Here is a 115,343-nt window from a genome sequence, read left to right as displayed (position 1 = left end):
CTCGCCTCATCGAGGAGAAGGCAAAGCCGATCGTCAACGAATATGCGACGATCGGTCATAACGCGGCTGAAAAGATCGTCACCGCTGCCCAGCAGAGCGCAAGCCTTCTGGCCGAAAGCAACAGCGGCATGGCGCAACTGGTGGAACAGGCCATTGGCGACTATGCCAAGGCCGGAAACGATGCGGCTGAAAGACTGGTTGCAGCGACACGCCAGAGCACGACGATGCTGACCGAAACCCACTCCGGCATGGCAGATGTCGTAACCGGCGCCGTGGATGACCTGAACGTCGCCGTTGCCCGTGCATCGCAAGAATTCAAGGCCGCCGACCAATCGCTCAACGCAGCTGCTTCCAGCTTCACGGAGTCCACCTCGCGCGCCGCTGACATGGTATCCAGCTCCAGCCGTCTGCTGGAGGGCAAGATTGATCGCCTGTCCAACATTTCCGGCCAGACGCTCTCGCAGGTTGCCGGTATCGTTGGGCGCTTCGAAGAGCATTCGTCCGTTCTCTCGCAGGCCTCCGAGCTTCTCAGCGCGGCGCAGACAAGTCTCGTGGGTACGCTGGAAGAACGTCAGGAAGCCCTGCGCAGCCTCTCCGTCGGCCTGCTAACGCGTTCCGAGGAAATCGAGAAGTCGATGCGCGGTGTCATGGGTGTGGTGGAGCAAACGCTGACACAGGCCGAACAGCGCTCGGCCAACGTCGCAGGCAATCTGCGTGACAACCTTACCTCCTCCTTTAACGAGATTGGCCGTTCGCTCGACGAAACCGAACAGCGCGCCCAGTCTGCCGCTCAGAATATGCGCGGCGCACTGCTCGCCGCTGGCGAAGATGCAAGTCGCTCCATCGAAGGTACGATGGCAGATGCGCAGAAATATTCGGACGCTCTGGTCAACCGCCTGCGCGGCGGCGTTGCTGCCTCGCTGTCGGATGTCGACAAACTGCTGGGCAATGCGACAGACAAGTCAAATGCCGCAGCGGACGTACTGCGCGAAACCCTGCGCGAAGCAGTGGAAGAAGCCGTGACCCGCTTTGCAGGTGCAACGGACGAAATCCGCCGCTCCAGCCACGACATCCGCCGCGAACTGGATTCCACTCGCGCCGAATTGAAGCGTGGTGCATTCGACCTGCCGGAAGAGGCAAAGGAAAGTGCCGCCGCCATGCGCCGCGCCGTTTCCGAGCAGATCAAGGCGTTGCAGGACATCTCCCAGCTCGTTGGCCGGTCGACCCAGCAGATGGAAATTTCCGAACCTGCGGCCCGCGCAATTGCCGCAACCAAGCCGACTGCACCTGCACCCGCAACGGCGCCTGTCCAGCAACCACAGCAGCCTCGCGCGGAACAGCCGCGGCCGCAACCGGCAGCGCCGGTCGCGCCTGCCGCACCAGTCATCTCGCGCCCCATAGCACAGCAGCCAGCTGCGCCACAGCTTCGCACCAACTCTCCACTGGAGACACGAGGCGTGCCACCGCAGGCCGGTATCGCAGCTGCACCCGTGCAACGTCGTGAAGATGGCGGCGGCTGGATCAGTGACCTGCTCCGCGGCGCCTCGCGCGATGGTCAGGACGGAAATGCGAATGCTGCCCCGGCCCCACGCCAGGCTTCCGAGCCGCAGACCCGTGCAGCCGATGCACGCAATCCGCGCCACGTCGTTGAGTCGCTGAACTCGCTGTCGGTTGATATTGCCAGGGCCATTGATCACGATGCTTCCGTGGAGCTTTGGGGCCGCTACCAGCGTGGTGAACGTGACGTCTTTACCCGTCGTCTCTACACGCTGAAGGGTCAGCAGACCTTTGACGAGATCAAACGCAAATACGAACGCGAGACGGAATTCCGTACCGCCGTTGATCGCTACATCTCTGATTTCGAAAAGCTGCTTGCAGACGTTGCGCGCACGGATCGGGACCGCACGGTGACCCAGTCCTACCTGACTTCAGATACCGGCAAGGTCTACACCATGCTGGCTCACGCGGCAGGACGTTTCAGCTAAGCAACAGTGCAATCGCAAAGATATCAGCCCTTCCGGTCCACCGGGAGGGCTTTTCTTTTGCGCCAGAGACAGCAGGCTTGAAGAAAGGCAGCTTAGGATTTATATGGAGCCTGCGAGGACGACCTCGGCCATTGGGGCAAAGCATACGGGACGGCCCGGGACATTTCGGGAGTTTTCCATGCGGACCATTGCCGACCGTATCCGCCACGCCCTCAGCTTCGAGATTATCGGCCTCATTCTCATGATACCCTTGGGTGCGCTGTTGTTCAGCATGCCTGCGCAGGACATCGGCGTTGTCGGCATCGTCAGCGCCACCGTCGCAACGGCCTGGAATTATCTCTACAATCTCGTCTTCGACCACGTCATGCAGCGATCCAGAGGCACGACACAGAAAACGACCGGCGTTCGCATCGTTCACGCCGTGCTGTTCGAACTCGGACTGTTGGTGGTGCTTATGCCGTTCATCGCCTGGTATCTGCATGTCAGCCTTGCGCATGCGCTGATCATGGACGTGTCATTCGCGCTGTTTTACGTGGTCTATGCCTTCGTCTTCAACTGGTGCTACGACCGCCTGTTCCCGCTACCGGAATGGAAGAAGGCACAGGCCGCCGAGTAGATCGCGCCTCATCCAAACACAAAAAACGCTGCGCACCCGATAGATGCGCAGCGTTTTTCATATGTCGAATTTTACGGCTTAAAGAGACTTCAGCGTCCAGGCCACGATGTCACGAGAAGCACCGGCAAAGGCACTGTCCAGCGCCTTGACGAGGTTCGCATTGCCTGAGCCACTCACGCGGGCGCTGGACTGGAACACCTGTTGCGCTTTGACCGTGCCATTCTTATCGTTGAGCAACTTCACCGAAATTTCGATGTTGGCCAGGTTCTTCGCCGTATCGACTTCGAAGGCCCTGATGTCGGTCACGACCTGATAATCGATAGCGAGGCCCTGCCCTGGCCGGCCGACGCCACCGAGCTTGCCGGTGTCTTCGAAGGCTTCCACCAGCTTGGACTGCACCATGCGCGGCAGGCGGTCGCTCCATTGCGAATTGGCCAGATACTGTACTTCAGAGCCCGACAGACGCACGACGATGTTTTCGCTGTCCAGCGCCTTCAGCGCGGTCGGGTCGGCAATCAGAAGCTGACGCGACCGCAAGGCAGGACCATGCGTGACTGGCGCGCCGGAGACGGACAGATCGAACGTATCGTTCTTCGCGCTGCCACCGCAACCCGCAAGAAGCGCCGCGAGCAGCGGCATCACGACGAGAGCCTTATACCTTTTCGGGCCAGACGCCTGCCCGTGCATCAACGAAATTTTCAAGTTCCTACCCCCGTCAACGCCTTGTCCGGCCATCATATTGTTTTACGTTTTCGCCACCGAAGATCAGGCGCTGCGGATCGCGATCGAAATTGGTGATCGTGTTGTTGAGATTATCGACAGTCTGGCGGGTGCTGCCGATGAGCGCCTGGAAGTCCTTCAGACCGGAGCTTGAGAACCGGGCCAGATTATCCGCAATCGGACCGATGCGTGCGTTGAGATTATCGGCAACCGCCTTGAAGGAAGCCAGCGTCTCACGCGCCTTGGAGAACAGCGAGTTGGCATCATCCGTTCCCAGGAGACCATCGACCTTTGCCAGAATTCCATCGACACGGCTGGAAGCCAGATTCAGCTTTCGCGACATATCGGTAAAGTCTGCGATGGCGCGGTCGATATCGGGTCGGCGAGTTCCGACGTCGTCAGCAATCTGACGGAAGGTTGCGATAGCCTGACGGGCGTCGGCGGTGGCCGCAGACACATCTTCAACCGCATTGCCGACCTTGGCCGCATCGACGGATGCCAGTAATTCGTCGGCCCGTTTGACGACGACCTGAACCTCGGCGCTCGCCTGCTCGAAGTTGCGAGACGTGCGCTGCACAGTTTCCATAACGTCCTGAATGCCGCCGGAAGACGCCGCCACATCAGCCGTAACCTTGTCGACATTGGTAAGGATGGAGTCGATCTTCTGCGAATCCACGGCCTTTACCAGATCTTCGACCGCGGTCAGCGTGCTGTCCAGACGAACGGACACGGACTGGACGGTGGTCGACAGCGAACTGAGGCTTTCGATGAAGTTTTCGATACCGTCGGAATTGGACGCCAATGCGTTGGAGAATTTCTCGGCATTGCGCACGGTCTGCGTCAACGGACCACGGGCATCCTGAACGAAGCCCTGCAACTCGCCGATCGCACCATCCGCGCGGCGCAGAATTTTATCCGCAGTCGCAAGCAGGTTGGTCACGCTCGAAAGGTCGGCCGTCAGTTCCGCCGGAACGCCCGTGTCGAATGATTTCTGGAGGATACGTTCTTCATTGTTACGGCCACCCGACAATTCGATGTAGGCCGCGCCCGTCAGACCCTGGATTTCCAACACCGCACGGGTGGAAGGAAAGACCGGGGCATCGGCCTGCACTTCGGTAAAGGCGATCGAATAGGCCGGATCGTCACGGTCGATCGAAAGACCGCGCACCGTGCCCACGGGAATACCGTTGAATCGTACGGGTGATCCCACCGAAAGGCCGTTGGCCGAGCCGGGGATGCGTATTGTCAATTGGGCCGTTGGGCCACCGCGTCCGAATTCCGCCATCCAGTAAACGAAGCCGAAGGCGGCTGCGATGACGATCAGCGTGAAAATCCCGACGATGGTGTAATTTGCCTTGGTTTCCATGGCTATCCGTCACTCCCCGGAATGTGTTGCGTGCCGTCTGGAAGAACGACGGCGCGTGCCCGCTTTCCGCGGAAATAAGATTGTACCCAAGGATCGTCGCTTTCGAACATCTCCTCAAGCGTGCCTTCCACGGCGACTTTCTTGTCGCCCAGAACGGCAATGCGGTCACAGACCGAAAACAGACTGTCCAGATCGTGGGTGACCATATAGACCGTCAGCCCCAGCGAATCACGCAGACGTGCGATCAGCATATCGAATTCTGCCGCACCGATGGGGTCGAGACCAGACGTCGGTTCATCGAGAAAGACGAGGTCGGGATCGAGCGCCAGCGCACGCGCCAGCGCCGCACGCTTGATCATGCCGCCGGAAAGCTCCGACGGATATTTATCCGCCGCATCGGCTGCCAGCCCCACCATCTCGATCTTGATGGCGGCAAGCTCATCCATCAACGATTGCGGCAAATCCAGATATTCGCGCATTGGCAACTGGATGTTTTCCTTCACCGTGAGGCCGGAAAACAGCGCGCCCTGCTGGAAGAGAACGCCAAGGCGCGTATCGAGCGCCATGCGCTCTTCATCGGTTGCCTTGTCATAGTCGATGCCGAGAATCTTGATCGTGCCGCCCTGACGCGGCAGGAGGCGCAACACCGCCCGCATCAGCACGGACTTGCCCGCGCCGGAAGGGCCGATGAAGCCGAGAATTTCACCCCGGTAAACATCGAGATCGAGATTATCGAGAACGACCTTGTCGCCGAACGCAACCGTCGCGCCCTCGACCGAGAGAATGACTTCCCTGTCGCCTTTTTTCTTTTCTGTGTTCAATTCCTGGTCCTGCACAGCCTCTCCTTAAAAATCGATGGCTGCATAGAAGATGGCAAACACGCCATCGACCAGAATTACAACGAAAATGGACTTCACGACGGATGACGTCACGTGCTGGCCGAGCGATTCGGCGCTGCCGCCAACCTTCATGCCTTCGACTGCCGCCACGATACCGATGATCAACGCCATGAACGGCGCCTTGATCATGCCGGATGCGATGGTCGAGATTTCCACCGCAGAGTGAAGGCGCGACAGAAAGACCTCGAATGTAATGCCGGAATAGAGCAGCGAAACGACGGCAGCGCCGAACAGGGCGGCGAAGTTCGCAATGATCGTCAGAAGCGGCAGGGCAATCGTCAGCGCCACAAGACGCGGAAATACGAGAACACCGACCGGGTTGAGGCCGATGACCTTCAGCGCGTCGATTTCCTCGCGCATTTTCATCGAGCCGATTTCAGCGGTGATCGCGCTTCCCGAACGACCGGCAATCATGATCGCGGTCAAAAGCACGCCGATTTCACGAAGCTGCAAGATGCCCACGAGGTCGACGACAAAGACTTCCGCGCCGAAGTAACGCAGCTGAAACGCGCCTTGCTGAGCAATGATCGCCCCGATCAGGAACGACATCAGCAGAATGATGGGTACGGCGCGCACGCCCATGTGGTCGATCTGGTTGGCAATGGCAGCGGGCGACACGCCGCGCCCTCGCCCCAGCTTCATCTGCGCACCGCGAACGGCAGAGCCGAGAATGTACATGCCCGCGAGAAAATCGGCACCCGCCTGGATGACGTTTTTGCCGATGGGGTCAAAGATGCGTTGAACGATGCCGGTGCGATTGGTGTCTTTCGGGGCCAAAGGCGCTTCATCCGGCAAAGCCGTGATGATTTCCTCGAAACGCTCGTTTCCCTCGAAGGAAACCTGCGTACCGGCCTGCTCCAGCCGGTTCCGCATACGCCGTAACAGCCAGGCACCCGTCGTGTCGATATTATCGACACCGGAAAGATCGATCGTCACGGGACCGGACGCGCTCGATTTTTCGATTTTTTCGATATCGGCAAGGACAGGTGCGACGTTGGCATTGCGCCAGGAACCACTCAGAGCATAGCGCGCGCCACCGCCCTCGGCATTGTCATTTGCCGAAATAGCTGCAGGTTGCGCCTGTTGCCGTGTTTCAAGTTCTTGCATCTTGCTCCAAGCGAATGCAGCCTATTAAAGATTCTCTAACGATTCATATCGAGTGACGGATCACCAAGCCACAGCACTGCAGACGATTCGCGCAGTTTTTTCGTCTGTTTAACCGTTTATTACGAAACGCGAAGGCAATTTTGATGCGTCGTTACATTCAAGCCACAGCGGAAACATTCCCGGTTGCGGGCAGCTTTACCATTTCGCGTGGAAGCCGCACGGAGGTCGAGGTCGTCTACTGCTCCATCGTGCAGGACGGTGTGAAGGGTGTCGGAGAATGCGTTCCCTACAAACGTTACGGCGAATCGATTGATGGCGTCCTTGCCGACATCAGAGCGGTCACGGACGCAATTTCAAATGGGCTGGGCAGAACGGATCTCCAAACCGCGATGAAGCCGGGCGCGGCGCGCAATGCTGTCGACTGCGCATTGTCGGATCTCGAAGCAAAGCTTTCCGGAAAAGCGGTTGCCGCCTCCCTGCTCGCCTCGCCTCCGAAAGCCATTGTTACGGCCTTTACGATTTCACTAGGCGATGCCGAGACGATGGCTGCGCAAACGGCAGAAAATGCGCACCGGCCTTTGCTGAAAATCAAGACCGGCACAGTGGACGACGAAGCAAGACTGCGTGCGGTCAGAGCCGCCGCCCCCAACGCCCGCATTATCGTTGACGCCAATGAAGGCTGGACGGAAGATACGATAGAACACCATCTTGCCGTAGCGGCAGAGCTGGACATCGCGCTTATCGAACAGCCATTGCCCGCAGGCAAGGACGCGGCACTGGCGCGAATCCGCCGCAGCGTTCCCATCTGCGCGGACGAAAGTGTGCACCTGACAACCGATCTCGCATCTCTTCAAGACCGCTACGACGCCATCAACATCAAGCTGGACAAGACGGGCGGCCTGACGGAAGCCCTTATCATGAAGCGGGAGGCCGAACGCCTGGGCTATACGATCATGGTCGGTTGCATGTTGGGCACGTCGCTTGGCATGGCGCCAGCCGTATTGCTGGCGCAGGATACTGCCTATGCCGATCTCGACGGCCCGCTGCTTCTGGCCCGGGATCGCGTTCCGGGCCTGGTTTACGACGGATCGCTCGTGCACCCGCCCCAGACAGCACTCTGGGGCTGACGCAAAGTCGCCTTTCAGGCCGCGTAAGTGCCGATCAGCTTTGGAAACGCGACAGGCTCGAGTTCACCGACCGGGGTTTCCTCGGTCTTGTCGTCAGATTTCATCCAGGTGATGAGTTCGAACGTGCCGTCCATGGTTTCAGCAATCGCTGTGCAGCTTTCCACCCAGTCACCGGTATTGATATAGCGGATTCCGTCTATATCCTCCATCACCGCATGGTGAATATGGCCGCAGATGACGCCATCCACCTTGTTGCGACGGGCCTCGTCGGCAACGACACGCTGGAACTCGCCGATGAAGTTTACCGCATGCTTGACCTGCAGCTTCGCCCAGGCCGAAAACGACCAATATGGCAAACCAATGCGACGGCGCACTGCGGCAATGGCAACATTGAGCGCTATCGCTGCATCATAGGCCCAGTCGCCCAGATAGGCGAGAAGTCGGGCGTTACGAACCACGACGTCGAATTCGTCGCCATGAATGACAAGATACTTCTTGCCGTCCGCAGCCTCGTGGATCATCCGTTCAGCAACTTCGATGCCGCCGAAATGCGTCCCGGGAAACTCCCTTAGGAACTCGTCGTGATTCCCGGGAATGTAGACGATACGCGTTCCCTTGCGCGCCTTGCGCAAAAGCTTCTGTACAACATCGTTGCACCCCTGGGGCCAATACCAGCTTCGGCGCAGACGCCAGCCATCAATGATATCGCCAACGAGAATGATCGTATCGGCTTCGTGGTAGCGAAGGAAATCCAGAAGGAAATCCGTTTTGGCCGCCTTTGAGCCAAGATGCACATCGGAAATGAAAAGCGTTCTGAATTGTCTGGTTTCGGTTTGCGCGGCCATGGAACTCTTCCCCCTGTCTCGGCAACTTTCACCCCCTGCAAAACCAGACTCGTGTTTCAGCAAGATGACAGATCGTCATTTCGATGCACGAGCGAGCGTTTTTTAAGCAACGTCGAAACTACGGATTCGCGTGCTAAGGACAAATAAACGGCTGTACGGCTTGATCGATTGTTGTATGCAAAGGCCTCCAAGAAACGTGAAATAAGCGGTGATAAAATGAGTTCTCAGGACACAGGCAAAACGCAAAACAACAACGCAAATGCAGATCTGGAAGAACAGGCGCTTTTCTATCACCGCTATCCTCGCCCCGGAAAACTGGAAATCCAGGCCTCCAAGCCGCTCGGGAACCAGCGCGACCTGGCGCTTGCCTACTCTCCCGGCGTCGCCGCCCCTTGCCTTGCGATCCATGAAAATCCCGAGACGGCCGCCGAATATACAGCGCGCGCCAATCTGGTGGCCGTGATCTCCAACGGTACCGCTGTTCTGGGTCTTGGCAATATCGGCCCGCTGGCGTCAAAGCCCGTCATGGAAGGTAAAGCGGTTCTGTTCAAGAAATTCGCGGGCATCGACGTTTTCGATATCGAAATCGACGCGCCCGGTATCAACGACATGGTGTCGACCATCTCCGCGCTTGAGCCGACATTCGGCGGCATCAATCTGGAAGATATCAAAGCACCGGAATGCTTCGAAGTGGAGCGCCAGCTTCGCGCGAAAATGAACATTCCTGTGTTTCATGACGACCAGCACGGCACTGCCATCATCGTTGCCGCCGCAGTCACGAATGCGCTGGAACTCGCCGGCAAAGCGATCAGCAATGTCAAGATCGTCGCTTCCGGCGCGGGCGCTGCGGCCCTGGCCTGCCTCAACCTGCTGGTCGAACTCGGTGCCAAGCGCGAAAACATCTGGGTCCACGATATCGAAGGTCTTGTCTATGATGGCCGCAACAGCCTGATGGACGAGTGGAAAGAAATCTATGCGCAAAAGACCGACAAGCGCTCGCTGAACGAAACCATCGATGATGCCGATGTATTTCTCGGCCTTTCGGCAGCCGGCGTCCTGAAGCCTGAACTTCTGGCGCGTATGGCGCAAAACCCGCTCATTCTGGCGCTTGCGAACCCGACTCCGGAAATCATGCCGGAACTGGCGCGTCAGGCACGCCCGGATGCCATGATCTGCACAGGTCGCTCGGATTTCCCCAACCAGGTCAACAACGTTCTATGCTTCCCTTATATCTTCCGGGGTGCGCTCGACTGCGGCGCAACCACCATTAACGAAGAAATGAAGATGGCGGCCGTTCACGCCATTGCCGAACTGGCGCGTGAGGAGGTCTCGGAAGTCGCAGCGAAAGCCTACAGCGACGAGACACCGATTTTCGGCCCGAACTACCTGATCCCCTCGCCGTTCGATCCGCGCCTCATCCTGCGCATCGCACCAGCTGTCGCCCGTGCCGCTGCGGCAAGCGGCGTCGCCGCCCGCCCGATCACGGATTTCGACGCCTATCTCGATCAGTTGAACCGTTTCGTCTGGCGTTCGGGTTTCATCATGAAGCCGATCTTCAATCTGGCGAAAGCAGCAGAAAAGAAGCGGATCATCTTTGCGGAAGGCGAAGACGAACGCGTTTTGCGCGCCGCACAGGTGCTGCTGGAAGAAGGCACCGGCGTTCCGATCCTGATCGGACGTCCGCAGATCATCGAAACACGCCTGAAGCGTTTTGGTCTTCGCATTCGCCCCAATGCCGACTTTGCCGTGGTCAATCCGGAAGACGATCCACGCTACCGTGAATATGTCGACGACTATTTCGCGCTGGTCGGTCGCGCCGGTATCAACCCCGAGGCGGCCCGTACCATCATCCGCACCAACAGCACCGTCATTGGTGCTCTCTCGGTCAAGCGCGGTGAAGCCGACGCCCTGATCTGCGGATTGGAAGGCCGTTTCGACCGCCATCTGCGCGACGTCAACCAGATCATCGGCAAGAAAGAAGGCGCACACACGTTTGGAGGCCTTAGCCTGCTCATCACGCAGCGGGGAGCCTTGTTCCTGACGGATACGTTCGTCAATTACGAACCGACATCGGAAGACATCGCCGAACTGGCCATATTGGCATCGAAGGAAATCAAACGTTTCGGCATTACCCCGAAGATCGCTTTGGCCAGCCATTCGAATTTTGGTTCGCGTGACTCCGAGAGCGCCCGCAAGATGCGCCGCGCGCTGCAACTGGTCCGCGATGCGGCGCCTGAGCTCGAGATCGATGGTGAAATGCAGGGCGGCTCTGCCCTGTCCGAAGTGTTGCGCAAGCGCGCTATGCCCAATAGTGCACTGTCGGGCGAAGCCAACCTTCTTGTCTTCCCGAACCTCGACTCTGCCAATATCACGCTCGGCGTCGTTCGCACCATGACGGAAGGCCTGCATGTGGGGCCGATCCTGCTCGGTTCCGCCCTGCCCGTGCATATCCTGTCGCCGACGGTGACGTCACGCGGCGTCGTCAACATGGCAGCGCTCGCCGCCGTGCAGGCGTCGCACCCTGCCGTGTAAGCACGGGTTAACGTATTTTTGAACTGACTGTTGCCGCTTTGCGGCAGCAGCCTATGTTATCCTGAGTGCAAATACGTCATCCGCCTGCGGCGGACGATGTCAACAGGATGAGGCCTGCCATGCGGCAGGCAGAAGACGGACGGACCATTGATACCGCGCCGAAGCCGACTGACCGGCACGATTGCGATACTGATGCTTGTAGCGCCGCTTCCGGCTGAAGCGAGTGCCGTTTGCGATGCCTTGCGCTCACAACTCGATCAGCCAGCTCAGGTCTATGGCAATACGGCGGAGGTTCGACGTTTCGCCAGCGCGCTGGCGCAACAGAATATCATCATCCGCCGCATCAAGAACGACATGCGCAGCTATGGCTGTTCATCAGGTAGTGTCATCGTCTACGGCAATCCCAACGCCCAACTGTGCGGGGAAATCGGAGACGCGCTGGAACAGGCGCAGGCCGAGCGGGACATGATTACCGAAGATCGTGACAGAATGCTTGCGGCCCAGCGCGAGAACAATGCCCAGGGGTCGCGTGAGCGCATTCTGGCAGCGTTGGACGCGCAGGGTTGCTATGACGAGCAATCACCCTCCTACACCTCTACGGACCCTTCGCAAACGCCCGATATCCGTGAGCCGAATGGTGGTTTCACCGACCCCTACGACCAGGATTATGCACCCTCACCCGACATGCCGATGCAGGGCGGACTTAGGACCCTGTGTGTTCGCACCTGCGACGGCGCATTCTTCCCGATCTCGTCCGATGCGACACCGCTTGATTTTCGAGAACAGGCTGCGCAATGCGAGAGGATGTGTCCCGGGACACAGACGGAACTCTTCTACCATTCGTTACAAGGTCAGGAGAGTGAGGACATGGTGTCTGCCAAAACCGGGCAGCCCTATGCGTCGATGCCCATGGCTTTTGCGTATCGCAACAATCCGGCAACCAGCCGCTCTCCTTCGTGCAGCTGCAAGATGACGGCATCGCCGAAGAATCTCGATAGTCAGGGTAACGGACAAAAGGCTCCGCAGTCTACGGCGATGCAGACTTCGCCCAGCGTAACGTCCATAACGTCACCGAAGAGTGACACGACGCCTAAGCCCGCGGAAACGAAGCCGGTTGAAAAAGCCGAGCCTATCCCGGAACGGGACTACGACCCTGCTAACAACAAGGTCCGCATCGTTGGCCCGCAGTTCATGCCCGAAGAAACGAGCCGCATCGATCTCAAGAATCCCGCCCTGCAAGGTGCCCAGCCGCAACAGCAATGACGCTGCCTCTAGCGAGCGCCCCAGCTGTCGCGAAACACGAGGTCTTCCAACGGCAATCTTTGCCTCCAGCCTCTGAGCGCTAGTTCCGGCTCGCTGTAGAGCGCATCGACGCGCCCCAGACATAACCATGCGACGATTTCGATATGCGACGGGATTTGCAGGAGTTCGCGTATATCCGCATCGTGGAAAATACTGACCCAACCGACGCCGATACCTTCTGCACGGGCAGCCAGCCAGAGGTTCTGGACGGCACAGACTGTGGAATACACATCCATGCGTGGATTATGCGTTCGCCCCAGAACGACATCGCCGCCCCGCGTCGGATCGCATGTCACACAGATGGAGAGCGGCGCTTTGCGGATACCTTCAAGTTTCAGGCTACGATAGAGCGCCTGCCTGTCCTGCGGAAACATGTCCACAGCCTCCGCATTGGCGCGCGAAAACGCCTCCCAGGCACGTTGCCGGATTGAAACATCGGTGACGACGGTGAAGTTCCACGGCTGCATGAAGCCGACGGAGGGTGCTGCATGAGCTGCTTTCAGCAGTCGCATCACCAGATCATCCGGTATCGGGTCTGGCAAAAACTGATCGCGAACGTCCCGCCGGGTCTCAATCGCTCTGTAGACGGCACTCTTATCGCTTCTATCGAAAGCATGGGCGGATTTCAGTCCGTGTTGATCGTCATCGGTTCGCATCGTTATTCCCCAACAATGCATGGCCTGGGCGCTGACACGCCCGCCATGAACAACCTGCCGCCGTCCGTGCGGTGCGGTCTATGATATCAGGCCGGTCTTCTGACTTGGCTTCTCTTGCAACTGCCGCCTTCCCGATCTCTCAGTGGCGTTCTGGCAGTCTGCATCCGCCTTACAGCGTTGGGCACGTTGCGGATTTTCACCGCATTCCCGATTCTCCCGCGGCAAGCGGGCACCCGATGAGGCGCGTTATGGCCGTGCGGATCGCAGGATGCAAGCGAGAGGATGCTTTTCCCAGCAAAACCGGAACCGGTGGGCTGCTGCCGCATTCTATCGATGAAGGAGAACAAAGATGGACCAATATATCGAACTTCGCCAACAGATCGGTCAGGACCTCGACACCCTGAAGAAGACAGAAAGCCCAAAATCCATCTTCGAACTCGCAGATGACTATCTTCTGGCAGACGCTGCATTGAAGCGTGAAGTTGTCGAAGACATCATCAAGGAAGAAGCCGATAAGCGGAACATCGGCATCCACTGATATTAGGAAGACCTTTTTCGGGGCGAAAAAACGATGCGGGTGATATCATCGCTGTGAATGCCACTGTTGCAATCTCCATCATCATCGTCCTGATCGTCATCGCAAGCCTGGCAATTGCGTCTCGCCACCGTGACAAGATCATTATCAAGATCGCTTCCACGTCTCTTCCAAAGGAAGATGACGCAACACCGCTTGACCGCCATTGGACAGATATCTCGCGTGATCACGCCGAGCCGGACGCGCTTTCCCTGATCCAGTCGAACCTTGGCGCCTTTGCGGCGCGTGTTGGCAGTGCGCGGGCGGCAGGGCGCAGCCTCGATCTCATGTACTACATGTGGAATGCCGATCTGACAGGGCAGTTGATGATGAGAGAAGTCATTGCTGCTGCGGATCGCGGAGTGCGGGTGCGTCTGCTTCTCGATGATCTCGGTGTTTCGATGTCTGACCGTGCCTTTCACGCCATCGACAGTCATCCCAATATAGAACTTCGTCTGTTCAATCCGACCAAGGCTCGGGAAAATGTCTTCAGGCGCGGACTTGAAATGGTGCTGCGATTTCGCAGCGTCAACAGACGCATGCACAACAAGGCCTGGATCGCTGACGGCAGGGTGCTGATCGTCGGTGGTCGCAACATCGGCGACGCCTATTTCGATGCGGCCGAACAGGCTAATTTTCGCGATTTCGATATCATCGCCCACGGTGCTTGCATCGCCCAGGCAGAGGAAATTTTCGACGATTACTGGAACAGCGCAGTCGCCGTTCCCGTCCGTTCGCTGCTTGCCAGAAGACCGAGCAAACTGGCCAGACTTCGACGCAGGATGGATATCCTCGCCTCCGGAAGCGCCGCCAGGCCCTATCTGGCACAGGTGGAAAGCCAGCACCATCAAGGCAACTTCCTCATGTCGGACACTCTCCACTGGGTGAATGGCGCACAGGTCGTCGCAGACCCGCCTGAAAAGGCTGCCGGCAAACGTCGTAGCGGCCACAATTTCCTCATGGAAACCCTGCTTCCGATCATGGAAGAGACGGACCGGACACTTAAGATCACGTCGCCCTATTTCATTCCCGGCCAGAAGGGCGTGGAGACATTGTCGCGCCTGTCGGCCGATGGCATTTCCGTCAGCGTGCTGACAAACTCCCTGGCTGCGACGGACGTTGCCGCGGTGCATGTCGGATATGCGCGGTATCGACGCCCGCTCCTCATCAACGGCATCAAGATTCACGAATTGCGCTCTCTGGCCGATCAGCATACCTCTTTTTCGCTGCGTGGCTCCGGTCAGGCTAGCCTGCACACCAAGGCCTTCACCCGCGACGGAGAGATCGGTTTCATCGGGTCCCTCAACTTCGATCCACGCTCCATGTCGCTCAACACCGAAATGGGCGTGCTGTTTTCATCACCTGGACTAGTGACGGAAATGGACGAGATTTTCCGGGAAGAAACCAGTCGAGAAATGAGTTTCGAACTGGCCCTCAACGAGCGAAGAAATCTGACATGGACGGGAATGGTGCGCGGCCAGCCTACGCATTACCGACATGAGCCCTACGCCACCCTAAGCCGCCGAGCACTGGTCAGCGTGATGGGGATATTGCCGCTCGAATCTCAGCTCTGATTAAAAAAATCATAGGCAACACTGATCGAATTCGGCGCTCAGACATTTTAGGCATAATCGAAATACAGGAGAAAGCCATGTTCATCACGCCGCCGGAACCAAAGACGAGCCGCAAGATCGCCGAGATGTATCGCAACGCCGAAAAGACCTATGGCTATCTGCCCAATATGTATCGGACCTTCGGTCATCGTCCCGAGGTCATGGAAAGCTGGAGTGCCTTGCTGGTCAGCCTGCGCGGAAATATCGAGCCGCGACGTTACGAGTTGGTCACGCTTGCGGCTGCACGCGAACTGCGCTCGTCTTACTGTATGCTGGCCCATGCTGCCGTGCTGGCGCGCGAGGGAGTGTCGAACGATGAGCTCGAGCACATCGTTGCCAATGCGGAAGACGCGCCACTGGATGAACAGGAGCGCGCCATCATGATTTTTGCGGCAAAGGTCGTGCGGGATGCCACCTCGATCACGCAGGCGGACATTAATGCCCTGAAGTCCCACGCACTGACGGACGCGGAGATATTCGATATCGTCGCTGCTGCTTCGGCGCGCTGCTTCTTCTCGAAGACGCTGGATGCACTTGGCACCTCGCCGGACCAGGCCTATGTCGACAAGCTTGGTCCGCAACTGGCGGAAAAGCTGGCTCTCGGGCGTCCGATCGAACGGGAGCCCGAGACCGTGGGCGCGACGCTTTAAGCGGCGACCTTCTTGCCGCTCAGTTTCGCCGCCTGAATCTGGACCAATGTGTCGAGGTTCTGGTTCACACGGCAATAAAACTCTTCGTCGATGAAGGGTCGCAGCATGAAGTCGTTGCCGCCTGCCTTGAGGAAACGAGCAGATAAGAGCCGGTTGGTGGAAGAAGACACACCGATGATGCGCAACTCATGAGAACCGCGCATGGTGCGAATGCGGCGCGTTAGTTCGAAACCATCGATATCGGGCATGTTGTAATCGGTCACGACCAGCCCGATATCAGGATTGTTGCGCAGGATATCCAGTGCTTTGGCACCGCTTTCTGCTAGGCTGACCCGGAAGTTATAACGCTTCAGGCGGCTGGAAAGAAGCGCGCGTGCGGTCGGGCTGTCATCAACGATCAATACGTGGTGGCGATGGTTCGTGAGGAAGCGGCAAACCGATTCCGTCAGCATGTCGACGGCAAAGACGTTGTCCTTCAGGATGTAATCGACAACTTCCTTCGTGATCAGCTTCTCGCGTGTGTCCTCGTGGAAGGTACTGGTAAAGACAATCGTCGGAATGGACAGATCGACAAGATATTCCAGAGCCTCGCCGTTTTCGGCACCCGGCAAATTGATGTTTGAAATAGCCAAAGTCACTTCTTCAGAAGAACGTTCGTAGCATTCCTGCAGTTCTTCGAAGTTACGGCAAACCTCGACTGTAAGACCGAGAAGCTCCTTCAGTCTCGCGCCAATCATCTGGGTGAAGACATTGGAGTCTTCGGCCAGCAATATTCTTGTGTCATGAAATGGCACGCCAGAATACTGCATGCCTGTAATTCCCAGAAAATTCATAGTACCCCCAAAGATCCCTAATCGCTTTGGAAGCAAATATAACTGCTGATATTTTCAGAATAATTAATCGACGACGCACGTCAGAACTATGGTTACTTATTCGCGAATCTGAAGCGACAACTGTTTTAGTATTAACTCAGACAGTCATCAGCCTCAGCGTATCGGCTACTTTCTGAAAGTCATAGGGTTTGGGGAAGAAAACGCTGCGTTCCGGCATTGCGTCTTCCGATGGATTTTGATGGCCGGATGTCAAGACGATTCCGAGCGGACTGTTCCCGCGACGCGCCCAGTTGGCAAGGCCAACGCCGTTCATGCTGCCGGGCATGTCGACATCGGTGAAGAGGACATCGATATCGGGGCGGCTTTCCATTATCTCCATCGCTTCATCCGCAGCAGATGCTTCTATGGCATCGAAGCCGGCGTCCTCAACGAGATCGACGGCCATCATGCGTAAGAGAGGGTCGTCTTCGACGACCAGCACGACCTGTTTGGCGTATGAGTTTCGCTGTCCCATGACTATGGTTACCTGCTTCTACATCCAAGCGTCGTATTCGTGAGAATTTTTGACCTTGGATTGAACAACGCCGGGCCGGAGTGCAGGTTCCTTCCCGGAGTGTCGAATCGGGACTCTATCCACCGATAAGATGAATCGAGCGGAGGTAACATCGCCGCTGAGGACATTGCGCCAGCTCAAACGGAGCGGGTCAGTCCACCGTCCACCCGCAGGTTCTGTCCTGTGATATAGCCCGCTCCGTCCGACGCCAGAAACGCGACGGTAGCAGCGATTTCCTCGCTTTTGCCGTAACGTTGCATTGGTACCATGTCGCGACGTTCCTCTGTCGCGGGCAGGCTGTCGATCCACCCCGGCAGAACGTTGTTCATGCGAATATTGTGCGCTGCATAGGTATCGGAAAAAATTTTCGTATAGGCGGCAAGACCGGCACGAAAGACAGCCGATGTCGGAAACATTTCGCTCGGCTCAAATGCCCATGCGGTGGAAATGTTGACGATAGCTCCGAATTTCTGCTCCACCATTGTTGGAGTCACCAGCCGCGTCGGGCGGATGACATTCAGCAGATACACATCGAGTCCGGTGTGCCACTGCTCATCGGAGATATCGAGGATCGGTGCACGCGGCCCGTGTCCGGCACTGTTGACGAGCACATCTATTCGACCGAACATCTGAAGAGTTCGGTCCACGAGCTTCTGCAGGTCGTCATTGTTCTGATTGGAGCCCGTAACGCCGATACCGCCCAGTTCGGTCGCCAGCGCCTCGCCCTTACCGGATGAGGAAAGGATGGCGACTTTGTAACCATCAGCCGCCAAACGCTTTGCCACCCCAGCGCCCATGCCGCTGCCGCCCGCTGTTACCACTGCTACTTTTTCTGCCGACATCATTGCGCTCCCATGAGTTAGGAGGAAAGCTTAGCGCGGTTTTCATGAGATTTCGAACCAAAATCCCTGACAGATCGGTTGCGAAAACGGCAACGATCAGGGCTTATGACTTCAGCCATCCTGCAATTCGCCCGACTGCCTCGGCGATGTCCGAGACGGAACCCGCATAGGAAAACCGCAGAGCGCGATGCCCTTCCAGCGGATCGAAATCGAGACCGGGCGTGGCTGCCACATCGATTTCCGCCAGCATGCGTCTGGCAAAATCCATGCTGTCATTGGAATAACGGCTGGTATCGACATAGGCATAAAAGGCACCGTCCATGGGCGATGCCAGCGGCAAGCCCAGCTCTGGCAGACGCGTCGTCAGGAAATCGCGGTTCGTACGGTAGCTTTCCTTGTAGACGTCGAGTTCCTCTTCGGCTGAAAAGGCAGCGGTCGCGGCAAGTTGCGAAAGCTCCGGAGCCGAGATGTACATGCTTTGCGCCAGACATTCGATCGGCCGGATCAGATTTTCCGGCAACACCATCCAGCCGATACGCCAACCGGTCATGCAATAATATTTGGAGAATGAGTTGATGACGACGGCGTTTTCGCTGATTTCAACGGCACTGGTTTCATCGCCGACGAAAGTCAGTCCATGATAAATCTCATCTGAAATGAATGCGATATCGCGGCTGTCACAATATGAGATGAGGCGCTTCAAGGCATCACGGCTGGTCACCGTTCCCGTCGGGTTGGCCGGACTTGCCAGCAGCACGCCCTTCAGCTTGCAACCGGCCTTCGTCTCAGCACGCTCGAGGCTTGCGGGAGTGAGCGTGTAACCGGTTTCTGCCGTCACCGGCACTTCCACCACGTTCAGACCAAGCGCCTTGAGGATATTGCGATAAGCGGGATAACCCGGTCGTGCGATGGCAACGGCGTCACCCACATCGAACAGCGCCAGAAACGCCAGATTGAAGGCGGCGGAAGAACCCGTCGTCACGGCAATGCGGGCGGGATCAACGATTGCACCGTGGCGAAGCCTGTAGCTGGAGGCAATCGCCTCGCGCAACTCGCGAAGTCCAAGCGCGTCCGTGTAACCGATGCGACCATGCTTCAGGGCTGCCTCCGCGGCTTCCAGGGATGCGCGTGGTGCTGCATGCGATGGCTGTCCAACGGCCATGGAGATGACGGGTCGCCCCGCTTGTCTGCGGCGGTTTGCTTCTGCCAGAATGTCCATGGCATGAAAGGGCTCAACCGCGCTTCGCTTCGACAACGTTATCAAGGGCATGTTCTTTCTTGGAATCCTGTCGGACATTTGCCGTATTATTGCTGTCTTCACAATGACGAGATCGCAACGGACGCATTTAATTTGCGATATGGCATTTAAATTAAATTACGGTAATTGCGTGGGGATATCGGAATCACCACCCCGTAACGACTTGATGAGGACCGACATGGCACTTTCGATCAAATCCACAGCGCTCGCCAGCCTGACGGCCCTCTCGACGCTGCTCGTCTCTTTGCCGGCTCACGCGCTTGACGATCAGCAGAAGAAGGAATTCGGTGCCTTCATCAAGGAATACCTGATCGAAAACCCTGAGATCATGCTGGAAGTCCAGGAAGCGCTCGAGCGCAAGCAGTATGAGACACGCAACGCCAAGGCGGCAGAAGCCGTGGCCGATAACAAGAAGACTTTGTTCGAATCCCAGTACGACCTGTCGCTTGGCAATCCCAATGGCGACGTTACGCTGGTCGAGTTCTTCGATTACAATTGCGGCTACTGCAAACGCGCAATGAGCGACGTCGACACGATTCTGAAAACGGACAAGAAAGTCCGCTTCGTTCTCAAGGAATTTCCCATTCTCGGACCTGAATCGATGGAAGCGCACAAGGTTTCCAACGCCGTGAAGCTCGTCGCACCTGAAAAATACGCCGAGTTCCAGCGCACCTTGCTGGGTAGTTCCGGTCGCGCCAACGAGGCAAGCGCCCTCGAGGTTGCGGATTCGCTCGGCATCAAGGAAGCCGATATCCGCAAGTCAATGGCGGCGAATCCAAACGATGCGCAGGTCAAGGAAGCCTATCAGCTGGCCACCAGCCTCGGCATTACGGGCACACCGTCCTATGTCATCGGTAACGAAGCGGTCTTCGGTGCTGTCGGTGCGGTTCCACTCAAGGAAAAAATTGCCAATATGCGCACATGTGGAAAGGCCACCTGCTCCTAAGAAACGGACGTTCGCCATAGCCTTACGCGCTTCGCGCCGCGGGCTATACGAGCTTCTTTTCGCCCGTGGCGAACTTTGCCTTCAGCAGGCACTCGTCATATTCCGCATCCGCGGTGGAATCGAAGACGATACCGCCACCGACATTGAAGGTGGCTCTGCCATCCTCGAAAAGCGTGATGGTGCGGATCGCGACGGAAAAGCGCATGTCGCCATTGGGTGACAGCACGCCGATAGCGCCGCAATAGGCATTGCGCGGGCCACTCTCCAGATGGTGAAGAATTTCCATCGCCCGCATCTTCGGCGCGCCTGTGATCGAGCCGCAGGGAAAGAGCGCAGAGAAAACATCGCGCACACTCATGTCCGGCAGAAGTTTCGCCCGCACGTGGCTTACCATCTGGTGGACCGTGGGGTAGGTTTCGATCTCGAAGAGCTTGGGCACATCCAGCGTGCCGACCTCGGTGATGCGCGAAACGTCGTTGCGCAGAAGATCGACGATCATCCGGTTTTCAGCCAGCGTTTTTTCGTCCCGCAGCATTCCGGCCACCAGTTCCGCGTCCTGCTCAGGCGTCGCGCCGCGCCTGACCGTTCCCTTCATCGGATGTGTCTCGATCCAGCCATCCTTGACGGAGAAGAACAGTTCCGGCGAACGCGAGAGAATGATCGGCCCGCCAAGATCGATCAGGGCGCCATATTTTACAGGCTGCCGCTCGATCAGCGACCAGAAGGCGTTGAGCGGATCGCCATGCCAGCGTGCGTGGACAGGCATGGTGAGATTGGCCTGATAGCAATCTCCTTGTCGCAGATGCTGGTGAAGTCTGGCGAACTGCGTGCTGTATTCTTCCAGCGTCCAGCCGGGTTTGGCATCGCTCAAAAAATCATCCGGGCTCATCAAGGGCTGCGGTTGCTGAACGATATGTGTGCTCTCGACCGGCGATGAAAAAACACCGAACGACAGCAGCGGCACATCGCGCTTGACGTCAGCAAAGGCCGCCAGTTTGTCTTCAAAGAGATACCCGGCCTCGTAAGACATGTAACCGGCAAGATATTTTCCCGCCGCCCTCGCCTCTTCCATTCGCTCCAGTGCCGGAAAAAATTCGTCCACCTCATGCGCAACAATCATGCTGTCCGGCTCGGTGAAGAGCGTCACCAAGCCAGTCGTATCATCGCGGAAGAGAACATAAGGCGCGGTGAGCAATGTCGTTCGATCCGGCAAACAAGTGAAATCCGATATCAGATTGGATCGATATCGCCTTTCGCCCACATTTCAATGGTCTCGGCATAGAAATCCGCAAAGCGGCCTTCTTCGATGGATTTGCGGATGCCCTGCATCAGTTCCTGATAATAGGCCAGATTGTGCCAGGATAGCAGCATGCCGCCCAGTGCTTCATTGGAACGGGCCAGATGGTGCAGGTAGGCGCGGGAATAATCACGTGATGCCGGGCAGTTGGACTGCTCATCCAACGGGCGCATGTCTTCGGCGTGGCGGGCGTTGCGGATGTTGACGCGGCCACGGCGGGTGAAGGCCAGACCGTGACGACCGGAGCGGGTTGGCATGACGCAATCGAACATATCGATGCCGCGCGCGACCGATTTCAGAATATCATCCGGCGTGCCGACGCCCATCAGGTAGCGCGGCTTTTCGGTCGGTAGCGCGGGCAATGTGATGTCGAGCATGCTCAGCATCACCTCCTGCGGTTCTCCCACGGCCAGACCGCCTACGGCGTAGCCCTTGAGATCGAGCTGCTTCAGACCCTCGGCGGAGCGGACACGCAAATCCGGCTGGTCGCCGCCCTGCACGATGCCGAACATGGCCTTGCCGGGCTGCTCGCCAAAGGCAACGCGGCAACGCTCTGCCCAGCGCAGGGACATTTCCATGGCGCGTTCGATTTCCTTGCGCTCCGCTGGAAGCGCAATGCATTCATCGAGCTGCATCTGGATGTCCGAATCGAGCATGCCCTGAATTTCAATGGAGCGTTCCGGCGACATGTGGTGCAGCGAGCCGTCCACATGGCTTTTGAAAGTGACGCCCTTTTCATCCAGCTTGCGCAGGCCAGACAGCGACATGACCTGAAAGCCCCCGCTATCGGTGAGGATCGGGTGCGGCCAGCGGATCAGTTCATGCAGACCGCCAAGGCGCTGTACGCGCTCCGGGCCGGGGCGCAGCATCAGGTGGTAAGTATTGCCCAGAATGACATCTGCGCCGAGGTCACGCACCTGATCCAGATACATGGCCTTGACGGTGCCGACCGTGCCGACCGGCATGAAGGCCGGTGTGCGGATCGTGCCGCGTGGCATGGCCACTTCGCCAAGACGCGCGCCGCCGCTGGTTGCTTTGAGGGTGAAGGAGAAGTTCTCGTGCATCAGGTCTTCCGAAAAAGGAGGCTGGAATCGCCATAGGAATAGAAACGGTAGCCGGTTTCGATAGCGCGCGTGTAGGCCTCGCGCATGGTTTCCAGCCCGCAGAAAGCCGAAACCAGCATGAACAGCGTGGATTTCGGCAGGTGAAAATTCGTCATCAGAATATCGACGGCCTTGAAGCGGTATCCCGGCGTGATGAAGATGCCTGTCGGGCCGGACCAGGGCATGATCTGCCCGTCATCGGCAGCCGCACTCTCGATCAGCCGAAGCGAGGTCGTACCGACGCAGACGATGCGCCCGCCCCTCGCCTTGACGGCATTCAGCTTGGCAGCTGTTTCTTCTGAGACATAACCGATTTCGAGGTGCATCTTGTGCTCTTCGGTATCGTCAGCCTTGACAGGTAGAAACGTGCCCGCGCCGACATGCAGCGTAACGAAATGCCGCTCGATACCCGCTTCATCCAAGGCTTCGAAGAGTGCGGGCGTGAAGTGAAGGCCTGCGGTAGGTGCTGCCACGGCACCTTTTTCGCGCGCGTAGATGGTCTGGTAATCCGTCTGATCCTGCGCGTCTTCAGGACGCTTGGCAGCGATATAGGGCGGAAGCGGAATGTGACCGACGGAAGCGATGGCCTCGTCCAGCACGGGGCCGGAGACGTCGAACAGCAGCGTGATTTCGCCCTCATCGCCCTTCTCCTCTACGGTCGCCTCAAGGAAAGCCAAACCGCAGGCATTGTCACGCGCGTAGCCGAAACGGATGCGGTCGCCTTGCTTGATGCGCTTGCCGGGACGGGCGAACGCCTTCCAGCGACTGGCATCTGCGCGCATGTGAAGCGTGGCGGAAACGGCCGTCTCCGGCGCACCTTCGCGAAGCCGCACGCCTTCGAGCTGGGCGGGAATGACGCGGGTGTCGTTGAAAACCAGGGCGTCGCCCGGTTTCAGAAAACTCGGGAGATCGAAGACCTGATGATCCGTCATGCTGCCTGCATTCGGATCGACCACGAGCAGACGCGCACTATCGCGCGGGTTCGCCGGGCGAAGCGCGATGTTGTCGTCAGGAAGGTCGAAGTCGAACAGGTCTACACGCATGATGGGCTCTTGAAGTTCAAAGGTCTGCTCCACATTCCCTCATTCCTGTGCTTGTCACAGGAATCCAGTCGATGCGCGTCTGCGCGTCAGAAAGAGTCTCTCAGCCCAAGGACTTGGGCTGGCTGGATTCCTGTGACGAGCACAGGAATGAGGACGGCACCAGAATATCAAAACCCGCCCCGCAGAACCTGCGAGGCGGGCCAAGTGTCTATATCCTATGCTCAGGCCGCAGAAGCAAGGCGGATCGAGACGATGGAATCGGGGTCCTTCACAGGCTCGCCGCGCTTGACCTTATCGATGGCTTCCATGCCTTCGATGACCTGGCCCCAGACGGTGTACTGCTTGTTCAGCCATGGGCTGTCGGTAAAGCAGATGAAAAACTGCGAGTTGGCGGAGTTCGGGCTCTGCGAACGGGCCATGGAGCAGGTGCCGCGCACGTGCGGAATGGCGGAGAATTCTGCCTGAAGGTCAGGCTTTTCGGAACCGCCCATGCCGGCGCGCGATGGGTTGAAGCTTTCAGAACCCTTCTTGCCGAACTTTACGTCGCCGGTCTGCGCCATGAAATCGGAGATGACGCGGTGGAACACGACGCCGTCGTAAGCCTGTTCGGAAACCAGTTCCTTGATGCGGGCAACGTGGCCCGGAGCCACTTCGGGCATAAGCTGGATGACGACCTTACCAGTCGTTGTTTCCATGATGAGGGTGTTTTCGGGATCTTTGATCTCGGCCATGGTATCTCTCCTTTTACGTGGGCATGCGCCCGGTTTTATTTCTTGCCAACAGTGACTTTGACCATGCGGTCAGGATCGGAAACTTCGCCGTTGCCGCCCTGGCCCTTCTTGATCTTGTCTACGAATTCCATGCCCGAAACGACCTTACCGACGACGGTATACTGTCCGTTCAGGAACGGGCCCTTGTCGAACATGATGAAGAACTGCGAGTTGGCGGAGTTCGGGTCCTGCGAACGGGCCATGCCGACCGTGCCACGCTCGAACGGCGTCTTGGAAAACTCGGCTGGCAGATCAGGCAGGTCGGAACCGCCGGTGCCCGCGCGCTGGGCATTGAACGACTTGCTCATATTGCCGTACTGCACATCACCCGTCTGAGCCATGAAGCCGGGAATGACGCGGTGGAAAGCGACGTTGTCGTAGGCACCCTTTTCAGCCAGCGCCTTGATCTGCGCAACGTGCTTCGGCGCGACTTCTGGCATAAGCTGAATGACCACTGGGCCGTCTTTCAGCTGGATCGTGAGGAATTCCGCAGCCGAAGCAAATGTGCTGGCGGCGATGGCGCTGACGAACAGGGCGCCAGCAAAGGCAAATCGAAGCAGTTTCATTGGAATAGGCTCCAGAATAATCGCCGAAACTATTGTTTCAGCTTGCTGTTGAGGGCGTGCAAAACGGCTTTCGGCACGAAAGTCTCCACATTACCGCCCATTGCGGCGATCTGACGAACCAATGTGGCGGTAATGGGCCGCGATGCCGTTCCGGCGGGTAGAAAGACGGTTTGGATATCGGGCGCCATCTGCCGGTTCATGCCCGCCATCTGCATTTCGTAATCCAAATCGGTGCCGTCGCGCAGGCCTCGCACCAGAAGCGTCGCGCCATGTTCGCGGGCGGCATCCACCACCAGATTTGAGAAGGAAACGACGCGCAGACGACCCGCCGAATCTGGAAGCGCTTCATTCAAAGAGTGGCGAATGAGTTCGGCGCGTTCCTCGAAACTGAACATCGGCGCCTTGCCGGGATGAATGCCGATTGCGACGATCAGCTGTGACGCCACGTTCAGCGACTGGATCAACACATCCAGATGTCCGTTGGTCATCGGGTCGAAAGATCCGGGATAAAAGGCAATCGTCATACCGTTCTCGATATTTAACGTTAGTTGTGCCGCCTTTTGTCATGTAAGACAGGTATTCGCAAGACCTCGGCGCGGCAGGCCTTTCGCCACGCAACCTCAATATTACGCTGAACACGATATGAACGCGCCATTCAGCGCGGCTTCAAAGCATATCTCTATAACCGTCTCATCGCATCGCAAACGGGCGCTCGGCCCTCTCGGAGATGGAAATGCTGGTATTCATGATGATCCTAACAATCGCGACATCCTTTGTTGTCGAACACATCTTCATGGATTGACGTGAACTGCCGGTTTTCTGAACGCCAGATGAATGCAGCATTCAAGAAGGCTTCAGAGGCGCGATGCTAATCGATTTTTAACAATAACGCGGAACTGGATCAGGTATCGCGCGTTCAGACCCCAGGTAAAGGAACGGACACATGTTTATTAAAGAAAAACAGTCTACTTCGGCAAAGATCGGCCTGATCAGCACAGCCTGGACAATGTTGGTCATTGCGATGGTAGCAACGACGTTCAGCCTTTACGGTCAAAAGCCGGAACAGAACGGCCCTGAATTCCCGCAGCTCACATCCCGCACTCAATATATGAATTATTATTGATCCTTGCGGGAGTAATTCACAATTACTTCTGGAGTCATGTCATGCTCATCTTCCTTACTCTGCTTGCTGCTATCATCAGCGCAATGTTCGTAGCATCGGTTATTTCAGCTGTAACGGAATCGCAGAAGGAAGATGCGCTGATTAGAGAGGCACTTGCGCGTAGCAAGGCGTTCTAAGGCTCAGATCTGTGAAATATCCCGACGTCTTCAGAACTTAAAAAAGCCGCCCGCATAGAGGCGGTTTTTTTGTGTCTTCAGGCCGCATTGTACAATGCACAGGGTATTACAGCCCGTCGCTCACGCCTTCGTTTGCCGTTGCGCGCTTTTCAGCCGAATTTAGCCTTCAATTTCAAAGTGGATTGATTTAAGGAAGCCCCATAGACCCGGCGTAACGGGCGAATATTGTGAGGTTTGCATAGCGATGCTCGATTCCCTGAGAAATGCTTCTCGTACTTTGGCGGCGAAGATTCTCCTTCTGCTTCTCGGCGTGTCCTTCGGTGTCTGGGGCGTTTCCGCGTCTCTGGCGCCAACGAATTCGCATGCCGTGATGACGGTTGGCGACCAGACGATAACGCCGAACGAGTTTCGCTTTGCCTATCAACGACAGCTTGCCGATGTCGGCCGGCAGTTCGGCACGCGCTTGACCACCGAACAGGCCAAGGCTTTCGGCATCGACCGTCAGGTTTTCAGCCAGCTTTCTGCCGGCGCAGCGTTGGATGAGCTCGCTTCGAAGATGAATCTTGGCCTGTCTGAAGATCGCCTTGCCACCTTGATTGCCGAAGATCCTGCCTTCAAGTCGCCAAGCGGCCAGTTCGACCGCGCACTGTTCAGCCAGCGCTTGCGTGGCGCAGGTTTCAACGAAGACGATTACGTCAAGGAACGCAGCAAGGTTGCCGTCCGCGGCCAGATTGTCGACGCGATCTCCGATGGCTTCCAGCCGCCGAAGGTTCTGGTCGATGCCCTGAAGCAGTATCGCGATGAACAGCGCTCCATCGAATATGTCCTTCTGTCAAACGCCAACATCGATCCGGTCAAGGCGCCTGGCGATGACGTGCTCGCGCCCTGGTTCGAAAAGAACAAGGAAAAGTATCGCGCGCCGGAATATCGCAAGTTCACCTATGTGAAGCTAGAGCCCTCTGACATTGCCGATCAGACTGCAATCACCGACCAGCAGATTGCCGATTATTATGAAAGCCACAAGGACAGCTTCCGCACGGCAGGTCGCCGTACCATCGAGCAGCTGACATTCGCAGACAAGGAAATGGCAGAAGCCGCTGCAACGCAGATCCGTGCTGGCACGACAACGTACGATCAGGTCGTGAAGGATCAAGGCAAGCAGCCTGCCGACGTGACACTGGGTGAATTCACCAAGGATACGGTTCCAGACCAATCGATTGCCGATGCCGCTTTTGCAATCCAGAAAGATGGTGGCGTTTCGCCCGTCGTTGACGGTGCATTCGGCCCGGTCATCCTGCGCGTGACAGGCATCAAGAATGAAAGCATGAAGACGCTGGACGAGGCGAAGGAAGAAATTCGCACCAATCTCGCCACCGCCAATGCTGCTGAAGAGCTGAACAATGTTCACGACCGTTACGAAGATTTGCGCGGCGGCGGTTCTTCGCTAACGGATGCTGCCACTCAGCTCAAGCTGAAACCGGTCACCGTCGAAGCAGTCGATGCAACCGGTGAAGACGACAAGGGTAATCCCGTCGAAGGCCTGCCGACACCAGCCCTCCTGACGGGGGTCTTCCGGGCCGAACAGGGCGTCGATGCGCCCGCCGTCAACATTGGCCGCGACGGCTATGTCTGGTTCGATCTGCAGCAGATCACCGCACCGCGAGACCGTACGTTGGCCGAGGTCAAGGAACAGGTCGTCGCAGACTGGACTGCCGAGCAGCAGCGCACCGCGCTCGCCGCCAAGGCGGACGAGTTGAAGGCCCGCGCTGAAAAGGGTGAGACGCTCGCCGCCATTGCCGGTGAGATGGGCCTCGCTGTCGAAACCAAGATGGGTCTCCGCCGCACCAGTGAAGACGCGGTCCTCGGCCAGCCTGCCGTTGCCGCCGTCTTTGCGGGTGCCGATGGCCTCGTTGGTACGGCTCCTGACACGGATGGCTCCAGCCGCATTCTGTTCAAGGTGACCGAGGTCAACACGAGCACGCCATCCGACGCGCTTGATAATAACGACCAGCAGGTCACCGCAATGGCTACCGCGGCCGGTGATGATATGCTGGACCAGATGGTCAACCGTCTTCAGAACGACTATGGTGTCACCATCAATCAGGCCCTCGCAGATCAGGCCATGACCGCATTCTAAGCCGCATTTCGGGGGACGTGACGACATGGCTGAATTGAAGCCGCTGATTGCGAAGGTGGCCACTGGCGAAAGCCTGAACCGGGATGATGCCCGTCAGGCCTTCGACATTCTGATGTCCGGCGAAGCAACACCATCGCAGATCGGCGCGTTCCTCATGGCTTTGCGGGTGCGTGGCGAAACGGTGGACGAAATCGTCGGTGCGGTTTCTTCCATGCGTTCACGCATGATACCCGTCACTGCCCCTGCCGACGCCATGGATATCGTCGGCACGGGTGGGGATGGGCTTGGGACGTACAACATCTCCACGCTCGCCTCCATCATCGTGGCAGGCGCAGGCGTGCCGGTTGCCAAGCATGGCAACCGCGCTCTCAGCTCCAAGTCGGGCACGGCCGATGCGCTCTCCGTTCTGGGCGTGAAGCTGGATATCGAGCCGGGCCTTATCAGCCGCTGCATCCGCGAGGCCGGTCTTGGCTTCATGTTTGCCCAACGTCATCACTCCTCCATGCGCCACGTCAATCCCAGCCGTGTCGAGCTCGGCACGCGCACCATCTTCAACCTGCTCGGCCCGCTGTCCAATCCGGCTGGCGCAAAGAAACAGCTGCTGGGTGTGTTTGCACCGCATTGGCTGGAGCCCCTGGCAGAAGTGCTGCGTGATCTCGGCTCGGAAAGCGTCTGGGTCGTTCACGGGGATGGGCTGGACGAAATCACCACCACAGGCACCACCCATGTGGCGGCGCTGGAAGGTGGCAAGATCAGAACATTCGATCTGACGCCAAAAGATTTTGGTGTCGATACCGCCAGCATCGATGATCTCAAGGGCGGCGATGGCGTTGCCAACGCGGCAGCCTTGCGTGACGTGTTGAGTGGGCGCAAAAATGCTTACCGCGACGTATCGCTGTGCAACGCCGCAGCCTCGCTGGTGGTGGCAGGCAAGGCGGAAACGCTGACGGACGCAATGAAAATCGCAGGTGCCTCGCTGGACGAAGGCAGAGCGGCAGCAGCCCTCGACATGCTGATTGCTGTTTCGAACGAAGAGTAAGGCAAAGCCATGAGCGACATTCTGAAAAAGATCGAAGCCTACAAGCGCGAAGAAATCGCCGCTGCGAAAGCAAAGGTTTCGCTGGATGATCTGAAAGCAATGGCGGCTGACCAGACTGCGCCGCGCGGTTTCTACAATGCGCTGAAGCGCAAACAGGCGGATGGCGCATTCGGACTTATTGCCGAAATCAAGAAAGCCAGCCCTTCCAAGGGCCTCATCCGCCCGGATTTTGATCCACCATCCCTTGCCAAAGCCTATGAGGCTGGCGGTGCGGCCTGCCTTTCCGTGCTGACCGACACGCCGAGCTTTCAGGGCGCGCCCGAATTTCTGTCGGCTGCCCGCAATGCCTGCGCCCTGCCCGCGCTGCGCAAGGATTTCATGTTCGAAACCTATCAGGTGCATGAAGCCCGCGCCTGGGGTGCCGATTGCATTCTCCTGATCATGGCATCGCTGTCCGACGATGAAGCCAAGCGTCTGGAAGACGAAGCCTTTTCGCTCGGTATGGATGTTCTGGTTGAGGTGCATGACGAGGAAGAGACAGAACGCGCGCTGAAACTCGCCTCCCCGCTGCTGGGCGTCAATAATCGCAACCTTCGCACCTTCGAGGTCAGCCTTGATGTGAGCGAGCGTCTGGCAAAGCTGGTGCCTGCGGACAAGCTGCTGGTGGGCGAAAGCGGTATCTTCACCTATGAAGATTGCACCCGCCTTCAAAAGTCAGCCATCACCACCTTCCTCGTCGGCGAAAGCCTGATGCGCAAGGATGATGTTGCCGCCGCCACGCGCACACTGCTGACGGGCCGCAGCGACATTCTGGCTGCCGAATGAGTGCTGACCCTAAACTCACCCATATCGGCGCGTCCGGCGAGGCGCATATGGTCGATGTTGGTGACAAGACTGAGACGACGCGCGTGGCAGTGGCCGAGGGCTTCGTGAAGATGAAGCCGGAAACGCTGGCGCTGATCCGCGAGGGCAACGCCAAGAAGGGCGACGTCATCGGCACGGCCCGGCTGGCTGGCATCATGGCCGCAAAGCAAACCTCCAACCTCATTCCCCTTTGTCATCCGCTGATGCTGACGAAAGTTGCCGTCGATATTACCGAAGATGAAGCCCTGCCCGGTCTGCGCGTTCAGGCCACCGTCAAGCTGTCCGGCAAAACGGGCGTCGAGATGGAAGCCCTCACAGCCGTTTCCATCGCCTGCCTGACGATCTACGATATGGCGAAAGCCGCCGACAAGGGCATGGAAATCGGCTCTATCCGTCTTCTGGAAAAGACCGGCGGAAAATCCGGTCACTTCAAGGCACAAGACTAAGACATTGAATGGCACCAGTGGAGATGCAGCGCATCCCCCCTTACGGCCACAGGAAGAGGAAACGCCATGAAACCCCTCCTGCCCGTTGCGGAAGCTCAGGCACGGTTGCTGGGTGCCGCCAGACCCGTCATGTCGATCGAAACCGTGCGACTGGACCAGGCGGACCAGCGCGTGCTGGCGCAGGATATTCAGGCACGCCTCACCCAACCACCCTTCCACGCCTCTGCCATGGATGGTTACGCGCTAAGGGCCATCGACGCCCCACACATCGGCTCCATCCTCACCGTCATTGGTGAATCTGCTGCGGGCCACGCGTTCAAGGGCCGTGTGGATGAAGGTCAGGCCGTGCGGATTTTCACCGGCGCGCCTTTGCCAGAGGGTGCGGATACGGTTCTCATACAGGAAGATGCGGAAAAGCTCGAAGGCGGTAAAATCCGCACGACATTCGAGGTCACCGAGGGAAGACATATACGCCCACGCGGACAGGATTTTCTGGAAGGCGAAACCGGCCTAAGGGCCGGAACGGAGCTCACCTTTGCAGACATTACCCTTGCTGCCGCCATGAACCATGCGGAGCTTTCCGTCTATCGCAAGCCGCTCATCGCTGTTCTTGCAACCGGCGATGAACTGATCCCTCCGGGCGGCAACCCCAACCCCGCCCAGATCATCGCCTCTAACACCTTCGGCGTTGCCGCACTCGCCCGCAAAGCCGGGGCCGACATCCTCGATCTCGGGATCGTCGCCGATGACGAGGCCTTGATCCGCGCAGCCATCGACAAGGCAATCGCAGCAAAGGCGGACGTTCTCGCAACCCTCGGCGGCGCCTCGGTCGGCGATCACGACCTCGTGCAGGCGGCCCTCAAAGCCCAAGGCATGATGCTGGATTTCTGGCGCATCGCCATGCGCCCCGGCAAACCGTTGATGGTAGGCTCCATCGGTGACATGCAGGTGCTGGGCCTGCCCGGCAACCCCGTCGCCAGCCTCGTTTGCAGCCTGCTGTTTCTGGAACCGCTCATCCAGAAACTCAGCCACCGCTCCATCACATCCCGGGAAATCAAAGCCAAGACTGCCACCGCACTGAAAGCCAACGACCAGCGGCAAGATTATCTGCGGGCACGCATCATCGGCCAAGACGATGGCCTGCCGGTTGTCGAAACCTTCACGAAGCAGGATTCTTCGATGATGAAGATTATGGCAAGTTCGGATTGCCTCATCATCCGTCCACCGCACGCATCCGAGATCGCTGCCGGTACGGAGTGTTTGGCAATCAAGCTTCGTTAGGTCTACACCTCACGTCAGTTCGGGATGTTGACCTACGAGCCTGTCGCGTTTCTGCTGCAACAAATCCATTTGCTCTTTCAACTCGCCCATCGCCTCGTCGATCTTGTCGACACTTTCTTCGATGTGGAGATAGTGCTCTGCGAGAATCGCCCTGGCTTCCTTACGGCTGGAGGCATTGGGCGTGTCGCCATAGAGAGGCCGGTTGGCAGTCTCCTTCAGGAACAACGTCGTCACCAGTCCAACCAATGCGGCGATCATGAGATAGTACGCCGGCATGTAGATGTTTTCGGTCGCTTCCACCAGCCACGCAGCCACCGTGGGCGTCAGACCCGCAACGATGATCGAGATGTTGAAGGAAATGGCCAGTGCGCTGTAGCGAATACGTGCAGGAAACAGCGATGGCAGCGTGGACGCCATGATGCCGACAAGGCAGTTCAGGCCGACAGCCAGAATCAGCAGACCGAAGAAGATGCCGATGACATTGCCACCCGCGATGAGGTGAAAGGCCGGAAGCGATAAGGTCAGGACGATGGTGCTGCCGATCGCGAGAAACGGGCGTCTGCCGACGCGGTCGCTCAAGAAACCGACGAGTGGCTGCACGAACAGCATGCCGACCATGACGGCAATGATGATCAGCGCCCCGTGATCCTCGGTATATCCCAAGGTCTTTGAGAGATATGTGGGCATGTAGGTCAGCAGCATATAGTAGGTCACATTGGTGACCAGAACCATGCCGATGCAGATCAACAGGGAACGCGGATGTTCTCTGAAAATCTCCGCAAAAGGAACGGTTGGCCGCTCCTTCAGCGAATCCTTATCTTCTGCTTCCGTTTGCTTGAGACGCTCGGTAAAGGCCGGCGTTTCCTCGGCGGCATGGCGCAGATAGAGCCCGATAAGGCCGAGCGGCGCAGCGAGAAAGAATGGAATACGCCAGCCCCAGGACAGGAAGTTGGCTTCACTCATGATGGCACTGAGTATGACGACCAGCCCCGCCCCAAGCACGAAACCCGCGATGGATCCGAAATCAAGCCAGCTTCCCAGAAAGCCACGGCGGCGGTCCGGCGAGTATTCGGCCACAAAGATGGCGGCGCCTGTGTATTCGCCGCCGACGGAAAAGCCCTGCGCGAGTTTGCACAACAGAAGCAGAATGGGTGCCCATATGCCGATCGTTGCATATCCGGGAATGATGCCGATGCAGAATGTGCTGATCGCCATGATGACGATTGTCAGCGAGAGAACCTTCTGACGCCCGAATTTGTCGCCCATCGCACCAAAGAAAAGGCCGCCCAGCGGGCGCACCAGAAATGGCACTGAGAATGTCGCGAGAGCCGCTATCGTCTGAACCGCCGGAGACGCATCGGGGAAGAAGACTTTTCCCACAGTGGCGGCAACAAAACCGTAAACGCCGAAGTCGAACCACTCCATCGCGTTGCCGAGCGCAGCAGCCGTGATGGCCTTCTTCAACTTGGAATCTTCGATGACGGTGACATCCGTTATCGTCAGATGATTTGTGTCGGCAATCTCACTCAATATACGCCCCCATGCAATATCGATGAATATATCGTGATGTGAAATGCGTAATTGTTGAAAGGGTTCCGCAAGGTGAATTTTTGGGGTGTAACCGATGTTTTCACAGAGAGGCGCTCTCTGTGGGTAACAGCCGCGCAATCGTATTAATCCAACAAGAAAGCCAGCATCGCTGCGCCGTTGCGGATGAGGTGGAGGCTGTTGAGGAGCGCTCCATCATTCGACTCAGGATGTAGAAATGATCCATTCCAACAATGCATTTTGTGCGTGGAGCAAGTAGGCCTTGGCGTCTCTGCTTTGGCACAGAACATGCTCCATCGCGTCAACGCTTACTTCCTGACCACGCAAAACGGGTGGGCATGGTAGAAAAACAGCATTGCTTTTAAGTTGGTCCAGAAATGAACCGGTAATCATAAAGTTCTTAAATTGCTCTGAATCACCACCAGTCGCCCAAGAATCGGTAATGATGACGTCCGCATCCAACAATTCATTCATATCGGTGCTTGCACGAAAACTTTTGTTCAGCAAAGTGTCGTCACGAACATGCCATTGCTGCGGATAGACTTGCACGACCTCGATTGGTAACGCGATAGATGCCTCGACCCATGAACGCAAAATATTGGCATCCGGTGCGACACCGACCACTTTCAATCCATCAACGGAGCCGCGCTTGGTCTTGATGTAAGCCAAATCGCCGAGCGTCTCGCAAGGGTGATTTGTTGCCGTTCTGGCATTGATGACGGGTACTTTTGCAAAATTAGCCAACTCCCGCAGCGTCTCTAACGAGCGTGTACGGACGATGAGAATGTCGAACCAGTTATCAAGATAACCAGCCAGATCAGCCGTGGTCTCTCTTACATTGAAGCGAACTGGAGGCAGCACGCTCAGACCACCCATGGCCCGAACACCGAGATCGAACGTTGTCGTATTGCGCCAGCCAGTATCATCGGCAATAACCGCAACACTTTTCCCGGCCAGACATTGCGGCATGGTCCGCAAAGACCAAGCCCGCGCCAATTCCTCGGCACGGGCTAAGATCATATTCAATACGTCCACATCAAGCTGATGGAATTCCAGAAAACTTTTCTTTGCCATCATTTTCCGTCGCCTTAAACCAACCGGCTGCGCTCCAGCGCTGCTTCAATGAAGCTTGCAAACAGCGGATGCGGATCAAGCGGGCGGCTTTTGAGTTCGGGGTGGTATTGCACGCCGATGAACCATGGATGGTCGGGGTACTCGACTGTCTCAGGCAGAACGCCGTCCGGGGACATGCCGGAGAAGACGAGGCCGCAGCTTTCGAGGCGGTCCTTGTAGTCCACGTTGACTTCGTAGCGATGGCGGTGGCGCTCGGAAATGTCCGTGGAGCCATAGATTTCGGCAATCTTGGTGTCTTTCTTGAGCGACGCCTTGTAGGCACCCAGACGCATCGTGCCGCCGAGATCGCCGGCTGCGTTGCGCTTCTCCAGCTCGTTTCCCTTGACCCATTCGGTCATCAGGCCAACGACTGGCTCAGACGTCGTGCCGAATTCGGTGGAGGACGCATGCTCGATACCGGCCAGATTGCGCGCTGCTTCCACGACCGCCATCTGCATGCCGAAGCAGATGCCGAAGTAAGGCACCTGACGCTCGCGGGCATATTGCGCCGCGCGGATCTTGCCTTCAGAGCCGCGCTCACCAAAACCGCCGGGAACGAGGATGGCGTCGACCTTTTCCAGATAGGGAGCCGGATCTTCCTTTTCGAAGACTTCCGATTCGATCCATTCCAGATTGACCTTGACGCGGTTGGCAAAGCCACCGTGATGCAGGGCTTCGATCAGCGATTTATACGCATCCTTCAGGCCGGTATATTTACCGACGATGGCAATGGTCACTTCGCCTTCCGGCGTGTGGATGCGGTTGCAGACCTCTTCCCAATGCTCAAGACGTGGCTTTGGCGCAGGCTCGATGCCGAAGGCGGCAAGCACTTCGTTGTCGAGGCCTTCTTTGTGATAAGCGATCGGCACATCATAGATATTGGCAACATCCAGCGCCTGAATGACGGCGGATGGACGCACGTTGCAGAACAGCGAGAGCTTGCGGCGTTCTGCTTCGGGGATTTCCCGGTCGGCACGCACCAGGAGGATGTCAGGGTGAATACCCAGCGCCTGCAGTTCCTTGACGGAGTGCTGCGTCGGCTTGGTCTTCAGCTCACCGGCTGCGGGAATGTAAGGCATCAGTGTCAGATGCACGAAGATGGCCGTGCCGCGTGGCAGGTCGTTCTTGGCCTGACGGATGGCCTCCATGAACGGCATGGCTTCGATGTCGCCCACCGTGCCGCCGATTTCGCAGATGACGAAATCGTATTCCTCATTGCCCTCGGTCACGAAATTCTTGATTTCGTTGGTGACGTGCGGAATGACCTGCACCGTCGCGCCGAGATAATCGCCGCGGCGTTCCTTATCGATGATGTTCTTGTAGATACGACCCGTGGTGATGTTGTCGGTCTTGGTGGCCGAGCGCCCCGTGAAGCGTTCGTAGTGACCGAGATCGAGGTCCGTCTCCGCGCCGTCATCGGTCACGAACACCTCACCGTGCTGGGTGGGGCTCATGGTGCCGGGATCGACATTGAGATAGGGGTCAAGTTTGCGAAGCCGCACCCGATAACCACGGGATTGCAACAACGCTCCGAGTGCTGCGGCCGCAATGCCCTTACCAAGTGAGGAGACCACGCCGCCTGTGATGAATACATATCGCGCCATGGGATTTACCGCTTACCTTTAAAAGAGTGATTCCGCCAGCCCAAATTTCTGAACGCCCGCATTCACCTGTTGATGAAATGCGGCAGGCTTGCCCGGAATCTAAACAAAAGAAAACCGGCAGGCTTTTGGCCTGCCGGAGTGATAGGATTGAACCGGTTTTACTGGCCGGTTGGAACTGCGTTGTTGGCCGGAGCCGGTGTCGCTGGTGCCGGAGTGGCAGGCGTCGTAGCCGGAGCCGTACCCGTGGCAGGCGCAGCGCCTGTAGCCGGAGCAGCAGCGCCATTCGTCGAGGGAACGCCGTTCTGTGCCGGAGCCGCAGGCGTGCCAGACGATGGACCGAGCGTATCCAGAATGCCGTTACCCTGCCCTTGTGTGGCGGGAATACGGTCCAGAATATCGGTGGGACGCGATTCGTAGCGGGTCAGAAGACCAAGACCGAGGGACGTTGCGAAGAACAGCGCCGCGAGGATGGCCGTGGTGCGCGTCAGGGCATTTGCCGTACCGCGTGCGGACATGAAGCCCGAACCACCGCCAATACCAAGGCCACCGCCTTCGGAACGCTGGATCAGAACCACGCCGACAAGCGCCAGCACGATCATGAGATGAATAACAATCAGTACGTTCTGCATGACAATCCATTCCATGCCCCGTTGGGAGCACAATGAAGAAGTTTGCGGCTCTTTACATGAGGCGAAAGCGTATTCCAAGCCCCTGTAACACGAAAGAAGCGATCAAGCCGTCAATTGCTCGTATGCCGCATAGATGGAGAGAAAATCGGATGCTTTCAAGCTGGCCCCGCCGATCAGTGCGCCGTCGACATTCTCGACGCCCATCAGTTCCAGCGCGTTGCCGGGCTTGACCGAGCCTCCATAGAGAATGCGCATACCCTTGCCTTCCGCACCGAAGCGTTTGACCAGCTCATCGCGCATGAAGGCGTGTGCTTCCCGCACATCCTGCGTCGTTGGCGTCAGCCCGGTGCCGATGGCCCAGACGGGTTCGTAGGCGATGACGGTATCTGCCGCAGTCGCCTCATCCGGCAGGGAACCAGCCAACTGACGCTTGAGAATATCCAGCGTCTGGCCCGCCTTGCGCTCATCCGCCGTTTCACCAATGCAGACGATGGCAACGAGGTCTGCGGCGTGTGCCGCCGAGGCCTTGACGCGAACGAGGTGGTCGGTTTCGGCGTGATCCGTACGACGCTCGGAATGGCCAACGATGACGTGGGTGCCGAAGCAATCGGCAATCATCTCGGCGGAGATATCGCCGGTGTGAGCACCGGATGCGTTCTGATGGCAATCCTGCGCGCCGATCAACAGCGGGCTGTCATCGCACAGCGCGGTTGCCACGTAGAGCAGCGTGGAGGGCGGGCAGATCAGTGCATCGATTTTTTCGGACAGCGCCCCTTTGACACCTTCGGCCATCGCCTTGATCTGATCGAGCGACTCGCGCGTTCCGTTCATCTTCCAGTTTCCAGCGACGAGCGGGCGAACATCAGGGGTCATAAGCGATCCATTCCTCTTAACTAACATGGCGCCGGGATAGACCGGACGCCGGTAACGGCAGATACAGGCTAAGTCTTAAAGGCTAGCGAGATCATTTGGTACAAAAAAGAAAGGTTTCGGTTCAAAACTTTGGTCAAAATCGTCGCATTTTGTCGATTTTCGATCAGCCAACCGCTTCTTTTATGCTCAACGTGATATCAGGTAGTTCAACACGGCCCGCCAATCCGTCATGCGTACCGGAGTACCGTGCGTTCCGCCTTTATACAGCGTGAACCGCACCGGCTGCCCGGCTTTCAGCAAAGAGCGGAACATCGTGGATTGCTGCTCTGCCGAATAGACCCTGTCTTCGCTGCCATGGGTGAACCAGACTGGCTCCTTCGCTTTCACGTAAGCGCTTTTCGGAAAATCAGGATCGACCGCGCCACCCAAAATGGCCATGCCTTTCAGGTCGGATACCGCTTTCTGGTCACGGCTGATGCCATAGCAAATGAAGCTTCCCATGGAGGCGCACGCTAGGATGACGGGACGCCCACCGGATTTCGCTTTCGCATCGGCAATCAGGGCTGCAATATCGGCGACGCCCTTCTCATCGAAGCTTTTCACGCTCGGTGCGTAATAGGTGCCGCCATTGGCGACGGCGAGGTTCTTCAGCCGGTTGAAATTGCCGCCGAACGTATAGTCGTTCATGCCCAGTCTGCGGTCTCCGCCCCGACCGTGAATGAAGATGACCGTGAACGCCTGCCCGCTGGCCGCACCCACGCGGCCAACATCCAGCGCCCTGCCCCCGACCGAAAGTGTTTCCAGCTCCTGGAACTTCTTCGGTGCGAGATCGACATATTGTCGCTTCACACGGCGTTCCGGCGTTTCGTCGCGCCCGTTGATGTCGCGCATTTCCTGATAATCGATGATTTCAGATGCACCGTTATCGCCGGTGGAAAGCACCGTCTGGCTGGAAAACAGCTCATCCTTGAAAGGTTTCAATGGCCCGGCGGTGCCTTGCGCCGAGGCTGGCACGACGGCAACAGACAGGCAAAAAAGAGTACAAAAGGTGAAGATAGCTGTGGACATGCCTTGAGGAACCCGTTCAATTCAGCCAGAACACTTGCCATCCGAGCAAGCGCGGCGCAATCCTTGGACGACGCGAAAACCGATCATCCGTGCTTGAGTAGCAAATGGGCGTTGCCATTACTGGCACATCATAAGCCTGCTCGCATGGCCAAATTCTGATTGAACTGGGCACAATGGACGATAGCAACGATCTCTTTTCAAGCCAAACCGCATCGAAGCCACAGGAGCCGGACATGGCTGTAGCCAAACCTGCGCCTGCGGTGAAAGCCGTTGCCAGCGTGTCTAAGCCTGCGCTGGTAACCACCTCCTCCGAGCAGGAATATGGCGCATCCTCCATTCGCGTGCTGGAAGGGCTCGAGCCCGTGCGCATGCGCCCCGGCATGTATATTGGCGGCACGGATGAAAAAGCGCTGCACCATCTGTTTGCCGAAGTCATAGATAACTCGATGGACGAGGCAGTCGCAGGCCACGCCAATTTCATCGAAGTGCATCTCGATGCCGAAGGCTTTCTGACCGTCAGCGATAATGGTCGCGGTATTCCTGTGGAAAACCATCCGCAGGTGCCGGGCAAATCCACGCTCGAAGTCATCATGACCAAGCTGCATGCGGGCGGCAAGTTCGATGGCAAGGCCTATGAGACCTCGGGCGGCCTGCACGGCGTCGGCGTCTCCGTCGTCAATGCCCTGTCAGACCTGCTCGAAGTGGAAGTGGCCCGAAACCGCAAGCTCTATCGCCAGCGCTTTTCGCGCGGCATTCCCATGGGTGGGCTTGAGGAACTGGGCGATGTGCACAATCGTCGTGGTACGCGTGTGCGTTTCCACCCCGATCCGCAAATCTTCGGAGATCACGCAAAGTTCGAACCGGCACGCATTTTCCGCATGGCGCGTTCGAAAGCCTATCTGTTCGGCGGCGTCGAGATACGATGGAGCTGCGATCCCGGCATGGTGCCACCGGATGGTGACATCCCGGAAAAGGCCGTGTTCCACTTCCCCGGTGGTTTGAAGGATTATCTGGCGGCCACGCTCGGCAAGGACTTCACCGTCACGCGGGAAATCTTCGCCGGAAAGACGGAAAAGACTGGTGGCCACGGCGCCATGGAATGGGCGGTCACCTGGTACGGTGGCGATGCGCAACTGCATTCCTATTGTAACACTATTCCCACGCCTGAAGGCGGCACGCACGAAGCCGGGCTTCGCATCGCGCTGACCAAGGGCCTGAAGAATTACGCTGAACTGACGCAGAACAAGCGCGCCCGCGAAATCACAACCGATGACGTGATGATTTCCGCCGTCGGCATGCTCTCGGTCTTCATCCGTGAGCCGGAATTCGTCGGCCAGACCAAGGACAAGCTTGCGACCGTCGAAGCGCAGCGTATCGTTGAAAACGCGCTGCGCGATCCGTTTGACCATTATCTCGCAGGCAACCCCAACGAAGCGGCCAAGCTGCTGGACTGGGTTATCGAACGCTGCGAAGAACGTCTTCGCCGCCGCAAGGAAAAAGAAGTCAACCGCAAGACCGCCGTGCGCAAGCTGCGCCTGCCCGGCAAGCTGGCGGATTGTTCGCAGAACACGGCTGAGGGTGCCGAACTTTTCATCGTAGAAGGCGATTCGGCTGGCGGTTCGGCCAAGCAGGCGCGCAACCGCGCCAATCAGGCCATCCTGCCGCTACGCGGTAAAATCCTCAACGTCGGCAGTGCCAGCCGCGAAAAGCTGTCTGCCAACCAGCAGATCGCCGATCTCATTCAGGCGCTGGGTTGCGGCACGCGCACAAAGTATCGCGACGAGGATTTGCGCTATGAGCGCATCGTCATCATGACCGATGCCGACGTCGATGGCGCACACATCGCCTCGCTGCTGATCACCTTCTTCTATCAGGAAATGCCGGAACTCATTCGCGGCAGCCATCTCTATCTCGCCGTACCGCCGCTTTACGTCATCCGCCAGGGTGCAAAAACGGTCTATGCCCGTGACGACGCGCACCGCGCCGAACTGATGGAAACCGTCTTCAAGGGCAAAAAGGTCGAAATCGGCCGCTTCAAAGGCCTTGGTGAAATGATGCCCGCGCAGCTGAAGGAAACCACCATGGACCCCTCCAAGCGCACGCTACTGCGCGTGGAAATCGATGACGTGGATTTCGAAGGCACCCGCGAAGCCGTCGACAATCTCATGGGCACCAAACCGGATGCACGCTTCCGGTTCATTCAGGATCGCTCAGCATTTGCGGAAAATCTGGATATCTGAAGGTAACGGTAGTGGATAGGACTGGCGTGAATTTATGACAGGGGAAGCTTCAAATTTGCTTCCCCGATTTAATTATATTGCTTTTCACTTAATCAAATCGTATATACAATATGGAAATCGAATTCGATATTGACAAGGATGAGATCAACTTTGACAAGCACGGGATTTCGCTGTCACGTGCAGCCGACCTCGATATTCTCGCCTTCCTTGAGGATGATCGTAATAAATATGGCGAAGTTAGATACCGCGCGTGGGGCCTGATCGATGACGTACCCCATTGTCTTGCTTTCACCCATCGTAACGGGCGGCTACGCGCTATCAGTCTGCGCCGAGCGCACAAGAAGGAATATGACCGTTATGTCAAACAAAACAGTCATTGATGTCGACAACCCGGAATGGACCGACGCAGATTTCGGGCGTGCGAAACCAACCTCGCAACTGCCAAGTGATATCGCCACGTTTTTCCCCAAGACACGCGGCCGACAAAAGACCCCAACGAAAGTTGCGCTCTCCATTCGCTTGAGCCCGGAGGTGGTTGAGCACTATAAGGCAACAGGTCCCGGCTGGCAGGCGCGTATTGACGAGGTGCTGAAGAAAGCCGCAGGTCTTGATCAGGCTTAGGCTTCCCATCCCAGCCATCGGTCGACACATAGCCGATATGCGTCATCGCCTTTGATTTTTTGCCTTTCATGGCTGGAAATCACGCGCCACCATGTTATTTAAGAACAAACGAAGCAGCGGCCTTGAACCGCGTGTGAAAGGAAATGGCCATGAGCGGCATTCACGACATGATCGACGGCGAAGTGAAGGGCAACGATATCGTGCTCTTTCTGAAAGGCACACCGCAGTTTCCGCAGTGTGGTTTTTCCGGGCAGGTCGTACAGATTCTCGATTACCTGGGCGTGGAATACAAGGGCATCAACGTTCTTGCAGATGCCGATCTGCGTCAGGGCATCAAGGATTATTCCAACTGGCCGACCATTCCGCAGCTCTACATCAAGGGCGAATTTCTTGGCGGCTGCGACATCGTGAGAGAGATGTTCCAGTCGGGCGAGCTTCAGGAACAACTTCAGGAACAGGGTATCAGCGTCCGCGCGGCGTGATTCCGGCCGGGATACCCCGGCCCCCCTACTTTTAAAAACCTGCCCAGGCGTTGCCCCAAGCGACGCCTTTGCCGTTCTTTTGGGACAAATTCCGTGACAAATCTTTCACAATCCGGTCCGGCTCGCACCATTGCCATGGGGCGTACGGAATTCATCGCGCTTGCTGCAGCGCTGATGGCGCTCAACGCGCTTGCCATCGACATCATGTTGCCGGGCTTGCAGGAAATCGGCGCATCGCTGGGTGTCGACAACGAAAACCATCGCCAATATGTCATCTCGGCCTATCTGATCGGCTTTGGTATCTCGCAGCTGTTTTACGGGCCAATTTCAGACCGTTTCGGGCGTCGCAAGCCGATGCTGTTCGGTCTTGCCATCTACATCGTATCGTCCATCGCTGTCGTCTTCGTACCGTCCTTTGCCGGGCTGTTGATTTTGCGTTTCATTCAGGGCATTGGCTCTGCCGCCACGCGTGTCATCACGGTCTCCATCGTCCGCGATATCTATGGCGGTCGCCAGATGGCGGAAGTCATGTCGTTGATCATGATGGTGTTCATGGTCGTGCCGGTCATTGCGCCGGGAACCGGGCAGATCGTGCTGTTCTTCGGCGACTGGCATCTCATTTTCGGTTTCATGGCCGCGATTGCCGTCATCGTCACCGTCTGGATGTATCTGCGTCTGCCGGAAACATTGCATCCAGAAGACGTGCGCCTTCTCACCGTCTCCTCCGTCATCAACGGCTTCAAGATCGTCCTCACCAACCGGGTTGCGCTTTGCTACACCATCGCCAGCACGATTATCTTTGGTGCCCTGTTCGGTTTCATCAACTCGGCGGAGCAGGTCTATAAGGGCATCTATGGTCTGGGTGCGTGGTTTGCTGCGGCCTTCGCAGGCGTTGCTCTGTTCATGGCGCTGTCGTCATTTCTCAACTCGCGGCTTGTTGGACGTTTCGGCATGCGAAAGCTTTCGCATGGCTCACTGATCGGCTTCATCGTCATCACCTTCGTGTGGCTGCTGGCGCAAATCTTCGGCCCGCAGCCGATGCCTTTCTTGTTCTTCATCCTGCTGTTTGCGCTGTCGATGTTCCAATTCGGCCTCATCGGCTCGAACTTCAACTCGCTGGCGATGGAGCCGCTCGGCCATGTGGCCGGAACAGCGTCGTCGGTCATCGGCTTCATGAGCACGATCGGCGGTTCGCTGATTGGTGCTGCTATCGGTCAGGCCTTCAACGGCACGGCCTTGCCCATGGTCGCAGGCTTCTTCGTCGTATCGGTTATCGGCCTTGTCTTCGTGCTGATCGGAGAAAAAGGCGTTCTGTTTCAACCGCAGAACCCGCCGACTCATTGAGGTATCTCCAAAAACAAAGGCGCGGATGGTGACATCCGCGCCTTTCTGTTTTCATCGAAAACAGTTTAAACGGTGAAGATTTTCTCGCGCAGCAGTTCCCAGGTTTCCTGATCGGGCGCCAGCAAAAGTCCGCCTTCAACGTGATGCGGCAGATAGGGCGAGCCATCGAAACGCGCAGCGTATGCGCCCGCTTCCTGCGAAATCAGCGTGCCTGCCAAATGGTCCCACGGCATCAGCTTGTTGTACATCAGGAAGTGCATATGGCCGCCTGCAAAGATGCGATATTCGTGGGCGGCACAGCGATAGCTGGTGAACAGGCGCACATCCGCCAGATTGCCCAGCAGGCGACGGCGAACATCACCCTCGAAGTAGCCGGTGTTCGCAATGCCGATCATCTGCGATAGTTCGGGCGCCGGTACGACGCTCATCTGAGACTGCGATCCGTCAGCGCTGCACATCCAGGCACCGCTTCCCTTTTCCGCAATGGTCCAGTCGTTGCCCATGGGATCGTAGATAATGCCTGCGACCGTCTCACCCTTGGAGATCACGCTCAACATCACACCGAACAGCGGCAGACCGGATGCGAAGTTGAATGTGCCATCGATGGGGTCGACCACCACGGCCAGATCGGCGTCGCCGAGCTTGCCCAGCAGTGCAGGATCTGCGGCCACTGCTTCCTCGCCGACGAACAGCGCGTCCGGCATGACTTCGGCTACGCGGGCGCGGATCAGGCGCTCTGCCGCCTCGTCGGCTTCCGTCACGAGGTCGATGGCCTCGGTCTTCACCCGCACGTCATCCTCGCCCAGATTGCGAAACCTTGGCAGTATTTCCACGGCTGCGGCTTCCTGCAAGGCGTTGGCCAGAGATGCGATGTCGAGTTCCACGGTCATGTTTAGTCCTTCCTCAGTGTCGAATTACAGGCCGACGATTTCGCGGCGAAGCATTTTCCAGCTTTCCTTGTCGGGCGCAGATAAGATGCCGCCGGTCAGATCGCCGGGTCGATAGGGCGTGCCATCGAATTTGGCCGTGTAACCGCCCGCTTCCTGATGCGTCAGCACACCGGCCAGATGGTCCCACGGCATCAGTTTTTCATGGCCGATGAAGTGCAGCTTGCCGGTGGAAACCAGCCAGTATTCGTGGGCCGAACAATTCAGCGAAAGCGCCATCTTTGCTTTGGTCATATTGGCGGCGATGATCGGGCGGCGCTCTTCGAAGCTGTGGCCCCAGGAGAATATGCCCACCATCTGCGAGAGATCAACCGCATCGGCCACGCACAGTTTCGCCTCGCTGCCATTCTTGCGTTTGAGCGTCGCGCCTGCGCCTTTGACGGAAACAATCGTGTCACCCATCACGGGATCATGGATGATGCCCGCAACCGTCTCACCCTTGATGGTGACGGCCAGCAAGGTACCGAAGGCCGGAAAGCCGGAGGCGTAATTAAATGTACCGTCGATGGGATCGATCACGAAAGCAAGCTCTGCCGTGGAGAGCGCCGGAATGACAGAGTGATCGGCGTCATAGGCTTCTTCACCCACGATATGCGCCTTGGGGAAACGGTCCAGCAGTGCGGCGGTGATGCGCTTTTCGGCCAGAATGTCGGCCTCCGTCACCAGATCGACAACCGAGGTCTTCTGGGAAATATCGGATGCGCTGAGATTGCGGAAGCGCGGAAGAATTTCGGTCACGCCTGCCTCAGCAACCGTGGCCACGAGGAAATCAAGATCGGTATCGGAAAGGGTCATGAAGGATTTCTTTGAAAAGATGGGAGAGAGGCTTCACGACCTATTCTCCTAGCATGACGGATCAGTGACAGTGAGCGCGGAGAAATCGAAAAGCTTGGTATCCAGCAAATGCGACGGATTGACGTGCGCCATCGCGCGCAGCATCACATCTTTCCGGCCCGGCATTCGTCGCTCGATATCGGCCAGCATGTCCTTCATGGCGTTGCGCTGAAGGCCGTCCTGAGAGCCGCAGAGATCACACGGAATGATCGGGAATTCCATGGCTGAGGCAAATTTCGCCATGTCGTCTTCGGCGCAATAGGCCAGCGGACGCAGCACCATCAGGTCGCCTTCGTCATTCATCAGCTTTGGCGGCATGGCGGCCAGCCGCCCGCCATGGAAGAAGTTCATGAAGAAGGTTTCGAGAATGTCTTCGCGGTGGTGTCCTAGAAGAAGCGCGTCGCAGCTTTCCTCGCGGGCGATGCGGTAAAGGTTGCCACGACGCAGCCGCGAACAGAGCGAGCAATAGGTGCCGCCCGCCGGCACCTTTTCCTTCACGATGGAATAGGTGTCGCGATATTCGATGCGATGCGGCATGCCGATCTTCGTCAGATAGTCCGGCAGGATGTGCTTGGGAAAATTCGGCTGGCCCTGATCGAGATTGCAGGCAATCAGCTCGACCGGCAGAAGGCCACGCCACTTCAAATCCAAGAGCAGCGCCAGCAGACCGTAGCTGTCCTTGCCGCCGGAAAGGCCCACCAGCCAGCGCTTCTGGCCTTTCAGCATATCGAAATCGTCAAAGGCCTGGCGCACATTGCGCAACAGCCGCTTGCGCAGCTTGTTGAAGGACACGGAGCGCGGCGCATTGGCAAACAGCGGATGCGCGCCACCCTGCTCGTCAGGCTCGACGCCTTCTGGCATGTCATCGATATCTGCGGCAATGTTCATGGCAATCTCGCTCGTTCCTGAACGCGCGTCAGCGCTCGGCTTCAGGGAATGCCCGCATATGCCGGGAAGATCAAGCCCCGAATACGGACCAGCCCATTTCGTTTGCCAGCATTTCCAGCGCTTCCGAACCCAGTGCCGAGTTACCGACCTCGTTCAGGCCGGGAGACCAGACGGCGACGGAGGCCTTGCCGGGTGCCACCACCAGAATGCCGCCACCTACTCCACTCTTGCCCGGCAGACCGACATGATAGGCGAAATCGCCCGAGCCGTCGTAGTGACCGCAGGTCAGCATCAGGGCATTGATACGCCGCGCCCGGCGATCGGAGACCACCGAATGGCCGGTAATCGGGTTGCGACCGCGATTGGCCAGAAACAGCCCTGCCCGCGCCAACTGCACGCAATTCATCGATATGGCGCACTGGTGGAAATAGACCCCCAGCGTGTGCTCAACCGGATGATGCAGATTGCCGAAGCTGCGCATGAAATTGGCCAGCGCAAAATTTCGATAGCCAGTCGCCTGCTCGGATTGCGCCACCTTGTTGTCGATGGAAATGGTTTCGTCATCGGCGAGATAGCGGATGAAGCGCAGCAATTCGCCAATCGCCTCACGCGGCTGGTGCCCGGCCAGCACCATATCCGTCACCACGATGGCGCCGGCATTGACGAAGGGATTTCTTGGTATACCGGATTCCCGCTCCAACTGGACGATGGAGTTGAAAGCGGAACCGGACGGCTCACGCCCCACGCGTTTCCACACGCTTTCGCCGGTCTTGCCAAGCGCCAGCGTCAGCATGAAGACCTTGGAAATACTCTGAATGGAAAATTGCGTCTGTGCATTGCCCGCCACGAAAGTTTCGCCTTCGACGGTCGTGACGGCCATGCCGAACTGTTTGGGATCGATCTTGGCCAACTCGGGAATATAGTCGGCAACTTTCCCCTCGCCCAGCCGCGACTGCATGATGTCGTAGATGGAATCGATAACCGGCTGAATGTTTTGCATGGCCCATTCCCTGATAAAGAAAAAGCGCCCGTGAAGGCGCTTTTAAAAGAGTATCTGCGTGCCTTAGATCGAAGACGCCCTTGCCTTAGTCGTCGCGTCGAAGGCCTTCATGACATAGCTGTCGCGGTCATAGACGTCGTCGAAATACTGCACTTTACCGTCCTTGTCGGGCCAGGCTGTGAAGTAGGCGACGTAAACCGGAATTTTCGTCGGGACCTGCACGGCGCGGTTCTGACCGGCGGCAATCTGCTTGTTGACGTTATCGAGCGTGGTGCCGAGCACTGCTGCTGCCATGCGGCGCGGATCGACCAGACGAATGCAGCCGTGGCTGAGTGCACGCATATCGCGGTTGAAGAAGCTCTTCGACGGCGTGTCATGCATGTAGATGGCATGCGCATTCGGGAACAGGATCTTCAGATCGCCCAGCGCATTGTCGCTGCTTGGCGGCTGACGAACGGAAACGGCGTTGGTGGAGCCATACCAGTTGACACTGGAGGACGATACCGCGCGACCGTTGACGGAAACTTCGTAACCGAGGCGATCCAGATAGGATGGATCGTTACGCAGCTTCGGCAGCATCTCGTTGATGATGATCGACTGCGGAACGCCCCAGTAAGGGTTGAATTCCACCGTCTGAATTTCGTCCTGGAAGAAGTAGGTCTGGTTCGATTTGGAACCGACAACCACCTTCATGCCGAAGTCTTCGACGCCTTCATTGTGGTAATACGCCATGAAAGCAGGCTGGTTGATGAAGACGAAACGGTCGCCCAGATTGGCTGGCAACCAGCGTACCTGCTCCATCGCAACTTCAAGCTTGGCGATCTTGGCTTCGTTGCTGTCGCCGGTCATTGCGCGCACGGTGGCGCGACCGATGACGCCGTCAGCCTTCAGGCCGTTCTCACTTTGGAACGCCTTGACGAGATCGACCAGTTCTGGTGTGTATTCCGGTGTCTGCTGATAGCCGGTCAGCGTCGACGCATGGCCACTTTTCAGCGACGCAGAAGAACGATGCTCGATGGCCTTTACGACGGTTGCCATCTCCGGATTGTTTTCACCGGGCTTGAGAACGAGGTTTGCAGGCACGACAACCTTGTGGGTCGCGTCCTTGTCTTCATTGCGCAGCTTGGCAAGCTCGGACTTGAGCGCCTGATATTCCGGGTTGGAAGGCTCGCGGCTGCGCAGATAGGCGGCAACGTCCGGGCTCAGACCCGCAAGTTTCAGAACCGGCGCGAGATTGACCGTCTTGCGCTTGAAATCATGATAGCCGGACAGCTTGTTCGGATCGATGCGACCGCGCGCCGTGTCCTGAACGTAGGCCAGAACCTTGGCCGAAAGCGCCAGTTCAAACTGCATCATGGCAGGCGAAATCGTCTGCCCTTCGTTGAGCGCAACGGTTTGTACGGAGGCCTGCGGCTCTGCGGTAATGCTGGCCGTCACATCCTGCGAGGGTGCGGAGATGCTGTAATCGGCGGGGTTCAGACCGCTTTCGCCGACAGTCTCGAAAAAAGCGAGAACGGCGCTGGCGCGCGCGCTCAGATCGCCATTTTCAACCCACAGCGGCTGGCTGCCTGCGCTGTAATAGCCTTCCAGCGCCTTGGCGATTTCAGGTGTGGCGGAGAATTTCACACCGGCAAGGCCTGCGGGAAACTTCGAGGTGTCGACGGTACGGGTGGCGTCTGCCTTGTATGTGTAATAGCGCGGGCCCGATACGCGCGGCAGCGGTTCGGGATCGACATCGCGCTGCGCGGACGTGCTGCGCTCGGTCACACCCGGCAAACCACGGTCCTGGCGTTCACGCTCGACCTTGCCCGGTCCACCGCGAAGAAGGTCCATCAGCGTTACGGCGCCCGCCGTGCCCGGCAAGGCCGCCGAAACGGAAAGACCGAGAGCCAGTATCAACGCCGTCGATGTTTTTCCTGAAGTGATTTGCAATTTAGTCCTCGCCGCGTCCGCGCCCTCAGTCATTGGAGCGCATGTAAAGAGTATGTGTCTGTCTAGCTGATTGGCCTTCTTTTGGGAAGAAACGCGCGAAGGCCGATCCAGTGCCAGAGATGAGGTCCCATCGCGAAAAATCTTCGCTCCGGCATGGCTCCACGTTTGGCGAGAATAGTTAAATTTCTCTTTAATTTCTTGATATTGCGCAAACAAGTTTTCGACAGCCGGACCAATGCTGCAGCAACTGTTGCGGTTGGGATGCACGTTACCCAAAAGCCACGCATCGATACTTTCCTTCGCGGTGCCGCAAATCGCCGATGAGTTGCGAAATATCTGGGCCGCCCGCCAAGACAGGCTTTCCATGGTTGCGCTATCGCTTTATATGTCCTGCGCGCGCAGGGCTGGCGGGAAAGCCGTCTTGCCGGAGGAACACACAGGAGAGGCAGGACTGATGACAGCCACACGCACCGAAACCGATACATTTGGCCCAATCGACGTTGCTAGCGACCGTTATTGGGGCGCTCAGGCACAGCGTTCGCTCGGAAACTTCAAGATCGGCTGGGAAAAGCAGCCTGCATCGGTTGTTCGTGCGCTCGGCATCGTCAAGCAGGCCGCTGCCCGGACCAACGTGGCGCTCGGCGGGCTGGACGCGCAACTGGGCGAAACCATCGTCAAGGCCGCGCAGGAAGTCATCGACGGCAAGCTCAATGACCATTTTCCGCTCGTCGTCTGGCAGACCGGTTCCGGCACCCAGTCCAACATGAATGCCAACGAAGTCATCTCCAACCGCGCCATCGAAATGCTCGGCGGTGAAATGGGCTCCAAGAAGCCGGTTCACCCGAACGACCATGTGAATATGAGCCAGTCGTCCAACGACACCTACCCAACGGCCATGCACATTGCCTGCGCAGAGCAGATCGTCCACCACCTCCTGCCAAGCCTCAAGCATCTGCATGCAGCGCTGGACGCCAAGGCGAAGAGCTTCGCCCACATCATCAAGATCGGCCGCACCCATACGCAGGACGCAACGCCGCTGACGCTCGGCCAGGAATTCTCCGGTTATGCCGCGCAGGTCGCTTCCTCGATCAAACGCATCGAACTGACGCTTCCCGGCCTTTGCGAACTGGCACAGGGCGGCACTGCCGTCGGCACGGGCCTCAACGCACCCATCGGCTTTGCCGAGCAGGTCGCAGACGAGATCGCCAAGATCACCGGCCTGCCCTTCGTGACCGCACCCAACAAGTTCGAAGCGCTGGCAGCCCACGACTCCATGGTCTTTGCCCACGGCGCCATCAACGCCGCAGCAGCAGCCCTCTTCAAGATCGCCAACGACATCCGCTTCCTCGGCTCCGGCCCACGCGCAGGACTCGGAGAACTCGCACTGCCGGAAAATGAACCCGGCTCTTCCATAATGCCGGGCAAGGTCAACCCGACCCAGTCGGAAGCGCTGACGCAGGTTTGTGCGCACATCTTCGGCAATCAGGCAGCAATCACATTTGCGGGCTCGCAGGGTCACTTCGAGCTCAATGTCTATAACCCGATGATGGCCTATAACTTCCTGCAATCCGTCCAGCTTCTGGGCGATGCAGCCGTGTCCTTCACCGACAATTGCGTTGTTGGCATCGAAGCGCGTGAAGACAACATCAAGAAGGGTGTCGAAAACTCGCTGATGCTGGTCACGGCGCTCAACAGCAAGCTCGGCTACGACGCCTGCGCCAAGATCGCCAAGACCGCGCATAAGAACGGCACGACCCTGCGCGAGGAAGCCGTCGGCGGCGGTTACCTGACCAATGAGGAATTCGATCAGTATGTTCGCCCGGAGAACATGATCGGGCCTAAGTAAGCCGAATAAGGAAGCGGTCAGCCCGACCGCTTCCTTTTCAGGACGTGCGGAATTTCGTTCAAAACATTGCAGAATTTTACGACCCTATAAGATTTTACCTCTACAATTTGACCCGTAAAATGCTATGGGAAATGGCCTTCGCTGATTTAGGCGATTCTAATTATAAAAATAACGCCTGGGAATAGAATGAAGGTTTACTGGGATATCTTCTGGCGCAATCAATAGAGATTTGCGTCATCCAGGATTTCCAAAAGAACTTTAGACACAAGCAAGTGTAAGATACGAACGTCATTTCCGGGAGTGACTTGATGACGACCCCGTCAACGCCCAAGGGACCAGATATCGCATCGCAAATTCTTTTTGCCATGCGCAATATGGGTGTGGTGCCCATCCCTCGAAACTATAACTTGTTCTACGAAGCCTATATCGGGTCCAACCCCGCCTTGACACGAGACCTCGCAGCGCTGGGAAGCCGTGCCACGCAGGAGGAGCTCGATGAACTCGGCGGACGGTATTTCGACCACACGCATGGACAGCTTCTCGAGGCTGCGCGCGAAAAGCTCAACTCGGAGCTCAGCGGCCTGCTTCTGGTCTTGCAGCACGAGCAGACATGTCTCGAAAACTACAATCGTATTCTTGATGAGACCCGCGCCGGTATTTCCGACAAGAGTCATTCCAGCGCACATCTGTTGCGCACGGCCATTTCGATGCTGGCGGAAGCCACCGGCAACAAGATGGCAGAGAACGAAAGCACGACCAAAAGTGTGGATCGCCATGCGGAGGAAATGCAGCAGGTCAGGCTGGAGCTGGACGAGTACAAGCGGATCGCCAATACCGATTCCCTGACGCGGCTTTCCAACCGGCGCGCTTTCGACGAGAAGCTGGCGTCCATGTATGACAATACGATGGCGCTGCAGTTTTCCGGTCTGGTTCTGCTCGACGTCGATAATTTCAAGCGGATCAACGACACTTTCGGTCATCCTGTCGGAGACAAGATTTTGGCGACAGTCGCTTCCGTTATCCGGGCAAATGTCCGCCGCGACGGATTCGTGGCCCGCAGCGGCGGCGAAGAGTTCGCCATCATCCTCGAAGGCAGCAGCCAGGACGAAATCAACGTGGTCTGCGAGCGCATCCGCACATCATTGGAAAAGACGCCCTTCCGAAATTCAAAGTCGGGCATCGACTACGGTCAGGTGACCATTTCCATCGGATACTCGATTGCATCCCAGGCCCAGAATCCCGGCGAGCTCTACGCCCGCGCCGATACTGCGCTTTACCATGCCAAGGAAACAGGGCGAAATCGCACTGTGTTCTTCGAAGAGGGCATGCAGAAGAACTACACAGGCAAGAGCTGGCTGATCTACAAGCAGTGAGCCGGTTGACCCGGCTCCACATGCCTTACCTTACCATATCGAGCCTGCCATGCGCTCGGGAAGCGCCTTGTCATAAGCCTCCCGGTCGAAATCCGACTTGGCCGACTTCAGCAACGAGCCTGTGGACGGCAAGGATGCGGAATCCACGAAGTTCTCCGGGTTCCACAGCTCGGAGCGGATGATCGCCCTGGCACACTGGAAATAGACTTCGTCGATCGTGACAACGGTCACCGTGCGCGGATGTTTTCCGTCCATCTCGAAGCTCATCAGCAGTTCAGGATCGACGGAGATCACGGCCTTGCCGTTGATGCGCATGGTGATGCTCGAACCCGGCACCAGAAACATCAGTGCCACCCTCGGGTCGCGGACGATGTTGAGCAACGAGTCGATGCGATTGTTCCCACGCCAGTCCGGCAGCAGCACGGTTTTCTCATCCTGAACCCGGATGACACCGCCCTTGTCACCACGTGGTGAGCAATCCATGCCTTCGGGACCGACGGTAGCCAGCGCCATGAAGGGTGATGCCTCGATCATTTGGCGATATTCCACCGTCAGAACAGATGTCACCTTGAGGATCGACGTCTCGGACGCGTCGCCGTAGATACTCTTTAAATCGTCGACCGAATGAATGATCGTCATAATGATCTCCTCCTCAAATCACGGAATATGTGCACATCGCCCGAATGCGAACATGACGAAAGCTAGCCACGCTCTTCCGCCTCTTCGCGTGCTTCCCGTTCGGCGCGCTCGCGTGCCGTGCGGGCGGCGACGATGTCCGCAGGCTGGGCATTGCCGCGAATGAGCGACCTTCCCGCATAAACGCCACCGACGACTTCCAGGGCAAAGCGCTCCTTGTCGACATCGCGGAATTCCTCGATCAGCCGTTCGGCCAAATCCGTATCTTCGCCGACGGCTGTCAGCACCTTTTCGCTGAAGTTCAGCGCCGATTCGTAGGTCTCGCGGATTTGATAATCCACGCCTGCCTTGAGCAGATCGAGCGCATGACCTCGGTCATAGGCACGGGCCAACACCGGCACCAGAGGAAACTCGTGCTTGACGATTTCGGCAATGCGAATGGCCGCTTCCTTGTCGTCCACGCAGATCAGCACGGCACGGGCCGAGCCGGCACCCGCCGCATGCAGGATTTCAGCGCGGGAACCATCGCCGTAATAAACCTTGAAGCCGAAGCCGGAGGCGTCGCGAACGAAGTCCGCATCCTTGTCGACCAGCGACAATGTGTAGCCCCGCGCCAGAAGCGGCTGGCTGACGATCTGTCCGAAGCGACCGAAACCGATCATCAGAATGCTGCCCTCTACGTCTTCAGGCAACTCGAGATCATCGGTATCGGGAAGCTTCTTGGGCATGATGCGGTCATGGGCGATGACCATCAAGGGTGTCAGGATCATCGAAATAATGATGGTCGCGGTCAGAACGGCGTTGGCTTCCGCATCCAGAATGCCGACGGCTGCCGCTGCGGAATAGAGCACGAAGGCGAATTCGCCGCCCTGTGCCATCAGCACCGCCCGTTCAATGCTCTCGCGTTGACAGGTGCCGAGAACACGCGCGACGGCGTAAATCAGCAGTGCCTTCACCACCATGTAGGCCACGACGCTCATCAGCACGAGTTGCCAGTTGGCGGCAATGACCGTCAGGTCGATGGCCATGCCGACACCGAGGAAAAACAAGCCGAGAAGAATGCCGCGGAAGGGTTCGATATCGGCTTCGAGCTGGTGCCGGAACGATGATTCGGACAGAAGAACACCCGCCAGAAATGCACCCATGGCCATGGAGAGGCCACTGACCTGCATCAGCAGCGCCGACCCCAGCACGACCAGCAGCGCAGCCGCCGTCATGACCTCGCGTGCGCCGGATGAGGCCAGCAGGCGGAAGAACGGGTTGAGCAGATAACGCCCCGCGACGATCAGTGCAACGATGGCCGCCAAGGCGATACCGATGGACGTCATCCTCTCCGTCAGCGTCACCGTCTCGCCGCCCGCGCCTAGAAAGGCGACGAGAACCAGAAGCGGCACGATGGCCAGATCTTCAAAGAGCAGAATGGCAATGATGCGCTGACCCTTCAGCGTCGACATGCTGTTGCGCTCCTGCAGCATCTGCATGACGATGGCGGTGGACGTCAGCACGAAACCCGTACCGGCCACAAAAGACGGAATGAGCGAAAAACCGAGAGCAAGGCCGATCATTGTGAGGCCCGCCATGCAGGTCAGCACCTGCAAAGCACCCAGCCCGAAGATATCCTTGCGCATCGACCACAACCGCGAGGGCTGCATTTCCAGTCCGATGATGAAGAGGAACATCACCACGCCCAGTTCGGCGATATGGATGATGGCCTGCGGATCGGAGAAGGCGCCGAAGCCGAAGGGGCCGATCACGAGACCTGCGGCCAGATAGCCGAGAACCGAACCCAGTCCTATGCGTTTGAACAGCGGCGCGGCGACGACGCCCGCTGCCAGAAGAACGACCACTTGCGCCAGATCGTTTGCATTACCCTCTACCGCCAAGTGTCACCCCTGTCACTTTATGAACCTGATGTCTCTGCTAGCGGATTTTCGGCTCTCTGCCCAAGCCTTTTTCCAAAAGCTCCCGCTCATAAGCGGCGAACAGTGTGTCGCCGCTCTGGCCAAGCTCCAGCAGATATTTCCATGTGAAGATTCCGCTGTCGTGCCCATCGTCAAAGGCAATCCGCACCGCGTAGTTTCCGGTAGCGACAACGGAGCGAATGGCGACGTTTTTCTTGCCCGGAACCGTCACTTTCTGGCCCGGCCCGTGTCCCTGCACTTCTGCGGATGGCGAGAGCACACGCAGCATTTCCGCAGGCAGATCATAGGAGGCACCATTGTCGAATTCCACGCGCAGGCTTGTCCGCTCTTTTGAAACCCGCAATTCGGTCGGCCAGGGCTCACTCATTCTTCATTTCCGTCGCTTGATAATATGCGGCACACTTAGGACCTTGCCCGCCTTCGGGCAAGGCACTACATGATAACACGTAATCTCGGCATGCAGCGCGGATCGCAAAGGATATTCAGGTTGAACAGCTTTCTTGGCACGCTCCCGGAAGCGACGTCTTTGCTGGAGAGCAAGACACCGATGATCGACCCCTTCGGGCGTGCCGTGACCTATCTGCGCGTCTCCGTGACGGATCGATGCGATTTCCGCTGCACCTACTGCATGTCCGAGCATATGACCTTTTTGCCGAAGAAGGATTTGCTGACACTCGAGGAACTGAACCGTCTCTGTTCCGCCTTCATCGCAAAAGGTGTGCGGAAAATCCGACTGACCGGTGGTGAGCCCCTGGTGCGCAAGAACATCATGCAGCTGGTTCGCGATCTCGGTCGCCATGTCGATGCTGGCACGCTGGAAGAATTGACGCTGACCACGAATGGCTCGCAGCTCGCAGCCCACGCCGCCGAACTCTATGATTGCGGCGTCCGCCGGATCAATGTCTCGCTCGACACGCTCGATCCTGAAAAATTTCGCCAGATCACCCGCTGGGGAGATTTCTCCAAGGTCATGAGCGGCATCGATGCTGCGCTGGCCGCTGGCCTCAAGATCAAGCTGAATGCCGTCGCGCTGAAAGATTTCAACGAGCACGAATTGCCCGATCTCATGCGCTTTGCCCATGACCGCGGCATGGATCTGACGGTTATCGAGACGATGCCGATGGGCGACATCGAAGAGGACAGAACGGACCGCTATCTGCCATTGTCGCAGGTCCGGGCTTCGCTGGCCGAGACATTTACGCTTGAAGACATCGGCTACCAGACCGGCGGACCGGCGCGCTACGTATCGGTCAAAGAAACCGGCGGAAGATTGGGCTTCATCACGCCCATGACGCATAATTTCTGTGAAAGCTGCAACCGCGTCCGCCTGACATGCACCGGCACACTCTACATGTGCCTCGGTCAGGACGATGCTGCCGATCTGCGCACCGCGCTTCGTGCTTCCGACGACAATGCCCTGGTGTCACAGGCCATCGACGAGGCTATCCTGCGGAAACCAAAAGGTCATGATTTCATCATTGACCGCACCCACAAACGCCCGGCAGTGGCTCGACATATGAGCGTGACCGGCGGCTAAGCGCGTTTTATTCCATTCATCTAAGATTATTCGATTGAATTCGCCTCGGCAGCATGCCACGGATTCAATGTAAGAGGAGTGGGCGGAGTCGTACGACATGCAATGTGTCGGTGTCGGCCCGTTGCGGATCTGGGAATGTGGTAATGGCACTGACGGAGAATACGCGCGGCGCGTTGCTCATGACGCTCGCGATGGCTTGCTTCACCATAAACGACGCCTTCACCAAATCCGTCACACCTTATCTCAATGTCGGTCAGATCCTTTTCGTTCGCGGCCTGCTGACATGCGTCCTCGTCTATGTGATAGCGCGCCGCATGGGCGCTCTGCGACCCTTGAAGACGATATTGCGACCTATCATCCTGATGCGCTGCCTGTGTGAGGTCTCGGCCTCCATCCTCTATCTGAGCGCATTGGCCACCATGGGCTTTGCCAATGTTGCCGCCATCATGCAGTCGCTGCCGCTGGCAGTGACCCTCGGCGCGGCCATCTTCCTGCGAGAACCCGTCGGCTGGCGGCGCTGGACGGCCATTCTCGTCGGCTTCATCGGCGTTTTGATCATTCTCAGGCCGGGGCCGGATGGGTTCACGACCGCAGCCCTTCTGGTTGTTGCGGCTGTCTTCGTCACAGCCGGGCGCGATCTTCTGACACGACGCATGTATACCGATATTCCCTCGATGACGGTGACGATGACCACAGCCTTCGTCAACACCATCTTCGGTGCAGCGCTCATCATACCCTTCGGCGGCTGGCAGCCGATGGATGGCTATGTCTGGTCGCATCTCTTCGCGTCTGCCGTGCTTGTCGTCATCGGCTATCAGGCCGTCATCCTGTCGATGCGCAGTGGCGAAATTGCCTTCGTTGCGCCCTTTCGCTACACCAGCATGGTATGGGCCTTCTCCATCGGCTTCTTCGTCTTCGGGGAGGGACTGAACTCCTGGATCGTGTTGGGCACGGCCATCATCGTGGCCTCCGGCATGTACACGTTCTATCGCGAAAGCAGGCGCAAACAGCCACCGCTTGCCAAGACATCCACGAGAATACAATGACGACTGTCCGCTTTCTCGACAGATCGAACCCGCCGCACATCGCGACACTGGTGCTCGTTTCCGGCGTTGCCGCTCTCTGCATCAATATCTTCTTGCCCTCGCTGGCGGCTATGGCGGTCTATTTCGAGACGGATTACGCGGTGATGCAGTTTGCAGTGTCGGGTTACCTGGCGGCCACCGCTTTGGTGCAACTGTTCATCGGCCCGCTGTCCGATCTCTATGGCCGACGTCCTGTATTGTTGGCATGCCTCGTGGTCATGGTCATCGCGACTGTGATCTGCGCTGTCGCTCCCAACATCACCATCTTCATGATCGGCCGTCTGTTGCAGGCCGTCATCGCGTCCGGCTTCGTTCTATCGCGTGCCATCGTACGGGATATGGTGCCTGCCGATCGGGCCGCATCCATGATCGGTTACGTCACCATGGGCATGTCCTCCGTTCCGATGATCGGCCCCACCATTGGCGGTTTTCTCAGTGATGTATCCGGCTGGCAATCCAGTTTCGTCCTCGTTGCATGCTGTGGCATGGCCATGCTGCTTCTTGTCTTCTTCGATCTCGGCGAAACCAACCATCAGAAATCGGCGAGCTTTTCGGCGCAATTCCGGGCCTGGCCGCAATTGCTTCGCTCCAAACGGTTCTGGGGTTACGCACTGACGTCCACCTTTTCGTCCGGCCTGTTCTTCTCGTTTCTAGGTGGTGCGCCCTTCGTTGGCAGCGTGCTCTATGAACTGACACCTGCCGTGCTCGGCATGCAGTTCTTCTTCATGGCCAGCGGATATATGCTCGGCAACTTCCTGTCCGGGCGCTATGCGCAGCGGATCGGCATATCCAGAATGATGCTGACGGGGAACGCAATCGCAGCAACGGGTATCGCCGGTGCACTGGCCCTGCCCTATCTGGGGCTCGAAACCCACTATGAATTCTTTCTGCCACTGGCGCTCATCGGCATTGGAAACGGCGTCACCCTGCCCAGCGCCAATGCGGGCATGGTCAATGTGCAGCCACACCTTGCCGGATCGGCATCCGGGCTTGGCGGCGCCCTGACCATTGGCGGCGGTGCCGGGCTGGCGGTCCTTGCGTCATCGCTTCTGTCCCGAGAAACCGGAACCACACCACTCCTGCTGGTCATGCTGCTGACAGCGCTTCTGGCATTGATGGCCAGCGCCTATACTGGCACGCAGGAACGACGCCACAGCCAGGGCCTTGCGAAATGACACCATCGACCACTACACGACCAGGCCTCATCCTTGCTGGTGGGCTGTCCCGACGTATGGGCACCAACAAGGCGCTAAGCCCGCTTGGCGGCAAACCATTGCTGTCGCATGTCATTGATCATCTTGCCCCACAGGTGACAGCGGTCGCCCTCAATGCCGGTCAAAGCTGGGCGGAGGATTTCGGCCTGCCATTGGTGCCGGATACCAAGGCCGGTCACGCGGGCCCGCTCGCAGGCATACTTGCGGGTATGCGATATTTCGCGGCCCAGGCGTCCGCCGCCTCTCATTTCCTGACCGTCCCTGCCGACAGCCCTTTTTTCCCTGCGGATCTGGCCGTTCGTCTGGCTGCACATGTGACGGGCGAGAACGCCATCGTCATCGCGGCGTCCTCCGGCCATGTCCACCCCGTCTTCGGCCTTTGGCCAGTCGCCATTGCCGATGATCTGGAAACCTGGCTGGTCGATGAAGAGAACCGTCGGATTCGCAGTTTCCTCGCACGTCATGCGACACTCGGCGTGTCTTTCGCACCACTGGAAAGCGCGACAAAGTCCATAGACCCGTTCTACAACATCAATACGCCGGATGAACTTGCCACGGCGGAAGCATTTCTAAAGAGCATGAGTGAATGACCCAGAAAGTATTCGGGATTTCCGGTTGGAAGAATTCAGGCAAGACGGGCCTTGCCGTCCGCATCGTGACTGAACTCACCGCACGTGGTTACCGCGTTTCCACCATCAAGCACGCGCATCATGATTTCGATATCGACAAGGTCGGCGCTGACAGCTACCGCCACAGGCAGGCCGGCGCGCATGAAGTCACCATCGTTTCCGGTACCCGCTTTGCCATCATGCACGAGTTGCGCGGCGGGCCGGAGCCGTCCTTTGAAGAAATTCTCGCCCGCATCGCGCCATGCGATCTGGTCCTGATTGAAGGCTATAAATACGAGCCGGTTCCAAAGATAGAGGCCCGCAGACGTGATGCGGCGAAGACGGAGCCACTTGCACCGAATGACCCCAACATCATCGCTATTGCAGCAGATCATCATGTGGCGGACACTGCCCTGCCCGTCTTCGATCTCGATAATACGGCTGCCATTGCGGATTTCATCGAAAGAACGGTCGGCCTGACCCGGCCTTAGAACGTTTCCTTGTTAAATGACAACGCTCTAAAGGCAGTTTCACGGCCAATCAGATCATTCAAAACGTAAAAAAGCCGGGCGTTGGCCCGGCTTTTTCGACCCTTGAGACGCAATACCTATTCAAGGAAAGAGGATGGGTTCACAGGTGTGGCATCCTTGCGGACTTCGAAGTGAACCTGCGGACGCTTTGCACTGCCGGTCATGCCCGATGATGCGATCGTCTGGCCGCGCTGGACCTTCTGGCCGCGCTGAACATCAAGGCTGGCGGCGTTACCGTAGACCGTGACGCGGCCGTCGTCGTGACGGATGAGAACGGTGTTACCCAGCTGCTTCAGGCCGTTGCCGGAGTAGATCACCACGCCGTTTTCGGCGGCCTTGATCGGCGTGCCCTCTGGAACGGAGATGTTGATACCGTCGTTGCGGCTGCCATCGACATTCTCACCGAAGCCCGACGTCACCGCACCACGAACCGGCCAGCGATATTTGCCGATGCCTGTGGACTCAGGTGCAATCGAGGCGACGTCCGACTTCTTCTCGACATCGCTGACGCTGGCTTCTGCCGCGGGCGACTTCGGAACATCCGCCTTGGCGACGGCAGGTGCTTCCGCAGCCTTGGCCGCTGCAGGCTGCACCGCTGGCTGGTGCTGAACCGAGGCGGTCTTGATGCCATCTGTCGCCGCAGCAGGAATCTTCAGCGTCTGACCAACCCGGATGCTGCCGTCGGAAATACCGTTTGCAGACTTCAGATCAGCAACCGAAACGCCGTTTGCGCGGGCGATCTTGGCAAGACTGTCGCCAGCCTGAACCTTATAGCCACCGGTTGGTGGAAGAGGCTTGCCGCCGGGAGGCGTCAGCTTTCCGCCTTCGGCCGTCGCCTTGTCACGGGCGGCGTTCTGCGATGGCAGGACGGCTACGTTCTGCTCAGGACCACGCGTTGGCGCTGGACCGTTGTTGTTCTTGCTGAGATCGATATTTCCCGATGCAGCGCGGGCTGCATTGCGAGACTGACCGAACTTCGGAATGATGACCGACTGACCGGGGCGTGCTGCCGAGGCACTGGAGAGACCATTTGCCTGAAGCAGCGCCTTTTCCGGCACACCGTAGCGCTTCGACAGGGTTGCGATCGTTTCGCCTGACTTCAACGTGACGGAAGATGCGCCGTCCGTATGCCAGCCATTGCCGTCAGCCTTGATGGAACCGGTCGACAGATTGTCTCCCGTGGGTGCCGGGCGGCTGGAGGCCATGGAAGGAGCAGCGTTTGCCGTTGCCGAAGGGAACGGCTGCGACATGGCTTCCCGCCGGGTCGAAGGTTCGCGGCTGGCGGTTTGCGTGGGAGCGGACAGCTCCGAACGCTGAACCGATGCGGAAGACGACGCCGCCCGCGCCGACGAAGGCTGGACCGAACCGTAACCACCATTGTTTGCCGGGTAAGGCTGGTTCATGGCCAAGTTCTGGTTCGCGTAGCCACCCTGCGGCGACGCCGATCCATACTGACCATTATTGACATCACCCTGCGGGACGGGAGCCTGCCCATAGGCGCCCCCTGCCGTACGATTTGGAATAGATGCCGTCGTCATCTGGTCCGGTCCACTGGAGAAGAGGCCGCCAAATCGCGTGGCGTCCGAGCTACAACCCGTTGCGACGCTTGCCAGCAATGCCGCTGCGAACATCTTTGCGATTGATTTTCCGATTTTAGGCGAATTACTCATACGCATGACTCGATCTACACTGACGCCAACCGCCGCATCGGGATCGATCCGGCTCTAACAACACTCTGCAAGGCCCCTCTCCCGTGACGGGAAAACCATGCGTTGATGAGGTTGATTAAAGCGCGTTAGTGTTACCACGCCGTTAAAACGTTAAGGTCTTCGAACATTTTTTGACACTTCGATAACCATGAAACGCCCAAAAACGCGCCGTTTTTCGCGAAAATTGGCGGGAAAATAATTTCAAATCAAGGACTTGGAAAAAATCTGCTTTCGTTCCACTTTTGGCAGCGGAATTTCATTTTGCTACAGATAGCGCGCAATGTGGGTTTCGATAGGGAGATAGGGCGTTTCGAACATCTCTTCACGCTCAAAGCGGCTGCCGGTCTTGGAAAAACGGGTCATGACGCAGCGCCCATCCTCCATGATAATGGGGGCAATCATCATGCCGCCTGAAACGATCTGTTCGGTAAAAAAGCGCGGCATGGCTGTAAATGCTGCCGTAGAGATGATTCGGTCGAAGGTACCCTCGCCCACCAGACCGTTGGTCCCATCCGCCTGGCGAATCACCACATTGCGGATGCCGAGATCGTCCATGCGGTTTTGCGCCATCTGCACCAGCGTTTTATAACGCTCTATCGAGACGACGCGCTCAGCGCGTTTTCCCAGCACAGCCGTCATGAAACCACTGCCGGTGCCGATTTCCAGCACGCGCTGACCCGGCTTGACCTGAAGACGGTGAACCGCCTTCACGGCTATATCGGCGCTTTCCATGAAGGCACCGCAATCAATGGGAATGGTGCGGCTGGAATAGGCTTCCGCCGCAAACTGTGCAGGCACGAATTGCGAGCGCGGCGTCTGCTCCACCGCCGTCAGCAGATCGATATCGGAGATACCTTCGGCTCTCAACCGAAGCACCAGGGCTGCAAACCCTTCCCTCTCGACCATTGCTGATTTCAATCTTTCACTCCAAGCCCAAGCGCTGCTGCCACGCGATCCTTCACGGTATAGTCCGTCAGGTCAAGCTTGAGCGGCGTCACGGAAATCTGGCCATCCTTTACGGCATGGATATCGGTGCCTTCGCGGAAGTTGCCCAGTCGCTCCCCGAAGCGCAGCCAATAATAGGGAAGACCACGGCCATCCTGACGCTGATCGACAGTCAGGCCGAAATCCAGCTTGCCCTGTTCGGTGACGCTCACGCCCTTCACATCGGCAGGCGCGCAATTGGGGAAATTGAGATTGAGAAAGGTTTCGCTCGGAAGATCGACATCGATCAGTTTGCGGATGAGATCCGGCGCGTGGGTCTCTGCCACTTCCCACGGCACGACGCGTTCGGCGTGGCCGGTATAGGCAAAGGCCTGGCTGAGCGCAAAGGAGCGCACACCCTGCAACGTGCCTTCGATGGCACCGGCAATGGTGCCGGAATAGGTCACGTCATCGGCCATGTTGGCACCGGCATTGACGCCAGACAGGATGAGATCAGGCTTTCCCGGCAGCACTTCCCGCACACCCATGATGACACAATCGGTCGGCGTGCCGCGCAGCGCATAATGCTTGTCGGAAATCTTGCGCAGACGCAGCGGCTCGGACAGCGTCAGGGAGTGGGCCAGGCCGCTCTGGTCTGTCTCAGGTGCTACGATCCAGACATCATCGGAAATGGTGCGGGCGATACGCTCCAGCACCGCCAGCCCTTCGGCGTGAATGCCATCGTCATTGGTCAGCAATATCCGCATGGTGTTCTCCCCAAAACGCTTCTCCTCCGCTGCCGTCACCCCGGACTTGATCCGGGCTCCAGTCAGCCCAAGTCCTTGGGCTGAAGAGACTTTTCTTGCCTTGCAGACGCAAGGTCGCTGGATTCCGGCTCAAGGCCGGAATGACGAAAAGTGAGGCTTCAAGCCGCCTTCTCGATCCGCGTCAGGCCACCCATGTAAGGCAGCAGCACGTCCGGTATCGTCACAGAACCATCCTCGTTCAAATAGTTCTCCAAAACAGCGATCAGGCAGCGCCCGACAGCCGTACCGGAACCGTTGAGCGTGTGGACGAACTTTGTCGACTTCTCGCCCTTGGCGCGGTAGCGCGCATCCATGCGCCGACCCTGGAAATCACCACAGACCGAGCAGGACGAGATTTCACGGTAAGTGTCCTGACCCGGAAGCCAGACTTCGAGGTCATAGGTCTTGCGTGCGCCAAAGCCCATGTCGCCGGTGCACAGCGTCATTGTGCGGAAATGCAGGCCGAGGCGCTTGAGCACCTCTTCGGCGCAGGCCGTCATACGCTCATGCTCTTCGATTGCGCTTTCGGCATCGGTGATCGATACCAGTTCACACTTCCAGAACTGGTGCTGACGCAGCATACCACGCGTATCGCGACCGGCAGAACCGGCTTCCGAGCGGAAGGACGGCGTCAGCGCGGTGAAGCGCAGCGGCAGCTTTTCCTGCTCCAGAATTTCACCAGCAACGAGGTTGGTCAGCGTGACCTCGGCAGTCGGGATCAGCCAGCGACCATCGGTCGTCTTGAACAGGTCTTCGGCAAACTTAGGAAGCTGGCCGGTGCCATACATCGCTTCGTCACGCACCATCAGCGGCGACGACACTTCCGTATAGCCATGCTCCGAGGTGTGCAGGTCGATCATGAACTGGCCGAGCGCCCGTTCCAGACGTGCGATCTGGCTGGTCAGCACCGTGAAGCGCGAACCGGACAGCTTGGCGGCACGGTCGAAATCCATGTAGCCGAGCGCTTCACCGATTTCGTAGTGCTCCTTCGCAGCGTGGTTCCAGCCGGGCTTTTGGCCGACGACGCGGGCAACGACATTGTCGTGCTCGTCCTTGCCATTGGGCACATCATCGAACGGCAGGTTGGGAATGCGCGATAGGGCATCGGTCAACTCGGCCGAAACCTGCCGGTCCTCTTCCTCGAGGCGCGGCATGCTGTCCTTGATGTCGGCGACTTCGGCCTTCAGCTTTTCGGCAAGCTCCGCATTCTTCTGCGCCATGGCCGCACCGATTTCCTTGGAGGCCAAGTTGCGGCGGGATTGCATGTCCTGAAGGGTCTGGATCACGGAGCGGCGCTTCTCATCGAGCGCGATTAGCGCGGCGGATTGCGGCTCGGCATTGCGGCGAGCAAGGCCCGCATCGAAAGCTTCAGGGTTTTCGCGTATCCATTTAATGTCGTGCATCGTGGTTCCAGACCGTAATTTGCATCGTGTTTTGAAAAACAAAACGCCGGGACGAATGGCCCGGCGTCTAAAGAACTTACTGGCGGAAACTGTCAGTCGTCAGTGGAATTTCCAAGCTCACGGCCTGCATTCTCCTCAGCGCGCTTCTTTTCCACGAGTCGAGCCAAATGTATGGAAATCTCGTAGAGAATGATTGCGGGCAACGCAAGACCGATCTGGGACATCGGATCCGGCGGCGTCAGCACCGCAGCCACGACGAATGCGGCGACGATGGCAAACTTGCGCTTGTCCTTCAGCCACTGGCTCGTCAGCAGACCCACCCGCGCCAGGAGCGTGGTGACGACAGGCAACTGAAACACCAGACCGAAGGACAGCACCAGCGTCATGATGAGGCTGAGATACTCCGACACCTTCGGCATCAGCGAAATCGCGACTTCACCATTCTCCGGCAATTGCTGCATGGCCAAGAAGAACCACATGACCATGGGCGTGAAGAAGAAGTAGACGAGCGCACCGCCGAGGAGGAACAGCAGCGGAGACGCGATCAGGAACGGGAGGAATGCTGCACGCTCGTTCTTGTAAAGCCCGGGGGCCACGAATTTATAGAGCTGCGAGGCAATCACCGGAAAGGAAATCACCAGCGCGCCGAACATGGCGACCTTGATCTGCGTGAAAAAGAACTCCTGCGGCGCGGTGTAGATCAGCGACGACTTGGCAACATCCAGCCCCGCCCAGATCACCGCCCATTTATAGGGAATGACCAGCAGGTTGAAGAGATGCTTGGCAACGGCAAAGCAGCCGATGAAGGCGACGAAGAAAGCGCCCAGCGACCAGATCAGCCGGGTGCGCAACTCCATGAGGTGTTCGATAAGCGGCTGCGGCTTATCATCGGTTTCCGCACTCATGCTTCACCCTTTTTGGCCTTCGCCGTCTTTACAGTTTTTGCCGGCGCCGCATTCGCTGCCGTTTCGGCGTCGGTCTTCTTCACCATTGCCTTGGCCTTCTCGACCATCGGCTTGCCGGCTTCGACAGTTGCTTTCGCGGCTTTTGCCCTGGAAGCCTTTGCGGCGACCTCGGTCAAAGCTGCGGGCTTGCTGCTTTTGGGCGCAACGGGTTTGACGCTTGCAGCCTTTGCCGCTTCCGTCTTGGCGGAAACGGTCTTGGCCGCACGCTTCGGCTTGATAGCCACCGTTTCGGCTTCGACTTCCTGAGCGGACTTGGCAGGCGCACGCTTGCGCGCAGCCTTTGGCTTTTCGGCTGAAACGGTCGAAGGCGCAACCGCTGCTGTTGCAACGGCGGCTGGTGCGACCGATGCAGGGACCGTGGTTGGAGCTGCAGTTGCCGGAGCCGTGGCAACGCCAGCGGCCACAGATGCAGCTTCGGTGGCAATTGCTGGAGTACCGTCAGGCAGCTTCATGTCTGGCTCAGACAGACCGACCGCGGGAGCACCAGCAGGTGCGCTCGTGGCCGGAGGCGTCGTCGCGCCCTGAAGATCGGAGCGGATGTCATTTCCCAGCTGGCGAAGCGGGTTCATGGCATCCCGCAACGAATTCGTCGGGTTGAGATTGCGCACGTCGGAAATCGTCTGGCGCACGTCGTCCATGTCGGCCTCTTTCAAGGCCTCGTCGAATTGCGTGCGGAAGTCGCCCGCCATCTTGCGCAGACCGGCCATGGTTTTGCCGAAGGCGCGGATCATGGGCGGCAAGTCCTTCGGGCCAACGACGACGATCAAGACGACCGCAATCACCAGCAGCTCGCTCCAGCCGATATCAAACATCATAAAGCTCCTGACATGCTCAGCCGCGCGCCCTGTTCAGTCGGGCGCGCCGCTCGATCGATTACTTGATCTCGTCAGCCTTATGGTCGACCGTTCTGGAATTGACGTTGGTGTTGGGGTCGGTTGGCGGTGGCGTGTTGTCTTCGTCAGCCATGCCCTTCTTGAAGCTCTTGATACCCTTGGCAACATCGCCCATCAATTCCGGAATCTTGCCGCGACCGAAAAGGACCAGCACGATGACCAGAACGATCAGCCAATGCCACACACTAAAAGAACCCATAACGCAAACTCCCTGAATTTTGCTTTGATCCGATGTAAGACGTTTGCGGCGCTTTTTCAAACACCAAAATGGCTATTCAACAAACGATACTTCAGTATAAATCCCTGAATTGACTGATGTGGGCAACTCTTTGTGATTAAGCACGCCACCAAGCCGTCTCAGTCCTGCGGCTCGTCGCCGCTTGGGGCCAAAAGTCCGAGCTCTTCAAGGTCGAGTTGCGTGATCGGATCCTCGTCTTCGGTAAGCTCATCGCTCATGGATGGCAGGGGAATACCGAAGTTGGACGGTATGCGACCAGACAGCAGCCCTGCCCCCTTCAACTCATCCAGCCCCGGCAGATCGCGCAGTTCTTCCAGCCCGAAATGATCGAGAAAATCCACCGTGGTTCCCATGGTGACCGGCCGCCCCGGGGTTCTGCGCCGTCCACGAAACCGCACCCAGCCCGCTTCCATCAGCACGTCCAGCGTGCCGCGCGACGTCTGCACGCCGCGGATTTCCTCGATTTCCGCACGCGTCACCGGCTGGTGATAGGCGATGATGGCCAGCACTTCCAGAGCAGCCCTCGAAAGCTTCTTCGGCTCCTTCTCATCCATGCGGATGACGAAGGATAAGTCGCCCGCCGTGCGAAAAGCCCAATTTCCGCCGACCTGAATGAGATTGACCCCGCGTTCGGCGTAGATGCCTTTCAGCTTCGCCATCACAGCAGCAATATCAACGCCCTTCGCCACACGCTCGGCGATGAAGGCTTCGGACACGGGCTGCGCAGAGGCAAAAACCAGAGCCTCGGCAATGCGCTCGGCGTCTTTTAGCTGCCGCTCGGTGACCGTGGGTTCAAATCCCATCCCATCCGTCGCAACGGCATCATCATCCGCATCCAGTTCACTCGACATCACGTGTCCTTTCACGGCCAGACCCCTTGCGCATGAAAATCGGCTGGAATGCGCCGTCCTGGCGAATCTCCAGCGATCCCTCCCGCACCAGTTCCAGCGAGGCGGCAAAGGCGCTCGCCATCGCGGTTGCGCGCATGGCAGGGTCGGCAACATATTGCAACAAATAGCGATCCAGCTCCGTCCACTCGCCAATTTCGCCCAGCATCGATGTCAGCAATTCGCGCGCATCGACCAATGACCAGACATCCCGTTTTTCAATGGTCACCTGGGTGATAGCCTGGCGCTGGCGCAGATTGGCATAGGCGCTCAGCAGATCGTAAAGGCTTGCCTCGAAGGACGAGCGGCTCTTGTGGGGAATATGCTCCGGCGCACCACGGGCAAAGACATCACGGCCCAGCTGTTCACGGTTGACCAGCCGTTCGGCCGCCTCGCGCATGGCTTCCAGACGTTTCAGCCGGAAGGCCAGCGTCGCAGCCATCTCCTCGCCGCTCGGGCCGTCATCCTTGCTTTGCTGTGGAATGAGCAGCTTGGATTTGAGGAAGGCCAGCCACGCCGCCATGACCAGATAATCGGCAGCCAGTTCGATGCGTACGCGCCGTGCCTGCTCCACGAATACGAGATACTGCTCGGCCAGCGCCAGCACGGAGATACGTGAGAGATCGACCTTTTGCGTACGGGCAAGATGCAGCAGCAGATCGAGCGGGCCTTCAAAGCCCGCCACATCGATCATCAATGCCGCTTCGCCGGTGGCCCGCTCTGGCTTGATATCTTCCCAGAGCTTTTCCATCGGCGCGCTGCCGCGCGATTTATCTGCCGCCATTCATTCGTCCACCGGGCCCAACATTTAAGACGCCCGGCTGCATTGCGGATCAGGCAACCGGCAGCATGGCGTTGAATTCGTCTCTGAGAGCTATTTCGTCTGCACCGTCAGCCGCCGGGAAACCAGCCTCGACAGCCTGAACACGCTCCAGAGCCTTGCCGGAAAGCACGGGCACTTCCTTCACGACCTGCAGCATTTCATCCATCACGCCGTTGCAATGCAAGACTATATCGCAACCACCCGCAACAATATTGGCAGCGCGTTCGCCGAGTGTGCCTTTCAGAGCATTCATGGAGCTATCGTCGGAGATCAGCAGACCATCGAAACCGATCCGCTTGCGAATGATTTCATCAATGACGACAGGGGACGTCGTGGCCGGGCGCTGCGCATCAATCGCGGTAAAGACCAGATGCGCGCTCATCGCCATCAGTTCCTTGTTCAGCGCGCGGAACGGTATGAAGTCATGGGCATCAAGCTCATCCAGGGGAACATCGACAACCGGCAATTCGTGGTGCGAATCGACCAGACCTCGACCATGGCCGGGAATGTGCTTCATGACAGGCAGCATGCCACCGGCCTTCAACCCGTCCGCCGCCGCCTGCCCCATGGCAGCCACCAGCGCCGGATCGAAACCATAGGCACGGTTGCCGATGACGTTGCTCGCGCCCTCCACCGGCACGTCCAGAACCGGCAGGCAATCCACGGTGATCCCAAGCTTCATCAGGTCGAAAGCATGCAGACGCGACATCAGCCATGCGGCGCGCAGACCTTGAGCCGGATCACGCAGATAGATCTCACCTAGCGCCTGGGCATTGGGATAGGATTGCAGCAAGGGAGGCCGAATGCGCTGCACGCGACCACCTTCCTGATCGATCAACACAGGCGCATCGGGCCGACCAACGGCATCCCGCATGGAAGCCACGAGGTCCGTGATCTGTGCGGCATCACCGATGTTGCGCCCGAACAGGATAAAGCCCCACGGGCGCTCGGCTTTGTACAGCGCGATTTCATCGTCGGTCAGGGTGAGGCCGCTACAGCCAAGGATCATAGCTTTCGTGTCGGTCATGGAAATGTCCTGCTTGGGAACTTTGGGGCGTGAAACCCTGGGGATATACTCGTGTTTGCTCGAAGATAGCTGTTCACTCAACGTCATCCTCGGGCTTGTCCCGAGGATCAACGAACCCCAACATTAAACGTGGGCAGATCCTCGGGACAAGCCCGAGGATGACGTCGAATTTTCGGAACTACCAATCAAAAATAAAGCCGGGACAGCAGAACCATCCCGGCTTCAATTCTTTTCAGACTAAAATCAACGTGCGATCAGGCAGCTACCACCGGCAGAGCGAAGGCGTTCGCACAGCGCTGCGGCTTCGTTCTTGTCGCCTGCTGGAATGCGGACGCGGTAGAAGGTGCCCTTGCCAGCAATTTCCGCTGCCTTGATGTCTACGCCGCGACCACCGATGACCGAGCCGAACTTGGCCGACAGGCTCTGGTAAGACTTCTGCGCTTCGGCCTGGCTCGGCAGCGATGCCACCTGCACATAGTATCCGCCTGTGGAAGAGGCATTCGTGGCCGGTGTCGGAGCAGCAGCCGTCTCCTGCGCAGGCTGCGAAGGCGGTGCTGGACGAACGTTGCCTTGGTTGGTCACGGTCGCGACGACATTGGAAGGCTGCGCCGAAGGACGCGATGCCGGAAGCGGTGCGGCGGTCTGGGCAGGCTTGGGCGCTGCGGCCTGTGGCTGAGGCTGCGCAGGCTGTTCAGGTGCGACAGGAACACGCGATGCAGAGATAACAGCCGGTGCACCTTCTGCCGGGGTATTTGCTGCTGGTGCAGCCAGTTCCTCAACCTTGTCGGCCTGCGGTGCAGATGCAGAAGGAGCAGGAAGTTCCTGCGCCACCAGCGTACCGTCAGGCTTGACGATCATGGTGCGGACCTTGCGCGGTGAAACATTGACCGGCGAACCAGCCTGATTTTCAGCCGCCTGCGCCTTTTCCTCAGGAGACAGCAAACGCGGGTCTTCCGTTTCTCCGACTGGTGTCGAAGTCAGCGCGTCCATATCTTCATTCTCGCCTTCCAGCGGTAGCTGCTCGGGGATCAGCGTGCGCTGAACCACATCGACCGGCTGCTCGTTGGTGGAGATCAGCGAAGGCTGCTTGGGGTCTGCAGGTGCTGCACCGGCAACGCGGTCATAGACCGCCTTGTCCTGGTTCGGCACGACACGACCGCCTGGATTTTCCGGAACGACCTTTGTTGGTTCACTATCGGCGGAGATGATGACCGGCGCGCCGTTCGAGCCCTGGCCCGAACCACCACCGAACACAAGGGCGTAGGTGCCGCCACCGACGAGAACGAGACCGAGCGCGGCAGCGACCGGAACCAGCCAGCGACGTCCACCCTGACGCTCGTCATCGCTGTAACGCACGGGCTGTGAAATATTGGTCGGCTCAACGCGTTCGCCGGAAGCGCGGGTTTCTGCCGCTTCCTGCATGCTGCGGCGGAAATCCTGCTCCAGAGCACGTTCGAATTCGTCAACCTCTTCCGGGCTCGGCTGAGGCTGGCGCGATGCTGCTGCATTCTTGTTGCGATCCAGACCACCGGTCACGGCAGGCGCAAACAGCGATGCCAGTTCGGTGTCGAGATCGAGATCCTCTTCCTGACGACGCGGCGCAGGCTTCGGTTCGAAAACGCCAACCGGCAGTTCCGGCACTTCCATCTCGGTGATGGTTTCCGGCAGATCTTCGGTTTCGCCGATCTGCGATGGATCGAACGGCAGGCTTTCCAGTGTCGCAGGCGGAGCGGTTACGACCGGAGTGACAGGACGCGCTGGCTCCTGACGGGCAACCGGCGGCGCGGCGACAGGTGCAGAGGCAACTGGCTGGGGACGAGGTGCAACCGGCGTCGGTGCAGGCGCAGCAGCGACAGGCTTCGGCGCAACGGGAGCCGCGACCGGCGCTGGCTGAGCGGCAACGGGTGCGACTGCCACGTCGATATTGGCAATCTCCGAAAGATCGATGTCGAAATCGATATCATCCAGTGCCAGTTCGAAATCATCGTCCTTAAATGCGTCGAAATCGCCGAAATCAGGTTCGGACTTGGCTGCAACAGGTGCTTGCGCTGCGGGTGCCGCAACGACAGGTGCTGGCACAGGCTCTTCGCGTTTGACGGCAACGACAGGCTGAGGCTGAGGCGTCGCCGCGACAGGCGGTTGCGGTGCCACAACTGGCTCTGCCCGTGCAACGGGTTCTGCCGGACGAACGTCCTTGCTGCTGATTTCGTAGCGGGAAACATCATAGATCAGCTCGTCCATCGCAGACAGCTTCTGTCCGGCTGGAACCGCAGGCTCGACATGGTCGACGGGCGCCTGCATGGGCTGAACGAACTGTGCGGCGACTGGAGCCGCCTCCTCTGTCTTTGGTGCGACGGGTGTCGCACGTGGCGCCCCGAAGTTGGCGAGCGGCAGACGAAGGCTGGAGTAATCGAGCGAAGAGCGGCGCGCAATGGCAGGCGAAGCCTGAACCGGTGCAGGCACATCTTCTGCAACGGACATTTCTAGCTCGCTGGCCAGGTCAATGGACGCCTCACCCGAGGTTTCGGCCATGAGCTCCCAGTCTGGCTGGTGCGATGCAGATGGATCGAGATATTGCGGCGCTGGCGCAGACGCTTCCTGCATGGGGGCACTGTAAGCCGGCTGAACCGGCGCTTCTGTCGGGGCGACTGGCTCGACATAGGAGACAGGCTCGACATAAGCGGGCGCAGCCTCGACGGGTGCCGTTTCGACCGCATGCTGGACAACGTCGCGTTGCGCGACATCGAAAAGCGCCGCTACCGATTCCGGGTCATCGCTGAAATCGTCGCGCAGATCGGAAGACTGCACGGCGTGCTCGGCGACCAGATACTCTTCGGCCTCGGCGGGTGCGTACTGCTCTACCGGGACAAGCTCCGGCTCCCTGCGGGCAAAGACCGATTCGACGCGCTGCATGAATTCGCCAGCGGGAACGGGCGAACGCACATCGTTTGCCGCGTCCAGCGCAATGGGTTCGTGACGGGGCGAATCATAGATCGCGAATTCGCGAAGCAATTCATCCTCGAGATTGAATTCGGGCTCCCGACGCTCAACCGGATGCTGCGCAGCCGGGGAAGCGACATGGGAAGGACGATCCTCTTGACCGACAAGGCGTGCCAATTGCGCCAAAGGATCGTTGTCAGCGAATTCTTCTGCCCGGTTATCCCGGTTATACGCGACATTTTTTTCGACCATTACGTGTTCCACCATCTACGCATCACAGCTCTTGCCAGCGTATTGTGAGCAAATAATGGTGAGATGTTATCGCATTTCGTCAGGTGCGTCCGCTCCTAAAAGCGTCAAACCAGACTTCAGTACATTTGCGACAGCATTCACCAGCCCTAATCTGGCAACGCTTAATTCTCGGTTTTTATCGTTAACAAAACGTAATTCTGGCTGATCTTTACCTTTATTCCAATGACCATGGAAGGAACTGGCCAAATCATACAGGTAAAATGCCAGTCGATGCGGCTCATGGTTGAGGGCCGCCGATTCGATCAGACGAGGGTACTCAGCCAGTTTAGCAATCAACTGCAACTCATTGACATCACTGATCAAAGATGCGCCAGCTTCCATCTTGGCCGCAGACACGTCCAGGTCAGGAAAAGCCTCGTTTGCCTGCCGGAAAACCGACTTGCAACGCGCATGGGCGTACTGCACATAAAATACCGGATTATCCTTTGACTGCTCCGTTACTTTGGCAAAATCGAAGTCCAGCGGCTCGGAATTCTTCCGGTAGAGCATCATGAATCGCACCGGATCACGTCCGACCTCATCCACAACGTCGCGCAGTGTCACGAAATCGCCGGAGCGTTTCGACATTTTCACCGGCTCGCCACCACGGAAAAGCTTGACCAGCTGGCACAGAAGAACCGTCAGCTTCGAATTGCCTTCCGAAACAGCCCTTGCAACCGCTTCGAGACGCTTCACGTAGCCGCCATGGTCAGCGCCCAGAACGTAGATCATCTCGCCGAAGCCACGATCGTACTTGTCCTTGAAGTAAGCAACGTCGGCGGCAAAATAGGTATAGGAACCATCCGACTTGATCAGCGCGCGATCCATGTCGTCGCCCACTTCCGTGGAGCGAAACAGCGTCTGTTCGCGGTCTTCCCAGTCGTCGGGCAACTCGCCCTTAGGCGGCGGCAAAGTGCCCTTGTAGACATGCCCTTTGAACGTCAGGTCGTTGATAGCGGACTGGATCGGGCCGCCATTGCCCGCATGCAGCGTGCGCTCGGAATAGAACACGTCATGCTTGACGTTGAGCGCCGCGAGATCCTCTCGGATCATCACCATCATCGCGTCGATGGCTCTGTCCTTGACGATGGGCAGCCACTGGTCTTCCGGCATGGCCCGCAGCTTTATGCCAAATTCATCCGCCAGCGTCTTGCCGAGCGGCACCAGATAGTCACCCGGGTAAAGACCGGGCGGGATCGCGCCCACGTCCTCTCCCAGAGCTTCGCGGTAACGCAGGAACACGGAACGTGCCAGCACATCGATCTGCGAACCCGCATCGTTGATGTAATATTCCTTTGTCACGCCGTAGCCGGCAAAGGCCAGCACATTGGCCAGCGTATCGCCCACCACCGCGCCACGGCAATGGCCGACATGCATGGGGCCTGTCGGATTGGCAGAGACGTATTCGACGTTGATCGTTTTGCCTGCACCCACGGTCGAGCGGCCATAATCGGCACTGGCTTCGATCATGCCAGCAAGCAAGCGCTGCCAGTAAGCGACCGACACGCGGATATTGATGAAGCCCGGACCAGCCACATTGACGCTGTCCACATCCTCGTCCCGCTCCAGAACGGGAACGATGAGCTCAGCCAGAGCCCGCGGGTTGGTACTCAGCGGCTTTGACAGCACCATGGCGGCATTGGTCGCAACATCGCCATGGCTGGGATCACGCGGCGATTCAACGGTAATGCGGCCGAAATCGACAGTATCGCGATGGGCTTTGACGAGGTCGATCGTCTCAAGCGAGTTTTTGATTCTGGCGTCGAAATCGGCAAAAAGGTTCATCATCATATACCTGCGCGAAAGGCTTTCACTTTAGTCCCGGCAATCCGGAAATCGGGTCCGCGGTTGCCGCTGCCTATCGTAAATCGGGTGTGTGGTCAAACAGCCGCTGGTGGGCTTTCAGTGCATAACTGTCGGTCATACCGGCCAGATAATCCCCGACATGCCGGGCCTTTGCAGGCTCGCTCATGCCCGGAATGCTATCCACCCAGTAGTGGCTCTGCATTTCGGCTGGCGTTTCCATGTAGCGTCTGAACAGGTCCGTCACGATCTGCGTGGCACCGGCTCGAATGCGCATGATATCGGCGTGGCGGTAGATATGCGCAAACAGCAGCTTCTTGATCTGACGGTCGGTTTCGGCCATCTGCTCAGAGAATGTCGCCACCGTGAAATCGGCATGGCGTATGTCGGCAGCCGATTGCGGTTTCAACCGCGCCAGATTCTGCTGGGCCACGCCGATGACGTCCTCCACCATCCGCGTGATCTGGCGGCGCATGATTTCGTGGGCGAAGCGGTCGTCTTCCAAGTTGGGATACTTACCACGCACTTCCGCCATCAGGCCGCTCAGGAATGGCACCTCCTCCAGCATGTCGAATGTCAGATAGCCCGCACGCAGGCCATCATCGATATCGTGCGTGTTATAGGCGATATCGTCTGCGATCGCTGCGACCTGCGCCTCCAGGCTGGCGAAGGTGCCGATCTCCAGATCCTGCAATTGGCAATATTCGAGGATCGGGAGCGCAACGGGGCCGTGGCTGCCTTTGGCATTTTCGCCGACCAGCGGACCATTATGCTTCACAAGCCCTTCCAGCGTCTCCCATGTCAGATTGATGCCGTCATATTCCGCGTAGCGACGCTCCAGCTTCGTGACGATGCGCAGCGACTGTGCATTGTGGTCGAAGCCGCCATAGGGCTTCAGCACCGCATCCAGCGCATCCTCTCCCGTATGACCAAAGGGCGTGTGTCCGAAATCGTGCACAAGCGCCACCCCTTCCGCCAGATCCTCATCCAGCTTCAGCGCGCGCGCTAAGGCCCGAGCGATCTGTGCCACTTCCACCGTATGCGTCAGCCGGGTGCGGTAGTGGTCGCCATCCGGGCTGATGAAGACCTGCGTCTTGTGTTTGAGGCGGCGAAAAGCAGTTGTATGAACGATGCGGTCGCGGTCGCGCTGGAAATCGGAGCGCGTGAGGCTGGAGGCTTCTGGAAACAGCCGCCCGCGTGTCGTCCATGGATCGGTGGCATAGACCGCCCTTTCTCCGCTTCCGAAACCCAGTGCACGCTGATCGATTATCATTCCATATCCCGCTTGATGGCCATTGACCTTTTCCATTACCCTTCATACCTATCCCGAAGGTTGCCGCAAAGCGCCCTTGCTCGGCAACAAGGCTATAGACCGTCAATTTGACTGGTTTATAATCGACTTTACACAATCATTGCTCTCCGGTTCTTGACCCCGGTTGGAGAAACGACATGACAACAGCCATTACACTTTCCGAATCCGCTGCAAAACGAATCGCCCAGATCGTCTCTGCCGAAGCCGGCAAGGAGGCCCTGCGCGTGTCCGTCGAAGGCGGCGGCTGCTCCGGCTTTTCCTACAAATTCGACCTCGATGGCGCGCCGACCGACGACGATCTCGTCATCAGCAGAGACAACGCCAAGGTCCTGATCGACAGCATGTCCGTGGTCTACATGGAAGGCTCGGAAATCGACTTCGTTGACAATCTGCTCGGCCAGTCCTTCCAGATCAAGAACCCGAATGCCGTCGCAAGCTGCGGCTGCGGTACCAGCTTCTCGATCTGACGGCACGCTCCATTACGCCTGTTGATAGATTGAAAACGGGTGGCATTCGCCAGCGCTTGGTTTAAAACGGTTTCCATCAAAACATGGAATGTCCGATGAAGATTGCCACCTGGAACATCAACGGCGTCAAGGCCCGCATCGAAAACCTCTGCCAATGGCTGAAGGACTCGAACCCCGATATCGTTTGCCTCCAGGAAATCAAATCCATCGATGAAAATTTCCCGCGTCTGGAGATCGAGGCGCTCGGATATAATGTCGAGACCCACGGTCAGAAGGGTTTCAACGGTGTGGCGCTGCTGTCCAAGATAAAGCCAGATGAGGTCAATCGTGGCCTGCCGGGTGACGATGCAGACGAACAGGCCCGCTTCATCGAAGGTGTCTTTTCCGTCGAAGGTGGCGTAATCCGGGTGTGTTCGCTTTACCTGCCCAACGGCAACCCGCCGGACGATCCGGTCAAATATCCTTACAAGCTGGCATGGATGGAACGTCTGCGCCGCTTTGCGCAGGCTCGTCTGCTTCTGGAGGAGCCGCTGATTCTTGCAGGCGACTACAATGTCATCCCGGAGCCGTTCGATTGCTACGACCCACGCGCCTGGGAAGGTGATGCGCTATTTCTGCCCCAGACCCGCACGGCTTTTCGCGCATTGGAAAACCTGGGCCTGACCGATGCCACCCGCGCCACCACGGATGCCGCAAACCTCTACACGTTCTGGGATTATCAGGCCGGCGCATGGCCGAAGAACAACGGCATCCGCATCGACCACCTCATGCTGTCCTGCGAAGCCGCAGATCGTCTTCAATCCGTGTCGGTCGAAAAACACGTCCGCGCCTGGGAAAAGCCATCCGACCACGTCCCAGTCTGCGGCTATTTCGACTATCAACCCGCTGCGTGATTGCCGGCTTGCAACAATCCTTCAGCGGCACAGCGTTTTCCCGTGAGATGAAAACGGTCTGACCGGCGTAAAAATCCAAATGATCTGTTCGTAAAAATGCCCGGGACAAGCCCGGGCATATGAAGAAACGCACGCCGCTGGCGGTGCCAGCGTTGTTGCTGTCTGGCTGCCCAGAATGAGCAGCCAAGGCTTTCCCGATCAACCGGCTTCCTTGACCCGCTGAAGCGCAATGCGCAGGCTCTTGACCTGAAGGTCGAGTTCCGTCTTGCGTTCGCGGTCTGCCGCAACGACTTCCGGGTCTGCATTGGCCACGAACTTTTCGTTCGACAGCTTCTTGTCGATCCGTTCCAGTTCCGCTTCCGCCTTACCAATGGCCTTTTCGAGACGGGATTTCTCGGCAGCGACATCGATGAGATTTCCAAGCGGAATGCACACTGTCGCCTCACCCAGCACCAATTGGGCAGAGCCCTTCGGCGCAACGTCGGCCGCCAGAATTTCATCTGCGCGCGCCAGACGGCGAATGGCAGCCGAGTGACGGTCGAGACGCATTTCCGTGGTCGGGTTTGCAGCGACGACGACGAGCGGCGCAGTCGCGCCCGGCGGAACGTTCATTTCGGAACGGGTCGAGCGAATACCGGAAACGAGATCGACGAGCCAGTTGATTTCCGCAGCCGCAGCCTCATCCCGGAATGCGGGCGTTGGCCAGTCGGTGTGGCACAAAAGGTCGGCGCGGCTTTCGCCCTCGCCTGCCGAATGCGCCCAGAGCTCCTCCGTCATGAACGGCATGAAGGGATGCAACAGCTTGTAGATTTCTTCCAGAACATAGGCCGCGCAGGCCTGGGCTTCACGCTTGGCATCTTCATCGTCACCGCTGAAGACCGGCTTGAGCAATTCGAGATACCAGTCGCAGACCTGGTTCCAGACGAAGCGGTACAGCGCACTTGCCGCTTCGTTGAAACGGTAGTTCTCAATCGCACCCGTAACTTCCTCTGCCGTATTGGCAAGTTCGGTGAGGATCCAGCGGTTGATCGTCTGCGTGGTCGCTTCGGGAATAAAATGCGGGTCGCGCTTCACGCCGTTCATCTCGGCAAAGCGTGTCGCATTCCAGAGTTTGGTGCCGAAGTTGCGGTAACCGGCGATGCGGGCGGGGTCCAGCTTTACGTCACGCCCCTGCGCCGCCATCACGGCCAGCGTGAAGCGCAGCGCATCCGCACCATACTCGTCGATCAGCTCCAGAGGATCGATGACGTTGCCCTTGGACTTCGACATCTTCTGGCCGTTCTTGTCGCGAACCAGCGCATGAACATAAACGGTGTTGAACGGTTCAACGGCGTTGCCCGCATCGTCCTTCATGAAATGAAGGCCCATCATCATCATGCGGGCGACCCAAAAGAAGATGATGTCGAAACCGGTGACCAGCACATTGGTCGGGTAATAACGCGCCAGTTCCGGCGTCTTTTCAGGCCAGCCCAGCGTCGAAAACGGCCACAGCGCCGACGAGAACCACGTATCGAGAACGTCTTCGTCGCGGATCAGGATTTCGCCTGGCTTGAAGTTCTCAAGCTTCTCCTCGACCCAGCCCTTCCAAGGACCTTCATGGGCCAGATAGTGCTGAATGGCCGCCTGCAAGGCGTCCTCTTCCGTCTTTTCGACGAAGACCTGGCCGTCTGGACCATACCATGCCGGAATCTGGTGGCCCCACCACAGCTGGCGAGAAACGCACCAGGGCTGGATGTTTTCCATCCATTCGTAATAGGTCTTGTCCCAGTTCTTCGGGACGAAGTTGGTGCGGCCTTCGCGCACGCTCTCGATCGCCGGCTTGGCCAGCGTCTTGGCATCGACATACCATTGTTCGGTCAGGCGCGGCTCGATCGGTACACCGCCACGGTCGCCATGTGGCACCATGTGCTTGTGCGGCTCGATCTTGTCGAGCAGGCCAGCCTCTTCGAAAATCTCGACGATGATCTTGCGCGCGGTAAAGCGATCCTGCCCCTCAAGCCGGTCCCATGCGCCGTGCAGCGCGGCGGGATGATCCAGACCTTCGAGAAAGTCTTCGTTCTCCTTGATGGTGATCGTGCCATCGACATTCATGATGTTGATGGCACGCAAACCTGTGCGCTTGCCGACCTCGAAGTCGTTGAAATCATGCGCAGGCGTGATCTTGACGGCACCGGTTCCAGCGGCCGGATCGGCATAGCTGTCGGCGACGATCTTGATCTTGCGGCCTACGATGGGAAGGATCGCATGCTTGCCGATGATGCCCTTGTATCGCTCGTCGTCCGGGTTGACGGCGATACCGGTGTCACCCAGCATGGTTTCCGGACGCGTGGTCGCAACCACGATGTAGTCGCGCGTTTCGTATTCGGTGGGCTGTCCGCGATCGTCCCAGGCAACGGGGAATTCGTAGGTAACGCCCTTTTCCAGCGGATAGCGGAAGTGCCACAGATTGCCCTTGATCTCCTGCGGCTCGACTTCCAGATCGGAAATCGCCGTCAGCAGTTTCGGGTCCCAGTTGACCAGGCGCTTGTCCTTGTAGATCAGCCCCTGCTTGTACAGGGTGACGAAGACCTCAAGAACCGCCTCGGAAAGCCCCTCATCCATGGTAAAGCGCTCGCGCGACCAGTCGCACGATGCACCAAGACGCTTCAGCTGGTTGAAGATCAACCCGCCCGATTCGGCTTTCCATTCCCAGACCTTGTCGATGAAGGCTTCGCGGCCCATATCGCGGCGCCCCGGAAGCTGGCTTTCCATCAGCTTGCGCTCGACCACCATCTGCGTCGCAATGCCCGCATGGTCCATGCCCGGCTGCCACAACACGTCCTTGCCGCGCATACGCTCGAATCGGACCATGATGTCCTGAAGCGTGTTGTTGAGCGCGTGACCCATGTGCAGCGAGCCGGTCACATTCGGTGGCGGAATGACGATAGTGAAGGCCTGAGCGCCCGGCTTTGCGTTCGCGCCAGCGCGGAAGGCATTGGCATCGTCCCAAGCCTTGGCGATTTTCGGTTCTACGGATGCGGAATCGTAGGTCTTTTCGAGCATTTACGGACCTGAATTTTAGAGTTCCTGAGCATGCTGCGCAAAACCATGGAGAGATTGAGCGGGAATAACATGCGACAATATGAAAGAAACTACAGCACATCGCGGATCTGACAAACCGCAGTGCGCCGTATGTATTATTTTTTAAATAAGGATGGGGTGTCGAGAGTCAACAGCATCCGGCCTATTTCGGACGGCACACGCGTCAAACAAAAAGCCGCCTCCTGGTCTCGAACCCACTCGCAAGGTTAAAGGCAACCGTGAAAGGAGAGGTTCTCGTCAGAAGGCGGCTTTGATTCTCTTATCCCTGCTGAAAAAGGCAGGCGCGAAACATCATGCTCAGGAGAGCAAGGGCTCGTCCGTGAAGCTGCTCTCGGGAACCTTACCGCTGGCAAGCGCCATGATTGCAAGAACCGCGTGCTGGCGGTCCCACCCGGCACCCTCGGCCTTTTCGATGAGGCCGTTGATTGATGGCTCGAGAGCAAACTGGCATTCAGCCTGATAATCCATGGTGTCGACCGAAAGCGACGGGGAATTGATCAAAGCGCGCATGTAGCACTCCATTCTGACGCACGTTTCCTGCAAGGATCGCAGGATGGCGTAAATTCACACACTTAAATCACTGGCCATCATTATGATGACCGGCGGTACAAGTAAAACGAATCCCCCAGCGGTCGGCAGATTCGGTCATATGAGTGTGAGTGTCAAGTTCACGCGGCAGATAAGCCTGTGGACAGACAAGTGGGTTGTCCGCCGTCAGAGATCGCGGCGCGGCTTGCGTCGCCAGATCAGCATCGCCATCAACACGAAGGAAAACATGATGAACCACGTCAGCGGAAACGCCATGAACAACGCCGCATAACCGCAACTTTCCTCAAAGCAGGAACCCATGCCCCCTGCCTCGGCGATGACGGTTACCGTGAAGGCAGCAGCAACACCGCTCCCGACAACACCGGCAACCAGAATCAGAATGTTGGTAAAAACTCTCATCTCCGTAATTAAGCGGCCAAATGAGACAGCTTTGCGGACCGAAAATCATATTATCGGAAAGAATCGGAAAAGGTTCGCGACGTGTCACATCCGACACAGCGGATGGCGACTTCACAACAATTTCAACCGATTGAGAGAAAATGGTGGGTGATGTAGGGCTCGAACCTACGACCCGCTGATTAAGAGTCAGCTGCTCTACCAACTGAGCTAATCACCCGCCGTCGCCGCCGTCTGGCGGTGTGAGTGGCCGTATAAAGAGGATAATTCGGCTTGTCCAGCGCGGAAATGACATTTCTGCGAAATTTCTGTCGTAAATATCTCGGCTGGACTGCGAACCCCAGCAAAACCGGGCTTTTCAGCCCGGCTTGCGGAATGCCCTACCCGCGCCGGAACGCGCGGGCGATCGCAATCAGAATACAGGCACCAATGAAACCGGCGATGAGGTAGCCGATCCAGCCTGTCAGCACGATGCCAAAGACAGCGAGAATGGCGTTGGCGACGATCGCGCCGACGATTCCCAGAATGATGTTCATGAAAACACCCATATTACTCTTCATGAACTGTTCGGCGAGCCAACCGGCTATGCCACCAATAATGATCGCGGCGATCCAGCCAATACCAGCAGTTCCCATGACGCTCTCCTTGTTTGCGCACAATGTATATTCGGTGGTGGTAATGGTTGAGACCGGCAAGAAGTTCCGCGCTATTCCTGAGGTCGGTTCTTGATACGCCAAACGTGCCGTTTATTTTGATCGAATGATTCGGCCGCAGCAAAAAAGGGCATTTCTGATGACGTTTTCGATGAGGCAACGACGCTGGTTACCGGCCCTGTTCCTGTTGCCTGTGGTGTGGCTGTTGATGGGGTCCTTCGCTTTCGCGCAGGTCACGGATCAGGGCGCGCCGAGCGCTCAGATGCCGATCGTGGAGCAGTCCAAGGCCGATCTCGAAAAATCGAAGACCACGCTGGCGCAGATCAGCCAGCAGCTCGAGGAGGCACGAGACGAGGACCCTCGCCTTGTCGATCTCAAGGGCAAGGCAGACGATCTGGCAAGCACCGCAAGCAGTACGGTCAGCAGCCTGCGCAGCAGGCTCGATGAAATCAACGCACGCATCACCTCGCTCGGCGAACCGCCAAAGGAAGGCCAGCCGCCGGAAGCCAGCGTGGTGACCGATGAGCGAACAAGACTGACCTCCGAGAAATCACAGATCAACGCGGTCCTTGGCGATGCCGAGGCGGTTGCCGGACACGCCACGCAGCTGTCCAACAACATCACCTCCATTCGCCGTGCATTGTTTGCCGCCACCCTGTTCAAGCGCACGGAAATCTCTTTGCCGGTTCTGGCCGAGGCAGGCACGGAATTCGTCGGCGAAATCACGTCCCTCAGCAGCTCGCTCACCGGCTGGGCGATCTTCGTTTGGAATTACAAGCGCGTGTCGATGTTCGGCGCGGTGAGCCTGTCCGTCATGGCGGCATTGCTGTTCATGGTGGGCGGTTATCGCCTGCTGGGGCACCGGATGGACCGGCGCGCCTTTTCCGGTGAGCCGTCCTATCTGCGACGTCTGTCGGTGGCCTTCTGGTCGACCACCGTTCAGTCCATGTCCGTGTTTCTGTTCATGTCGGTCTCGGCATTTCTGCTCGATAATTTCGGCGTTTTGCGCCCCGACATCGAACCGATCGTTTTCGTCGCGATGTCCGTCATAGCCTTCGTTTATTTCGTATCGCGACTGACCTATGCGATCTTTGCGCCAACGCAGCCGGAATGGCGCCTGTTGAAGGTTTCAACACGCGGCGCGCATATCATCTCGTCGGCCATGCTCATCATGGCGCTGGTCAACGGCCTCGACTACCTCTTCAGCACCATCAGCGAGACGCTGAATTCACCGCTGATTCTGACCGTTGCCAAGAGCTTCGTTGCCTCCATCATCATCGGCATCATTCTCTTTGCCCTGTCTTTCGTGAAGCCACTGGCAAGCACGGATTTGGAAGGAGATGGTCGTGACAAGGCCATGCCGCGCTGGCTTTCGATCCTGCTGCGTGTCGGCGGTCTGCTGTTGATCGGCGCGTGTCTCACCGGCTATGTCGGGCTGGCCCGGTTTCTCGCAACGCAGATCGTGTCGACCGGGGCGGTCTTGGCAACCATGTATATCGGCATACTCTCAGGCCGCGCCATTTCCAAGCAGGGCATTTTCGCTGAAACACTCGTGGGGCGTTATCTGGGCCGACGGTTTGGCCTGGGACCCGTCCCGCTGGACCAAGCCGGTCTCGGCGCGGGTCTCGGCATCTACTGCGCCGCCCTTGCCTTCGGCGTTCCGCTGGTGCTGTTTTCCTGGGGCTTCCAGCCCCGCGATATCGAGAGCTGGGCCTATCGCCTGCTGACGGGTTTTTCCATCGGCAAGACCTCCATCTCGCTTATCAGCATCATCACCGGCATTCTCGTCTTCGTTATCGGCTATGCGGTCACTCGCTGGTTCCAGAAGTGGCTGGACAGAAACGTCATGGCGCGCGGTCAGGTGGATGCGGGCGTGCGCAACTCTGTCGGCACGGGCATCGGCTATCTCGGCGTGGTCGTTGCGGCCATCTTCGGCATTTCGTCTGCGGGTCTCGATCTCTCCAGCCTCGCACTCGTCGCCTCCGCCCTATCGGTCGGTATCGGTTTCGGCTTGCAGAACATCGTGTCGAACTTCGTGTCGGGCCTTATTCTGCTGGTCGAACGACCCTTCAAAGTCGGTGACTGGGTGGTGACAGGCACCGTCGAAGGCACGGTCAAGCGGCTCTCGGTGCGCGCGACGGAAATCGAAACCTTCCGAGGCCAGTCCATCATCGTGCCGAACTCGGAATTCATCAATTCCTCCGTCGGCAACTGGACGCATAGAAACCGCATCCAGCGTGCCGAAATTCCCGTTTCCGTGTCCTATGACACCGACCCGCAGCGGGTCATGGATATTCTGCTGGAACTGGTAAAGAAGCAGACTCCGGTTTTGCGCAACCCGGAACCGCATGTGGAATTCCTGCGGTTCGGAGAGTTCGCACTGGACTTCGAACTTCGCTTCCATCTGGCCGATCTTAGCCACGGCCTCACCGTCAAGAACAATCTGCGTATGGAGATTTTGAAGCGGTTCCACGAGGAAGGCATCAGCATTCCTATGAAGCAGCGTAATCTGAACATTCACGTCGATGCGGACAACAATCCCAATGCGCTGGCCGCGCTCATGGATGATGGAGACAAGCCGGTCGCGCCCCAGACGCCAGCTGCGCCGAAGCAGGATATTCCAAAGCCCGAACCTGCGGAACCTGCCGCCAAGGATACCGAAATCGAGACGGCCAGACCCTCTGCACGCAACCGCAGAGGCTGATGCTCAAAAGCCTTGAAAATCGTCAAAAGGCTCGCCGTCGCGGCGAGCCTTTTGCATGTCGTAATCAGGCGTTTGAGCAACGGTGCGACATTGCATAGTCTCGCCCAAACTGGTTCGGTGAAGCCCGCACAAAGCGGGCAAATATGCCTCAAGGGGAACTTGCATCATGAAGACACATGCGCGGGCGGTGGTAATCGGTGGCGGCGTTGTCGGTGTTTCGACGCTCTATCATCTGGCCAAGAAGGGCTGGAGCGATGCGGTTCTCATCGAGCGCAAGGAGTTGACGTCAGGCTCCACCTGGCATGCAGCCGGCCTGCTGCCGCTGTTCAACATGAGCTACTCCGTCGGCCAGATCCACAAATATTCGGTGAAGTTCTACGAGGAGCTTCAGCAGGAAACCGGCATGAATGTCGGCTTCTCCAAGGTCTCCAACATTCGTCTCGCACGCACCAAGGACCGCTGGGACGAATATATGTATTATTCGGGCATTGCCGAAACCATCGGCGTCAACGTCAAGATGCTGACGCCGGAAGAGGTCAAGGAAGTCTGGCCGCTCTGTGAGACCGATGGCCTGCTGGGCGCGATCCAGCACCCCGACGATGGCTACATCCAGCCCGCAGACCTGACACAGGCGCTGGCCAAGGGCGCGCGCGACCGTGGGGCCACCATCTACCGCAACACGACCGTGACGGCGCTGGAGCAGCTTGAGAACGGTCACTGGAAGGTGACGACGGACAAGGGCGAGATCATCGCCGAGCACGTCATCTCCTGTACAGGCAACTTTGCCCGCAAGACCGGCGAGATGGTCGGCATCAATATTCCCGTCATTCCGGTCGAGCATCAGTATATCGTCACCGAGCCGCACCCGGATATTCTGGAACGCCGCAAACAGGGCCTGCCGGAAATGGGCGTGCTGCGTGAATCCGACAGCGCCTGGTACATGCGCGAAGAAGCGGGCGGTCTCATCCTCGGCCCTTACGAGGTCGGCGCACCCGTCTGTTACGTCGATGGTCCCTCGGACCAGAGCGAATACGAGCTGTTCCAGGAAGAACTCGACCGTCTCATGCCGCATATCGAAGCGGCCATTGCCCGCGTTCCGGCCTTCGGCGAAGTCGGCATCAAGAAGGTCTATAATGGCGCCATCGCCTATACGCCGGATGGCAACCCGATTGTCGGCCCTGCCCCGGGTCTTAAGAATTTCTGGCTGAACGAAGGCCACTCCTTCGGCATCACCGCTGCCGGTGGCGCGGGCTGGCAGCTGGCGGAATGGATTGTCGATGGCGAGCCGACGCTCGACCTCATGGGTGTCGATCCGCGCCGCTTCGGTCCTTACGCGACCGAAGGCTACCTCATCGCCAAGAACGAGGAGGCCTATGCCAACGTCTTCACCATGCACTATCCGGATGAAGAGCGCGCCGCTGCCCGTCCGCTGAAGACCACACCGATCTATGATCGCCTCAAGAAACTCGGCGGCGTCTTCGGCTCCGTCTATGGCTGGGAGCGCGCCAACTGGTTCGTGCCTGAAGGTTACGAACTGAAGCCGGAAGAACTCGGCGTCGGCGCTGACGTCATCACCAACCACAACCATGCGCCTGCACTGGATGATGGCCGTATCGTTGAAAAATGGTCGTTCCGCCGTTCCAACTACTTCGAGCATGTCGGCAACGAGGTGAAGAACGTCAACCAGAATGTCGGCGTGCTGGATATGTCGGCCTTCGCCAAGATGGAGGTCTCCGGCCCCGGCGCGCGCGCCTGGCTGGACTCGATCCTCGCCAACGCCATTCCCAAGAAGCGCGGTCGCATCGCCCTGACCCACCTTCTGACCAAGGATGGCGGCGTGAAGGCGGAGTTCACCGTCTATGAATGGGCACCGGGCCGCTTCTACCTCGTCTCTGCCGGTGGTCTTGAAAACCATGACCATGACGTCCTGCGCCGTCTTGCTCCAACCGATGGCTCTGTCATTCTCCAGCCCATCACCCAGAAATACGGCGTGCTGGCACTGGCCGGCCCGAAGTCCCGCGAGGTGCTGAAGAAGCTGACCCGCACCAGCCTCGACAACAAGGATTTCCCATGGCTCACCGCCAAGGAAATCTCCGTCGGCGTCGCGACGGCGCATGCGCTGCGCGTCAACTTCGTTGGTGAGTTGGGCTGGGAACTGCACCACCCCATCGAAATGCAGGCCTATATCTTCGACCGGCTGATGGAGGCCGGTGCAGAGTTCGGCATCAAGCCTTTCGGCATCCGCGCCATGGTCTCCATGTCGCTGGAAAAATCCTACCGCAACATGGGCCGCGAACTCTCGGTCGAATATAATGCCTATACATCCGGCCTTGACCGCTTCATCAAGCCGGAAAAGCAGTTCATCGGTCGCGACGCCGTGGTGGCGGGCAAGGAACAGGGCCTGAAGTGGATTTTCTCCACCCTCGTCGTCTCCGGCAACACGACGGTCGATGCGCGCGGCTCGGAAGCCATCTACGACGCGTCAGGTAATGTCGTCGGTCGCGCCACCTCGGGCGGCTTCGGCTGGCGCATCGGCAAGTCGATTGCGCTTGCCATGGTGTCTCCGGATCATGCAGCCATCGGCACCAAGCTGAAGATCAAAATTCTCGGCGATCTCTATGACGCCGAGGTGGTGGTCGAGAGCCCGTTTGACCCTGAGAACGCGATGCTGAGAGCCTGAGGCGCAGCATTCGACGTTATACCGGTTTGCCAACACTGCAGTCCGGTTTAAACTGAGAGGCCAGCTTCGCGCGAAACGCTTCATCATCCGCCGTCACCCCGCACTTGCTGCGGGGTCCAGCAGCCGCGCGTCTGCGCGGCGAGAAAATTTCTCTCAGCCCAAGGACTAGAGCGTTTCCTTGTTAAATGGAAATTTCCGCCAGGACAAAGGCGATCGGCTCGACCGTACCGTGGGGTATGCCCTTCGCCAATCGCCTTTGTCCTGGCGAAAATCTGCTCCGGCAGAACGTTTCCATTTAACAAGGAAACGCTCTAGGGCTGACTGGATACCGCATCAAGTGCGGTATGACGTAATGGATATGTTCTGACTGTAGGAAATTTCGAAAATACGCTGGACGTGATCAGTCGGCGTCGCCAGCGGAGATGTTTTGCGCAAGTGAGATGGCCACGCGCCGGTCGTCTTCTGCTGCCACAGAGAAAGCCTGCTCCTGCAGGTTCTGGATCCACTTGCAATTGACGGCGGAACACTTGTCGAGTGCTGCCGTCATGAAAGCGAGCCCGCGTACTGTCTGGCCTTCCTGAAACAGCAGATTGCCGAAGATGGACATCGCGCCCGCATGACCGTGCTTGCGCGCCTGGTTGAGCCATTTCTTGGCCTGCTGGGTATCGGCACGACCGCCCTCGCCCGCCAGAATCATTTGCGCCAGTTCGAACTGCGCCTCGGCGATACCGAAGGTGGAGGCAACCTGAAAATAAAGCTGACGCGCTTGGGAAAGATCAGTCTTGACCGGGCTACCGGGAATGCCGTGGCGATAGTAGTCGGCAAGAGACAGCAGCGCATTGACGAAGAAACCTGTATCTTCGGAACCGGGCTCTACGCCCTGGCTGGCAATCTCGCTGTAAATCTTGAAGGCTTCGAAATCGTTCTTCGCCACACCATCGCCAAAGGCGTACATGTTGGCCAATGCCCAGCGGGAACCGGTATGGCCCTTCTCCGCCGCATAGCGATACGCCTCGACAGCGTCGTCCTTCTTGCCGCTCTTGTAAGATTTGAAGCCGAATTTGAACAGGTCGAAAGGACCGGATTCCTTGGTCACGCCGGAATTGATATCGAAAGCCGCAGCAGGCATTGCGAGCGTCGCAAGCAATAGTCCCGCACACAGGGGCTTCAAAACGTTGATGTCACATTTCAGCATTTAAACGGACTTCTCTCACTCTTCCCGGCGTATAGCGAATACTCACGCAATACTGCAAAGCCAATTCACACCAGGCCGCAATTTTGGAACACACTGCGTCTTTCCAGCCGCACTTTTCAGGGTGCTGCCGGGTACGGTCTGCGGCGGTAGATCAGTCTTTGCATGGGAACAAATGTAGGAGCCGTTTCCGGCAATATAACGGCGTCTGACTGCCGTCATAATCGTGCCGAGCAAAAACACGCCGCTTTTACGGGCGTTTACTTGCTTAGACACTGAATCCACACCTGTTTTCACTTCGACCCCTCACACAGAACCTCTTTCGAAGCCCGCATATTCTTCCGTTTCCCGCGTCCTTGAAGACAAACAAGCAACTTGTTTGTGGCGGGAAATGGACAAATAGACAGGCATTCTTACGCTACGTGAAGGTTGCATAAATATGTTGCCAAATCGTCACAATATTGCCGATGGGCAACAAAAAACCCGGCCTTGGAGGGCCGGCTTTTGGGATGACTCAAGCGCTATAAAAAGAATACCAAATGATTAGAAGGCGATTTTGTAAGAAGCAGTAAGCGCATAGGCCCAGTCGCCATTGGCAGTTGCATCAAAATCTGCACCTTTTGCCTTAGACTGACTTCCAGACGTCAAGTAGGAGAGTCCCGCCCCAACTCGCAAAACGCCCGGGCCCCCTTTTATCTGTGAGCCGAGGCCAAGCGTCCAAACGTCACTCATAATATCTGCGCCGGTTCCTACGCCCTTATCCCAAGTAAGCGTAACAGCACCAGAAACGTTATCATTGAAGCTGTGTCCGACACCGCCGGAAATGGTCCAGCCGTCTTTCCAGAAGAAGTTCTTTTGTTGATTAGCTGGCAACGCGCCGCCCGTAACAACAGCGATTGCGGGAATGCTATAATTAAGCGTTTGCAACACGCTCCAATCGGTCCATTTTACAGACCCGAAGGCAAGCCAACCCGGAGCAATACCACTTTGTAGGTTCAGTTCTAGTGATTGAGGAAGAGAACCCGAGCCGGTCGCGCTCATCTGACTAGGGACAGCAATACCCAGTCCGCCCAGCACTGAAGTGATTGCCGCGCTAGGCCTGAAAATGCCAGAGACGTCATGATCTACCTGCGAACGGTACAGCAGTTCCGCGCGAAGCGCGTATTCTGGAATTGTATACGCCGCACCTACCCTGTAACCGCCTGCAGATGAATCTTTGAGATTTAGCGAGCCAAAGTCTTTCACTTCTGTGTAATCAAATGATTCCACAAACCCACCGCCAATGAAATACATTTGGCCTGGTCCGACGTCAAAATTGACTGCGCAGGTTCCACCATATTCATTAGTGTCAAACTTAGATTTAATGACTGCGTTACCAGTTACGCCTAGCGCCACTAGAAGCGGCGGCAATGCGTCAGCTGCTCTATCGGCTGTCTGAGCCTGCGTACCATACTCCGACTTTGCGCCAAATGGCTGGGTGTAGGTGAAAGCACAGGAGAGATTTTCCGAAATGCGCGCCTTCGCAGAGAACGATGGAATCGCATAGTTCTTAGAATAATCATCATCCGTGCCGGTGGCGCCATTGATAGTCGCATATCCACGCTTCGGAATAACATAGATTATACCGCCGCGGGCAGCGACACTTCCATCTTCGTAAAGGATCTCAGTGTCAGCTTCACCGCGCGCAAAACCGCCAGCCTGTACTGCGGTGACCGCCGCACAAGCGCCAAAAAGGCCAAGGGTCGCTGCTCTCATAAACGTGTATGCCATGTCTCTCCCCAATCAAGGCAACCTATGGTGAGACCGTGCCGTGGTTTGAAAAAAAAGACAATCTGCCGCAAGTGCCGGAAGCCATTTTGCACTGCAAAAATAATTTACGTAAAATGCCCAACAAAAAAACATATGAGCAAAATATTGCTCATTTTTTCTAATTACTTTGGATTATCTCCCATTATCTGAAATAATATCCCATCACTGTCCCAGCGTGTGACTGTGTCACAACAGCCATAGTTTTCACCTCGAAAAGCCTTGATATGGTCTACTTCGCCCAAAGGTCGCATAAAGGGGGCGCAATTCTCTAAGATTGTGAAGCGATTCTCGTGTGATCGATTGGAGACCGAGTTCCCAGACTGCTCGCTACACGGCACCCAACTGCCCCGCACATCGAAAAAGTTTGGCGTCACACGCGGCCCGTGATACTGCATCGGCAAAATTGCCTCCCGAACGGCAGGCTATCCAATCACACGAACATGTCCGCCGGAACGCACGTCGTGCTGCATGGCGGTGCGGGTGCGCGATGCAAGACAAGACTTATTCCCCCATTCATGTCATCGGCGGCGGTCTGGCCGGTTCGGAAGCGGCCTGGCAGATTGCCGAGGCCGGTGTTCCCGTCATCCTGCACGAGATGCGCGGCGTGCGCGGCACGGATGCGCATAAGGGGGATTCTCTTGCGGAGCTCGTGTGCTCCAACTCTTTCCGCTCCGATGATGCAACGGCCAATGCCGTCGGCGTCATTCACGCAGAGATGCGCCTTGCCGGCTCGCTGATCATGGCCTGCGCCGACAGGCACAAGGTACCGGCGGGAAGCGCGCTGGCTGTTGACCGTGACGGATTTTCACACGCTGTCACGCAAGCGCTCGAAGCACACCCGCTGATCACCATCCAGCGCGAGGAAATTTCCGGTCTGCCGCCGAAGGAATGGGACAACACCATCATCGCGACTGGCCCGCTCACCTCGCCGGACCTTGCCGCCGCCATTCAGGCGGAAACGGGCGAGGATGCGCTGGCCTTCTTCGATGCCATCGCCCCCATCATTCACCGCGACAGCATCAACATGGATATCTGCTGGTACCAGTCGCGCTACGACAAGGTCGGCCCCGGTGGCAACGGCAAGGATTACATCAACTGCCCGATGGATGAAGCACAGTACAACGCCTTCATCGATGCGCTCGTGGCGGGCGATACCGTCGGCTTCAAGGAATGGGAAGGCACGCCCTATTTCGATGGCTGCCTGCCGATTGAAATCATGGCCGAGCGCGGGCGCGAAACACTGCGCCATGGCCCCATGAAACCCATGGGCCTCACCAATGCCCATAACCCCACCGTCAAGGCCTATGCCGTCGTGCAGCTACGGCAGGATAACGCGCTTGGCACGCTCTACAACATGGTCGGCTTTCAGACGAAACTGAAATACGGCACGCAGGCGGATATTTTCCGCATGATTCCCGGTCTGGAAAATGCCGAATTCGCACGGCTCGGCGGCCTGCACCGCAACACCTATATCGATTCACCGCGCCTGCTCGATCCGTCTCTACGTCTCAAATCGCGCCCGTCCGTGCGCTTTGCGGGGCAGATCACCGGCTGCGAGGGCTATGTGGAAAGCGCCTCCATCGGCCTGCTCACAGGCCGCTTTGCAACAGCCGAGCGCAAGGGCGAAGCTGTCAGCCTGCCACCGGCCACGACGGCACTCGGTTCGCTGCTCAATCACATCACCGGCGGTCATCTCTCGACGGATGAGGAGCAGGGAAAACGCTCCTTCCAGCCGATGAATATCAATTTCGGGCTGTTCCCCGAGCTTGCGCCGGGTTCCATCGTCAAGCCCGAAGGCGTCAAGCGGTTCCGCGGCAAGGACAAGACAGTCATGAAGCGACAGTTGACGGCCGTGCGCGCGCTCAATGATTGCGCGGCCTGGCTTGGCGTTCCCGCTCCTGTCTTTGCTCAGGTCGAAGAGGATGGCGAAGGCGTGGAGGCTGGCGCTTCCGCTACCTGATCGTCCTCGATGTCGGGATGGTTTTCGGCGGCTTCCAGATAGCTGCCGAGCAGCCATAACGAGACTTCCGCCGCCTCGCCTGCCGATTTGAACCGGTATGCACCGCTATATTTCGGTGCGTCGGCAAAGGTGACGACGAAACCGTCGCCCGTCTCCAACTGCTCGATGCGAATCTGCTCCGGGTCCAGCATCATGCAGGCATGGTGCTTGCCCATATTGCGCATGAAACCGGCCTTGTTGTCGTGCAGCCGCACGAAGACGGCCATGCCGTCTGCCGTCGTGTGCAGGCTGCGAATGGCTTCGGTCGGAAAGGCGCGGGAGAAATCGAGAATGGCCTGGCCAGTATCATACCGGTCATCATCGCTGGTATCGCGCTTCATGCGCCAGAAATACATGCCCAGAAAGCCCAGCGGAACGAGAATGACGATCCAGATCAAAGGGTCCATCGACGTTGCTCCGTGCGGCTGTTCTTGGTGGCGGGAAAATATCTCATCATCGTCTGAGCTTCATAGCCAGCGAGCCTTGCGCGAATATTGAGCGGCCCGGAGCGTTTCCCCGTGAAATGGGAAACCTAGAACCGTCGCAGGAACGACGCCTTGCCCAGCAGCCACTGGCGACGAAGCATGGATGGCTGGATGTCCTGCTCGAACAGCCCTGCCCCCGCCTTGCGGGCATTGGCGATGACCTTGCCGGTCAAGGCAACGGGGATATAGGCCGGAAACACGGTCTTGGATATCGGTGCCTTGCGCGCCTTTTCCAGATGGTCTTGCGCGTGGGCGCAGAATATTTCCAGGGCAGCACCGATGCGCGTCGCATCCGTGCCTTCCAGAAACGTCTCGCGATCCAGCCCTGCCGCAGAGAGAATGTCGAGCGGAATATAGACCTGACCGCGCCGCCGGTGCAGCGGTGCCAGAAGAAGCATGCCCGCCATGGCCTGCGCCACGCCCGCGTGACCGGCAGCCTGCGCGCTTGCCGCCGCGTCTGAAGGAGACAGCACAAGGCTGCACAACTGGATCAGCGCTGACGCCGTTTCCCCGGCATAGCCTTCCAGCGCGTTGCGATTTTCAAAGGGGTCGTCATAGAGATCGAAAATTCGTGCCTCGATCATGTCGATCAGCGTCTTGCGCGGCAGATTATGCGTCTCGATGGCGCTCAGCAGAGCCGCTGCCACCGGGTTGGCAAGGCTGTCGCCGTGCGACGTACCCTCCAGAAAATCGCGCCACCACTGCATACGCACTTCGCCGGGCAACGGGTCACGCACCAGATCGCGAATGCGTGCAATCTCGGCGTTGAACGCATAGAGAGCGGCCAGCGCAGGGCGTCTGTCTTCCGGTGAAAGCAGACATGCGAGATAACGGTCGCGATCAAGATCACGCAACATCGTCAGGCATGCGTCACTGTCTGCCAAAGGCTCGGTCATGACTGTCTGCTCTTTCAGCCTTCAACGGCAATCAGGGCTGCTGCAACGGCGCGTGCTTCCGAAAGCATGATGTTGTAGGTGCGCACGGCGGCCCCCGTGCTCATCGGGTCGACGGAAATTCCGGCCTCCTTCAAGGCCAGCTTCAGTTCCCGTGGCAAAACGCGCATCGTGTCGCCCATACCCACCAGCAGCACTTCGATCTCTCCGGCCTGCTCTATGACCCTGGAGAAATCATCCGCGGTCAGTCTGGCCGGATCATCGACGCTCCATCCGTGAATGCCCGATGGCAGGCACAGGATCGAACCGCGATGAGACATATCGGCAAAGCGGAACCCGCCATTGCCATAGGCATCGATGGGCGCCCGGCCAGGAAAATGGGCCGGGCGTATTTCTATACCACCCGCCATCAGACGGCCGGCTTGCCGCCAATGGCGTTGGTCTTGCCCTCGGCCTTTTCGTCTTCAGGGTCGTTGCCGCCCGGACGCAGCTTGAAGGCGATGAGAACGGGGGCTGCGATATAGACCGAGGAGAACACGCCGATACCGACGCCGAACAGCATGGCGAAGGTGAAGGACCGGATAACCTCGCCGCCGAAGAGGTAGAGCGACAGCAGCGCCAGCATCACCGTCAGACCTGTCAGGATCGTGCGCGACAATGTCTGGTTCAGCGAAATGTCGATGATCATCGACAGCGGCATCTTCTTGTAACGCCGCAGGTTTTCACGAATTCGGTCGTAGATGACGACCGTGTCGTTCAGCGAATAGCCGATAATCGTCAGGATCGCGGCGATACTGGTGAGGTTGAACTCGATGCCTAGGAACACGAAGAGACCGATGGTGAAGACCACGTCGTGGACCATCGAAATGATGGCGCCCAGCGCGAACTGCCACTCGAAGCGCACCCAGATGTAGCCCATGATGGCGACCATGGCGAGCAGGATGCCGATCGTCGATGTGAAGGTCAGGTCGCCGGAAACGGCAGGACCGACGACTTCCACGCGGCGGAACTCGTATTTGTCTTCAAGCTCGCCACGAACAAGCGTGATCGCGGATTGCTCGGCATTCTCGCCGCCTTCCTGCGCCTGAATACGGATGAGAACATCCTGCGGCGTGCCGAAGCCCTGCGCCTGGATTTCACCGAGGTTCAACTGGCTCAGCTTCTCACGGATATCGGCGATATCGGCATCGCCCTGCTTGGCCTTGACTTCGATGACCGAGCCGCCCTGGAAGTCGATGCCCAGGTTCAGGCCCTTCGTCACGAAACCGGCAACGCAGGTCAGCATGACCGCACCGGTAATGATGAAGACGAGCCGGCGATAGCGCATGAAGGGAATATCCTTGCCGTCGAACATGGCGGTACGGATACCCTTGGGCAAATGCTTCGGACGGCTGCGGCGAACCCACACGCCGAACAGCCACGCCGTCAGCGTGTAAGCGGTAAAGACGGTGGTGACGATACCGACGGCCAGCGTCACGGCAAAGCCCTTGACCGGGCCCGTACCCATGTAGAACAGCACGCTGGCAACGATCAGCGTCGTCAGGTTGGCATCGATGATGGTCGCAAAGGCGCGGGTAAAGCCGTTCTCAAGCGATGAAATCAACGGCTTGCCGCTTTTCACTTCTTCTCGAATACGCTCATAGATCAGCACGTTCGAATCAACGGCCATGCCGATGGTCAGAACGATACCGGCAATACCGGGGAGCGTAAGCGTCGATCCGATGATACTGAGCACCGCCAGAAGCATGACAATGTTGACGACGAGCGCGATATTCGCCAGCAGGCCGAAGAAGCCGTAGAAAACGAACATGAAGATCACGACGCCAATGGCACCGATGGCGCTGGCCATGAGACCGGCATTGATCGAATCGCTACCGAGGCTTGGGCCAACCGTGCGTTCTTCGACGACAGTCAGCGTAGCAGGAAGGGCACCGGCACGCAGCAGCACGGCAAGGTCGTTTGCGCCCTGAACCGTGAAGTTGCCGGAAATCTGGCCCGAACCGCCGATGATCGGCTCACGAATGACGGGCGCGGAAATCACCTGATTGTCGAGTACGATGGCAAATGGCCTGCCGACATTCTGCTGGGTCGCCTGCGCGAAGCGCTGCGCACCACGGCTGTCGAAACGGAAGGTCACTACCGGTTCGTTGGTCTGCTGATTGAAGCTCGCCTGCGAGTCGACAAGGTTGTCGCCGGAAACCAGCGCACGACGCTCCACAAGGTAAGGAACCGGTGGATCGTCCTGCGAGTAGAGAATTTCGGATGTGGCTGGCGGACGGCCGTTCAGCGCTTCCTGGACGGGCATCGAGGTATCGACCATGCGGAAGGAAAGCTTTGCTGTCTGGTTCAGCAGCGACTTCAGACGCTGTGGGTCCTGAAGGCCCGGAACCTGCACGATGATGCGGTCGGAACCCTGACGCTGGATCAGCGGCTCGGTCGTACCAACTTCGTCCACGCGGCGGCGAACCACTTCGATGGACTGCGATACGGCGGACGACAGGCGGTAATTGATGCCCTCATCCGTCAGGTTGAGGCGCAGCAGGTTGTCGCCACCGTCGCTCATCGTCACTTCCGTGACCGATGTGCCGACCAGCGTGCCAGACGATACGGGCTGCGTCACGTCGCGCAAAGCGGTCTTGGCAGCCTCGTATTGCGCGGGATCGCTGATGCGGACCTGCACCTGCTGGCCGTTGCCGGCAAGGCCGGAATACTTGATGTTGGCATCACGCAGCTGGGTTCTTACATCGCCCACGATGGTCTCGAGACGCTCCTTCACGATGTCGGAGCGCTCGATCTTGAGCATGATGTGGGAGCCACCCTGAAGGTCGAGACCCAGTGTCACCTTATTATGCTTGTACCAGTCCGGCATGCCTTCCAGCTGCTTGTCGGTAAACAGGTTTGGAGAAGCGATGAACACGCTTATCAGCACGGCCAGCCAGATGAAGGCTGTTTTCCAGCGGGAAAAATGAAGCATTGAGGTCTCGGTCAGGGTTGGGTGTCAGAACCCAGGCTGCGAATGCCGCAACCTGCTTGTTGGGTGCGTCGCGTCAGTTACTTGGCGTTTGCCGGCGCTTCGGTCTTCACCGGCTCGCCCTTGACGCGGACTTCGGCGATGTAGCTGCGCGATGCGCGAACCTTGACGCCTTCAGAGATTTCAACTTCCAGCTCATTGTCGTCGATGACCTTGGTCACCTTGCCGACGATGCCGCCGCCCAGAACGACCTGGTCGCCGCGACGAATGGCCGTCAGCGTTTCCTGACGCTTCTTCAACTGTGCGCGCTGTGGGCGGATCAGGAAGAAGTACCAGACCACCATGAGCGGTGCGAACAGGAAAAGCATTTCAAGGCCAGACCCGAATGCAGATGGTGCGCCTGCCGCATCCTGGGCAAAAGCTTGGCTAATGAACATAAAGAACTCCTCAGATTATCGGGCGCAGTCTTAGCCACTGGCCGGCTTTTCAAGCCGCCGGAATATAGTTGCGATCCCCTAGAATGCAACAGACACAGACATGACGCCGTACCGTTTCCACGCCTCATAACCTTTCAAGGCGATAAACGCCATGCTACCCCGCAGAAAATCTACTGTTGTGCCGCCTTCACGCAACCGGCACGCACAGGATCGATTGCAGGGAGACATCACGATGACGCCGGAAGACACCAACAGGGCACTGCTTGCCGAAGTTCGCCGTCTGGCGGATGCGCTGGAACGGATCGCCGGGCCCGCGCCCATTGAAACCGACTGGAATAGCGCCGATTGCTTCGTCTGGGCTCCCGCCAACAGCTGGCTTCAGCCCGTTCCCCGGCCCAATCGCATCGCTCTTCAGCTCATTCGCGGCGTCGACCATGTTCGCGATATCCTCCACGAAAACACCTTGCGTTTCGCCGAGGGGTTTGCCGCCAATAACGTGCTTTTGTGGGGTGCGCGGGGCATGGGTAAATCCTCGCTGGTCAAAGCTGTTCACGAAGACGTGCGCGCCGCAACAGGCGCGTCCTTGAAGCTCGTTGAAGTCCACCGCGAAGATATCCACACCCTGCCCGCCCTCCTCGATCTCCTCAAGACGGCGAATGAACGTGTCATCCTGTTCTGCGACGATCTTTCCTTCGACCACGACGACACGGCCTACAAGTCGCTCAAGGCTGCGCTGGATGGCGGTATCGAGGGGCGTCCGGACAATGTCCTCTTCTACGCCACCTCCAACCGCCGTCACCTGCTACCGCGTCATATGATGGAAAACGAGCAATCGACAGCCATCAACCCGTCTGAAGCGGTGGAAGAGAAGGTGTCGCTCTCGGACCGCTTCGGCCTGTGGCTCGGCTTCCACAAATGCAGCCAGGATGACTATCTGACGATGATCGACGGCTATGCCGATTATTTCGACCTTGGCCTGTCGCGCGAGACGCTGCACCATGAGGCACTGGAATGGGCGACGACCCGTGGCGGACGCTCCGGTCGCGTGGCCTGGCAATATATTCAGGACGCCGCCGGACGGCTCAGAAAACCCATTGCGCGCTAAGCTTTTTCGCGCTCTGGCATTATTTCAATAAATATCCACAAGGAGTTGAATTTATTGAAATATCATAAGTCGAGAATCGCCTGATAAAACAATTAGATTTTCCTGTTTTAGCGCGGAACAAAGGCATATTCTGCCCGTTTCAGTGGCACAACGCGAGCCCGCGTGTGTTACAGGAGAGTAGAATGACGGATCAGATCAGATATGCGACACCCACAGACGGCGTTCACGCTCCTGTCCTGCGGGATTCCATCACTAATATATCATGGGGCGGCGTGTTTGCCGGTGTGGCCATTGCGCTTTCCCTGCACCTGCTGCTGAACCTGCTGGGCCTGGCCATCGGAGCCGGCGTCATAGACCCCGCGCAAAACGACACGCCCACAGCCAGTTCGCTGTCGATGGGCTCCGTCATCTGGATGATCGTCAGCGGCATCATCGCAGCCTTTATCGGCGCTTATGTCGCCAGCCGCATGTCTGGCCGCGTCGTACGCTCCACGGGTGCGTTGCATGGTCTGACCTCTTGGGCCGTTACCACCCTCGTCGTTTTCTACCTTCTGACCACATCGGTCGGCGCACTGGTAGGCGGCGCGTTTTCCGGCGTCACCAGCGTCTTTTCCGGCGCAGGCTCCACGATAGCAACTGCCGCGACAGCCGCAGCGCCTTCGCTCGCCAATGCCAGCGACCCGGTTTCCACGATCGAACAGCGTATCCGCGAAGCAAGCGGTGGGAATGATCCCCAGGCTCTGCGCGATGCAGCCGTCAGCGCCGTTCGCGCCGCATTGACGGGCGATCAGGCTCAGGCAGAAGATGCCCGCAACCGCGCTGCCGATGCACTGGCCCGCGCACAGGGCATTCCGGTCGATCAGGCCCGCCAGCAGGTCACACAGTATGAGACCCAATACAAGCAGGCCGTCGAGCAGGCCAAGACCCGCGCAACGGAAGCTGCCCAGGCAACGGCAACCGCTGTTTCCACCGGCTCCTACGTCGCTTTCGGCGCTCTGCTTCTCGGCGCAGTTGCTGCACTCTTCGGCGGCAACATGGGTGCTGCCCACACCGAGCGCCGCCGCGAAACAGTCGTGGAATAATCACATCACTCTCTTCAAAGGAATGCCCGCGGCAACGCGGGCATTTTTTGTGTCGAAATCTTCCTCACAAAAATGCCTGCGTCACCGCAGGCATTTTGACGATATCGCTATCGGGGCTCAGGCGTTTCCCTGCTGAATGGAAACGCTTTAGAACTTCGGAAATTCGAGCTTTCTCGTGTCGTAGCCCAGTTCCTGCGCCTTCTTCACCATCACCGTCAGCTTGCTCTTCGAAGGCACGCTACGGGAATAGATCCAAAGATTCGTCATGTCAGGGTTGGAGCTGATGAACCAGCTTCGGTCGGGTGACTGATAGCGGACCCAATAATTGAAGGTGATGAACAGCGGATATCGCACCCGTAGCTTTGCGTTTGTCGCCTTGTAATCTGTCAGCGTGCCGATGCCTTCAATGGTTTTCAGTTTGCCTTGCGGCGTACCTTCGCGACAGCCATCCTGCACCATCACCTCGTTGGGCGCGGCACCCTTCTTATAGATAGTGAAGCCAGCGACGCAGCCATCCGTCAAACGCATCGGCGTGCGGCCAATCTCCAGCCATTTACCCTGATAATGCGACAGTTGCGTTGGCACCACCGCCGTTTCGGCTTTCGCCTCTTGAACGAGGCATGCACTGAGCCCGCAAAAGGCCAGCGTGGCGGCAAGTGGGCGAAGGAAACTGGACATGGTTAATGCTCCGTTAATTCTGTTTTCAGAACAACGCCATTCCAGCTTCGCGGTTGCATGCCGCCCATCATGAAACCGTGTTCGACTGCGGCCTCAAACCACCGCAGATCGCCCGTCCGGATATTCCGCCGGTCCTTTGATCTCCAGCATGTTGCCGAAGGGATCGTATATATAGAAGGAGTGGCCCATGCCGCGCGCGCCGCCATGCATGGCCTCGCGGTGGATTTCCACGCAGTGGCTTTCCAGATGCGCCCGCAGCGCCTCATGCTCGAATGGCCCGGTGGCGATGCAGATGTGGTCCACATTACGCCCACCCGCCACCGGCGGTGCCGCCTTCTGCCCGCCCGGATGCGTGATGTCCCACAAAACGATGAGCGATGCGCCGCACCATACCTGCTCCATGCCGAGCGCCGGATAGGTATAGCCGGGGCGGCATCCCAGGACGTCGTGATAAAAACGAAGTGCCTTGTCCATATCATCAACCAAAAGAACGACGTGATCGATGCCGACAAGGGAAAACGGTATGCCTGATGTCACTGATATCTCCTCCAAGATTTCAGCGCTACAATCGCGCTGGCGCGCGCCGGGTCAACTGCAAAACTCAACCCGTGTTTGGCTGGGATATCGGCTCGGAAGGCATCGGACGCACGCAAAAAATAGCGAACGAATGCAAGGCGTAGAAAAGCATGAGGGAGAGTTTGGGAGGAAGTGGTACGCCCTAGGGGAGTCGAACCCCTCTTTTCAGAATGAAAATCTGACGTCCTAACCGATAGACGAAGGGCGCGTAACACTTGCGGTGTGGCGCCCTTATAGTCAGAGCTTTTCGATACCGCAAGCATGAAAATGCGCCTTTTGACAAAAAATGACGGACGAGCGGAAACGCCTTGGAAAACAAGGATTGTCCATTCAATACAGAGGCTTATTCGGCCTTCACGTTAATGTAAAAGAAGAGATAAATGCTTCGGATGCGCGGAAGGCAGGGCGAATCCGGCTTATTGGCCCGGCGTTCCGTTGTTATAAAAGCATGTCCACCGGCATCCTGATTTGCACTTTGTGGAAGGGCTGGGACAGCACACCACCTAAAATAGCAGGATCACAAAAATCGGCCTATAAGACGTGAATTGATATCTGGAATTGAAAAATTGACGTCTCATCATAAGTTAACCGATATCTCGCCATCGAAATGCTTTTTTTCGAAGCAGATTTCAAATTTGCTATTTTAGAGAATGATCCATTGCCAGATGCGCAGCGGAGATGACTGAGAGTCGACGGATAATGCCCATGCTTCAACGATCGCTGATCGCGAAAATCTTTCTCGTCTCCTTTTTGAGCGTGCACGTCCCGCTTATTGCCCTGATTTTGCATCTTCTGTTCGGCTTCGAGACCAGCCCCGTCCCGGTCTTCGCTCTCATTCTGGCCGCAACCCTGATCGGGACTGCCATTTGCCTGTTTGCCATATGGCGCTTTATCCGCCCCCTGCACCATCTGGCCGTAGCGCTGAAGAAGTACCCCGAAGACAAAAGCGTTCTTAAAATCCAGTCTTCCGGCAATGATGAGATCGCCATCGTCACCGATGTGACAAAGTCGATGCTGATGCAGGTCGAGGAATTGACCAAGAAGCTCAAGCATCAGGCCACAACGGATTTTCTCACCGGGCTTGCCAACCGCCGCTGGTTGACGGAGCAGGTTCCGGGTCTTCAGTCGCAGGCAGAGCGTGCGAACGAACCTCTGTCCGTCATCCTGTTCGATCTCGATAATTTCAAGCATATCAATGACGATTACGGCCACGATGTCGGCGACAATGTCCTGATGATCGTTGGAGAAGTCGTGAAGGACTCCCTGCGGCCCTACGATCTAGCGGCCCGTATCGGCGGAGAGGAATTCTGCATTGTCCTGCCGCGCACCTCGGGTGAGTCCGCGCTGAAAATCGCAGAACGTTTGCGCGCGGCCTTCCAGGCGAGCTATGTGGAGCCGCTTCCGCATGGTCGCATCACCTGCAGCTTCGGCGTGGTGCAGGCCGGCCCCGGCGAGCGTTTGCAGCAATTGTTGCGTCGTGCCGATACCGCGCTCTACCGGGCCAAAGATGCCGGACGCAACCGCGTCATCGGCGCTTTCGTGGAAAAGAATCCGTAAAGCCCTCGCCTGTCTTTTCGGGACATGCGGCAAGAAACTCGTTGGGCGGCGGCGCGACAAGCTTGCTTTTCAGGCATTCTTGCCGCTATTAGCCAAAGCCATCGACAATTTTGACCAGATGGTAGACACCCCATGGCCCTCCCAGATAAAGCCTTTCCCGTTTCGTGGGATCAATTTCACCGTGATGCCCGTGCTCTCGCCTGGCGTCTGGCCGGTCTGAACCAGGACTTCAAGGCCATCGTCTGCATCACCCGCGGCGGCCTCGTTCCGGCAGCAATCATCTCCCGCGAACTCAACATCCGCCTCATCGACACGGTCTGCATCGCCACGCGCCATGATTACGTCAATCAGGGCGATACGCTGCTGCTCAAGGGCATCTCGCCGGAACTGCTGGAAAAAGAAGGCGAAGGCATTCTCGTCGTGGACGATCTGACCGACACCGGCAAGACGGCTCTCGAAGTGCGCGAAATGCTGCCAAAGGCCCACTTCGCCTGCGTCTACGCCAAGCCGACAGGCGTCCCCACCATCGATACCTTCATCACCGAAGTCAGCCAGGATACATGGATCTATTTCCCCTGGGATCTGGGCTTCACCTATCAGGAACCCATCGCCAAGGGCGCCCCGGGCTGACATCAAGCAATCTTTATGACGTCGAAAGGGCTACCCGCGGGTGGCCCTTCACTCAAATGTTGAACAACGCCCGCTTTTGGCCCTAAGCGGGCAGTCGGTCACAATTCGAATAACTTATGCTTGATTAAAGCTCGAGAGGGCGTTGATGGGGCGGTTACCTCGATGAGGGCGTTCATGCAGTCAGACAGAATTCGAGAGGCGGTCGCGCTTGTGACTTCACAGGATGATCGGTTTGTCTCACCCATTCCTCTGCCCGATGACCATGTCATTGACTATGTCGAAGGTGAAATCGGCCTCAAGCTCACCGAGGATTACCGCTATCTGGTCAAGAATGCCGGGAACATCGTACTGACCAAGGAATTGCTCTATTTTCGTTCCGACATTAAGGGGCGATGTAACATCGTTCCGAGCGTGGCTGGCGCGAGACGCGCAGGCGTTCCAATCGAATGGCTGCCTATTTGCCGAGACAACGACGATTACTATTGCCTTTTGCCGGACGGCAGTGTCGAGCTCTGGTCCCACGACAACATGTTCGAGCAACGCTGGCCGGACCTTGCTGAATGGGTTGTCGACAGCTTCATAAATGGCAACTAAGCGCGCCACCGGGATTAGCCCCCACTCGGTAAATAAGAAGCTCTTGTAGACCCTCGCTCGTGGGTGGTGAAGTCTCCTATTGGCGCAAAGCGGAAAACCTCAATTGGCCCTAAGCGGGCATCGTTCTCGAGAAAATCTCCTCGCTTTTGCGCAGGAGACGGACGTCGCTACCTCTAAGGAAGGCTCTCTGGCAGCTATGTCAGGTCGTGGAGGTCTTTGCCCAAGGCCCGCCCCAATTGCCACTCACTAAATCCTACCTCCAAGCCTGCACGTTCAGGAGTGCAGCACATTGGGCCGACGAGATAATGGTCTGCTTTTGGGAATGGGCAGAGGCGGACCAATGGCCACGTCTGCCCATCGCCTGAAGCTTGTATTCTCAGAACGCCGCTCTGGATTGTCACCCTTATCCAAAAATCTGCTGGGTTGCCGTCATATCGCCCAGTCGCCCAATCGGAGGTTTCATCCGTCAGAACACTGCCGAGCAAGCCATATCCGTCTGAGAACTCGATCCCGGTCTTGACCCAACGTCTCTCGTCGAGCCTGACCATGAGGCCAGCCTGGTCGTAGAGATGTTCAAAATGTGCTTGGACTCGAACCTGGGCGGTGAAATCGCAATCGGTCTGGAATGCGTAGAAGTGGCCGCTGTCGCGCACAAAGCCATAGTGTGTCTCTCGCCAAAAATCCGTGTTGGCGTCAGTCGTTACGGAAAGTCTCACATCAGAAGCATTGGCTTCCGTGGGCTCATTCAGCCACCGTCCATTTTTAAGACTCTGCAAGGGCGTCTCCTATGACAACTCGCCGATTTACTTGGCCGCATCTCCCGTAAAGCGGTCACTGCTAGAGAGCCCAATTGCCGCCATCTAGCAAGGTCCGTAGCGTCTTTCGATTGTCGCCTTCACGAAAGAGAGGCCGCTCCGGAAAATCCGAAAAACGGACGGACCGCTCTCGACCAAAGGTCGGAAAATGCGTCGATTGAAGCGAGTGTCCGGTGTTGGTGCGAAGCAGTCGGTAAGCTGAAGGTCCATAATCAAGCGACTTTCGTCTGACGTGTTAAAGGCATGCATTGGATTAGACCGGGGTCTTCTCAGGTGAACTGAGAGGTTCCCGCTGCTTTATCGAAGCGGCGAGCCTCGAGTTCTGCTTCATCTACGAACATGAACATTGCGCCGTCGCCCCAAGTCGGCATCAATCGCCAGAGATAGGTTTCGGCATTTATTGTCAGCACATGCCGCCAACGCTCCCCGGCGGAAAGGACACTCTCTGCGTAAGCCTGTTCGCTGTCTGCTTTACCGGTGGAGATCAATTCCACTTCGCCATGCATTCTTTGTTGAATCGGCTCCTCCCATCCCCCAAGCTGATCACCGCCGCCCTCCTTCATCTCGAAGCGCTCATCACTAAGGTCAAGATAGGCGTGCAGGCTGAGACGCGGAGTGACTGACCAGCTAGAGACGGGAGTAAGCGGCTCAGCCTTGACGTCGGCCTCCCAGGGCTCCGACATCCGGGAGCCATAACCGCTTACCCCCTTTTGCCAAGCCTCTCGCACTAACTGCGGTGTCGTGCGTCGTTCCAATCCACCGGCGTCACTCCACACCAGGGAAATCCCCCCGCTGGGCGATTGCGTACCATACCAGTCGGCGAAGGGATCATTGAACGCCCACAACATACCGCGATCCGGCAGGGAAGGATCGAAGCCGGGTTCGCGCGCCATGACCGAAAGGTTCACCTGCGCGAGAAAGGCCATGGGCGTCTCGTACGCCAGATGGTCGATAACCAATTCTAAGCACGATGCCAAGTCGTCGTCGCCTCCGCGGTTTGCGAGCATCTTGCGGAGCCTGTTCGCCGTGGCCTCGGGATCGGCCAGTGCGGGACGCGTCGGCCAAGCGATTCCCGGCGGGAGATCAGGCTCGCCTCCCACTTTACTTACCCCCGCAGTGAGCGCGGCGTCGTCCACTGGATCACCGTGTCGGAGCCAGATTGTCGGACGGGCAGTGTTGACGAGCGCGCGCGACAACGCCGCGTCTAGGTTCAAAGTGTTGCATGCGCGCTGAATGGAGAGCAAATCAGCGAATGCGGTCATGTTCCATCCTCTTTCGACATTCAGGAGGGTCACAGAATAAAGAGTTTTGTGGCAGCGCAACGACCGCATTTGGCGCATTACGGACGTCGGCCGTCGCAAAAAAATTGGCCGCGAAACTCCGAGTTTTGCGACGGAAATTCCCTTTTGATTTCAGCGTTGGCCGATCTGTCGCGAAACTTAAGAGATTCGCGACGGCGTATCCTCGGCTCTATCGTACCTGAAGCGCGCGATCCGTCGCGCATCACCACGCGGAATGGGCCATAGCTCGGCCCAGAAATGATCGCCAGCTTGGTCGATAAGCCTGTATTTGGAAAATCCGCGCGGTAGATTCACGTCGACCAACGCGCCACTGTCCATGTCGAACAGTTTCTGCCGGCCCTTCCAAGGATCGGTCGTCTTGTAGACGGAGGATAGAATGCAAAAGCGGCCGGATGCGGTAAACCGACCTTCGATGCCGTATTTCCTCTCGTCGCCGGTGCGCGTGTAGTCCTGCATGAAAGGCAGCGATTTTACCCGGCCATCCGGGCCAATCTCCGCGATGCCGCTGCATGGATACCCCCATTTGGGCGAGTCACCGTGTCCTTTGGTGTAGATGTAAACGCGGCCGGCACGCAGCAGCGCCTGGTTGATACGGGGTCTATTAGAGTGGAAGAAATGATGATGCGGAAAATCCTCGGCGACGAGTTGCAGAAGATCGTCGCCTGTCGGGGCTTTGAGCGGATCGGAACTGGTGCCAAACAAACGCCTCAACAGTGAAACGCCGCCGCTTGGCGCAGGCGCGACCGGAAATGCGGACCAACTTGCCGTCCGATTCTCGATGTCAACGGAAAGGAACGCCAGCCATCGTGTCGATGACGCCGCCTGTAATGGCATCGCGATGACATTGCCCTCCGCTACAGGGTGAACCGCGTAACCGGGATACAGGGCGCCGGTCTTATCCTCATGGACTTTCACTCTTCCAAGAGGTTGCGCAATCTCAATGGCATAGGGCTCATCCGTTTGCGAGGCTGGCACCAACAGGGCGCGGTCGTTGCCCGTGAGGTACAGCGTTGAATCGCCGATCGCCACCGCGACATGCGTGTTCATCTCGGCACTGTCGCCATCCCGTATGGGAAAGTGCCGCGCCAGATCGCGAACAAGCACTGCCCCCGAGGCACTAAGATCGATCTGAAAAGTCTCATCCCCGCGATCAATAACCCGCTCGGGCTCGAACAAGGTCGAACAGCGGATCGCTAGTCGTCCATCCGCCATAGCCATATGATTGAGGCAGTAAAAATCTACGACCTGCGATTCTGAAACGCCGGCGCTCGCAGCGATGGCCGCGTTGTCTATGACGTACTCCTGCTCCAGATGTAGATCGATCATAATTACCTGCTTATGTGTGCGTTTGAGCGGTTCAGTGGCTTTCTGGCACATATTTCTATTACCATCAAAGTTGGACAGTATGCGTTTAAGTCCAACTGCAAATTTGCGGCGTCGCAGAATAGGGAGTTTTGCGGGCACAATGTCCGCGTTTGGCGCATTACGGACGTCTGCCGTCGCAAAAAATTGGCCGCGAAACTCTGAGTTTTGCGACGGAAATTCCCTGTTGATTTCGGAGGTGGCCGATCTGTCGCGAAACTTAGGAGTTTCGCGACAGGGTTCGCCCTTACAGAGCTGGACGCAAATAGAGATGACTGACTTTGCCTCGATGCGTGACTGCGAAACCCCATTCCATTTTCGTATTTTCAAACTCGACCTCATAAATATCGAGGCCTTGCTGAACGCCTTTAAACGACAGAGCTTTTAAGGGCCCGGCTTTCTCCAACTCGCTTTGGATAAAGTCTTTTTGCTCGATTGCGAGCGCCGCCAATGCTGGTGCCATACCGTCAAGGGCGGGTTCCCCCCTCGTATGCTCCTCAATCAGGCGGCGCAGGATGTCTTCACTCCCGGGCATTGACTTCTGATCGCGGATTCGCTGCTGAATCTCAGCCTCGATACGGAGGACCGGGTCTAGAGCAACTTTTTGGGCATGGTCCTCAAACCCGTTCTGATGGTGAACAAGACCATCGACCCTGCCGTCGTGGTCGCGGCAGAACTTTATTTGAACCGGCAGAACCTTCATAAAAAATTCGGTCTCGCCCTCTGGAAATATGTCGATGTCGGACTGACCCACAATCCTGTAGGCAAGTTGGCCGTCGTGATTGGTGACAATTGAGAGCGTTCCGTCGGCAGTCTCGTAGGCACCCGAAAATGTGTCGAGGAGGTCTGCATTGATTGGAACCTCGTCTCTCGGACGCATCTGTTCGTATCGACGCCAGGCTGCGGTATCCTTGGAAGTCTCAGTCATATGAGTTTCCCTTGCCAGATTGGTAAGATCGTCAATCGATGGTGTGCGTCCGGATCGAATCTTCGATTGAAGACTTTCGATCACCTGCAACCCTCGTATGGCGCGGTCCTTCGAGTTTACTAAAGCTTCGCGCTGCAATGAAAGTGTTTGCCCCAAGTCAGCGACCTGTCCTTCCAGAAGCTTTGCTATACCGCGCAGGCTAAGGCCGAGGGTTTTGAGGGCCAGAATTTCATTCAGGCGAACGATCTCGGCGCTGCCGTATAGTCGCCATTGCTTGGAGGTACGGCGCGGGGAGATCAGGCCATACTGCTCGTAGAGCCGAAGTGCTCGAATGCTAACACCGACCTGCTCTGCACATTCCAACGCGGTCAGCAAAACCTGATCTCTATTTCGGCGATCGTGCATCGCAAACTCCTTTGGGAGTTTTCAATACGATATGACGCTAGGTCCGGCTCAAGCGAAAAATCGAGCTACCGCGAAAATCCCAATTAAAGCGCCACTTGTTTTCATGACTTTGCGACGTCGCAGAATAGGGAGTTTGGCAGCAATCGCAATGTCCGCAATTGGGGCATCGCGGATGCGTTGTTAAACCTTCTCTTCGCAACAAAATCGGGATCACCTGGTTTTCCAAGGTGAGTATCTGTCGCAAAACTCAATCACAAAAACCGGAGTAGCGTCACCGATATTTGGAGCAGAACAGACCCCGTTAATTAGGGCATGAGCCGGGCGCTGCAGGTGCCCTTTTCGTTTGTCCAGTCCTACCGCTTGTGAACCGGCAATTGTGGAAATCGGATGCTGTTGCTTGTACACCACACCCAAAAAAATCGAGAAAATCGCGATAAATGGGCCCTCCGTTACGTAAGGTAGTCGGTATCACGCGTTCTGAAATTCGTCCAAGTCACTGAATTTTATAGGTGCTTTTTCTTTCCCCGTTTTCCACAGCTACCCCACACAATATCTTGTGGTTAACAAAGGCTTGCAAACTAGGCCTTGACGGAATCACCGCATATCCGCAAGGTAATCCTCATGTTGCGGCGGCGACGGAATCGGGTGTTTCACCTCTGGTTCTTTTCAGTCTCAGTTCACGCGTTTGCCTGCGTTCCGGCCATGAGGGGGTGGAGCGTATACGGCTGTCTGTGTGCTGGCGTGCTGTCGAAATATAATGCGGGATATGTGGCGACAACAAACTGTTAATACTATATATAGTATGGTTGAAGCCGAAATCACCACGAGATAGAGGAACGACATCCGAAGGATGATCGTTTCCACCGAGAAGCCAGGAACCGGCGGCGCGCATAATGTGCGACGCGGGATCGAGTATTTGCGCCCTGCCCAGAGGCGCCCAAGGACGAGGACAAAGACAATGCGCATCGAACGTCGCTTCACGAAGCCCGGCCAGTCTGCCTATGCGGAAATCGAATTCCGCAAGGGTATCAGCGAGATCAAGAACCCTGATGGCTCCATCGTTTTCCGTCTGGCGGACATCGACGTTCCCGCACAGTTCTCCCAGGTCGCGACAGACGTTCTGGCGCAAAAATATTTCCGCAAGGCTGGCGTTCCTGCGCGCCTGAAGAAGGTCGAAGAGAACGACGTTCCTTCCTTCCTCTGGCGCTCCGTTGCCGATGAAAAGGCGATGAAGGACATTCCCGAGGGCGAACGTTACGGTTCTGAAATCGATGCGCGTCAGGTCTTCGACCGTCTGGCCGGTACATGGGCTTACTGGGGCTGGAAGGGCAAATATTTCTCGACCGAAGAAGACGCGGCAGCCTTCAAGGATGAGCTTGCCTACATGCTGGCCACCCAGCGCGTTGCGCCGAACTCTCCACAGTGGTTCAACACCGGCCTGCATTGGGCCTATGGCATCGATGGTCCCGGCCAGGGCCACTTCTATATCGACCCCTTCACGGGCAAGCTGACTAAGTCCAAGTCCTCCTACGAACATCCACAGCCACACGCCTGCTTCATCCAGTCCGTCGAAGACGATCTGGTCAATGAAGGCGGCATCATGGACCTGTGGGTGCGTGAAGCACGCCTGTTCAAATACGGCTCCGGCACCGGCTCCAACTTCTCCTACCTGCGCGGCGAAGGCGAAAAGCTGTCGGGCGGCGGTCGTTCTTCCGGCCTCATGAGCTTCCTCAAGATCGGTGACCGCGCAGCCGGTGCCATCAAGTCCGGCGGCACCACCCGCCGTGCGGCCAAGATGGTCGTCGTCGATGCCGATCACCCCGATATCGAAGCCTACATCGACTGGAAGGTGAACGAAGAGCAGAAGGTTGCCGCTCTGGTCACCGGTTCCAAGATCGTTGCCAAGCATTTGAAGGCCATCATGAAGGCCTGCGTCAATTGCGAAGCCGGCTCCGAAGCGACTCGGGGCGATTGCTTCGACCCTGCCAAGAACCCTGCCCTGAAGCGCGAAATCCGCGCTGCCAAGAAGGACATGGTTCCTGAAAACTATGTCAAGCGCGTCATCCAGTTCGCCCAGCAGGGCTATAAGGACATCGAGTTCAAGACCTACGACACCGATTGGGATTCCGAAGCCTACCTCACGGTATCCGGCCAGAACTCCAACAACTCCGTGTCACTGAAGGATGACTTCCTGCGCGCAGTCGAAAATGACGGCGACTGGAACCTCACCGCCCGCAAGGACGGCAAGGTCATGAAGACGCTGAAGGCACGCACGCTTTGGGAAAAGATTTCCCACGCCGCATGGGCGTCGGCCGATCCGGGCCTGCACTTCAACACCACCATGAACGACTGGCACACATCGCCAGCCGCTGGCCCCATCCGTGCATCCAACCCCTGCTCGGAATACATGTTCCTCGATGACACGGCCTGCAACCTTGCCTCGCTGAACCTGCTTCAGTTCAAGGACGCCAAGACCAAGAACATCGACATCGCAGACTACGAACACGCCGTCCGCCTGTGGACCGTCGTTCTCGAAGTTTCCGTCATGATGGCGCAGTTCCCATCCAAGGAAATTGCCGAACGCTCCTACGAGTACCGCACGCTCGGCCTCGGCTACGCCAACATCGGCGGCCTGCTGATGTCCTCCGGCATTCCTTACGATAGCGATGAAGGCCGTGCGATTGCCGGTGCCCTCACCGCCATCATGACCGGCGTGTCCTACGCGACATCCGCTGAAATGGCTGGCGAACTCGGCCCATTCCCCGGCTTTGCACCGAACCGCGACAACATGCTGCGCGTTATCCGCAACCACCGCCGCGCTGCTCAGGGCTTGGCCTATGGTTACGAAGGCCTGTCGGTAAACCCCGTCCCGCTCATCCACACCGATTGCACGGATGCAGACCTCATCACCCACGCGGTTGCCGCATGGGACAAGGCTCTGGAGCTTGGCGAAATCAATGGCTACCGCAACGCCCAGACCACCGTTATCGCGCCGACAGGCACGATCGGCCTCGTCATGGATTGCGACACGACCGGCATCGAGCCTGACTTTGCGCTGGTGAAGTTCAAGAAGCTCGCCGGTGGCGGTTACTTCAAGATCATCAACCGCGCCGTACCAGAATCCCTGCGTTCGCTCGGTTACTCCGAAAGCCAGATCGCCGAGATCGAAGCCTACGCAGTCGGCCACGGCAATCTCAACCAGGCTCCTGCCATCAACGCCTCGACGCTGCGCGCCAAGGGCTTTACCGATGAGAAGATCGAAGCCGTCAACGGCGCGCTGAAAGCCGCCTTCGACATCAAGTTCGTCTTCAACCAGTGGACGCTCGGTGCCGACTTCCTCAAGGAAACCCTGAAAGTTTCCGACGAGCAGCTCGCCGACATGAGCTTCAACCTTTTGGAACATCTCGGCTTTGCCAAGAAGGACATCGAAGCGGCCAACGTGCATGTCTGCGGCGCGATGACGCTGGAAGGCGCACCGTTCCTCAAGGACGAGCATCTGCCTGTCTTCGATTGCGCCAACCCATGCGGCAAGATCGGCAAGCGTTACCTCTCGGTCGAATCCCACATCCGCATGATGGCGGCAGCGCAGCCCTTCATTTCGGGTGCGATTTCCAAGACCATCAACATGCCCAACGATGCAACGGTGGAAGATTGCGGCGCAGCCTACATGCTGTCGTGGAAGCTGGCGCTGAAGGCCAACGCTCTCTACCGCGATGGTTCCAAGCTCAGCCAGCCGCTCAATGCATCGCTGGTCGAAGATGATGACAACGAAGATGCAATGGAAGAGCTGATCGCTCAGCCACAGGCAGCCCAGGCCGTCACCATCACCGAAAAGATCATCGAGCGTGTTGTCGAACGCGTCAGCCGCGAGCGTGAAAAGCTGCCGAACCGCCGTCAGGGTTACACCCAGAAGGCAGCCGTCGGCGGTCACAAAGTGTATCTGCGCACCGGCGAATTCGGTGATGGCCGCATCGGCGAAATCTTCATTGACATGCACAAGGAAGGCGCCGCTTTCCGTGCGATGATGAACAACTTCGCCATCGCCATCTCGCTCGGCCTGCAATATGGCGTGCCGCTGGAAGAATATGTGGAGGCCTTCACCTTCACCAAGTTCGAACCAGCCGGCATGGTCATCGGCAACGATGCGATCAAGAACGCAACCTCGATCCTCGACTACGTCTTCCGCGAACTCGCCGTCTCCTACCTCGGCCGTCACGATCTGGCCCATGTGGATACGTCCGACTTCTCCAACACGGCACTCGGCAAGGGCATCGAAGAAGGCAAGACCAACCTCGTGTCCACCGGCTGGACTCGCGGCTACAAGCCAACGCTGGTTTCCAACAGCAGCGATCGCGCCGCGTCGTCCGAACCCAAGGGCTCGGCAACAGCAGCTCCCGCCCGCGCCTCCGGCAACGTAACGTCGATCTCCGGCAACACGGTCCGCAAACTCGAACCCGCCATCGCCGCCTCCCCTTCGGAAGTCGTCGCCTTCAAGCGCGACTACGAGGAACGCGCCAAGGAACTGGCCGAAGAAATCGCCGAGGAGTCACTGGCCACCGAATCCGAACAGGCCGCAACGGCTCTCTTCTCCGACAAGGCAGCAGCCGACGCCGCCTCTGCCAAGACAGAAGCCAAAAAGAAGGAAGCCGAACGCCGCATCCGCTCGATTGCCCAAGGCTACACGGGCAACATGTGCTCCGAGTGCCAGAATTTTACGATGGTGCGGAACGGGACGTGTGAGAAGTGCGATACATGTGGTGCGACGAGCGGTTGCAGCTGATTTGAAGAAAAAGGCCCGAAGCGAAACTTCGGGCCTTTCTTAACTCAATCCAAGCTGACCTTTCGCAAGTAGAGCAACCAGAATCACTACGGACAAAAATGGATATTTTTGATCTTATCTGGAATTACAAGTTTTCGTTTGCACCAGTAATTGCAACTTACGCCATATTTGAAATATCCACTATAATACGCAGATTAACACGTATCGCTTACACTCCTATATACTTCACCTTCTTCCCACTTGGACATGCTGATGAGCTATACTCACAATATTTCAATGAGGATTACTTTTATGAAGGATTTAACCAAACCCCAAAAGAAAAGAATAGAGTTAGAAAAAAAATAATATCAATATCAGTATTTTCAATGGTTTTCTCCACAGTCTTAAACCCAATATTGGCGGCGTTATTTGCTGCCGTATTTTTAGATAAATCGCAATTTATAGAATTTTTCTGGTTCCTTGCAATTGTGAAATTTTTACTTATTTCAAAATCACTTTACAGTACACGTCATATTTCTTTCGTAGGAAACTCTTCATCTTTTCCTTGGCTAGCGCTTATATATGTCATATATTTCGTCGCTATATTGAGAATTGTTGATACCGCTTATGAATGGGCTGCGGCACAAGTAACAACCAACGGCGTCAAAGAAATGCTGCTAAACGCAGTTGATTTCGTTATAATTAATTTTGGGATTTACATAATAATGGCAGGTGCACTGGGTGCCGCTATTAGTTATTGGATGACAGATCCTGATAACATTCCCGAGATAGAGGCGATTGAGGATTCGGAGTTACTACCGATTGAGGAATAGAGATCTATATCTTCATATCAGAAAATTCGAACAACGTTCCGATGTTAATATCGCGGCTTTAGCTCTTATAATGACTGAACGCCGTTTTCGTGGGCCATTTTTTCGCGCTGTTGAGGCGCTCATCGTCGCAACCAGAATTTTACCGCGATACAGGATAGATCGTGTAACGATAGGGATCGCTCAGGTGAGGCTCAATTACTGGCGGGAGGTCTTCCCTTGCAGTGATATTTGCATACTGGCTAAATCATTATCAATTTTAAATAATTACAAAGTTTGTACGACGTATTTATCAAAAAAAATATGCGATTCCGAAAGAGAGTTACTTGAGTTCTACAACGGGAGACCGAGCCGAATTTATGTAGAAGAATTCAAAAAAAATTTGACCGAAATAAAAAAACTTCACAAACAGTATTTGTAAAGACCGAATATTTTGGACTTGTAGATGTCACGTTGGCGATTTTTCGGCATCCGAAAACCTCCATAGAATGACACTACACATAAATCTTATTTATTGATCGATCTGCGGCAACAAAGCTCCGCAGCATCACGCCAGCCTACATCCGCCGCGCTTCCAGCCGCCTTTTATCCCGCTCGACATACTCATAGCCCATGCTCGTCAGCCGGAACTGTCGTTTCTGAAACTCGCCACGAATCTGGATGAAGCCCTGCTCTTCGGCCTCATAAAGCGTTTTCAACCCCACGCCTTTCGGCGGGGTCTGCCAGTCGATGCCGGTGGCGGCGTGCAGCAATACCATGATCTTTATCATACCGGTTCTCCATGGCTAAGCCGCGAACATGGCCCTTGGCCATCGAATGTCATCGCGCATCTCTAGCGTACCGGCCATAGGCTTGGCAACGGCAGGCGGCTTGTGAGGGCCGGGCGCGCAGGGCTGCGTTTCCTGCGCCGCATTGGCTGCAGAGTTCACCGTGCACCCCCCTCTGCCTTGCCAGGCATCTCCCCCTCAAGGGGGGAGATAGAATCGCGGATAGCGCCCGGCCACCTCAAAGGTTGCGGATAAAGTGAGAAGCCCACGCCCAGCCGATCTCCCTCCTTGTGGGGGAGATGGCCGGCAGGCCAGAGGGGGGTAAACCCCACCCTCAGGTCTAACGATACGCACCCAAAACACCCACACCAAAAATACTTCCCAACCAAATCAATCCCTTACCCAAAACCCCGCAAAAAACACCCAAAATCCCTCCGCAACTTTCTCAATGGCGCGCGAATCGCCCGCACACTGCTCGCGTTCCGCCCTCGGATACACCGCAAGGCGTTGCGGCGAGGCGGGACCGGCGCTGGGGTTGGGAGGGTGACGCAAACCTTTCAACCTCGGGGTCGGGCAGCGAT

The 115,343-nt window shown here is 57.6% G+C and carries 102 protein-coding genes, 2 tRNA genes and 1 riboswitch (1 of these 105 running past the window's edge); of the genes, 40 read left to right on the top strand and 64 right to left on the bottom strand.

The window, feature by feature from the left end; all coding sequences use genetic code 11:
- A protein-coding gene (locus tag ASF29_RS05100; RefSeq protein ID WP_062449215.1) for a hypothetical protein crosses the window boundary here: on the top strand, positions 1–1,985 show its 3' end. Its footprint begins 4,843 nt before the window's first position; only the last 1,985 of its 6,828 coding nucleotides appear in the window; the start codon falls outside the window, past its left edge; it ends in the stop codon at positions 1,983–1,985.
- Between the two features lie 178 nt (positions 1,986–2,163).
- Positions 2,164–2,601 (top strand): PACE efflux transporter, encoded by a 438-nt coding sequence (locus ASF29_RS05095; RefSeq protein WP_062449213.1) that lies wholly within the window; start codon positions 2,164–2,166, stop codon positions 2,599–2,601.
- 78 nt (positions 2,602–2,679) lie between these two features.
- Here the strand turns inward: ASF29_RS05095 and ASF29_RS05090 are convergent, their stop codons facing one another.
- The 4 genes from ASF29_RS05090 to ASF29_RS05075 are packed head-to-tail and all read right to left on the bottom strand — an operon-like array spanning position 2,680 to position 6,693.
- Positions 2,680–3,288: an ABC-type transport auxiliary lipoprotein family protein gene (locus ASF29_RS05090; protein ID WP_062449211.1), complete on the bottom strand. Its 609-nt coding sequence runs from the start codon at positions 3,286–3,288 to the stop codon at positions 2,680–2,682.
- Positions 3,289–3,316: 28 nt separating this feature from the next.
- Positions 3,317–4,687, bottom strand: coding sequence for an MlaD family protein (locus ASF29_RS05085; protein WP_062449206.1), 1,371 nt, complete (start codon positions 4,685–4,687; stop codon positions 3,317–3,319).
- A 2-nt stretch (positions 4,688–4,689) separates the two neighbouring features.
- Positions 4,690–5,508 carry an ABC transporter ATP-binding protein gene (locus tag ASF29_RS05080; RefSeq protein ID WP_244473492.1) on the bottom strand — a complete coding sequence of 273 codons (819 nt, stop codon included), beginning with the start codon at positions 5,506–5,508 and terminating at the stop codon, positions 4,690–4,692.
- A 24-nt stretch (positions 5,509–5,532) separates the two neighbouring features.
- Positions 5,533–6,693: an ABC transporter permease gene (locus ASF29_RS05075; RefSeq protein WP_062449202.1), complete on the bottom strand. Its 1,161-nt coding sequence runs from the start codon at positions 6,691–6,693 to the stop codon at positions 5,533–5,535.
- A 143-nt stretch (positions 6,694–6,836) separates the two neighbouring features.
- Between ASF29_RS05075 and dgcA the strand changes: the two genes are divergently transcribed.
- Positions 6,837–7,820: an N-acetyl-D-Glu racemase DgcA gene (gene dgcA / locus ASF29_RS05070; protein WP_062449200.1), complete on the top strand. Its 984-nt coding sequence runs from the start codon at positions 6,837–6,839 to the stop codon at positions 7,818–7,820.
- Between the two features lie 14 nt (positions 7,821–7,834).
- Here the strand turns inward: dgcA and ASF29_RS05065 are convergent, their stop codons facing one another.
- Positions 7,835–8,665 (bottom strand): UDP-2,3-diacylglucosamine diphosphatase, encoded by an 831-nt coding sequence (locus tag ASF29_RS05065; protein WP_062449198.1) that lies wholly within the window; start codon positions 8,663–8,665, stop codon positions 7,835–7,837.
- Between the two features lie 216 nt (positions 8,666–8,881).
- Between ASF29_RS05065 and ASF29_RS05060 the strand changes: the two genes are divergently transcribed.
- Together ASF29_RS05060 and ASF29_RS05055 are read left to right on the top strand one after the other, a co-directional pair.
- Positions 8,882–11,197, top strand: coding sequence for an NADP-dependent malic enzyme (locus tag ASF29_RS05060; protein WP_062449196.1), 2,316 nt, complete (start codon positions 8,882–8,884; stop codon positions 11,195–11,197).
- Positions 11,198–11,344: 147 nt separating this feature from the next.
- A complete protein-coding gene (locus ASF29_RS05055) occupies positions 11,345–12,460 on the top strand; it encodes a DUF2865 domain-containing protein (RefSeq protein WP_162237878.1) in 1,116 nt (371 codons plus the stop codon).
- 8 nt (positions 12,461–12,468) lie between these two features.
- Here the strand turns inward: ASF29_RS05055 and bluB are convergent, their stop codons facing one another.
- On the bottom strand, positions 12,469–13,155 hold the full coding sequence (gene bluB / locus ASF29_RS05050; RefSeq protein WP_062449195.1) for a 5,6-dimethylbenzimidazole synthase: 687 nt from the start codon (positions 13,153–13,155) through the stop codon (positions 12,469–12,471).
- A gap of 71 nt (positions 13,156–13,226) precedes the next feature.
- Positions 13,227–13,407, bottom strand: a riboswitch (cobalamin riboswitch).
- A gap of 97 nt (positions 13,408–13,504) precedes the next feature.
- Between bluB and ASF29_RS05045 the strand changes: the two genes are divergently transcribed.
- From ASF29_RS05045 to ASF29_RS05035, 3 genes are all read left to right on the top strand, one after another.
- The gene (locus tag ASF29_RS05045; RefSeq protein ID WP_062449192.1) at positions 13,505–13,693 is read left to right on the top strand and encodes a hypothetical protein; all 189 of its coding nucleotides are present in this window, start codon (positions 13,505–13,507) and stop codon (positions 13,691–13,693) included.
- A 53-nt stretch (positions 13,694–13,746) separates the two neighbouring features.
- Entirely contained in the window at positions 13,747–15,303 is a 1,557-nt protein-coding gene (locus ASF29_RS05040) for a phospholipase D family protein (protein ID WP_062449190.1), read from the top strand.
- Positions 15,304–15,380: 77 nt separating this feature from the next.
- Positions 15,381–15,992 (top strand): carboxymuconolactone decarboxylase family protein, encoded by a 612-nt coding sequence (locus tag ASF29_RS05035; protein ID WP_062449188.1) that lies wholly within the window; start codon positions 15,381–15,383, stop codon positions 15,990–15,992.
- Here the strand turns inward: ASF29_RS05035 and ASF29_RS05030 are convergent.
- The 4 genes from ASF29_RS05030 to ASF29_RS05015 form a co-directional block, all read right to left on the bottom strand.
- The gene (locus ASF29_RS05030; protein WP_062449186.1) at positions 15,989–16,825 is read right to left on the bottom strand and encodes a response regulator; all 837 of its coding nucleotides are present in this window, start codon (positions 16,823–16,825) and stop codon (positions 15,989–15,991) included. The genes ASF29_RS05035 and ASF29_RS05030 overlap by 4 nt on opposite strands.
- Before the next feature lie 136 nt (positions 16,826–16,961).
- Entirely contained in the window at positions 16,962–17,339 is a 378-nt protein-coding gene (locus tag ASF29_RS05025) for a response regulator (protein ID WP_062449185.1), read from the bottom strand.
- A 176-nt stretch (positions 17,340–17,515) separates the two neighbouring features.
- On the bottom strand, positions 17,516–18,220 hold the full coding sequence (locus ASF29_RS05020) for an SDR family oxidoreductase (RefSeq protein ID WP_062449183.1): 705 nt from the start codon (positions 18,218–18,220) through the stop codon (positions 17,516–17,518).
- Between the two features lie 103 nt (positions 18,221–18,323).
- Complete coding sequence (locus ASF29_RS05015; protein WP_200925515.1) at positions 18,324–19,484, bottom strand: aminotransferase class I/II-fold pyridoxal phosphate-dependent enzyme; 1,161 nt, start codon at positions 19,482–19,484, stop codon at positions 18,324–18,326.
- 172 nt (positions 19,485–19,656) lie between these two features.
- Here ASF29_RS05015 and ASF29_RS05010 point away from each other — a divergent pair, with 172 nt between their 5' ends.
- Positions 19,657–20,424 carry a DsbA family protein gene (locus ASF29_RS05010; RefSeq protein WP_062449181.1) on the top strand — a complete coding sequence of 256 codons (768 nt, stop codon included), beginning with the start codon at positions 19,657–19,659 and terminating at the stop codon, positions 20,422–20,424.
- A 43-nt stretch (positions 20,425–20,467) separates the two neighbouring features.
- On the opposite strand, the gene ASF29_RS05005 is transcribed toward ASF29_RS05010, so the two are convergent.
- The 6 genes from ASF29_RS05005 to coaD all read right to left on the bottom strand — a co-directional run bounded on the left by ASF29_RS05005 (position 20,468) and on the right by coaD (position 25,727).
- Positions 20,468–21,619 carry an aminodeoxychorismate synthase component I gene (locus ASF29_RS05005; protein WP_062449179.1) on the bottom strand — a complete coding sequence of 384 codons (1,152 nt, stop codon included), beginning with the start codon at positions 21,617–21,619 and terminating at the stop codon, positions 20,468–20,470.
- 35 nt (positions 21,620–21,654) lie between these two features.
- On the bottom strand, positions 21,655–22,785 hold the full coding sequence (tgt, locus tag ASF29_RS05000) for a tRNA guanosine(34) transglycosylase Tgt (RefSeq protein ID WP_062449177.1): 1,131 nt from the start codon (positions 22,783–22,785) through the stop codon (positions 21,655–21,657).
- Positions 22,785–23,867: a tRNA preQ1(34) S-adenosylmethionine ribosyltransferase-isomerase QueA gene (gene queA, locus ASF29_RS04995; protein WP_062449382.1), complete on the bottom strand. Its 1,083-nt coding sequence runs from the start codon at positions 23,865–23,867 to the stop codon at positions 22,785–22,787. Before queA ends, tgt begins: the two co-directional genes overlap by 1 nt.
- A gap of 221 nt (positions 23,868–24,088) precedes the next feature.
- Positions 24,089–24,598, bottom strand: coding sequence for a peptidylprolyl isomerase (locus ASF29_RS04990; RefSeq protein WP_062449175.1), 510 nt, complete (start codon positions 24,596–24,598; stop codon positions 24,089–24,091).
- Positions 24,599–24,633: 35 nt separating this feature from the next.
- Positions 24,634–25,203 carry a peptidylprolyl isomerase gene (locus ASF29_RS04985; RefSeq protein WP_062449173.1) on the bottom strand — a complete coding sequence of 190 codons (570 nt, stop codon included), beginning with the start codon at positions 25,201–25,203 and terminating at the stop codon, positions 24,634–24,636.
- Positions 25,204–25,232: 29 nt separating this feature from the next.
- Positions 25,233–25,727: a pantetheine-phosphate adenylyltransferase gene (gene coaD, locus ASF29_RS04980; RefSeq protein ID WP_062449170.1), complete on the bottom strand. Its 495-nt coding sequence runs from the start codon at positions 25,725–25,727 to the stop codon at positions 25,233–25,235.
- 419 nt (positions 25,728–26,146) lie between these two features.
- Between coaD and ASF29_RS04975 the strand changes: the two genes are divergently transcribed.
- The 7 genes from ASF29_RS04975 (at position 26,147) to glp (ending at position 32,269) form a co-directional block, all read left to right on the top strand.
- Entirely contained in the window at positions 26,147–26,326 is a 180-nt protein-coding gene (locus tag ASF29_RS04975; protein ID WP_062449168.1) for a hypothetical protein, read from the top strand.
- 41 nt (positions 26,327–26,367) lie between these two features.
- Positions 26,368–26,502 carry a hypothetical protein gene (locus tag ASF29_RS25025; RefSeq protein ID WP_280136419.1) on the top strand — a complete coding sequence of 45 codons (135 nt, stop codon included), beginning with the start codon at positions 26,368–26,370 and terminating at the stop codon, positions 26,500–26,502.
- Between the two features lie 244 nt (positions 26,503–26,746).
- A complete protein-coding gene (locus tag ASF29_RS04970) occupies positions 26,747–28,639 on the top strand; it encodes a peptidylprolyl isomerase (RefSeq protein WP_062449166.1) in 1,893 nt (630 codons plus the stop codon).
- 25 nt (positions 28,640–28,664) lie between these two features.
- Positions 28,665–29,678, top strand: a complete 1,014-nt coding sequence (gene trpD / locus ASF29_RS04965) for an anthranilate phosphoribosyltransferase (protein WP_062449163.1) — start codon at positions 28,665–28,667, stop codon at positions 29,676–29,678.
- Positions 29,679–29,687: 9 nt separating this feature from the next.
- Positions 29,688–30,503, top strand: a complete 816-nt coding sequence (gene trpC / locus ASF29_RS04960; RefSeq protein WP_062449161.1) for an indole-3-glycerol phosphate synthase TrpC — start codon at positions 29,688–29,690, stop codon at positions 30,501–30,503.
- Positions 30,500–30,988 carry a cyclic pyranopterin monophosphate synthase MoaC gene (gene moaC / locus ASF29_RS04955; protein ID WP_062449159.1) on the top strand — a complete coding sequence of 163 codons (489 nt, stop codon included), beginning with the start codon at positions 30,500–30,502 and terminating at the stop codon, positions 30,986–30,988. Before trpC ends, moaC begins: the two co-directional genes overlap by 4 nt.
- Positions 30,989–31,054: 66 nt before the next feature.
- Positions 31,055–32,269 (top strand): gephyrin-like molybdotransferase Glp, encoded by a 1,215-nt coding sequence (glp, locus tag ASF29_RS04950; RefSeq protein WP_062449156.1) that lies wholly within the window; start codon positions 31,055–31,057, stop codon positions 32,267–32,269.
- 9 nt (positions 32,270–32,278) lie between these two features.
- Here the strand turns inward: glp and proP are convergent, their stop codons facing one another.
- The 6 genes from proP to ASF29_RS04920 all read right to left on the bottom strand — a co-directional run bounded on the left by proP (position 32,279) and on the right by ASF29_RS04920 (position 39,104).
- Positions 32,279–33,799: a glycine betaine/L-proline transporter ProP gene (proP, locus tag ASF29_RS04945; RefSeq protein WP_062449154.1), complete on the bottom strand. Its 1,521-nt coding sequence runs from the start codon at positions 33,797–33,799 to the stop codon at positions 32,279–32,281.
- A gap of 222 nt (positions 33,800–34,021) precedes the next feature.
- Entirely contained in the window at positions 34,022–34,894 is an 873-nt protein-coding gene (locus tag ASF29_RS04940) for an ornithine carbamoyltransferase (protein WP_062449152.1), read from the bottom strand.
- A gap of 11 nt (positions 34,895–34,905) precedes the next feature.
- Positions 34,906–36,534, bottom strand: coding sequence for a CTP synthase (locus ASF29_RS04935; protein WP_062449151.1), 1,629 nt, complete (start codon positions 36,532–36,534; stop codon positions 34,906–34,908).
- A 158-nt stretch (positions 36,535–36,692) separates the two neighbouring features.
- Positions 36,693–37,163 carry a preprotein translocase subunit SecG gene (gene secG, locus ASF29_RS04930; protein ID WP_062449380.1) on the bottom strand — a complete coding sequence of 157 codons (471 nt, stop codon included), beginning with the start codon at positions 37,161–37,163 and terminating at the stop codon, positions 36,693–36,695.
- A gap of 102 nt (positions 37,164–37,265) precedes the next feature.
- Entirely contained in the window at positions 37,266–38,036 is a 771-nt protein-coding gene (gene tpiA, locus ASF29_RS04925; protein WP_062449149.1) for a triose-phosphate isomerase, read from the bottom strand.
- A gap of 186 nt (positions 38,037–38,222) precedes the next feature.
- Positions 38,223–39,104, bottom strand: coding sequence for a dienelactone hydrolase family protein (locus ASF29_RS04920; protein WP_062449147.1), 882 nt, complete (start codon positions 39,102–39,104; stop codon positions 38,223–38,225).
- Between the two features lie 173 nt (positions 39,105–39,277).
- Between ASF29_RS04920 and parE the strand changes: the two genes are divergently transcribed.
- The 5 genes from parE to ASF29_RS04900 all read left to right on the top strand — a co-directional run bounded on the left by parE (position 39,278) and on the right by ASF29_RS04900 (position 43,791).
- Complete coding sequence (parE, locus tag ASF29_RS04915) at positions 39,278–41,344, top strand: DNA topoisomerase IV subunit B (RefSeq protein WP_062449145.1); 2,067 nt, start codon at positions 39,278–39,280, stop codon at positions 41,342–41,344.
- Positions 41,345–41,454: 110 nt separating this feature from the next.
- A complete protein-coding gene (locus tag ASF29_RS23805) occupies positions 41,455–41,724 on the top strand; it encodes a BrnT family toxin (RefSeq protein ID WP_082453386.1) in 270 nt (89 codons plus the stop codon).
- Positions 41,702–41,965, top strand: a complete 264-nt coding sequence (locus tag ASF29_RS04910; RefSeq protein ID WP_244473491.1) for a BrnA antitoxin family protein — start codon at positions 41,702–41,704, stop codon at positions 41,963–41,965. The genes ASF29_RS23805 and ASF29_RS04910 overlap by 23 nt, the downstream gene beginning before the upstream one ends.
- Positions 41,966–42,114: 149 nt before the next feature.
- Positions 42,115–42,447 carry a Grx4 family monothiol glutaredoxin gene (gene grxD / locus ASF29_RS04905; protein WP_045230640.1) on the top strand — a complete coding sequence of 111 codons (333 nt, stop codon included), beginning with the start codon at positions 42,115–42,117 and terminating at the stop codon, positions 42,445–42,447.
- Positions 42,448–42,582: 135 nt separating this feature from the next.
- The gene (locus tag ASF29_RS04900) at positions 42,583–43,791 is read left to right on the top strand and encodes a multidrug effflux MFS transporter (RefSeq protein WP_062449378.1); all 1,209 of its coding nucleotides are present in this window, start codon (positions 42,583–42,585) and stop codon (positions 43,789–43,791) included.
- A 65-nt stretch (positions 43,792–43,856) separates the two neighbouring features.
- On the opposite strand, the gene ASF29_RS04895 is transcribed toward ASF29_RS04900, so the two are convergent.
- The 5 genes from ASF29_RS04895 to ASF29_RS04875 all read right to left on the bottom strand — a co-directional run bounded on the left by ASF29_RS04895 (position 43,857) and on the right by ASF29_RS04875 (position 49,356).
- On the bottom strand, positions 43,857–44,681 hold the full coding sequence (locus ASF29_RS04895; RefSeq protein ID WP_062449141.1) for an inositol monophosphatase family protein: 825 nt from the start codon (positions 44,679–44,681) through the stop codon (positions 43,857–43,859).
- 24 nt (positions 44,682–44,705) lie between these two features.
- Positions 44,706–45,533, bottom strand: a complete 828-nt coding sequence (locus ASF29_RS04890; RefSeq protein ID WP_062449139.1) for an inositol monophosphatase — start codon at positions 45,531–45,533, stop codon at positions 44,706–44,708.
- Between the two features lie 48 nt (positions 45,534–45,581).
- Positions 45,582–46,460: a tRNA 2-thiocytidine(32) synthetase TtcA gene (ttcA, locus tag ASF29_RS04885; protein ID WP_062449138.1), complete on the bottom strand. Its 879-nt coding sequence runs from the start codon at positions 46,458–46,460 to the stop codon at positions 45,582–45,584.
- Positions 46,461–46,530: 70 nt separating this feature from the next.
- Positions 46,531–47,460, bottom strand: a complete 930-nt coding sequence (locus tag ASF29_RS04880; protein ID WP_062449136.1) for a glutaminase — start codon at positions 47,458–47,460, stop codon at positions 46,531–46,533.
- A gap of 63 nt (positions 47,461–47,523) precedes the next feature.
- Positions 47,524–49,356, bottom strand: coding sequence for a murein L,D-transpeptidase (locus ASF29_RS04875; RefSeq protein WP_062449376.1), 1,833 nt, complete (start codon positions 49,354–49,356; stop codon positions 47,524–47,526).
- A 490-nt stretch (positions 49,357–49,846) separates the two neighbouring features.
- On the opposite strand from ASF29_RS04875, the gene fumC reads away from it, so the two are divergent.
- Entirely contained in the window at positions 49,847–51,238 is a 1,392-nt protein-coding gene (gene fumC / locus ASF29_RS04870) for a class II fumarate hydratase (protein ID WP_062449374.1), read from the top strand.
- A gap of 308 nt (positions 51,239–51,546) precedes the next feature.
- Positions 51,547–52,611, top strand: a complete 1,065-nt coding sequence (locus ASF29_RS04865; protein WP_062449134.1) for a GGDEF domain-containing protein — start codon at positions 51,547–51,549, stop codon at positions 52,609–52,611.
- Positions 52,612–52,641: 30 nt separating this feature from the next.
- Here the strand turns inward: ASF29_RS04865 and ASF29_RS04860 are convergent, their stop codons facing one another.
- From ASF29_RS04860 to ASF29_RS04850, 3 genes are all read right to left on the bottom strand, one after another.
- Positions 52,642–53,250 carry a pyridoxamine 5'-phosphate oxidase family protein gene (locus ASF29_RS04860; protein WP_062449132.1) on the bottom strand — a complete coding sequence of 203 codons (609 nt, stop codon included), beginning with the start codon at positions 53,248–53,250 and terminating at the stop codon, positions 52,642–52,644.
- A gap of 62 nt (positions 53,251–53,312) precedes the next feature.
- The gene (locus ASF29_RS04855; RefSeq protein WP_062449130.1) at positions 53,313–55,130 is read right to left on the bottom strand and encodes a monovalent cation:proton antiporter-2 (CPA2) family protein; all 1,818 of its coding nucleotides are present in this window, start codon (positions 55,128–55,130) and stop codon (positions 53,313–53,315) included.
- A gap of 37 nt (positions 55,131–55,167) precedes the next feature.
- Positions 55,168–55,536: a DUF971 domain-containing protein gene (locus tag ASF29_RS04850; protein ID WP_062449128.1), complete on the bottom strand. Its 369-nt coding sequence runs from the start codon at positions 55,534–55,536 to the stop codon at positions 55,168–55,170.
- A 180-nt stretch (positions 55,537–55,716) separates the two neighbouring features.
- Between ASF29_RS04850 and moaA the strand changes: the two genes are divergently transcribed.
- From moaA to mobB, 5 genes are all read left to right on the top strand, one after another.
- On the top strand, positions 55,717–56,706 hold the full coding sequence (gene moaA, locus ASF29_RS04845; protein ID WP_244473495.1) for a GTP 3',8-cyclase MoaA: 990 nt from the start codon (positions 55,717–55,719) through the stop codon (positions 56,704–56,706).
- Positions 56,707–56,849: 143 nt separating this feature from the next.
- Entirely contained in the window at positions 56,850–57,752 is a 903-nt protein-coding gene (locus ASF29_RS04840) for a DMT family transporter (protein ID WP_062449124.1), read from the top strand.
- The gene (locus ASF29_RS04835) at positions 57,749–58,966 is read left to right on the top strand and encodes a multidrug effflux MFS transporter (protein WP_062449122.1); all 1,218 of its coding nucleotides are present in this window, start codon (positions 57,749–57,751) and stop codon (positions 58,964–58,966) included. The genes ASF29_RS04840 and ASF29_RS04835 overlap by 4 nt, the downstream gene beginning before the upstream one ends.
- On the top strand, positions 58,963–59,595 hold the full coding sequence (mobA, locus tag ASF29_RS04830; RefSeq protein ID WP_062449120.1) for a molybdenum cofactor guanylyltransferase MobA: 633 nt from the start codon (positions 58,963–58,965) through the stop codon (positions 59,593–59,595). Before ASF29_RS04835 ends, mobA begins: the two co-directional genes overlap by 4 nt.
- Positions 59,592–60,104, top strand: a complete 513-nt coding sequence (gene mobB, locus ASF29_RS04825) for a molybdopterin-guanine dinucleotide biosynthesis protein B (protein ID WP_062449118.1) — start codon at positions 59,592–59,594, stop codon at positions 60,102–60,104. The genes mobA and mobB overlap by 4 nt, the downstream gene beginning before the upstream one ends.
- A gap of 116 nt (positions 60,105–60,220) precedes the next feature.
- Here mobB and ASF29_RS04820 read toward each other — a convergent pair whose 3' ends face one another.
- The 13 genes from ASF29_RS04820 to ASF29_RS04760 form a co-directional block, all read right to left on the bottom strand.
- Positions 60,221–61,774: a peptidoglycan DD-metalloendopeptidase family protein gene (locus tag ASF29_RS04820; RefSeq protein ID WP_062449116.1), complete on the bottom strand. Its 1,554-nt coding sequence runs from the start codon at positions 61,772–61,774 to the stop codon at positions 60,221–60,223.
- Positions 61,775–62,116: 342 nt separating this feature from the next.
- Complete coding sequence (locus ASF29_RS04815) at positions 62,117–62,770, bottom strand: protein-L-isoaspartate(D-aspartate) O-methyltransferase (protein WP_062449115.1); 654 nt, start codon at positions 62,768–62,770, stop codon at positions 62,117–62,119.
- On the bottom strand, positions 62,767–63,543 hold the full coding sequence (gene surE / locus ASF29_RS04810) for a 5'/3'-nucleotidase SurE (protein WP_062449113.1): 777 nt from the start codon (positions 63,541–63,543) through the stop codon (positions 62,767–62,769). Before surE ends, ASF29_RS04815 begins: the two co-directional genes overlap by 4 nt.
- 158 nt (positions 63,544–63,701) lie before the next feature.
- The gene (gene serS / locus ASF29_RS04805; protein WP_062449111.1) at positions 63,702–64,985 is read right to left on the bottom strand and encodes a serine--tRNA ligase; all 1,284 of its coding nucleotides are present in this window, start codon (positions 64,983–64,985) and stop codon (positions 63,702–63,704) included.
- Positions 64,986–65,077: 92 nt separating this feature from the next.
- Positions 65,078–65,890 (bottom strand): twin-arginine translocase subunit TatC, encoded by an 813-nt coding sequence (gene tatC / locus ASF29_RS04800; protein ID WP_062449109.1) that lies wholly within the window; start codon positions 65,888–65,890, stop codon positions 65,078–65,080.
- Complete coding sequence (gene tatB / locus ASF29_RS04795; RefSeq protein ID WP_062449372.1) at positions 65,887–66,762, bottom strand: Sec-independent protein translocase protein TatB; 876 nt, start codon at positions 66,760–66,762, stop codon at positions 65,887–65,889. The genes tatC and tatB overlap by 4 nt, the downstream gene beginning before the upstream one ends.
- Before the next feature lie 61 nt (positions 66,763–66,823).
- Positions 66,824–67,042: a twin-arginine translocase TatA/TatE family subunit gene (locus ASF29_RS04790; RefSeq protein ID WP_062449107.1), complete on the bottom strand. Its 219-nt coding sequence runs from the start codon at positions 67,040–67,042 to the stop codon at positions 66,824–66,826.
- Between the two features lie 158 nt (positions 67,043–67,200).
- Positions 67,201–67,932 carry an SMC-Scp complex subunit ScpB gene (scpB, locus tag ASF29_RS04785; RefSeq protein ID WP_062449105.1) on the bottom strand — a complete coding sequence of 244 codons (732 nt, stop codon included), beginning with the start codon at positions 67,930–67,932 and terminating at the stop codon, positions 67,201–67,203.
- Complete coding sequence (locus tag ASF29_RS04780) at positions 67,922–68,752, bottom strand: ScpA family protein (protein WP_062449102.1); 831 nt, start codon at positions 68,750–68,752, stop codon at positions 67,922–67,924. Before ASF29_RS04780 ends, scpB begins: the two co-directional genes overlap by 11 nt.
- Positions 68,753–68,801: 49 nt before the next feature.
- On the bottom strand, positions 68,802–69,818 hold the full coding sequence (nagZ, locus tag ASF29_RS04775) for a beta-N-acetylhexosaminidase (protein ID WP_062449100.1): 1,017 nt from the start codon (positions 69,816–69,818) through the stop codon (positions 68,802–68,804).
- Between the two features lie 243 nt (positions 69,819–70,061).
- On the bottom strand, positions 70,062–73,010 hold the full coding sequence (locus ASF29_RS04770; protein ID WP_062449098.1) for an SPOR domain-containing protein: 2,949 nt from the start codon (positions 73,008–73,010) through the stop codon (positions 70,062–70,064).
- A gap of 66 nt (positions 73,011–73,076) precedes the next feature.
- Entirely contained in the window at positions 73,077–74,834 is a 1,758-nt protein-coding gene (argS, locus tag ASF29_RS04765) for an arginine--tRNA ligase (protein WP_062449370.1), read from the bottom strand.
- A 73-nt stretch (positions 74,835–74,907) separates the two neighbouring features.
- Positions 74,908–76,125: a deoxyguanosinetriphosphate triphosphohydrolase gene (locus ASF29_RS04760; RefSeq protein ID WP_062449369.1), complete on the bottom strand. Its 1,218-nt coding sequence runs from the start codon at positions 76,123–76,125 to the stop codon at positions 74,908–74,910.
- A 176-nt stretch (positions 76,126–76,301) separates the two neighbouring features.
- Here ASF29_RS04760 and erpA point away from each other — a divergent pair, with 176 nt between their 5' ends.
- Both erpA and xth read left to right on the top strand, forming a co-directional pair.
- Positions 76,302–76,631, top strand: a complete 330-nt coding sequence (gene erpA / locus ASF29_RS04755; RefSeq protein ID WP_062449096.1) for an iron-sulfur cluster insertion protein ErpA — start codon at positions 76,302–76,304, stop codon at positions 76,629–76,631.
- Positions 76,632–76,726: 95 nt separating this feature from the next.
- Positions 76,727–77,524, top strand: a complete 798-nt coding sequence (xth, locus tag ASF29_RS04750; protein ID WP_062449094.1) for an exodeoxyribonuclease III — start codon at positions 76,727–76,729, stop codon at positions 77,522–77,524.
- 198 nt (positions 77,525–77,722) lie between these two features.
- Here the strand turns inward: xth and ASF29_RS04745 are convergent, their stop codons facing one another.
- The 5 genes from ASF29_RS04745 to ASF29_RS04725 form a co-directional block, all read right to left on the bottom strand.
- A complete protein-coding gene (locus ASF29_RS04745; protein WP_062449092.1) occupies positions 77,723–80,566 on the bottom strand; it encodes a valine--tRNA ligase in 2,844 nt (947 codons plus the stop codon).
- Positions 80,567–80,902: 336 nt separating this feature from the next.
- Entirely contained in the window at positions 80,903–81,115 is a 213-nt protein-coding gene (locus tag ASF29_RS04740) for a hypothetical protein (RefSeq protein WP_062449367.1), read from the bottom strand.
- Between the two features lie 204 nt (positions 81,116–81,319).
- Positions 81,320–81,553, bottom strand: a complete 234-nt coding sequence (locus ASF29_RS04735; protein WP_062449090.1) for a hypothetical protein — start codon at positions 81,551–81,553, stop codon at positions 81,320–81,322.
- Positions 81,554–81,694: 141 nt separating this feature from the next.
- Positions 81,695–81,770, bottom strand: a tRNA-Lys gene (locus ASF29_RS04730).
- A gap of 160 nt (positions 81,771–81,930) precedes the next feature.
- A complete protein-coding gene (locus ASF29_RS04725) occupies positions 81,931–82,185 on the bottom strand; it encodes a GlsB/YeaQ/YmgE family stress response membrane protein (RefSeq protein ID WP_062449089.1) in 255 nt (84 codons plus the stop codon).
- A 124-nt stretch (positions 82,186–82,309) separates the two neighbouring features.
- Here ASF29_RS04725 and ASF29_RS04720 point away from each other — a divergent pair, with 124 nt between their 5' ends.
- Both ASF29_RS04720 and ASF29_RS04715 read left to right on the top strand, forming a co-directional pair.
- Positions 82,310–84,907, top strand: coding sequence for a mechanosensitive ion channel family protein (locus tag ASF29_RS04720; protein ID WP_062449087.1), 2,598 nt, complete (start codon positions 82,310–82,312; stop codon positions 84,905–84,907).
- 166 nt (positions 84,908–85,073) lie between these two features.
- Positions 85,074–87,587, top strand: coding sequence for an FAD-dependent oxidoreductase (locus tag ASF29_RS04715; protein ID WP_062449085.1), 2,514 nt, complete (start codon positions 85,074–85,076; stop codon positions 87,585–87,587).
- A gap of 400 nt (positions 87,588–87,987) precedes the next feature.
- Here the strand turns inward: ASF29_RS04715 and exoR are convergent, their stop codons facing one another.
- Positions 87,988–88,782 carry an exopolysaccharide production regulator ExoR gene (gene exoR / locus ASF29_RS04710; RefSeq protein ID WP_062449083.1) on the bottom strand — a complete coding sequence of 265 codons (795 nt, stop codon included), beginning with the start codon at positions 88,780–88,782 and terminating at the stop codon, positions 87,988–87,990.
- A gap of 540 nt (positions 88,783–89,322) precedes the next feature.
- The gene (locus ASF29_RS04705; RefSeq protein WP_062449081.1) at positions 89,323–90,549 is read right to left on the bottom strand and encodes an outer membrane protein transport protein; all 1,227 of its coding nucleotides are present in this window, start codon (positions 90,547–90,549) and stop codon (positions 89,323–89,325) included.
- Positions 90,550–91,075: 526 nt separating this feature from the next.
- Between ASF29_RS04705 and trmFO the strand changes: the two genes are divergently transcribed.
- Entirely contained in the window at positions 91,076–92,548 is a 1,473-nt protein-coding gene (gene trmFO, locus ASF29_RS04700) for a methylenetetrahydrofolate--tRNA-(uracil(54)-C(5))-methyltransferase (FADH(2)-oxidizing) TrmFO (protein ID WP_062449079.1), read from the top strand.
- Here trmFO and ASF29_RS04695 read toward each other — a convergent pair.
- From ASF29_RS04695 to yajC, 5 genes are all read right to left on the bottom strand, one after another.
- Positions 92,497–92,994, bottom strand: a complete 498-nt coding sequence (locus ASF29_RS04695; RefSeq protein WP_244473490.1) for a hypothetical protein — start codon at positions 92,992–92,994, stop codon at positions 92,497–92,499. The two genes, trmFO and ASF29_RS04695, sit on opposite strands and share 52 nt — an antisense overlap.
- A 125-nt stretch (positions 92,995–93,119) precedes the next feature.
- Positions 93,120–93,968: a phytoene/squalene synthase family protein gene (locus tag ASF29_RS04690; protein ID WP_062449077.1), complete on the bottom strand. Its 849-nt coding sequence runs from the start codon at positions 93,966–93,968 to the stop codon at positions 93,120–93,122.
- A gap of 14 nt (positions 93,969–93,982) precedes the next feature.
- Entirely contained in the window at positions 93,983–94,375 is a 393-nt protein-coding gene (locus ASF29_RS04685; RefSeq protein ID WP_062449075.1) for an Mth938-like domain-containing protein, read from the bottom strand.
- Positions 94,375–96,939 carry a protein translocase subunit SecDF gene (gene secDF / locus ASF29_RS04680; RefSeq protein WP_062449073.1) on the bottom strand — a complete coding sequence of 855 codons (2,565 nt, stop codon included), beginning with the start codon at positions 96,937–96,939 and terminating at the stop codon, positions 94,375–94,377. The genes ASF29_RS04685 and secDF overlap by 1 nt, the downstream gene beginning before the upstream one ends.
- Positions 96,940–97,016: 77 nt before the next feature.
- Entirely contained in the window at positions 97,017–97,373 is a 357-nt protein-coding gene (gene yajC, locus ASF29_RS04675; protein ID WP_062449071.1) for a preprotein translocase subunit YajC, read from the bottom strand.
- A gap of 232 nt (positions 97,374–97,605) precedes the next feature.
- On the opposite strand from yajC, the gene ASF29_RS04670 reads away from it, so the two are divergent.
- Both ASF29_RS04670 and ASF29_RS04665 read left to right on the top strand, forming a co-directional pair.
- The gene (locus ASF29_RS04670; protein WP_062449069.1) at positions 97,606–98,478 is read left to right on the top strand and encodes an ATP-binding protein; all 873 of its coding nucleotides are present in this window, start codon (positions 97,606–97,608) and stop codon (positions 98,476–98,478) included.
- Between the two features lie 182 nt (positions 98,479–98,660).
- A complete protein-coding gene (locus tag ASF29_RS04665) occupies positions 98,661–99,560 on the top strand; it encodes a TIGR04086 family membrane protein (protein WP_062449068.1) in 900 nt (299 codons plus the stop codon).
- 147 nt (positions 99,561–99,707) lie between these two features.
- Here the strand turns inward: ASF29_RS04665 and ASF29_RS04660 are convergent, their stop codons facing one another.
- The 3 genes from ASF29_RS04660 to ASF29_RS04650 all read right to left on the bottom strand — a co-directional run bounded on the left by ASF29_RS04660 (position 99,708) and on the right by ASF29_RS04650 (position 101,022).
- Positions 99,708–100,238 (bottom strand): lipocalin family protein, encoded by a 531-nt coding sequence (locus ASF29_RS04660; protein ID WP_062449067.1) that lies wholly within the window; start codon positions 100,236–100,238, stop codon positions 99,708–99,710.
- 93 nt (positions 100,239–100,331) lie between these two features.
- Positions 100,332–100,775, bottom strand: a complete 444-nt coding sequence (locus ASF29_RS04655) for a VOC family protein (protein WP_244473489.1) — start codon at positions 100,773–100,775, stop codon at positions 100,332–100,334.
- Between the two features lie 172 nt (positions 100,776–100,947).
- Positions 100,948–101,022 (bottom strand) — tRNA-Glu (locus ASF29_RS04650).
- A gap of 497 nt (positions 101,023–101,519) precedes the next feature.
- Between ASF29_RS04650 and ASF29_RS04645 the strand changes: the two genes are divergently transcribed.
- The 3 genes from ASF29_RS04645 to ASF29_RS04635 all read left to right on the top strand — a co-directional run bounded on the left by ASF29_RS04645 (position 101,520) and on the right by ASF29_RS04635 (position 103,595).
- Positions 101,520–102,371, top strand: a complete 852-nt coding sequence (locus ASF29_RS04645) for a GGDEF domain-containing protein (RefSeq protein WP_062449066.1) — start codon at positions 101,520–101,522, stop codon at positions 102,369–102,371.
- A gap of 132 nt (positions 102,372–102,503) precedes the next feature.
- A complete protein-coding gene (gpt, locus tag ASF29_RS04640; RefSeq protein ID WP_062449064.1) occupies positions 102,504–103,001 on the top strand; it encodes a xanthine phosphoribosyltransferase in 498 nt (165 codons plus the stop codon).
- 174 nt (positions 103,002–103,175) lie between these two features.
- Positions 103,176–103,595, top strand: a complete 420-nt coding sequence (locus tag ASF29_RS04635) for an SMI1/KNR4 family protein (RefSeq protein WP_062449062.1) — start codon at positions 103,176–103,178, stop codon at positions 103,593–103,595.
- 194 nt (positions 103,596–103,789) lie between these two features.
- On the opposite strand, the gene ASF29_RS04630 is transcribed toward ASF29_RS04635, so the two are convergent.
- From ASF29_RS04630 to ASF29_RS04615, 4 genes are all read right to left on the bottom strand, one after another.
- Entirely contained in the window at positions 103,790–104,371 is a 582-nt protein-coding gene (locus ASF29_RS04630) for a DUF1349 domain-containing protein (RefSeq protein ID WP_062449061.1), read from the bottom strand.
- 308 nt (positions 104,372–104,679) lie between these two features.
- Complete coding sequence (locus ASF29_RS04625; protein WP_062449058.1) at positions 104,680–105,672, bottom strand: DUF1963 domain-containing protein; 993 nt, start codon at positions 105,670–105,672, stop codon at positions 104,680–104,682.
- Positions 105,673–105,849: 177 nt separating this feature from the next.
- Positions 105,850–107,037, bottom strand: a complete 1,188-nt coding sequence (locus tag ASF29_RS04620; protein WP_062449056.1) for a hypothetical protein — start codon at positions 107,035–107,037, stop codon at positions 105,850–105,852.
- 283 nt (positions 107,038–107,320) lie between these two features.
- Positions 107,321–108,406, bottom strand: coding sequence for a MerR family transcriptional regulator (locus ASF29_RS04615; protein ID WP_062449055.1), 1,086 nt, complete (start codon positions 108,404–108,406; stop codon positions 107,321–107,323).
- 958 nt (positions 108,407–109,364) lie between these two features.
- Between ASF29_RS04615 and ASF29_RS04610 the strand changes: the two genes are divergently transcribed.
- Together ASF29_RS04610 and ASF29_RS04605 are read left to right on the top strand one after the other, a co-directional pair.
- Positions 109,365–113,186, top strand: coding sequence for a vitamin B12-dependent ribonucleotide reductase (locus tag ASF29_RS04610; RefSeq protein WP_062449052.1), 3,822 nt, complete (start codon positions 109,365–109,367; stop codon positions 113,184–113,186).
- Between the two features lie 98 nt (positions 113,187–113,284).
- Entirely contained in the window at positions 113,285–113,998 is a 714-nt protein-coding gene (locus tag ASF29_RS04605; protein ID WP_062449050.1) for a hypothetical protein, read from the top strand.
- 554 nt (positions 113,999–114,552) lie between these two features.
- On the opposite strand, the gene ASF29_RS04600 is transcribed toward ASF29_RS04605, so the two are convergent.
- Positions 114,553–114,753 carry a hypothetical protein gene (locus ASF29_RS04600; RefSeq protein WP_062449363.1) on the bottom strand — a complete coding sequence of 67 codons (201 nt, stop codon included), beginning with the start codon at positions 114,751–114,753 and terminating at the stop codon, positions 114,553–114,555.
- Between the two features lie 27 nt (positions 114,754–114,780).
- Positions 114,781–114,924 (bottom strand): hypothetical protein, encoded by a 144-nt coding sequence (locus ASF29_RS24265; protein ID WP_156462528.1) that lies wholly within the window; start codon positions 114,922–114,924, stop codon positions 114,781–114,783.
- Positions 114,925–115,343 lie beyond the last annotated feature (419 nt).

It is taken from the genome of Rhizobium sp. Leaf262 (genome assembly GCF_001422245.1).
GTDB lineage: Bacteria > Pseudomonadota > Alphaproteobacteria > Rhizobiales > Rhizobiaceae > Agrobacterium.
Note: the sequence above shows the minus strand (reverse complement) of the source record. Positions and strands in the feature narration are given on the sequence as shown.

Coding starts and splice junctions, on each gene's coding strand:
- ASF29_RS05095 (WP_062449213.1), top strand. CDS start 2,164: ATGCGGACCATTGCCGACCGTATCCGCCACGCCCTCAGCTTCGAGATT.
- ASF29_RS05090 (WP_062449211.1), bottom strand. CDS start 3,288: ATGCACGGGCAGGCGTCTGGCCCGAAAAGGTATAAGGCTCTCGTCGTG.
- ASF29_RS05085 (WP_062449206.1), bottom strand. CDS start 4,687: ATGGAAACCAAGGCAAATTACACCATCGTCGGGATTTTCACGCTGATC.
- ASF29_RS05075 (WP_062449202.1), bottom strand. CDS start 6,693: ATGCAAGAACTTGAAACACGGCAACAGGCGCAACCTGCAGCTATTTCG.
- dgcA (WP_062449200.1), top strand. CDS start 6,837: ATGCGTCGTTACATTCAAGCCACAGCGGAAACATTCCCGGTTGCGGGC.
- ASF29_RS05065 (WP_062449198.1), bottom strand. CDS start 8,665: ATGGCCGCGCAAACCGAAACCAGACAATTCAGAACGCTTTTCATTTCC.
- ASF29_RS05060 (WP_062449196.1), top strand. CDS start 8,882: ATGAGTTCTCAGGACACAGGCAAAACGCAAAACAACAACGCAAATGCA.
- bluB (WP_062449195.1), bottom strand. CDS start 13,155: ATGCGAACCGATGACGATCAACACGGACTGAAATCCGCCCATGCTTTC.
- ASF29_RS05045 (WP_062449192.1), top strand. CDS start 13,505: ATGGACCAATATATCGAACTTCGCCAACAGATCGGTCAGGACCTCGAC.
- ASF29_RS05035 (WP_062449188.1), top strand. CDS start 15,381: ATGTTCATCACGCCGCCGGAACCAAAGACGAGCCGCAAGATCGCCGAG.
- ASF29_RS05030 (WP_062449186.1), bottom strand. CDS start 16,825: ATGAATTTTCTGGGAATTACAGGCATGCAGTATTCTGGCGTGCCATTT.
- ASF29_RS05025 (WP_062449185.1), bottom strand. CDS start 17,339: ATGGGACAGCGAAACTCATACGCCAAACAGGTCGTGCTGGTCGTCGAA.
- ASF29_RS05020 (WP_062449183.1), bottom strand. CDS start 18,220: ATGTCGGCAGAAAAAGTAGCAGTGGTAACAGCGGGCGGCAGCGGCATG.
- ASF29_RS05010 (WP_062449181.1), top strand. CDS start 19,657: ATGGCACTTTCGATCAAATCCACAGCGCTCGCCAGCCTGACGGCCCTC.
- tgt (WP_062449177.1), bottom strand. CDS start 22,785: ATGCACGAGAACTTCTCCTTCACCCTCAAAGCAACCAGCGGCGGCGCG.
- queA (WP_062449382.1), bottom strand. CDS start 23,867: ATGCGTGTAGACCTGTTCGACTTCGACCTTCCTGACGACAACATCGCG.
- ASF29_RS04990 (WP_062449175.1), bottom strand. CDS start 24,598: ATGGCCGAGATCAAAGATCCCGAAAACACCCTCATCATGGAAACAACG.
- ASF29_RS04985 (WP_062449173.1), bottom strand. CDS start 25,203: ATGAAACTGCTTCGATTTGCCTTTGCTGGCGCCCTGTTCGTCAGCGCC.
- coaD (WP_062449170.1), bottom strand. CDS start 25,727: ATGACGATTGCCTTTTATCCCGGATCTTTCGACCCGATGACCAACGGA.
- ASF29_RS04975 (WP_062449168.1), top strand. CDS start 26,147: ATGTTTATTAAAGAAAAACAGTCTACTTCGGCAAAGATCGGCCTGATC.
- ASF29_RS25025 (WP_280136419.1), top strand. CDS start 26,368: ATGCTCATCTTCCTTACTCTGCTTGCTGCTATCATCAGCGCAATGTTC.
- ASF29_RS04970 (WP_062449166.1), top strand. CDS start 26,747: ATGCTCGATTCCCTGAGAAATGCTTCTCGTACTTTGGCGGCGAAGATT.
- trpD (WP_062449163.1), top strand. CDS start 28,665: ATGGCTGAATTGAAGCCGCTGATTGCGAAGGTGGCCACTGGCGAAAGC.
- trpC (WP_062449161.1), top strand. CDS start 29,688: ATGAGCGACATTCTGAAAAAGATCGAAGCCTACAAGCGCGAAGAAATC.
- moaC (WP_062449159.1), top strand. CDS start 30,500: ATGAGTGCTGACCCTAAACTCACCCATATCGGCGCGTCCGGCGAGGCG.
- glp (WP_062449156.1), top strand. CDS start 31,055: ATGAAACCCCTCCTGCCCGTTGCGGAAGCTCAGGCACGGTTGCTGGGT.
- ASF29_RS04940 (WP_062449152.1), bottom strand. CDS start 34,894: ATGATGGCAAAGAAAAGTTTTCTGGAATTCCATCAGCTTGATGTGGAC.
- ASF29_RS04935 (WP_062449151.1), bottom strand. CDS start 36,534: ATGGCGCGATATGTATTCATCACAGGCGGCGTGGTCTCCTCACTTGGT.
- secG (WP_062449380.1), bottom strand. CDS start 37,163: ATGCAGAACGTACTGATTGTTATTCATCTCATGATCGTGCTGGCGCTT.
- tpiA (WP_062449149.1), bottom strand. CDS start 38,036: ATGACCCCTGATGTTCGCCCGCTCGTCGCTGGAAACTGGAAGATGAAC.
- ASF29_RS04920 (WP_062449147.1), bottom strand. CDS start 39,104: ATGTCCACAGCTATCTTCACCTTTTGTACTCTTTTTTGCCTGTCTGTT.
- parE (WP_062449145.1), top strand. CDS start 39,278: ATGGACGATAGCAACGATCTCTTTTCAAGCCAAACCGCATCGAAGCCA.
- ASF29_RS23805 (WP_082453386.1), top strand. CDS start 41,455: ATGGAAATCGAATTCGATATTGACAAGGATGAGATCAACTTTGACAAG.
- ASF29_RS04910 (WP_244473491.1), top strand. CDS start 41,702: ATGTCAAACAAAACAGTCATTGATGTCGACAACCCGGAATGGACCGAC.
- grxD (WP_045230640.1), top strand. CDS start 42,115: ATGAGCGGCATTCACGACATGATCGACGGCGAAGTGAAGGGCAACGAT.
- ASF29_RS04900 (WP_062449378.1), top strand. CDS start 42,583: ATGGGGCGTACGGAATTCATCGCGCTTGCTGCAGCGCTGATGGCGCTC.
- ASF29_RS04895 (WP_062449141.1), bottom strand. CDS start 44,681: ATGACCGTGGAACTCGACATCGCATCTCTGGCCAACGCCTTGCAGGAA.
- ASF29_RS04890 (WP_062449139.1), bottom strand. CDS start 45,533: ATGACCCTTTCCGATACCGATCTTGATTTCCTCGTGGCCACGGTTGCT.
- ttcA (WP_062449138.1), bottom strand. CDS start 46,460: ATGAACATTGCCGCAGATATCGATGACATGCCAGAAGGCGTCGAGCCT.
- ASF29_RS04880 (WP_062449136.1), bottom strand. CDS start 47,460: ATGCAAAACATTCAGCCGGTTATCGATTCCATCTACGACATCATGCAG.
- fumC (WP_062449374.1), top strand. CDS start 49,847: ATGACAGCCACACGCACCGAAACCGATACATTTGGCCCAATCGACGTT.
- ASF29_RS04865 (WP_062449134.1), top strand. CDS start 51,547: ATGACGACCCCGTCAACGCCCAAGGGACCAGATATCGCATCGCAAATT.
- ASF29_RS04860 (WP_062449132.1), bottom strand. CDS start 53,250: ATGACGATCATTCATTCGGTCGACGATTTAAAGAGTATCTACGGCGAC.
- ASF29_RS04850 (WP_062449128.1), bottom strand. CDS start 55,536: ATGAGTGAGCCCTGGCCGACCGAATTGCGGGTTTCAAAAGAGCGGACA.
- moaA (WP_244473495.1), top strand. CDS start 55,717: ATGATCGACCCCTTCGGGCGTGCCGTGACCTATCTGCGCGTCTCCGTG.
- ASF29_RS04840 (WP_062449124.1), top strand. CDS start 56,850: ATGGCACTGACGGAGAATACGCGCGGCGCGTTGCTCATGACGCTCGCG.
- ASF29_RS04835 (WP_062449122.1), top strand. CDS start 57,749: ATGACGACTGTCCGCTTTCTCGACAGATCGAACCCGCCGCACATCGCG.
- mobA (WP_062449120.1), top strand. CDS start 58,963: ATGACACCATCGACCACTACACGACCAGGCCTCATCCTTGCTGGTGGG.
- mobB (WP_062449118.1), top strand. CDS start 59,592: ATGACCCAGAAAGTATTCGGGATTTCCGGTTGGAAGAATTCAGGCAAG.
- ASF29_RS04820 (WP_062449116.1), bottom strand. CDS start 61,774: ATGTTCGCAGCGGCATTGCTGGCAAGCGTCGCAACGGGTTGTAGCTCG.
- surE (WP_062449113.1), bottom strand. CDS start 63,543: ATGCGGATATTGCTGACCAATGACGATGGCATTCACGCCGAAGGGCTG.
- serS (WP_062449111.1), bottom strand. CDS start 64,985: ATGCACGACATTAAATGGATACGCGAAAACCCTGAAGCTTTCGATGCG.
- tatC (WP_062449109.1), bottom strand. CDS start 65,890: ATGAGTGCGGAAACCGATGATAAGCCGCAGCCGCTTATCGAACACCTC.
- tatB (WP_062449372.1), bottom strand. CDS start 66,762: ATGTTTGATATCGGCTGGAGCGAGCTGCTGGTGATTGCGGTCGTCTTG.
- ASF29_RS04790 (WP_062449107.1), bottom strand. CDS start 67,042: ATGGGTTCTTTTAGTGTGTGGCATTGGCTGATCGTTCTGGTCATCGTG.
- scpB (WP_062449105.1), bottom strand. CDS start 67,932: ATGTCGAGTGAACTGGATGCGGATGATGATGCCGTTGCGACGGATGGG.
- ASF29_RS04780 (WP_062449102.1), bottom strand. CDS start 68,752: ATGGCGGCAGATAAATCGCGCGGCAGCGCGCCGATGGAAAAGCTCTGG.
- nagZ (WP_062449100.1), bottom strand. CDS start 69,818: ATGACCGACACGAAAGCTATGATCCTTGGCTGTAGCGGCCTCACCCTG.
- ASF29_RS04770 (WP_062449098.1), bottom strand. CDS start 73,010: ATGGTCGAAAAAAATGTCGCGTATAACCGGGATAACCGGGCAGAAGAA.
- argS (WP_062449370.1), bottom strand. CDS start 74,834: ATGAACCTTTTTGCCGATTTCGACGCCAGAATCAAAAACTCGCTTGAG.
- ASF29_RS04760 (WP_062449369.1), bottom strand. CDS start 76,125: ATGATAATCGATCAGCGTGCACTGGGTTTCGGAAGCGGAGAAAGGGCG.
- erpA (WP_062449096.1), top strand. CDS start 76,302: ATGACAACAGCCATTACACTTTCCGAATCCGCTGCAAAACGAATCGCC.
- xth (WP_062449094.1), top strand. CDS start 76,727: ATGAAGATTGCCACCTGGAACATCAACGGCGTCAAGGCCCGCATCGAA.
- ASF29_RS04745 (WP_062449092.1), bottom strand. CDS start 80,566: ATGCTCGAAAAGACCTACGATTCCGCATCCGTAGAACCGAAAATCGCC.
- ASF29_RS04740 (WP_062449367.1), bottom strand. CDS start 81,115: ATGCGCGCTTTGATCAATTCCCCGTCGCTTTCGGTCGACACCATGGAT.
- ASF29_RS04735 (WP_062449090.1), bottom strand. CDS start 81,553: ATGAGAGTTTTTACCAACATTCTGATTCTGGTTGCCGGTGTTGTCGGG.
- ASF29_RS04725 (WP_062449089.1), bottom strand. CDS start 82,185: ATGGGAACTGCTGGTATTGGCTGGATCGCCGCGATCATTATTGGTGGC.
- ASF29_RS04720 (WP_062449087.1), top strand. CDS start 82,310: ATGATTCGGCCGCAGCAAAAAAGGGCATTTCTGATGACGTTTTCGATG.
- ASF29_RS04715 (WP_062449085.1), top strand. CDS start 85,074: ATGAAGACACATGCGCGGGCGGTGGTAATCGGTGGCGGCGTTGTCGGT.
- exoR (WP_062449083.1), bottom strand. CDS start 88,782: ATGCTGAAATGTGACATCAACGTTTTGAAGCCCCTGTGTGCGGGACTA.
- ASF29_RS04705 (WP_062449081.1), bottom strand. CDS start 90,549: ATGGCATACACGTTTATGAGAGCAGCGACCCTTGGCCTTTTTGGCGCT.
- trmFO (WP_062449079.1), top strand. CDS start 91,076: ATGCAAGACAAGACTTATTCCCCCATTCATGTCATCGGCGGCGGTCTG.
- ASF29_RS04695 (WP_244473490.1), bottom strand. CDS start 92,994: ATGGACCCTTTGATCTGGATCGTCATTCTCGTTCCGCTGGGCTTTCTG.
- ASF29_RS04690 (WP_062449077.1), bottom strand. CDS start 93,968: ATGACCGAGCCTTTGGCAGACAGTGACGCATGCCTGACGATGTTGCGT.
- ASF29_RS04685 (WP_062449075.1), bottom strand. CDS start 94,375: ATGGCGGGTGGTATAGAAATACGCCCGGCCCATTTTCCTGGCCGGGCG.
- secDF (WP_062449073.1), bottom strand. CDS start 96,939: ATGCTTCATTTTTCCCGCTGGAAAACAGCCTTCATCTGGCTGGCCGTG.
- yajC (WP_062449071.1), bottom strand. CDS start 97,373: ATGTTCATTAGCCAAGCTTTTGCCCAGGATGCGGCAGGCGCACCATCT.
- ASF29_RS04670 (WP_062449069.1), top strand. CDS start 97,606: ATGACGCCGGAAGACACCAACAGGGCACTGCTTGCCGAAGTTCGCCGT.
- ASF29_RS04665 (WP_062449068.1), top strand. CDS start 98,661: ATGACGGATCAGATCAGATATGCGACACCCACAGACGGCGTTCACGCT.
- ASF29_RS04660 (WP_062449067.1), bottom strand. CDS start 100,238: ATGTCCAGTTTCCTTCGCCCACTTGCCGCCACGCTGGCCTTTTGCGGG.
- ASF29_RS04645 (WP_062449066.1), top strand. CDS start 101,520: ATGCTTCAACGATCGCTGATCGCGAAAATCTTTCTCGTCTCCTTTTTG.
- gpt (WP_062449064.1), top strand. CDS start 102,504: ATGGCCCTCCCAGATAAAGCCTTTCCCGTTTCGTGGGATCAATTTCAC.
- ASF29_RS04635 (WP_062449062.1), top strand. CDS start 103,176: ATGCAGTCAGACAGAATTCGAGAGGCGGTCGCGCTTGTGACTTCACAG.
- ASF29_RS04625 (WP_062449058.1), bottom strand. CDS start 105,672: ATGACCGCATTCGCTGATTTGCTCTCCATTCAGCGCGCATGCAACACT.
- ASF29_RS04620 (WP_062449056.1), bottom strand. CDS start 107,037: ATGATCGATCTACATCTGGAGCAGGAGTACGTCATAGACAACGCGGCC.
- ASF29_RS04615 (WP_062449055.1), bottom strand. CDS start 108,406: ATGCACGATCGCCGAAATAGAGATCAGGTTTTGCTGACCGCGTTGGAA.
- ASF29_RS04610 (WP_062449052.1), top strand. CDS start 109,365: ATGCGCATCGAACGTCGCTTCACGAAGCCCGGCCAGTCTGCCTATGCG.
- ASF29_RS04605 (WP_062449050.1), top strand. CDS start 113,285: ATGGATATTTTTGATCTTATCTGGAATTACAAGTTTTCGTTTGCACCA.
- ASF29_RS04600 (WP_062449363.1), bottom strand. CDS start 114,753: ATGGTATTGCTGCACGCCGCCACCGGCATCGACTGGCAGACCCCGCCG.